This window comes from Lentibacillus jeotgali (genome assembly GCF_000224785.1).
Lineage (GTDB): Bacteria > Bacillota > Bacilli > Bacillales > Amphibacillaceae > Lentibacillus > Lentibacillus jeotgali.
This window is the reverse complement of the sequence record NZ_AGAV01000008.1, coordinates 1-115343: the sequence shown is the minus strand read 5'-3', so window position 1 is coordinate 115343 and position 115343 is coordinate 1. Positions and strand designations below refer to the sequence as shown.

General features: G+C 42.8%; 108 protein-coding genes and 1 other annotated feature (1 of these 109 running past the window's edge). Of the genes, 21 read left to right on the top strand and 87 right to left on the bottom strand.

Annotated elements, in window-relative coordinates; translation table 11 throughout:
- The 10 genes from pknB to ON01_RS07860 form a co-directional block, all read right to left on the bottom strand.
- Positions 1-1851: the 5' portion of a Stk1 family PASTA domain-containing Ser/Thr kinase gene (gene pknB, locus ON01_RS07905; RefSeq protein WP_010530491.1), read on the bottom strand. 159 nt of this gene lie to the left of the window's left edge; the window shows 1851 of its 2010 coding nt (coding positions 1-1851); the start codon lies at positions 1849-1851; its stop codon lies beyond the left edge, outside the window.
- Positions 1851-2606: a Stp1/IreP family PP2C-type Ser/Thr phosphatase gene (locus ON01_RS07900; RefSeq protein WP_010530490.1), complete on the bottom strand. Its 756-nt coding sequence runs from the start codon at positions 2604-2606 to the stop codon at positions 1851-1853. Before ON01_RS07900 ends, pknB begins: the two co-directional genes overlap by 1 nt.
- A 45-nt stretch (positions 2607-2651) precedes the next feature.
- A complete protein-coding gene (gene rsmB / locus ON01_RS07895; RefSeq protein WP_010530489.1) occupies positions 2652-3998 on the bottom strand; it encodes a 16S rRNA (cytosine(967)-C(5))-methyltransferase RsmB in 1347 nt (448 codons plus the stop codon).
- Positions 3999-4940, bottom strand: a complete 942-nt coding sequence (gene fmt, locus ON01_RS07890) for a methionyl-tRNA formyltransferase (RefSeq protein ID WP_010530488.1) — start codon at positions 4938-4940, stop codon at positions 3999-4001.
- Between the two features lie 31 nt (positions 4941-4971).
- Entirely contained in the window at positions 4972-7377 is a 2406-nt protein-coding gene (priA, locus tag ON01_RS07885; RefSeq protein WP_010530487.1) for a primosomal protein N', read from the bottom strand.
- A complete protein-coding gene (coaBC, locus tag ON01_RS07880; RefSeq protein ID WP_010530486.1) occupies positions 7374-8582 on the bottom strand; it encodes a bifunctional phosphopantothenoylcysteine decarboxylase/phosphopantothenate--cysteine ligase CoaBC in 1209 nt (402 codons plus the stop codon). Before coaBC ends, priA begins: the two co-directional genes overlap by 4 nt.
- Positions 8583-8840: 258 nt before the next feature.
- Positions 8841-9041, bottom strand: coding sequence for a DNA-directed RNA polymerase subunit omega (rpoZ, locus tag ON01_RS07875; RefSeq protein ID WP_010530485.1), 201 nt, complete (start codon positions 9039-9041; stop codon positions 8841-8843).
- A 1-nt stretch (position 9042) separates the two neighbouring features.
- Entirely contained in the window at positions 9043-9657 is a 615-nt protein-coding gene (gene gmk / locus ON01_RS07870; RefSeq protein ID WP_010530484.1) for a guanylate kinase, read from the bottom strand.
- 11 nt (positions 9658-9668) lie between these two features.
- Positions 9669-9935, bottom strand: coding sequence for an extracellular matrix/biofilm regulator RemA (gene remA / locus ON01_RS07865; RefSeq protein ID WP_010530483.1), 267 nt, complete (start codon positions 9933-9935; stop codon positions 9669-9671).
- A gap of 366 nt (positions 9936-10301) precedes the next feature.
- Positions 10302-12956 (bottom strand): calcium-translocating P-type ATPase, SERCA-type, encoded by a 2655-nt coding sequence (locus ON01_RS07860; RefSeq protein WP_010530482.1) that lies wholly within the window; start codon positions 12954-12956, stop codon positions 10302-10304.
- 179 nt (positions 12957-13135) lie between these two features.
- On the opposite strand from ON01_RS07860, the gene ON01_RS07855 reads away from it, so the two are divergent.
- Positions 13136-14842, top strand: coding sequence for an Rqc2 family fibronectin-binding protein (locus tag ON01_RS07855; RefSeq protein WP_010530481.1), 1707 nt, complete (start codon positions 13136-13138; stop codon positions 14840-14842).
- Between the two features lie 506 nt (positions 14843-15348).
- Here the strand turns inward: ON01_RS07855 and ON01_RS07850 are convergent.
- From ON01_RS07850 to ON01_RS07655, 40 genes are all read right to left on the bottom strand, one after another.
- Positions 15349-15780 carry an organic hydroperoxide resistance protein gene (locus ON01_RS07850; RefSeq protein ID WP_010530480.1) on the bottom strand — a complete coding sequence of 144 codons (432 nt, stop codon included), beginning with the start codon at positions 15778-15780 and terminating at the stop codon, positions 15349-15351.
- Positions 15781-15844: 64 nt separating this feature from the next.
- Entirely contained in the window at positions 15845-16705 is an 861-nt protein-coding gene (locus tag ON01_RS07845) for a LysR family transcriptional regulator (RefSeq protein WP_010530479.1), read from the bottom strand.
- Positions 16706-16860: 155 nt separating this feature from the next.
- Positions 16861-17475, bottom strand: a complete 615-nt coding sequence (gene pyrE / locus ON01_RS07840; protein ID WP_010530478.1) for an orotate phosphoribosyltransferase — start codon at positions 17473-17475, stop codon at positions 16861-16863.
- Positions 17459-18175 carry an orotidine-5'-phosphate decarboxylase gene (gene pyrF, locus ON01_RS07835; protein WP_010530477.1) on the bottom strand — a complete coding sequence of 239 codons (717 nt, stop codon included), beginning with the start codon at positions 18173-18175 and terminating at the stop codon, positions 17459-17461. Before pyrF ends, pyrE begins: the two co-directional genes overlap by 17 nt.
- Entirely contained in the window at positions 18175-19086 is a 912-nt protein-coding gene (locus tag ON01_RS07830) for a dihydroorotate dehydrogenase (protein ID WP_010530476.1), read from the bottom strand. The genes pyrF and ON01_RS07830 overlap by 1 nt, the downstream gene beginning before the upstream one ends.
- On the bottom strand, positions 19083-19835 hold the full coding sequence (locus ON01_RS07825; protein ID WP_010530475.1) for a dihydroorotate dehydrogenase electron transfer subunit: 753 nt from the start codon (positions 19833-19835) through the stop codon (positions 19083-19085). The genes ON01_RS07830 and ON01_RS07825 overlap by 4 nt, the downstream gene beginning before the upstream one ends.
- Entirely contained in the window at positions 19832-23032 is a 3201-nt protein-coding gene (gene carB / locus ON01_RS07820) for a carbamoyl-phosphate synthase large subunit (protein WP_010530474.1), read from the bottom strand. Before carB ends, ON01_RS07825 begins: the two co-directional genes overlap by 4 nt.
- Complete coding sequence (locus tag ON01_RS07815; protein ID WP_010530473.1) at positions 23025-24119, bottom strand: carbamoyl phosphate synthase small subunit; 1095 nt, start codon at positions 24117-24119, stop codon at positions 23025-23027. The genes carB and ON01_RS07815 overlap by 8 nt, the downstream gene beginning before the upstream one ends.
- 67 nt (positions 24120-24186) lie before the next feature.
- Entirely contained in the window at positions 24187-25488 is a 1302-nt protein-coding gene (locus tag ON01_RS07810; protein WP_010530472.1) for a dihydroorotase, read from the bottom strand.
- On the bottom strand, positions 25448-26371 hold the full coding sequence (locus tag ON01_RS07805) for an aspartate carbamoyltransferase catalytic subunit (RefSeq protein ID WP_010530471.1): 924 nt from the start codon (positions 26369-26371) through the stop codon (positions 25448-25450). The genes ON01_RS07810 and ON01_RS07805 overlap by 41 nt, the downstream gene beginning before the upstream one ends.
- A gap of 33 nt (positions 26372-26404) precedes the next feature.
- Positions 26405-27793 carry a solute carrier family 23 protein gene (locus tag ON01_RS07800; RefSeq protein ID WP_010530470.1) on the bottom strand — a complete coding sequence of 463 codons (1389 nt, stop codon included), beginning with the start codon at positions 27791-27793 and terminating at the stop codon, positions 26405-26407.
- Positions 27794-28418: 625 nt separating this feature from the next.
- Entirely contained in the window at positions 28419-28961 is a 543-nt protein-coding gene (gene pyrR, locus ON01_RS07795; RefSeq protein ID WP_010530469.1) for a bifunctional pyr operon transcriptional regulator/uracil phosphoribosyltransferase PyrR, read from the bottom strand.
- Positions 28962-29125: 164 nt separating this feature from the next.
- The gene (locus ON01_RS07790) at positions 29126-30034 is read right to left on the bottom strand and encodes an RluA family pseudouridine synthase (RefSeq protein ID WP_010530468.1); all 909 of its coding nucleotides are present in this window, start codon (positions 30032-30034) and stop codon (positions 29126-29128) included.
- Complete coding sequence (gene lspA / locus ON01_RS07785; RefSeq protein WP_010530467.1) at positions 30003-30497, bottom strand: signal peptidase II; 495 nt, start codon at positions 30495-30497, stop codon at positions 30003-30005. The genes ON01_RS07790 and lspA overlap by 32 nt, the downstream gene beginning before the upstream one ends.
- Before the next feature lie 491 nt (positions 30498-30988).
- Entirely contained in the window at positions 30989-33748 is a 2760-nt protein-coding gene (gene ileS, locus ON01_RS07780) for an isoleucine--tRNA ligase (RefSeq protein WP_010530466.1), read from the bottom strand.
- 271 nt (positions 33749-34019) lie between these two features.
- Positions 34020-34247, bottom strand: a binding site (T-box leader).
- Between the two features lie 48 nt (positions 34248-34295).
- Positions 34296-34817 carry a DivIVA domain-containing protein gene (locus ON01_RS07775; protein ID WP_010530465.1) on the bottom strand — a complete coding sequence of 174 codons (522 nt, stop codon included), beginning with the start codon at positions 34815-34817 and terminating at the stop codon, positions 34296-34298.
- Positions 34818-34926: 109 nt separating this feature from the next.
- Positions 34927-35703 carry a YlmH family RNA-binding protein gene (locus ON01_RS07770; protein ID WP_010530464.1) on the bottom strand — a complete coding sequence of 259 codons (777 nt, stop codon included), beginning with the start codon at positions 35701-35703 and terminating at the stop codon, positions 34927-34929.
- Positions 35704-35715: 12 nt separating this feature from the next.
- Positions 35716-35979, bottom strand: a complete 264-nt coding sequence (locus ON01_RS07765) for a YggT family protein (protein ID WP_010530463.1) — start codon at positions 35977-35979, stop codon at positions 35716-35718.
- Positions 35980-35985: 6 nt separating this feature from the next.
- Positions 35986-36417 (bottom strand): cell division protein SepF, encoded by a 432-nt coding sequence (locus ON01_RS07760; protein ID WP_010530462.1) that lies wholly within the window; start codon positions 36415-36417, stop codon positions 35986-35988.
- Between the two features lie 15 nt (positions 36418-36432).
- A complete protein-coding gene (locus ON01_RS07755; RefSeq protein ID WP_010530461.1) occupies positions 36433-37104 on the bottom strand; it encodes a YggS family pyridoxal phosphate-dependent enzyme in 672 nt (223 codons plus the stop codon).
- A gap of 26 nt (positions 37105-37130) precedes the next feature.
- Positions 37131-37940, bottom strand: a complete 810-nt coding sequence (gene pgeF, locus ON01_RS07750) for a peptidoglycan editing factor PgeF (RefSeq protein WP_010530460.1) — start codon at positions 37938-37940, stop codon at positions 37131-37133.
- A 56-nt stretch (positions 37941-37996) separates the two neighbouring features.
- Positions 37997-38269 carry a YlmC/YmxH family sporulation protein gene (locus tag ON01_RS07745; RefSeq protein ID WP_010530459.1) on the bottom strand — a complete coding sequence of 91 codons (273 nt, stop codon included), beginning with the start codon at positions 38267-38269 and terminating at the stop codon, positions 37997-37999.
- Between the two features lie 200 nt (positions 38270-38469).
- Positions 38470-39249 carry an RNA polymerase sporulation sigma factor SigG gene (gene sigG / locus ON01_RS07740; RefSeq protein WP_010530458.1) on the bottom strand — a complete coding sequence of 260 codons (780 nt, stop codon included), beginning with the start codon at positions 39247-39249 and terminating at the stop codon, positions 38470-38472.
- A gap of 121 nt (positions 39250-39370) precedes the next feature.
- A complete protein-coding gene (gene sigE / locus ON01_RS07735) occupies positions 39371-40090 on the bottom strand; it encodes an RNA polymerase sporulation sigma factor SigE (protein ID WP_010530457.1) in 720 nt (239 codons plus the stop codon).
- Between the two features lie 66 nt (positions 40091-40156).
- Positions 40157-41077 carry a sigma-E processing peptidase SpoIIGA gene (spoIIGA, locus tag ON01_RS07730; RefSeq protein WP_010530456.1) on the bottom strand — a complete coding sequence of 307 codons (921 nt, stop codon included), beginning with the start codon at positions 41075-41077 and terminating at the stop codon, positions 40157-40159.
- 789 nt (positions 41078-41866) lie between these two features.
- Positions 41867-43006 (bottom strand): cell division protein FtsZ, encoded by a 1140-nt coding sequence (gene ftsZ / locus ON01_RS07725; RefSeq protein WP_010530455.1) that lies wholly within the window; start codon positions 43004-43006, stop codon positions 41867-41869.
- A 108-nt stretch (positions 43007-43114) separates the two neighbouring features.
- Positions 43115-44395, bottom strand: a complete 1281-nt coding sequence (gene ftsA / locus ON01_RS07720; protein ID WP_010530454.1) for a cell division protein FtsA — start codon at positions 44393-44395, stop codon at positions 43115-43117.
- Between the two features lie 283 nt (positions 44396-44678).
- Complete coding sequence (locus tag ON01_RS07715; protein WP_010530453.1) at positions 44679-45479, bottom strand: cell division protein FtsQ/DivIB; 801 nt, start codon at positions 45477-45479, stop codon at positions 44679-44681.
- Positions 45480-45719: 240 nt separating this feature from the next.
- Positions 45720-46784, bottom strand: a complete 1065-nt coding sequence (spoVE, locus tag ON01_RS07710) for a stage V sporulation protein E (protein WP_425357503.1) — start codon at positions 46782-46784, stop codon at positions 45720-45722.
- 168 nt (positions 46785-46952) lie between these two features.
- Positions 46953-48302 carry a UDP-N-acetylmuramoyl-L-alanine--D-glutamate ligase gene (murD, locus tag ON01_RS07705; RefSeq protein WP_010530451.1) on the bottom strand — a complete coding sequence of 450 codons (1350 nt, stop codon included), beginning with the start codon at positions 48300-48302 and terminating at the stop codon, positions 46953-46955.
- Positions 48299-49279, bottom strand: coding sequence for a phospho-N-acetylmuramoyl-pentapeptide-transferase (mraY, locus tag ON01_RS07700; RefSeq protein ID WP_040912374.1), 981 nt, complete (start codon positions 49277-49279; stop codon positions 48299-48301). The genes murD and mraY overlap by 4 nt, the downstream gene beginning before the upstream one ends.
- A gap of 39 nt (positions 49280-49318) precedes the next feature.
- Positions 49319-50689, bottom strand: coding sequence for a UDP-N-acetylmuramoyl-tripeptide--D-alanyl-D-alanine ligase (locus ON01_RS07695; RefSeq protein WP_010530449.1), 1371 nt, complete (start codon positions 50687-50689; stop codon positions 49319-49321).
- Positions 50690-50691: 2 nt separating this feature from the next.
- Positions 50692-52161 (bottom strand): UDP-N-acetylmuramoyl-L-alanyl-D-glutamate--2,6-diaminopimelate ligase, encoded by a 1470-nt coding sequence (locus tag ON01_RS07690; protein WP_010530448.1) that lies wholly within the window; start codon positions 52159-52161, stop codon positions 50692-50694.
- 244 nt (positions 52162-52405) lie between these two features.
- Complete coding sequence (locus ON01_RS07685) at positions 52406-54340, bottom strand: stage V sporulation protein D (RefSeq protein WP_010530447.1); 1935 nt, start codon at positions 54338-54340, stop codon at positions 52406-52408.
- 154 nt (positions 54341-54494) lie between these two features.
- Positions 54495-56666 (bottom strand): penicillin-binding protein, encoded by a 2172-nt coding sequence (locus ON01_RS07680; protein ID WP_010530446.1) that lies wholly within the window; start codon positions 56664-56666, stop codon positions 54495-54497.
- Positions 56667-56683: 17 nt separating this feature from the next.
- Positions 56684-57061, bottom strand: a complete 378-nt coding sequence (gene ftsL / locus ON01_RS07675) for a cell division protein FtsL (protein WP_010530445.1) — start codon at positions 57059-57061, stop codon at positions 56684-56686.
- Positions 57058-58038 carry a 16S rRNA (cytosine(1402)-N(4))-methyltransferase RsmH gene (gene rsmH, locus ON01_RS07670; RefSeq protein WP_010530444.1) on the bottom strand — a complete coding sequence of 327 codons (981 nt, stop codon included), beginning with the start codon at positions 58036-58038 and terminating at the stop codon, positions 57058-57060. The genes ftsL and rsmH overlap by 4 nt, the downstream gene beginning before the upstream one ends.
- A 26-nt stretch (positions 58039-58064) precedes the next feature.
- Entirely contained in the window at positions 58065-58496 is a 432-nt protein-coding gene (mraZ, locus tag ON01_RS07665) for a division/cell wall cluster transcriptional repressor MraZ (RefSeq protein ID WP_010530443.1), read from the bottom strand.
- Between the two features lie 295 nt (positions 58497-58791).
- A complete protein-coding gene (bshC, locus tag ON01_RS07660; protein WP_010530442.1) occupies positions 58792-60417 on the bottom strand; it encodes a bacillithiol biosynthesis cysteine-adding enzyme BshC in 1626 nt (541 codons plus the stop codon).
- Positions 60418-60505: 88 nt separating this feature from the next.
- Positions 60506-60886 (bottom strand): DUF3397 family protein, encoded by a 381-nt coding sequence (locus ON01_RS07655; protein ID WP_010530441.1) that lies wholly within the window; start codon positions 60884-60886, stop codon positions 60506-60508.
- A gap of 177 nt (positions 60887-61063) precedes the next feature.
- Between ON01_RS07655 and ON01_RS07650 the strand changes: the two genes are divergently transcribed.
- Positions 61064-61537, top strand: a complete 474-nt coding sequence (locus ON01_RS07650; RefSeq protein ID WP_010530440.1) for an N-acetyltransferase — start codon at positions 61064-61066, stop codon at positions 61535-61537.
- Between the two features lie 156 nt (positions 61538-61693).
- Here ON01_RS07650 and ON01_RS07645 read toward each other — a convergent pair whose 3' ends face one another.
- From ON01_RS07645 to ON01_RS07630, 4 genes are all read right to left on the bottom strand, one after another.
- Complete coding sequence (locus ON01_RS07645; RefSeq protein WP_010530439.1) at positions 61694-62176, bottom strand: RsfA family transcriptional regulator; 483 nt, start codon at positions 62174-62176, stop codon at positions 61694-61696.
- A gap of 86 nt (positions 62177-62262) precedes the next feature.
- Positions 62263-63030, bottom strand: coding sequence for an enoyl-CoA hydratase/isomerase family protein (locus ON01_RS07640; protein WP_040912363.1), 768 nt, complete (start codon positions 63028-63030; stop codon positions 62263-62265).
- A 104-nt stretch (positions 63031-63134) separates the two neighbouring features.
- Positions 63135-63311: a 50S ribosomal protein L32 gene (rpmF, locus tag ON01_RS07635; RefSeq protein ID WP_010530437.1), complete on the bottom strand. Its 177-nt coding sequence runs from the start codon at positions 63309-63311 to the stop codon at positions 63135-63137.
- A gap of 38 nt (positions 63312-63349) precedes the next feature.
- Positions 63350-63877 carry a YceD family protein gene (locus ON01_RS07630; RefSeq protein WP_010530436.1) on the bottom strand — a complete coding sequence of 176 codons (528 nt, stop codon included), beginning with the start codon at positions 63875-63877 and terminating at the stop codon, positions 63350-63352.
- A gap of 229 nt (positions 63878-64106) precedes the next feature.
- Between ON01_RS07630 and ON01_RS07625 the strand changes: the two genes are divergently transcribed.
- Positions 64107-65318 (top strand): nucleotidyltransferase, encoded by a 1212-nt coding sequence (locus ON01_RS07625; RefSeq protein ID WP_010530435.1) that lies wholly within the window; start codon positions 64107-64109, stop codon positions 65316-65318.
- 123 nt (positions 65319-65441) lie between these two features.
- On the opposite strand, the gene ON01_RS07620 is transcribed toward ON01_RS07625, so the two are convergent.
- The gene (locus ON01_RS07620) at positions 65442-66464 is read right to left on the bottom strand and encodes a SepM family pheromone-processing serine protease (protein WP_010530434.1); all 1023 of its coding nucleotides are present in this window, start codon (positions 66462-66464) and stop codon (positions 65442-65444) included.
- Between the two features lie 202 nt (positions 66465-66666).
- Between ON01_RS07620 and ylbJ the strand changes: the two genes are divergently transcribed.
- Positions 66667-67875, top strand: coding sequence for a sporulation integral membrane protein YlbJ (ylbJ, locus tag ON01_RS07615; RefSeq protein ID WP_010530433.1), 1209 nt, complete (start codon positions 66667-66669; stop codon positions 67873-67875).
- 237 nt (positions 67876-68112) lie between these two features.
- Here ylbJ and coaD read toward each other — a convergent pair whose 3' ends face one another.
- The 8 genes from coaD to ON01_RS07575 form a co-directional block, all read right to left on the bottom strand.
- Positions 68113-68589 (bottom strand): pantetheine-phosphate adenylyltransferase, encoded by a 477-nt coding sequence (gene coaD, locus ON01_RS07610; RefSeq protein ID WP_010530432.1) that lies wholly within the window; start codon positions 68587-68589, stop codon positions 68113-68115.
- 15 nt (positions 68590-68604) lie between these two features.
- The gene (rsmD, locus tag ON01_RS07605) at positions 68605-69159 is read right to left on the bottom strand and encodes a 16S rRNA (guanine(966)-N(2))-methyltransferase RsmD (RefSeq protein ID WP_010530431.1); all 555 of its coding nucleotides are present in this window, start codon (positions 69157-69159) and stop codon (positions 68605-68607) included.
- A 460-nt stretch (positions 69160-69619) separates the two neighbouring features.
- On the bottom strand, positions 69620-69895 hold the full coding sequence (locus ON01_RS07600; RefSeq protein WP_010530430.1) for a YlbG family protein: 276 nt from the start codon (positions 69893-69895) through the stop codon (positions 69620-69622).
- 59 nt (positions 69896-69954) lie between these two features.
- The gene (locus tag ON01_RS07595; RefSeq protein WP_010530429.1) at positions 69955-70389 is read right to left on the bottom strand and encodes a YlbF/YmcA family competence regulator; all 435 of its coding nucleotides are present in this window, start codon (positions 70387-70389) and stop codon (positions 69955-69957) included.
- A gap of 58 nt (positions 70390-70447) precedes the next feature.
- Positions 70448-70681, bottom strand: a complete 234-nt coding sequence (locus ON01_RS07590) for a YlbE-like family protein (protein WP_010530428.1) — start codon at positions 70679-70681, stop codon at positions 70448-70450.
- Positions 70682-70691: 10 nt separating this feature from the next.
- Positions 70692-71087 carry a YlbD family protein gene (ylbD, locus tag ON01_RS07585; protein ID WP_010530427.1) on the bottom strand — a complete coding sequence of 132 codons (396 nt, stop codon included), beginning with the start codon at positions 71085-71087 and terminating at the stop codon, positions 70692-70694.
- Between the two features lie 92 nt (positions 71088-71179).
- Entirely contained in the window at positions 71180-72241 is a 1062-nt protein-coding gene (locus ON01_RS07580) for a CAP domain-containing protein (protein WP_010530426.1), read from the bottom strand.
- Between the two features lie 209 nt (positions 72242-72450).
- Complete coding sequence (locus ON01_RS07575) at positions 72451-72879, bottom strand: CBS domain-containing protein (RefSeq protein ID WP_010530425.1); 429 nt, start codon at positions 72877-72879, stop codon at positions 72451-72453.
- Positions 72880-73026: 147 nt separating this feature from the next.
- On the opposite strand from ON01_RS07575, the gene ON01_RS07570 reads away from it, so the two are divergent.
- Entirely contained in the window at positions 73027-73395 is a 369-nt protein-coding gene (locus ON01_RS07570; RefSeq protein WP_010530424.1) for a YugN family protein, read from the top strand.
- Between the two features lie 266 nt (positions 73396-73661).
- Positions 73662-74720, top strand: coding sequence for a sporulation integral membrane protein YtvI (gene ytvI / locus ON01_RS07565; protein WP_010530423.1), 1059 nt, complete (start codon positions 73662-73664; stop codon positions 74718-74720).
- A gap of 33 nt (positions 74721-74753) precedes the next feature.
- Here the strand turns inward: ytvI and ON01_RS07560 are convergent, their stop codons facing one another.
- The 7 genes from ON01_RS07560 to cyoE all read right to left on the bottom strand — a co-directional run bounded on the left by ON01_RS07560 (position 74754) and on the right by cyoE (position 81450).
- The gene (locus ON01_RS07560; protein WP_010530422.1) at positions 74754-75209 is read right to left on the bottom strand and encodes a DUF420 domain-containing protein; all 456 of its coding nucleotides are present in this window, start codon (positions 75207-75209) and stop codon (positions 74754-74756) included.
- A gap of 179 nt (positions 75210-75388) precedes the next feature.
- Positions 75389-76312 carry a cytochrome c oxidase assembly factor CtaG gene (ctaG, locus tag ON01_RS07555; RefSeq protein WP_010530421.1) on the bottom strand — a complete coding sequence of 308 codons (924 nt, stop codon included), beginning with the start codon at positions 76310-76312 and terminating at the stop codon, positions 75389-75391.
- Between the two features lie 238 nt (positions 76313-76550).
- The gene (ctaF, locus tag ON01_RS07550) at positions 76551-76874 is read right to left on the bottom strand and encodes a cytochrome c oxidase subunit IVB (protein ID WP_010530420.1); all 324 of its coding nucleotides are present in this window, start codon (positions 76872-76874) and stop codon (positions 76551-76553) included.
- A 3-nt stretch (positions 76875-76877) separates the two neighbouring features.
- The gene (locus ON01_RS07545) at positions 76878-77501 is read right to left on the bottom strand and encodes a cytochrome (ubi)quinol oxidase subunit III (RefSeq protein WP_010530419.1); all 624 of its coding nucleotides are present in this window, start codon (positions 77499-77501) and stop codon (positions 76878-76880) included.
- A gap of 1 nt (position 77502) precedes the next feature.
- The gene (gene ctaD / locus ON01_RS07540) at positions 77503-79356 is read right to left on the bottom strand and encodes a cytochrome c oxidase subunit I (RefSeq protein ID WP_010530418.1); all 1854 of its coding nucleotides are present in this window, start codon (positions 79354-79356) and stop codon (positions 77503-77505) included.
- Between the two features lie 33 nt (positions 79357-79389).
- Positions 79390-80445 (bottom strand): cytochrome c oxidase subunit II, encoded by a 1056-nt coding sequence (gene coxB / locus ON01_RS07535; RefSeq protein ID WP_010530417.1) that lies wholly within the window; start codon positions 80443-80445, stop codon positions 79390-79392.
- 63 nt (positions 80446-80508) lie between these two features.
- Positions 80509-81450, bottom strand: coding sequence for a heme o synthase (gene cyoE / locus ON01_RS07530; RefSeq protein WP_010530416.1), 942 nt, complete (start codon positions 81448-81450; stop codon positions 80509-80511).
- A 619-nt stretch (positions 81451-82069) separates the two neighbouring features.
- On the opposite strand from cyoE, the gene ON01_RS07525 reads away from it, so the two are divergent.
- Complete coding sequence (locus ON01_RS07525) at positions 82070-82996, top strand: COX15/CtaA family protein (protein WP_010530415.1); 927 nt, start codon at positions 82070-82072, stop codon at positions 82994-82996.
- Between the two features lie 99 nt (positions 82997-83095).
- Here the strand turns inward: ON01_RS07525 and pyc are convergent, their stop codons facing one another.
- The 3 genes from pyc to ON01_RS07510 all read right to left on the bottom strand — a co-directional run bounded on the left by pyc (position 83096) and on the right by ON01_RS07510 (position 88322).
- Positions 83096-86539, bottom strand: a complete 3444-nt coding sequence (gene pyc / locus ON01_RS07520) for a pyruvate carboxylase (protein ID WP_010530414.1) — start codon at positions 86537-86539, stop codon at positions 83096-83098.
- Entirely contained in the window at positions 86506-87711 is a 1206-nt protein-coding gene (ftsW, locus tag ON01_RS07515; protein WP_010530413.1) for a putative lipid II flippase FtsW, read from the bottom strand. The genes pyc and ftsW overlap by 34 nt, the downstream gene beginning before the upstream one ends.
- Positions 87712-88040: 329 nt before the next feature.
- A complete protein-coding gene (locus ON01_RS07510; protein ID WP_029329040.1) occupies positions 88041-88322 on the bottom strand; it encodes an Fpa/YlaN family protein in 282 nt (93 codons plus the stop codon).
- A 159-nt stretch (positions 88323-88481) separates the two neighbouring features.
- Between ON01_RS07510 and ON01_RS07505 the strand changes: the two genes are divergently transcribed.
- Positions 88482-88979 (top strand): hypothetical protein, encoded by a 498-nt coding sequence (locus tag ON01_RS07505; RefSeq protein WP_010530411.1) that lies wholly within the window; start codon positions 88482-88484, stop codon positions 88977-88979.
- A gap of 112 nt (positions 88980-89091) precedes the next feature.
- Entirely contained in the window at positions 89092-89694 is a 603-nt protein-coding gene (locus tag ON01_RS07500; RefSeq protein ID WP_010530410.1) for a YhcN/YlaJ family sporulation lipoprotein, read from the top strand.
- 104 nt (positions 89695-89798) lie between these two features.
- Here the strand turns inward: ON01_RS07500 and ON01_RS07495 are convergent, their stop codons facing one another.
- On the bottom strand, positions 89799-90098 hold the full coding sequence (locus ON01_RS07495) for a hypothetical protein (protein ID WP_010530409.1): 300 nt from the start codon (positions 90096-90098) through the stop codon (positions 89799-89801).
- Between the two features lie 132 nt (positions 90099-90230).
- On the opposite strand from ON01_RS07495, the gene ON01_RS07490 reads away from it, so the two are divergent.
- Entirely contained in the window at positions 90231-90434 is a 204-nt protein-coding gene (locus ON01_RS07490; protein WP_010530408.1) for a YlaI family protein, read from the top strand.
- A 35-nt stretch (positions 90435-90469) separates the two neighbouring features.
- On the opposite strand, the gene ON01_RS07485 is transcribed toward ON01_RS07490, so the two are convergent.
- Positions 90470-90775: a YlaH-like family protein gene (locus ON01_RS07485; RefSeq protein WP_010530407.1), complete on the bottom strand. Its 306-nt coding sequence runs from the start codon at positions 90773-90775 to the stop codon at positions 90470-90472.
- A 161-nt stretch (positions 90776-90936) separates the two neighbouring features.
- Here ON01_RS07485 and ON01_RS19495 point away from each other — a divergent pair, with 161 nt between their 5' ends.
- The gene (locus ON01_RS19495) at positions 90937-91107 is read left to right on the top strand and encodes a DUF5325 family protein (protein ID WP_175284939.1); all 171 of its coding nucleotides are present in this window, start codon (positions 90937-90939) and stop codon (positions 91105-91107) included.
- A gap of 13 nt (positions 91108-91120) precedes the next feature.
- Here ON01_RS19495 and ON01_RS07480 read toward each other — a convergent pair whose 3' ends face one another.
- Together ON01_RS07480 and ON01_RS07475 are read right to left on the bottom strand one after the other, a co-directional pair.
- Positions 91121-91930 carry an inositol monophosphatase family protein gene (locus ON01_RS07480; protein ID WP_010530406.1) on the bottom strand — a complete coding sequence of 270 codons (810 nt, stop codon included), beginning with the start codon at positions 91928-91930 and terminating at the stop codon, positions 91121-91123.
- Positions 91931-92128: 198 nt separating this feature from the next.
- The gene (locus ON01_RS07475) at positions 92129-92323 is read right to left on the bottom strand and encodes a hypothetical protein (RefSeq protein ID WP_010530405.1); all 195 of its coding nucleotides are present in this window, start codon (positions 92321-92323) and stop codon (positions 92129-92131) included.
- A gap of 451 nt (positions 92324-92774) precedes the next feature.
- Here ON01_RS07475 and ON01_RS07470 point away from each other — a divergent pair, with 451 nt between their 5' ends.
- Complete coding sequence (locus tag ON01_RS07470; RefSeq protein ID WP_010530404.1) at positions 92775-93392, top strand: YktB family protein; 618 nt, start codon at positions 92775-92777, stop codon at positions 93390-93392.
- 363 nt (positions 93393-93755) lie between these two features.
- Here the strand turns inward: ON01_RS07470 and ON01_RS07465 are convergent, their stop codons facing one another.
- The 4 genes from ON01_RS07465 to ON01_RS07455 form a co-directional block, all read right to left on the bottom strand.
- Positions 93756-94025: a UPF0223 family protein gene (locus ON01_RS07465; RefSeq protein ID WP_010530403.1), complete on the bottom strand. Its 270-nt coding sequence runs from the start codon at positions 94023-94025 to the stop codon at positions 93756-93758.
- A gap of 18 nt (positions 94026-94043) precedes the next feature.
- Entirely contained in the window at positions 94044-95000 is a 957-nt protein-coding gene (locus ON01_RS07460; RefSeq protein WP_010530402.1) for an NAD(P)H-dependent flavin oxidoreductase, read from the bottom strand.
- 203 nt (positions 95001-95203) lie between these two features.
- On the bottom strand, positions 95204-95308 hold the full coding sequence (locus tag ON01_RS18895) for a GapA-binding peptide SR1P (protein ID WP_083838369.1): 105 nt from the start codon (positions 95306-95308) through the stop codon (positions 95204-95206).
- Between the two features lie 181 nt (positions 95309-95489).
- A complete protein-coding gene (locus ON01_RS07455; RefSeq protein ID WP_010530401.1) occupies positions 95490-96371 on the bottom strand; it encodes a polysaccharide deacetylase family protein in 882 nt (293 codons plus the stop codon).
- A gap of 630 nt (positions 96372-97001) precedes the next feature.
- Here ON01_RS07455 and ON01_RS07450 point away from each other — a divergent pair.
- Complete coding sequence (locus ON01_RS07450) at positions 97002-98624, top strand: BCCT family transporter (protein WP_245544991.1); 1623 nt, start codon at positions 97002-97004, stop codon at positions 98622-98624.
- Between the two features lie 156 nt (positions 98625-98780).
- On the opposite strand, the gene lpdA is transcribed toward ON01_RS07450, so the two are convergent.
- The 5 genes from lpdA to ON01_RS07425 all read right to left on the bottom strand — a co-directional run bounded on the left by lpdA (position 98781) and on the right by ON01_RS07425 (position 104824).
- On the bottom strand, positions 98781-100187 hold the full coding sequence (lpdA, locus tag ON01_RS07445; RefSeq protein ID WP_010530399.1) for a dihydrolipoyl dehydrogenase: 1407 nt from the start codon (positions 100185-100187) through the stop codon (positions 98781-98783).
- Between the two features lie 3 nt (positions 100188-100190).
- Positions 100191-101495, bottom strand: coding sequence for a dihydrolipoamide acetyltransferase family protein (locus ON01_RS07440; RefSeq protein ID WP_010530398.1), 1305 nt, complete (start codon positions 101493-101495; stop codon positions 100191-100193).
- A gap of 22 nt (positions 101496-101517) precedes the next feature.
- Positions 101518-102495: an alpha-ketoacid dehydrogenase subunit beta gene (locus tag ON01_RS07435; protein ID WP_010530397.1), complete on the bottom strand. Its 978-nt coding sequence runs from the start codon at positions 102493-102495 to the stop codon at positions 101518-101520.
- 3 nt (positions 102496-102498) lie between these two features.
- A complete protein-coding gene (gene pdhA, locus ON01_RS07430; RefSeq protein WP_010530396.1) occupies positions 102499-103581 on the bottom strand; it encodes a pyruvate dehydrogenase (acetyl-transferring) E1 component subunit alpha in 1083 nt (360 codons plus the stop codon).
- Between the two features lie 517 nt (positions 103582-104098).
- Complete coding sequence (locus ON01_RS07425; protein WP_010530395.1) at positions 104099-104824, bottom strand: YkyA family protein; 726 nt, start codon at positions 104822-104824, stop codon at positions 104099-104101.
- Between the two features lie 193 nt (positions 104825-105017).
- Here ON01_RS07425 and def point away from each other — a divergent pair, with 193 nt between their 5' ends.
- The 4 genes from def (at position 105018) to rnjA (ending at position 107992) form a co-directional block, all read left to right on the top strand.
- Complete coding sequence (def, locus tag ON01_RS07420) at positions 105018-105569, top strand: peptide deformylase (RefSeq protein WP_010530394.1); 552 nt, start codon at positions 105018-105020, stop codon at positions 105567-105569.
- Between the two features lie 373 nt (positions 105570-105942).
- The gene (locus ON01_RS20050; RefSeq protein ID WP_280990980.1) at positions 105943-106077 is read left to right on the top strand and encodes a hypothetical protein; all 135 of its coding nucleotides are present in this window, start codon (positions 105943-105945) and stop codon (positions 106075-106077) included.
- Positions 106078-106110: 33 nt separating this feature from the next.
- Positions 106111-106320 (top strand): DNA-dependent RNA polymerase subunit epsilon, encoded by a 210-nt coding sequence (locus ON01_RS07415; protein WP_010530393.1) that lies wholly within the window; start codon positions 106111-106113, stop codon positions 106318-106320.
- Positions 106321-106324: 4 nt separating this feature from the next.
- Positions 106325-107992: a ribonuclease J1 gene (gene rnjA / locus ON01_RS07410; RefSeq protein WP_010530392.1), complete on the top strand. Its 1668-nt coding sequence runs from the start codon at positions 106325-106327 to the stop codon at positions 107990-107992.
- A 113-nt stretch (positions 107993-108105) separates the two neighbouring features.
- On the opposite strand, the gene ON01_RS07405 is transcribed toward rnjA, so the two are convergent.
- Positions 108106-108774 carry a potassium channel family protein gene (locus tag ON01_RS07405; protein WP_010530391.1) on the bottom strand — a complete coding sequence of 223 codons (669 nt, stop codon included), beginning with the start codon at positions 108772-108774 and terminating at the stop codon, positions 108106-108108.
- A gap of 239 nt (positions 108775-109013) precedes the next feature.
- Between ON01_RS07405 and ON01_RS07400 the strand changes: the two genes are divergently transcribed.
- The 4 genes from ON01_RS07400 (at position 109014) to cydC (ending at position 115190) form a co-directional block, all read left to right on the top strand.
- Positions 109014-110366, top strand: a complete 1353-nt coding sequence (locus ON01_RS07400; protein WP_010530390.1) for a cytochrome ubiquinol oxidase subunit I — start codon at positions 109014-109016, stop codon at positions 110364-110366.
- Positions 110363-111376: a cytochrome d ubiquinol oxidase subunit II gene (locus tag ON01_RS07395; RefSeq protein WP_010530389.1), complete on the top strand. Its 1014-nt coding sequence runs from the start codon at positions 110363-110365 to the stop codon at positions 111374-111376. The genes ON01_RS07400 and ON01_RS07395 overlap by 4 nt, the downstream gene beginning before the upstream one ends.
- A 368-nt stretch (positions 111377-111744) precedes the next feature.
- The gene (cydD, locus tag ON01_RS07390) at positions 111745-113478 is read left to right on the top strand and encodes a thiol reductant ABC exporter subunit CydD (protein WP_010530388.1); all 1734 of its coding nucleotides are present in this window, start codon (positions 111745-111747) and stop codon (positions 113476-113478) included.
- Positions 113475-115190 carry a thiol reductant ABC exporter subunit CydC gene (gene cydC, locus ON01_RS07385; RefSeq protein ID WP_010530387.1) on the top strand — a complete coding sequence of 572 codons (1716 nt, stop codon included), beginning with the start codon at positions 113475-113477 and terminating at the stop codon, positions 115188-115190. The genes cydD and cydC overlap by 4 nt, the downstream gene beginning before the upstream one ends.
- Positions 115191-115343 lie beyond the last annotated feature (153 nt).

Below are 115343 nucleotides of genomic sequence, written 5' to 3'. Positions count from 1 at the left end.
CGACCGATTATTATCACCAATATAAATTTTGACCGTTTGTTCTACCGGTTCATCACTGTTTTCATCTTCCTGTTGCGGGTTGTAGGTTACCGTAAATGTTTCCTCGTGATTGACCGGCGGCTTTTCCTCGGGACCTGTCGAAATATAAACATTAACGGTATCACCCGCAGACAGTTCGGTTCCTGCTTCGGGTTCCTGGCGGATAACCTCGCCTTCCGGTGTGCTGCCGGAGTTTTCCTGCTTAATTGAAGCGTTCAAGCCCTGCCCCTCCACGGCATTAATCGCTTCCCGCTCGGTCATTCCTTTCAGGTTATTCAAGCTGATTGGCTCAGGCCCCCTGCTGACTTCAAACACAACTTCTGCTTCACCCGGAATAACTTCCGTCCCCGCAGAAGGGGAAACATGACTAATAATTTCACCTGTGTTATAATCACTTGAATACGTTTCGTTCGCTGAAATATCTGTAAATCCTTGATTTTCCAGTATACGCTTGACCTGATCAAAGTTCTGGCCGACATAATCTTCAAATGCTACTGTTTCCTTTCCCTGGCTGACAACAAGCGTCACGTTATCTCCTTCTTTTACGGTCTCCCCGGCTTCCGGTTCTGTCCGTATAACAGCATCCTCATTAACCTCATCCGAATACATTTGCTCACGCTCGGTATTCAGATTCATGTCACGTAAATCGGATAATGCTTCTTCATATTGCATATCGCTCACATCAGGTATCTCAACGTCTTCAGGCTGAAACACGCCGGGAATAAAGAACAGTGTCGCTAATCCTCCCGCCAGCAACAAAAAGATGATCCCAAGGATAATCGGCCACTTTTTTCGTCGCCGTTTTTTTCCGGGTTTCTCATCCTTATCACTATTATTTTCGGCCGTATATGACTTCGTGGTATCATTTGGCGGACCAGCAATCGTATCACCACTTGGATCTTCTTCTATTTGATTATCGGTTATAATTGGAATAGCCTTTGTTTCCTCCCCCTCTTCTTCGGGGGGAACAAATTTTTCTTCACTGAGCCTTTCCGGGTCCAGTGCCGTTTCCAGATCATCTTCCATATCATATACTGAATCATAACGATGAAAAGGGTCTTTGGCTGTCGCCTTTAACACAATGTTTTCCACGGATTGCGGAATGTCCGGATTATACCGTTTTACTGACGGTGTATCATTTTGCAAATGCATCAGGGCAATTGAAACAGGTGATTGGCCTGAAAAGGGCAGTCTCCCCGTTAACAGTTCAAATAGGACAATCCCAAGCGAATAGATATCGGATTTCTTGGTTGCTGTCCCTCCGCGGGCTTGCTCGGGCGATAAGTAATGAACAGAACCCAGAATTGAATTCGTTTGGGTTAATGCCGTTGAACTTAGAGCCATCGCAATTCCAAAATCTGTTACTTTCACCTGACCATATGTATCAATTAAAATATTCTGCGGTTTAATATCCCGGTGTATGATGTCGTTGTCATGGGCCTGGGCAATGGCTGATGTAATCTGCGTCATAATATCCAACGCGTCTTCCACACCAATCGGTGCATAACGTTGTATGTATTCCTTAAGTGTTAATCCATCCACATACTCCATAGCCATGAATAATAGCCGATCTTCTTCTCCAACATCATAAACGCTTACAATATTCGGGTGGGACAAACTTGCTGCTGATTGCGCTTCACGGTCAAATCGGGCAATGAACTCTTCGTCATCGGCATAATCAAGGCGTAATACTTTAATTGCCACGTTACGATCCAGAATCGTATCTTTTGCAAGATAAACGTCGGCCATACCGCCGCCGCCAATGGATCCTTTTATCCTGTAACGTTCATTCAGCAGATGACCGTCCAGCATTAGGTCTCACCCTCTTCCACGGTTGTATCATGATGCACAATAACAAGAGATATGTTGTCCTCTCCACCCCGATTGTTAGCAAGTTCGACCATGTCATTACTGACTGCCCCAAGATCTGGATCTTTCTTAATAAAAGATGAAAGCTCTTCATCCGTTACCTTGTTGGTCAGACCATCAGAACACAGCAAGAGTTTATTTTCCCGCTCCCATTTCATTGATTGGGTATCAGCGGCTATGTCTGTTTCTGTCCCAAGTGCTTTCAACAAAACGTTTTTACGCGGGTGGTGTTCAGCATCCTCCTCACTGATCTGACCAGACCTAACGAGTTCATTTACCAATGAATGATCTTCCGTTATTTGCACGAACCCCTCGCCACTCAACTTATAGCACCGGCTGTCACCGACGTGGGCAACAGCGATAAATTCATCTGTACAAATTACGCCGACTACTGTCGTTCCCATACCGGCACATGCTTCATTATTTTGAGCATGTTCCAGAAGGGCAAGATTCGCTTCCTCAAGGGTTTCCTTCAACCATGTCTCAGATGCTTCAGATGAATTAAAGTCATCGGTCTGCTGCCATTTATCCCGGACAAAGGATGTAGCCATTTTACTTGCGACATCTCCCGCCTGATGACCACCCATCCCATCAGCAATAATTGCAAGCATCTGGCCTGTCCGGTTATAAAATACGCCGCCATCATCTTCATTATGGGGTCTGACGCGTCCTTGATCTGTCTGAAAATATGCTTTCACCTTTTTCACCTCTCAACAGCACTCATTTTATAGCCTGCACGTTGGTTATACTCGCTTGATCCTTGTCAGAAAAAACCCGTCAGTTGAAAATGTTTGCGGAAATAATTGCAGACCAATTTCAGAATGCCCTGGTGAATGCTGAATCATGGATGGTAATTGTTCAAAAAAGGCTCTGTCTAACATAAATTCTGGATTTTGGGTCAGAAAGTTTGCTGCAACTTCGTCATTCTCCGTTTTATCAACCGTACAGGTGCTATATATCAAAAGCCCACCTCTTTTTAATAATGGGGCCACATTCTCCAGTATATCTGTCTGAATCTGTGCTAAACGATAAATATCGTTTTCCGTTTTATTATATTTGATGTCCGGCTTACCGCGGATCACACCAAGGCCCGAACACGGCGCATCAATTAAAATACGGTCAAAACTTCCCTTTTCGTGTTTTTCCAATAATTTACGGGCGTCCCCGGCATTGGCGTCAATGATCGTTAAATCAAGTTCAGCTGCTTTATGGTTTATTTGTTCTGCTTTCTTGGCATGAAGGTCATATGCACAGATTGACCCCTTGTTTTGCATTTTTTCGGCGGTATGTGTCACTTTGCCGCCTGGTGCACTGCAAGCATCCAAAACAGACATCCCGGGCTCGGCATTAAGCATCTCCGTTACGAGCATTGAGCTTTGATCCTGAATCGTGACATAACCCTCTTCAAAAAGTCTTGTCCGCAAAATATTTCCCTGATCAACAATAATGCCCTGACCGGAGAAATCGGAGGGTCTTGTTTCAAACCCGAGTTCATGCAGCTCATCCATCGCTTGCCGGCGACTGATTTTTAATGGCTGTACACGGACTGACAAGGGTTTTCTCGCCAGATTGGCGTCACACATGTCTCGTGTCATGTCATAACCATACATGTCAATCCATCGTTTAACAAGCCATTCAGGATGACTTGTTTCAATGGCAAGCTGTTTTGCTTTACTTTCAATTGCGTCTGTATCCGGAGCACCTTTGCGCTGCATGCTTCTCAGCACACCGTTAACAAATGAAGCAATCCCCTTATGTCCCCTATGCTTGGCAATTTCAACTGCTTCATGGATGATGGCATGATCCGGGACCCTATCAAGAAAATGCATCTGATAAACAGACATGCGCAAGAGCATGCGCACCCATGGTTTTATTTTTTTCTTTGTATCGACAAAAGCATCCAAATAGTAATCCAGGGTTAGCTTTCGCTGAATGGTGCCGTAAACAATTTCTGTCATCAGAGCTTCGTCTTTTGAGGGAATGCTGCGGGATTTGATTTCATGATCAATCAATAAATGACTGAAGCCGCTGTCCCGCTCGATACGCACGAGCAGTTCAACAATTGCTTCTCTTACCTGAAAGCTTTTCATCTAATCACCCATAACAATGCCTTTTTTCATCCGGTCAGGTGCTCCCTGCAAATATTGGCTAACCGTCATCCTTTTTTTTCCGGCAGGCTGTATTTCCGTTACCCGGATGCCTTTCTTGTTGCCGCATACGACGACAAAGGCTTCATTGTCTATGATGTCAACAACTTCTCCGGGCTTGCCTTTATAAATTTGATCATCCATTTCACCCCACCATATCTTCATCAGGTCTCCATCATACTGTGTAAATGAAACCGGCCACGGATGTAATCCTCTAATATGATTATAAATAACGTTATGCGGGTTTTGCCAATCGATTCTTTCCTGATCGCGTTTAATATTAAATGCAAATGTGGCCTTACTTTCATCCTGACTCTCGGGAGTAATCTTTCGGGCGAATATTTCCGGTAATGTATCAGCCAGAAGATCAGCACCTATTTGAGACAGTTTGTCATGAAGCGTTCCGACATGATCAGTGTCAGCGATCTTTACAGGTTGCTGTGCGATTATGTCACCAGCATCCAATTTTTCTGCCATATACATAAGGGTGATGCCCGTTTCTTCTTTCCCCTCTAAAATAGCATAATGAATTGGAGCGCCGCCCCGGAGTTCAGGCAGTAATGATGCATGGACATTAATACAGCCGAATTCAGGGATGTCAAGCAGTTCTTTTGGCAATATTTGTCCATAGGCTGCTGTAATAATGATGTCGGGCTCATATGCGAGTATTTTTTTATATTCATCTCTCAGTTTTTCCGGCTGCAGCACCGGAATATTATATTTTTCTGCTGTTTTTTTAACGGGGGGCGGTGTAACGGTTTTTTTTCTGCCTTTAGGACGATCAGGTTGAGTCACAACCAGAACAAGTTCATATTCGGTATGCACAAGTGTCTCCAGGATTGGCACCGAAAATTCCGGTGTCCCCATAAAAACAAGTCTTTTCATTAGGCGGTACTCCTTTCTTGTACAGCGTTTATCACATTAGCTGGTACGGCTGCATATCCACGACAATCTGCAAATCGTCTTTGCGCATCTCCTCGTCAAATTGCCGGATAATTTTATTGATTAGTGTCCGCAGTTCGGGTTCCTGTTTGTATTTTACCATGCATTGGTAGCGATATCTATCCTTCATCCGTGATATTGGTGATGGTGTTGGCCCTAAGATGACTGTACCTTGCCCGACATACTCCCATAAACGTTTTACAATTTTTTGGGTGGTTTGAACCGCTGTCACATGATTCTGATGTGATACCGTGATTAATGCCAGGAAAACGTATGGCGGATATTGAAATTTTTTGCGGACTTGCATTTCCCGCTGATAAAACTGGATAAAATTATAATGGCTGGCCAGTTCAATACTGTAATGTTCCGGTGTGTATGTCTGGACAATCACTTCACCTGGCAGTTCGTGTCTTCCTGCCCGGCCGCTCACCTGTGTCAGAAGTTGAAACGTTTTTTCGGAGGAGCGGAAATCCGGCAGGTTCAGCATCGAGTCAGCAGTCAGAACACCGACTAGCGTGACATTTTCAAAATCAAGCCCTTTTGCAATCATTTGCGTTCCCAGAAGTATATCTGCTTCTTTATTGGCAAACTGATTCAGCAATTTTTCATGTGCCCCTTTTCTTCTTGTCGTATCCACATCCATCCGCAGCACCCTTGCTTCCGGAATCAACTGGGTCAGCGATTCTTCTATGCGCTGTGTTCCCGTGCCGAAAAAACGGATTAAGTGACTGCTGCATGAGGGACAATACATTGGCATCGGTTCTTCATAAGAACAATAGTGGCACTTTAGCCGGTTGTTGTGTTTATGGAAAGTCAGAGCGATGTCACAATGCGGGCATTCTTTGACATGACCGCATTCCCTGCACATAACAAACGTTGAGTAGCCGCGGCGGTTTAATAACAGGACAATTTGTTCACCTCGACTGATACACGCTTGTATATTTTCTTTCAGGCTGCGTGAAAACATTGACCGATTACCGGCATGCAGTTCATCACGCATATCCACAATATTGACCTCAGGCATCGCCTTTTCATTGGTTCGTTTACTCAGGGTTGCCAGCTGATAAACCCCTTTTTGTGCCCTCGCATATGATTCCAATGTCGGCGTCGCACTGCCAAGTATGACCGGGCAATAATGGTCCTTTCCGCGATGAATAGCCACATCACGTGCATGATAGCGCGGCTGATCTTCTTGTTTATAGCTGTTCTCATGCTCCTCATCGATAATAATGATACCGAGATTTTCAAACGGGGCAAATACAGCTGATCTGGCACCGACCACTACTTGGACCTCTTTACGGTGGACGCGCCGCCATTCGTCGTATTTTTCACCATGGGATAGAGCGCTATGCAATACAGCAACATTCGAACCGAACCGCCCCTTGAACCGTTTGACCATTTGCGGTGTCAGGGAAATTTCAGGGACAAGGACAATCGCCTCCTCCCCTTTATCAATTACATCTTGAATAGCTTGCAGGTAGATTTCTGTTTTCCCGCTGCCCGTTACACCATGCAGCAGAAATACATCATGCCGGTCTTCTTTAATATGTTGTTTCACTGGCTTAATGGCCGCCTGCTGCTGTTCCGTCAGTTCTAAAGCCGATGTCTTCTCGAATGCATGGTCTTCATACGGGTTTCTGAATACTTCTTTCTTAAACGCATTCAGCAAATTTTTATTAAGTAATGCATTTATGACAGATCGGGTTGTCCCAAATTTTTTCAGTACTCGGTTTAATTCGATTTCTTCCGGTCTATTAATAAAAAAGGCAAGTATTTCCTTCTGTTTTTTGGCTTTGTTCGACATATCCTGCAGCGCTTCCTCCAGCAGATGAATGTCACGTGACGGTTTGAGGTAAGTTATATGCTTTTTTGTAACCCTTGATTTAACCGAGTAATGAACAGTAATATCACCAGCTTGTATCGCTTTCTGCACCTGGTAAAAACTGACTCCGGCATTATCTAACTCTTCATACGAAACAAAATCCCGTCCAGCAAAAAACGCTTCAAGCTGCTCAGGAAGCGGTTCACTCGTCAATCGTTCCAGTTCTTTTTTATAGTTTGCTTTCAACACTTGAGGCAGCATCGCCTGAAAAGCCGTGATGTATAAACTTAAAGTCTCTTCCGCCAGCCATTTGCCCAAATCCAGCAATTCAGATGTCAGAATCGGGGTCAAATCAAGTATGTCGATTAATTCCTTTAATTTATCAAAGGAAGATTCACTTGCTCTTGCAACGACATATCCCATTACTTTTCTTGGGCCAAATGGAACGATGACCCGCATCCCCGGCTGCAGAATCTCCTGAAACCGTCCAGGTATCCGGTAATCGAATGTCTGGTTAATCGAACTGGCAGGAACATCCACAATTACTTTAGCAATCACTTTGGTTCATCCTTCATATCACGGGCTATGAGTTTCAGTATTTCCTTAGCAATCTCCTGTTTGGATCTTAACGCAATGTCTTCTTTTTCCTCTGTTTTGTTGACATATGTGACCACATTTGTATCTCCGCCAAACCCAGCGCCTTCAGCAGCTACGTTGTTAACGATAATGGCATCAAGATTCTTTTTCTGCAGTTTGGTGATGCCATATTCCACAGGGTTGGTTGTTTCAGCAGCAAATCCGGCTAAAAATTGGTGTTTTTTCGCTTCACCAAGTGACTGCAAAATATCTTGTGTCCGCTCCATTTCTACGCGCCAGTCATCAGGTTGTTTTTTCATCTTCTCACCATAAATCTGCTTTGGACGGTAATCGGCAACAGCGGCAGCTTTAATAACGATATCACTGGTGTGGAAGTGATCGTGCATGGCTTGATACATTTCTTCAGCGGTCACAACATCAATCCGGTTGATGCGTTTATTTCCCGTTTCCAGACTGACAGGCCCGGCAACAAGTGTCACGTCGGCACCAGCACTCGCTGCTGCTTCAGCCAGCGCAAAGCCCATTTTTCCGGAGGACCGGTTTGTAAAAAAACGCACCGGATCCACCTTTTCCTGAGTAGGCCCCGCAGAAATCAGCACTTTTTTCCCTGAAAACAAATCGCCCCTCCCCTGATGCTCCGCAACCGCAGCAATAATGCTCTCAGGCTCTTCCAGTCGTCCCTTGCCGACATACCCGCAGGCTAGGTACCCTGCGCCTGGTTCAATAAAATGATAGCCCCATGAATCAAGCTGTTTCATGTTTGCGATAACCGCTGGGTGAGCATACATATGTACGTTCATCGCCGGGGCAACATAGACACTGGACTGAGTGGCAAGCAGAACAGTTGATAGCATATCATCGGCAATCCCATTTGCCAATTTGCCGATGATATTCGCTGTCGCCGGAGCAAGCAAGGTGATGTCAGCCCAGTCAGCCAGATCAATATGGGCAATTTTTGCAGGATCCTTTTCATCAAATGTATCAATGTGGACAGGGTTTCTGGACAATGCCTGAAATGTTAAAGGTGATACAAATTTTGCGGCATTATCCGTCATAATCACTTTTACAGCCGCCCCCTGTTGGGTCAACTTGCTTGTCAGAGCACACGCTTTATAGGCAGCTATACCACCCGAAACTCCCAACAGTATATTTTTATTCTGGATCATCGTACATCCCCTCGTTCCCTAAAATATGGTTGACGGTCGAAGTTCACCTTACAGAGCGTGTTCAAAAAGGAGGATAAAGAGGCCGAGAAGTTCGAGGCGGCGCAGTTTCAAGCAGCGGAATGTATGCAATGAGATACATGAGCAGCGAAGAAACAAACCAACGACGAAATTCGATAAGTCATTTTTACCAAACTCTTTGAACAACTACCTAAAACTTAGACCCCCGCATACGAACAAGAAAAGCGAGGGTCATCAGGATTACTTATCTTCTTTTACATACAGCTTTTCAGCCATAATTTCTTCAAGTGCCAGCCCTACATATTTATTCGATTGCGGGTCATCAACAAGCACGTTATTTGTTTCCCGGATTTGACGTGCCCGTTTGGCAGCAATTGTAACAAGTGTATACTTGGATTTTATTTTTGTCTGCAAATCATCAATGGACGGTTCGAGCATCATATTATTCATCCTCCAATAACTTTTTATATTGTTTTGCAATTCGCTCACGTTTGCAGTGCTCGCTCTGAATGATTGATTGAACCTTGGTGACGGCAGCATCAACATCATCATTGACGACGACATAATCATAGGCGTCCATCATGTCAATCTCGTTCTGAGCTTCTTTCAGCCGCTTAAGCACCAACTCCTGTGATTCCGTACCCCTTTCGACAATGCGGTTTTTTAATTCTTCCAGACTGGGAGGGAACAAGAAGATGAAAACACCTTCCGGAAAATTCTTCTTCACTTGCATGGCTCCCTGCACTTCAATCTCAAGAAATACGTCTTTACCATCCTGCAATGTATCTTCTACGTATTTACGCGGTGTCCCGTAATAATTATTGACAAAACGCGCATATTCCAAAAGTTGTCCGGCTTCGATCATCCGTTCAAATTCCTCATTTGTCTTGTAGAAATAATCGACGCCTTCTGATTCACCGGGGCGTATTTCCCTTGTAGTCATGGAAATTGAGTACTTAAGGTCGTTGGCACGCTCAAAAAGCTCCCGTCGAACAGTTCCTTTCCCTACGCCTGAAGGTCCGGATAAAACAAATAAAATGCCATTTTCATCAATCACAACGTTTCCTCCTAGTTATTCTCGTCTATGACTTCCTCATGACTGATTACACGCTGTCCGACAGTTTCCGGCTGCACAGCCGACAGGACAACATGATCGCTGTCGGTGATGATAACAGCACGAGTCCGCCGCCCATAAGTAGCATCCACCAATTTATTGTTGTCACGAGCTACTGTAATAATTCGCTTAATCGGTGCTGATTCCGGTGAAACGATCGAGATAACCCGGTTAGCCGAAACCACATTCCCGAACCCTATGTTAATTAACCGTAAACTCAAGCTAGTTCCCCCTTAGAATTCTGTCTGTTTTCATTAATAACTGGCGTTAATCTATAAGTATAATAAATCTATTATAGTGTAAATAAAAGCGAAAATACAACCATTTACTGTGTAATTTGGACTTATTCTTTCATTTTCTCTATATTACGACCTTATAGCGGGGATTTTAAAACAAAACGGCAACGCTCCCTATTCCCAGAATCTCATTATAACAAGTTGTCAGGCAAAATAAAAACCCTTCTCCGTAAGAAGGACCGTACCCCGCATCTCGTGGACAGTAAACTGTTCCTAAATGCCCGATTCTATTCAACTAAGAAATCAGTGGGGAAAAAACGCCCCACTGATTTAAGTTTCACTTTATCATATCTACTTTTTGCTAAAGCCGAACAGGACACTCGGCAGGAAGCTCAACGCAAGAACGAGCAGCCAGTCTCTTAGATTCAGGGCTGTTGTATGGAAAACGGGCTGCAAAGGTGCCCAGTAGATGACAACCAGTAATAGCAACACCGATGATAAAACCGCCAGAACCAGGTATTTATTTTCAAATGGGTTTCGTGCAAAAATCGAGTGTTCGCTCCGGCAGTCAAAAACATGAATCAGCTGTGCCATCACCAATGTAGTAAAGGCGATTGTCTGACCATAAATCAGATTATCCGGATTTCCCTGATAGGCAATCATAAACGCAACTAAGGCAGCTAGACCTATCACAATACCCCGACTGATAATCTTAAATCCTAGCCCTCTGGCGAAAACCCCCTCTTTCGGATTCCTAGGTCCGCGCTTCATCACATCATCTTCCGACTGATCCAGTCCAAGTGCCATAGCAGGAAGTCCGTCGGTCACAAGGTTAACCCAAAGGATCTGCACCGGTACAAGCGGCAGCGGCATGGCAAGCAGCATCGCAAACAGCATGACCAGAATCTCACCGACATTGGATGCCAGCAAATAGCGGATAAATTTACGGATATTTTCATAGATGTTTCGGCCTTCGATAATGGCTGATTTTATCGTAGCAAAATTATCATCCATCAAAATGAGCGAAGAAGCTTCCTTCGTTACATCTGTGCCGCTTTCGCCCATACTGATTCCAATGTCGCTCGCTTTAATCGCCGGAGCATCGTTGACACCATCACCTGTCATGGCGACGATGTGTCCTTGTTCCTGCAGTGCCTTCACGATTTTCAGCTTATGTTCAGGTGTTACTCTGGCAAAAACATAAACCTGATCAATCATATTCTGCAGTTCCGAAACAGACATATTGTTCAACTGATAACCATTAAGAACCATCCCATCTTCAGGAAGCAGGTTCAGTTCTGCTGCTATCGCCCGGGCGGTTTTTTCGTGATCACCGGTTATCATAACTGGCTTAATTCCGGCTTCCCGGCATTCTTCAATAGCTGTTTTTACCTCTTTTCTCGGTGGGTCCATCATCCCGTATAAACCGACGAGTGTCAGGTCTTTTTCCAGTGCCGCTGAATTCAAAGACTCATCTTTTGCAAGGGGTCTCATGGCAATCGCGAGTGTCCGCAGTGCTTTATCCGCCATGTTATTGACTGCCTGATCGATCCCCCGTTTTTCTTCAGATCGCATCAGTTTTCTTCCCTGCTCTTTCATGACATAATTCGAGCGGGGCAGTAAAACCTCCGGGGCTCCCTTTGTTATCAGAAAGCGCATATTATTATCATCTTCAACAACCATGCTCATTCGCTTCCGGTCGGAATCAAAAGGCAGTTCTTTAACAACATGATAATTATCGTGAAGCTGATGTGACAAACCCAATTTCCGTGCTGCAACCAGAAGCGCGCCATCCGTTGGGTCACCATCCACATAGCACTTCCCTTTCTTCGTCATTAACGATGCATTATTACAAAGCATTCCATATAAAAACATCGATTCCAGATTTGGAAAATTTCTGTCCACCGTATCGTTATTAAGATAAACATTCCCTTTTACATCATAGCCGTCACCTGTCACATATAACCATTTCCCATTCAGGAATACTTCTTTTACAGTCATTTGGTTTTCGGTCATGGTTCCGGTCTTATCCGAGCATATGACTGATGCACATCCAAGCGTTTCAACGGCGGACAGTTTCCGAACAATGGCTTTCTTCCTGATCATACGCTGAACGCCCAGTGACAATGCAACGGTTACAATAGCCGGCAAACCCTCCGGTATAGCGGCGACTGCAAGCGACACACCGGCGAGAAACATGTTATATACCGGGTGACCCTGATACACACCGGCAAGGACAACCAAAGCTGTCAGGAGCAGTGCAACAGCAATCAGGATTTTGCCCAGTTCAGCAAGTTTGTGTTCCAGTGGGGTCGTCGTTTTTTCCGTTTTGACCATAAGCGAGGCAATCTGCCCCATTACTGTATTCATTCCCGTTCCAACGACAATGCCTGTACCCGAGCCCCGCGTGACCAACGTGCTCATAAATCCCATATTGACTTGGTCCTGGGCATCGAGCTTGTCCCGTGTTATGCTTGTGGCATGTTTCATGACTGGAAGTGACTCGCCGGTAAGTGCGGATTCCTCTGTTTCCAGACTGCTGGATTGCGTTATTCGAATATCCGCCGGGATCCTGTCCCCGCTATTTAATCGTACAACATCCCCAACAACCACTTCCTGTGACGGTATCTTCACCCATTTGCCATCACGCAGAACGGCTGCAACCGGAGCTGACATTTCTTTTAATTTGGCAAGTGATTTCTCCGCCTTCTGCTCCTGAAAATACCCCAAAAAGCCATTAACCAGAACAATGATCATAATAGCTATTGCATCAACATACTCCCCAAGCATCCCAGCAATCAGGGTGGCAGCGAGCAGTATCAGCACCATAAAATCCTGAAATTGTTTAAGGAGAATCAGCCACTTTGACACATTTTTCCCGGATTCAAGCCGATTTGGCCCGTATTGCTTCTGCCGCTGCTCTGCTTGCTTATCTGTCAGCCCGTGTTTGGTTGTCACATGCAATTTTTGCTCGACCGCTTCGACATCCATCTGATACCATTTCATCCAGCATTCCCTCCAGATTCATCTTAGAAAACTTGTCCCATTGCAAGACCATCGGCAGCCTCCGTTGGTGCAAACTTTTCAACGTTATTCTGTATACCAATACCTATGCAGACTCCACCGGAAAAATGCTATAATAGATAGAAAAGCGTAAGCGCACGTATGTAGGAAGAGGTGGTTATATGCCATTTGATGGAATTGTTACCCGCGCAATAACAAACGAATTGAATGAAAAAATCATACCAGGAAAAATCGCAAAAATTTATCAGCCGACAGACACTGAACTTGTATTCACAATACGAAGCCACGGACAGAACCATTCACTTCTGTTATCAATACATCCCGTATATGCCCGACTGCACTTAACAGACGATTCATACAACAATCCAAAGGAACCGCCGATGTTCTGCATGCTACTCAGAAAGCATCTTTCAGGAGCTGTTGTCGAATCCATTAACCAGTACGGGATGGAACGGATAATGACGTTCACAGTTCAATCACGGAATGAGATCGGGGATGTTACAACCAAAAAGCTGGTCATCGAACTGATGAGTAAACACAGCAACGTCATGCTGGTTGATGGGGAAAAGGGGCATATTTTGGATAGCATGAAGCACATTTCCGCTTCCCAAAACCGTTATCGCACAATATTGCCCGGTTTTGACTACAAGCTTCCGCCAAGCCAGCATAAGTTAAGCCCACTGGAAATTGACAGTGATACATTTATCCGCAAAATGGACTTTAACGCAGGTAAAATAGGAAAACAAATAGTCCAAACATTGACCGGGATATCCCCCTTTATTGCCAACGAAGTCGTTCATCGGGCCAAATTGGGTGCCATTGAAGCCTATAAAGAAAAATTCGAACATCTGCAGGAAATGATCCAGGACGACCGATACACACCTGCCATTTACCGTAACGGCAAGGAAGATTTTCATGTACTGCCAATTTCGTATCATGACGGTGAGTCAGAATCGTTCACCGATACAAATACAATGCTTGATGCCTTTTATTCGGGCAAGGCCGAACGCGACCGGGTCAAACAGCAGGCAAAAGATCTGTATCAATTCATAAAAAATGAACGGGATAAAAATACCCGCAAGCTGAAAAAACACGAAAGGACGTTAAAGAAAGCAGAAAACGCGGTAACGTATCAACGGCTTGGAGAACTGGTGACAGCGAACATGCACCAAGTGAAACAGGGAGATGCAGAAGTAAACGTCATTGATTATTACGATCCTGACCAGAATGAAATCACAATAGCGCTAAATCCAAACAAGACACCAAGTGAAAACGCCCAAAGTTTTTTCAAAACCTATCAGAAATTGAAAACATCAAAAGAAAAAGTTCAAGAGGAGATAAAAAAAGCCAATAACGAAATTATTTATCTGGAACAATTGCTTCAGCAAATTGACACAGCACGCGAGTCTGATATCGGAGAAATCCGCGATGAACTACGTGAAGAAGGGTACTTAAAGAAACAAAAACAAGGAAAAAATAAAAAGAAAGCACCGAAGCCAAGCCCGGAAAATTTCATGGCATCGGACGGCACAGTTATCTTAGTCGGCAAAAATAATAAACAAAATGAGTATTTAACAATGAAACTGGCACATCGTGATGATACCTGGCTCCATACGAAGGATATACCCGGATCGCATGTGATCATCCGTTCAAAGGAGCCAAGCGACGATACCTTGCTAGAAGCGGCCCAGCTTGCCGCCTATTTCAGTAGATCACATCAATCATCGTCTGTCCCTGTTGATTACACGAAAGTAAAACATGTTAGGAAACCGAACGGTGCAAAACCCGGTTACGTGACTTATGACAGTCAGAAGACTTTATTTGTTACACCTGAAAAAGATACAGCGGCCAAATTAAAAAACGGGTGATCCGTACTAATGGATCATCCGTTTTTATAAATAAACTCTTTTCGTAAATATTGTTGCCTTTCATTCTTCAAATTGATATAAACTGCGACATAAACTAGGGATTTAGTGAGCATCTCTAACGACGCAGCTGGAATATACTCCCTTTCCGTGGGCTCACCACGAGCCTCCTCGCTCACAAAGAACGCTCGCTGTGGGGTCTCTTAGGCTCGCTGTCCCACAGGAGTCTCGCATATTCCAGCTGCTTGGTTTCATGGCTGAGAATATAAATTTTTTGATTATTAAGATGCCGTGAACAAAACTTAGCGGAGGAAATACACGGAGACTCCTGCGGGAGGAAAGGCCTCGGTGAGACCCCGCAGAACGGAGTTCGAGGAGGCTCACCAGCCGCCCGCGGAAAGCGAGGTGTATTTCCGAAGCGGTGTCACTCAACCATTATTTATTTGTGTCGCAATTTATGGGTTTACGTCAAAAACAACAATCTTGAACAAACAGCCTTTCATTCTTTTTTAGCTCGGTTTTTCAACTGCCTTAGGATTAAGCGTTACATCAATGTTACCGCGGGTTGCCTTCGAATACGGGCAAGCCTGATGTGCATCCTGAGCCAGTTCTTCTGCCTCTTCCGGATTTACCCCTTCAATTTCGATATTTAAGACAACCGAAATTTTAAATCCGTTATCTTCAGGATCCTTTAAAAAGCTGACTTCTGCAGTAGTTTCCGACTCAATCTTTTTATTCTGATTTGATGCAACAAGGTTAAGTGCTCCGTCATAGCATGCTGAATACGCTGCCGCAAACAACTGTTCCGGGTTGGAGCCCTTACTCTCTTTATCGTTTGCGGGGTTGACCAAATCTAAATCTATTAACCCATCAGCAGAACGTACATGTCCGTCACGTCCATTTTTAGCAGTAGCTTTTGAGGTAAAAATAACGTTGCTCATGTCTGATCACTCCTTTAAGTATAATGTATAAAGAGTATTCCTTTTCTCTCAGCAGTTTAAACACTTAAAGGAACTTTTTATCGAGAATTGCTGATAAGAATTGATCAACTTGCGGCAATTTGCGTACACCCTCCTGATAACAAATCCATGTATCTCGCGTAACAGGATTACCGTTCAACTGGAGCGGAATATGCGGATATTCACCCATCATACCCTTCGAAACACTCTTAGGAAGTACAGCCATACCCAACCCTTGTTCCATGAATTGCTTGCACGTTTCAATTTGATCAACATGAAGCATTTTAATCGGTTTGATTTGATCTTGATGGTGATAAAGCCAGTTATCAACAAGTTCGTGCATACTGTCATCGCTTTTGAATGAAATAAGTGGCCGTTCTTTTACTTTATTTTTTGGAAACGGCTCTGTATCGAACATATATAAAGGATCCTCAAATAATAATTCGCTTACTGTTTCTTTTAACTTTTCTCCGCGAATAATGCACACATGATAGTTTTTATGTTCACGTTTAATATCTTCACTGATACCTGTGACCAGGTCAATCGCTACTTTTGGGTACGCATTTGTATAATCACCAAGAATTGACGGCAGAAATCGCTGACTGACCAATGATGAACACGCAATCGACAAAGAGCCCTGAACCTCCCCGCTGGACTGTGCGAGTGAATTTTTAATCGCTTTTTCCGCCTTGATGACGTTACTGGCGTGTTCCATGATCATTTCGCCGGCCGGGGTAAGCACCAAACTCTTTGATGTTCTAATAAAGACTGGCTCGCCAAAATATTCCTCAATATATTTCAAACGCTGGGTCACAGCAGGCTGGGATATAAGAATCGCCTTCGCTGTACCGCGGATGGTGCCAATTTCATTGAGTTTCAGCAGTAATTCATAGTCATCTATTTTCATAATGATACCTCGTTGATAATTAATGGTTATATACTTTTATTATACTGTATCATTTTAATTATTGCCATATTGTACGGACAGAAATAAGCGGATATGAATGATAAGGGATTTGACATAACTAAATAACAATCAATTCTAAAAACGAACAAATGTGATTAAATGTGATGACGGCATTCTTCCAATTTTTTTAGCTCTGCTTCACTGATCGTTCCATCTTCGGATAATAATTTCAAGATTTCTTCATAATCAGTAATTGTCTGGTATTCAAATTGTGCTTCCTTGAATTGCTGTTCCGCTTTTTCAAGTTCATATGTAAAAATAGCAAGTACACCAAGCACCTCAGCGCCTTCTCGTTCTAGTACGGTCGCGGTTTCAATTGATGAGCTGCCTGTTGATATCAGGTCTTCAATAACAACAACACGCTGTCCTGTTTCAAGCTTGCCTTCAATTTGATTTCCTTTGCCGTGGCCTTTTGGCTTGGACCGAACATAAACCATTGGCAGGTTAAGCTTTTCGGCGATCCAGGCAGCATGCGGAATGCCGGCAGTTGCGCAGCCGGCGATAACATCGGGCCGCCACTTCGCCTGGTTAAGCAGCTCTACAAATGCTTCTGCAATTTTATTCCGCAGATTGGGGTATGACATTGTCAACCGGTTATCACAGTAGATAGGTGATTTAGTTCCAGATGTCCAGGTGAAATAATCGTCAGGACTGATCTGCACAGCCTTAATGTTGAGCAGCTCTCTTGCTATGTTATGACTTACCCCCATACAACCACTCCTTTTTCACTTTTTCATACTTGGCTTTTGGATTATCGGCGTTTGTAACAGTCCGTCCTGCAACAATCATATCTGCCCCATTCTTACGAGCAAACGTCGGCGTTGCAATACGCTTTTGATCATCCTCAGCTGATTCAGTCAGCCGTATCCCCGGCGTTACGGTTAAGAATGATTTGCCGCACACGTTCTTAATTTCCCCTGCTTCGTGTACCGAGCAGACAACACCATCCGCCCCGCTTTGTGAAGCGAGGCCGGATAAATGCACAGTATGATCCCGCAGGCCGCCTTGTATGCCCAGTTCATGGTTCATGACGTGATAATCCATTGATGTCAGCATGGTCACGGCAATCAATTTTGGAACGCGACCAACTGATGAACCAGCCATTAACCCCTCTTTTGCCTGCTTAATCATATCACTGCCGCCAAGCGCATGAATATTTATCATATCGACGCCGAGTCCGGCAAGATTTTTCATACTTCGTTTAACAGTTGTTGGGATGTCGTGAAGTTTCAGATCAAGAAAAACGTCATGATTATTTTGTTTCAACGAATCAATCAAACGAGGACCTTCGCGGTAAAAAAGTTCCATACCCACTTTTACAGGGACACCTTGAAAATGGTTCCGTTCGATAAAATCCTTTGCTTCCTGCCATACTGGAAAGTCCAATGCCAGAAATACTTTTCCCATCACTATACATGCCCCTTTCCGACAGCACCTGTCACTGAATCAAGTCCATACTGCTGCAGAACATCCGGTAAATCTTCAATGATTTCCGGGCAAGCATATGGATTTTGAAAATTAGCTGTTCCGACAGCTACTACGCTCGCCCCCGCCAGCAGGAATTCCAAAACGTCTTCAGCCGTTGAAATGCCGCCCATGCCAATAATTGGAATTGACACATGCTGCTTCACCTCATAAATCATGCGGATTGCAATTGGTTTAATAGCACCGCCGGACATTCCGCCCGTTTTATTGGCCAGTAATGGTCTCCGGCTGGAGAGATTAATTTGCATCCCGGTTATCGTATTGATCATGGACAGGCCATCCGCTCCTGCTTCTTCAACCGCTTTGGCCATACCTACAATGTCTGCTACGTTGGGCGACAACTTGACATAAACCGGCAGATGACTGACGGCTTTAACCCTTTCAGTTACGTCGGCTGCCATATGAGGGTCGGTTCCAAACTGGATACCGCCTTCTTTCACATTCGGACAGGAAATATTTAATTCCAGCGCCTTCACAGGCTCTACATTGTTGAATGTTGAAGCTACTGTCATATATTCTTCAACTGTGCTTCCAGCAACATTGGCAATAATCGGCATATCATGTTCAGCAAGGAAAGGAACTTCATGCGCTATAATTTCTTCCACGCCGGGGTTTTGCAGTCCGATAGCGTTGAGCATGCCGGAGGGTGTTTCGGCTACGCGTGGTGTTTTATTTCCGTAGCGCACCTTACCCGTTGCGGCCTTCATAACCACTGCACCAAGCTGATTCAGATCATAAAATTCTCGATACTCCCTGCCAAACCCAAAACACCCTGATGCAGGCATGACCGGATTTTTTAAGTTTAAGCCGGGCAGGTCAACAGCCAGCTGTGTCATAACATCACCTCATCTGCTGCAAAAACCGGACCGTCGGAACAAATCTTGCGGTATCCTCCTTCAGAACCCGCGGGAATGACACAGGCAAGGCAAGCGCCAACCCCGCATCCCAAACGTTCTTCAAGTGAAATAGAACCTGAATATTTTCCCAGCTTATTTGTGACAGACTGGAGCATCGGAATTGGACCACAGGAAAAATAATGGTCAAAGTCTCCAATATTATCCAACACATCCGTGGCAAAGCCCCGAAATCCGTAACTGCCGTCATCGGTCACAATGTATGTTTTTCCGATCTCGCGGAACTTTTCTTCATAAAAAATGTGTTTATCTGTTTGAAAACCAAGAAAAGATTTAACCTGTACTCCATATTGTCTGAGTTCTTTACCCAGATAATATAAAGGGGGGATGCCAATGCCTCCACCGACCAGCAACACTGTGTTCATGGATGCATCATAGATGAAACCATTCCCGGCCGGACCGATAGCACTTACATTCATGCCAGCCTGACAGGAAGCTAATCGTTTGGTTCCGTCGCCAATCCATTTAAACAGAATCGTAACCGTTCCCCTATTACTGTCGATATTCGCTATGGAGATTGGCCTTCTGAGTGTATGCCCATCCACAAGCAAATGCAAAAACTGGCCTGGTACAGCCGCTTTCGCGATAAAAGCATTCTCCAGTGTCATTTCAAACGTATCCAGGGCAATTTCCTCCACGGATTTTACCATCATCTCCACACGCTTTTTCATATTAAAACCGCCTGTTTATCTACCATCGGTTGTGCGCTGAATGTTGTAGCATCAATCACATTCAATATCGCCCCCGCTGTATCGAGGTTTGTCAAGCACGCGATGCCATGCTCCACTGATTCACGCCGAATCACAAATCCGTCAGAACGCGGCTTTTTGCCCGAGGTCAGTGTATTCACTACAATCTGGACATCGCCGTTTTCAATAACGGACAGCACGTTTTGTTCTGAAGATCCGATTTTCCCGACCTGTGTAACGGGAATACCCGCTTTATCCATATAATCCGCCGTCCCTTCCGTAGCATAAAGTTGAAAACCAAGCCGGTAAAACCGTTCAGCAATCCCAAGCGTCTCTGCTTTATCTTTATCCGCTACAGTCAGAAGTACAGCACCTTCCTGAGGAACGGACAGCCCGGCAGCAATTAAACCTTTGTACAGCGCTTTTTCCAATGTTTTGTCATGACCGATTGCCTCACCTGTTGATTTCATTTCAGGCCCCAGTATGGTGTCAACACTGCGCAGTTTTTCAAATGAGAAGACGGGTACTTTGACTGAGACAGTATCGTTTTCAGGCAAAATTCCAGATGCGTATCCCATTTCCGGTAACGTCTCCCCTAAAATGCATCGTGTCGCCAGATTGGCCATCGTGACACCAGTTATTTTACTCAGAAATGGAATCGTTCTGCTCGCACGCGGATTTACTTCAAGCACATAAACGTCGTCATCCCTTACGATGAATTGAATATTGATAAGCCCTTTCACACGCATCTCACGGGCTATTTTTTCCGTGGCCTCCATACATTTCTGCTTCACAGCATCACTGAGCCGCTGCGGCGGATAGACGGCTATGGAATCGCCAGAATGAACACCTGCCCGCTCAATATGCTCCATAATCCCCGGCACGATTACCGTTTCGCCATCACTGATGGCATCAACTTCCACTTCAATGCCCGTTATATACTTATCAATCAGAATGGGGTGTGCATCATCCGCTCCATTTGATTTAGCCAAATAGTGATGAAGCTCATCATCATCATAAACGATTTCCATACGGCTGCCGCCAATGACATATGAAGGTCTTACCAGTACAGGATAACCAATATTATGCACCGCTTCCTCGGCCTGATCAAGTTTCGGTACAGCTTTTCCTTGTGGGCGCAGTAAGTTCAAATCGCTTAGAAGCTGTTCGAACAGATCCCGGTCTTCTGCTTTGTCTATTGCCACCACGTCAGTCCCCAATATCTTAACACCCCGGCGCTCAAGCCCATCCGCCAGATTGATGGCTGTCTGGCCGCCAAACTGCACAATCACCCCTTCAGGCTGTTCAAGATTAATAACATGCATAACATCTTCGAGTGTGAGCGGTTCGAAATAAAGCTTATCTGAAATACTGAAATCGGTTGAGACCGTTTCGGGATTATTATTCATAATAATTGCTTCATAGCCCATCTCTTTGATTGCCAATACAGAATGGACGGTCGCATAATCAAATTCAATTCCCTGACCGATCCGTATCGGTCCTGATCCCAGAACAAGTATTTTCTTCCGGCCGGATTTTAAGGACTCGTTTTCATCCTCATAGCTGCTGTAAAAATAAGGCGTTTCAGATTCAAATTCCGCCGCACATGTGTCGACCATTTTATAAACGGGCTCGATGTTATGTTTCGTACGTAATTCATAGATGTCATCAACGGTGGTATCCCAGATCCGTGCAATATGAGCATCTGATAGCCCTGAAATCTTTGCTTCTGTTAGATCTTCTGGCTGAAATCTGTTTTCAGCTAATCTTGTCTCCAGTGCAATCAGCTGTTCAATTTTAACTAAATAGAATCGGTCTATTTTTGTCAGCTGCCATACCTCGTCAACCGTTAATCCCCGGCGAAAGACTTCAGCCAGGACGAACAGCCGCTCATCATCCGCTTTTTGCAGACGGTTATTCAGCTCCTCAATAGATGCTTCTGCCAAATCCGGCAACCACAGCTCTTCTGTTCCGACATCAAGTGACCGAACACCTTTTAAAAGTGATTCCTCGAAATTTCGGCCAATTGCCATAACCTCGCCGGTTGCTTTCATTTGTGTACCGAGATGCCTGTTGCCGTTCACAAATTTATCAAACGGGAAGCGCGGGATTTTCGTAACCACGTAATCGAGAGCTGGTTCAAAGCAGGCGTACGTTGTGCCTGTAATGGGATTGATGATCTCGTCCAGCGTTAAGCCAGCTGCAATTTTAGCCGCCATTTTGGCAATCGGATAGCCCGTAGCTTTGGACGCAAGCGCGGAAGATCTGCTTACCCGCGGATTTACTTCAATCACATAGTAGGTAAAACTGTCAGGGTCAAGCGCCAGCTGAACATTACATCCGCCCTCGATATCCAGTGCCCTGATAATTTTCAGCGAGGCGTTCCTTAACAGCTGATATTCTCTGTCACTAAGTGTTTGAGATGGTGCTACAACAATCGAATCACCGGTATGAATGCCTACCGGATCAACATTTTCCATATTGCAGACCACAATCGCCTGGTCATGCTTATCGCGCATCACTTCATATTCGATTTCTTTGAATCCGGCTATGTTTTTTTCGATTAAACATTGATGTACAGGGGAAAGCGCCAATCCGTTACGGGTAATCTCCTTTAATTCGGACTCGTTATAGCACATACCGCCGCCGGTTCCGCCCAGCGTGTAGGCAGGACGAACGATTACCGGATAACCGATGTCACCCGCAAAATCACACGCCCCTTCAACAGAATGTACAATCTGGCTGTCCGGGAAAGGTTCATTGAGTTCCTCCAACAGGGAACGGAATTTTTCCCGGTCTTCCGCCTGCTCAATGGCATTGAGCGGTGTTCCCAGCATTTCGACATCATGTTCACCAAGAATTCCCGTTTGTTCCAGTTCCACGGCCAGATTGAGGGCCGTTTGCCCGCCAAGTGTCGGGAGGATCGCGTCGGGCTGTTCTTTCCGGATTATTTTAGTCAAAAAGCCAACCGTCAAAGGTTCCATATAAATTTGGTCTGCTACTGTCACATCTGTCATAATCGTCGCCGGGTTGGAGTTGGCCAAGACAACTGTATAGCCTTCTTCTTTCAATGCCTGACATGCCTGCGATCCGGAATAATCAAATTCAGCAGCCTGTCCGATGACAATCGGTCCTGATCCAATAACGAGAACTTTATTAATGCTGGTATTTTTAGGCATATACATTCTCCTTCTGTCTAAATTCTGAAATCATCTGAAGAAACTCGTCGAATAATTGTGGTGTATCCTCAGGCCCTGGTGAGCTTTCCGGATGATATTGAACCGAAAAGGCCGGATATGTTAGGTGTCTGATTCCTTCCACCGAATTATCGTTCAGGGAAAACTGGATTAAATCCAGATCTGTCCCAATCAAAGAATCATGAGTGACCGCATAGCTGTGATTTTGTGACGTCATAAATGTTTTATTTTTTTCCGTATCCTTAACCGGCTGATTGACACCGCGATGTCCAAACGCCATTTTCTTCGTGTCCGCGCCACAGGCAAGTGCAAACAGCTGATGTCCAAGACAAATGCCAAACAGCGGAATTTTTCCCAATACGGTTTGAACCATCTCAATCGATTCAGGAACATTTTTCGGATCACCCGGTCCATTTGTCAGCATAATACCATCAGGCTTTAGGCGTAAAATGTCTCCAGCACTGTAATTATATGGAACAACCGTCACATGACAATCCCGTTTCGTCAATTCGCGCAGGATGCTATGTTTCATGCCAAAATCGACTAACACAATACGTTTGCCCCGTCCAGGTACAACGTAGGGCTTAATGGTTGACGTTTGGTTAACCTGATCGGTTTGGTCAGGCAGACCTTTAAGGCTTTCGATGAGCTCCTCCGCTGGCATACCAGCATCCGCCATTATGGCTTTCATTGTTCCATGCTTACGGATGATTTTGGTCAGCTTTCGTGTATCAAGTCCTGATATCCCGGGAATTCCGTTTGCTTTCAAATAATCGTGTAATGTTTCATCACTGCGAAAGTTTGATGGAAATTCACTGAATTCCTTGACGATCAACCCGTGAATAAAAGGCGTTACCGTTTCAAAATCATCCCGGTTAATCCCGTAGTTTCCGATGAGCGGGTAAGTCATAACAACCATCTGACCACAATAAGACGGATCCGTTATAACCTCCTGATAGCCGGTCATACCGGTATTGAAAACAACCTCACCTGTTGCGCTGATATCAGCGCCAAACCCTTCACCGGTAAAAATGGTACTATCTTCAAGAATAAGCTGGCGTTCAGCCATATGATGACGCCTCCTTGACTTTTTTATATGATTTTATTAGTCTAGTTTATTTGTATAATTATAAACATTAATTAATATGTATACAATCTGTTTCCCGACTGCTTCTGTATACGATTTTTCCCTCTGCAATGGTTACTAGTGGGATCCCCTGTACCTGCCAGCCATGAAAAGGTGTGTTTCTCCCCATTGAATAAAAGGTTTGCTTATCAAAACAGACGTTTTTATTCAAATCCACGATCGTCAAATCCGCTATTGCACCTTCCTGCAGCACGCCATAAGACAGTTGAAAAATAGTAGCCGGTTTCACAGTCAGCCAGCTGATTAATTGTTCCAGTGTTACTTTTTTCGTGCGCACCAGATATGTATAAAGTAGTGGAAAGGCAGTTTCCAGACCGACAATCCCAAATGGCGCATTTAAAAACCCATTTTCTTTTTCTGCTTCTGCATGTGGTGCATGGTCAGTTGCAATTAAATCAATGGTTCCATCCATTAAGCCTTCCAATAACGCTTCCTGATCTTCAGTGCTGCGCAATGGCGGATTCATTTTAAAATTGGCATCATCGTCCTGAATCGCATCTTCATTCAATAACAGATGGTGCGGGGTCACTTCAGCAGTGACATGTATACCCGCCTGTTTGGCATCACGAATAATCCGTACCGATTCCTTTGTGCTCACATGGCAAACATGATAATGGCAACCAGCTGCTTCAGCCAACAGCACATCCCGGGCAATTTGCACCGATTCACTTAATGAAGAAATCCCCGGTAATCTGAGACGTTCACTTATCTTACCATTGTGAACAACACCGCCGTATACGAGTGAATTATCTTCGCAGTGCGCAACAACGGGCTTGCCATTAGCTGCAGCTGCACGCATTGCCCGCAGCATGAAATCAGCTGTCTGGATGCCCACACCATCATCTGTAAATGCAAATGCACCCGCCTCAGCAAGGCTTGATATGCCGGTCAGTTCCTCACCTTTTAAATTTTTCGTGATCGATGCGTATGGAAGCACACGTACATAGGCATCTTCATTAATTTTATCCAGTAATGCCTGAAGTGCTTCCGTATCATCAGGCACGGGATTTGTATTCGGCATTGCACATATCGTTGTAAAGCCGCCGCGTGCTGCTGCTTTCGTCCCGGTTTTAATCGTCTCCTTATGTTCTCCCCCCGGTTCGCGCAAATGGACATGAACATCGACGAAACCCGGGAATACCATATGGTGTTTACAATCAATCAGTTTATCAGTCTCTTCATTGATATCAGCTGCTATTTTGCTGATTCTTCCCTTCTCTATTAAAATGTCACAATGCTCTGTTTCATTATCACGTAGCAATTGTCTGGTATTTTTCAGTAAAATTTTCATGACCGGCCCCCCATTCATTTAACAAGATTGATATAATGGCCATTCGGGTGTGAACACCGTTTTCCATTTGTTTGAAAATCCTTGAGCGATCGCATTCTACTAATCTGGTATCAATTTCAACACCACGATTAACGGGAGCCGGATGAAGTACAATGGCATGATCCCGCATTCGCCGCTCACGCTCCATCGTGAGGCCATAATCACCCAGATATGACGTCGTTCGATAGGATACTTGAGCATGGCGTTCATGCTGGATTCTGAGCAGCATCAGCACATCGCACATATCACATGCCTCATCCATTGACACGTACGGAATATCGAATGAATCATCTTCAAATCCGGGTGCTGCTGCAAAACTCACATTAGCACCCAGGGTCGTCAGTGCATAAGCATTGGAACGTGCCACCCGACTGTGCTTAATATCACCTGCTATAACTACATTCAAACCTTCAAATGAACCGAATTCCTGATAGATTGTCAACAGATCAAGCATTGATTGAGTCGGATGCTCTCCTTTCCCTGCACCGGCATTGATGATCGGGACTGATATTCTTCCGGCCAATTCATCATACCAATGGTCATACGCATGCCGGACAATCAGGAGATCCGCCCCGATCGCTTCATACGTGCGTACCGTATCATAAAGTGATTCGCCTTTAGTCATACTGGAACTTTCCATCTGAAAATCGAGGGTTTCCATCCCCAGCCTCTTTTCGGCAACCTGAAAACTCGTTTTTGTCCGTGTGCTCACTTCAAAAAACAAATTCGCTGCAAATCTTTCGCTTCGTATTGATTCCGGTTTTTTCCGCATTGCCTCAGCTGTCTCCAGAATGCTATAAATCGAGTCACTCGAAAGTTCACGTGTTGATAAAAATTCCCGCATCATTCATCATCCTTTCTAAAATCTGGCTTTAGACTAAGCTGCGTCATCGCGATTTTTGCTGTTCTTGATCTCACTGTCATCAAACATCGCCCCATTCCCATATCCGCTTTCCTTACCGGGCAGGACGAGATTCAGTAAAACACCAATGATGGCCGACAATGCCATTCCAGCGATTTGCAGGTTATCTGACAACTGGATAAACGCTCCGCCAACACCGATTACGAGGATGACAGATGCAACCACAAGATTTCGTTTATCACTCAGATCCACCTGATTATCAATCAGCATTCGCAGTCCGTTTGACGCAATAATGCCGAATAACAGGATCGATACACCGCCCATGACAGCTGAGGGAATGGAACTGATGGTAGCCGTTATAATCCCGACAAACCCAAAGCAAATGGCAAAAACCGCAGCACCGCCTATAACGAACACACTGAATACCCTTGTAATCGAGAGGACACCGATATTTTCACCGTATGTTGTGTTCGGCGGTCCGCCCAGAAACGAAGCGATCATCGTTGCCGCGCCGTCACCAAGAATAGAGCGGTGCAGGCCGGGTTTTTTAATGAAGTTTCGCCCAACAACTTTTGACAGCACCATCTGATCACCAATGTGTTCAGCGATTGTTACAAGTGCAACCGGCACCATCAGCAGTACAATTTCACCACTAATCACATCAAATGGTGAGTAATCTGCGAACGGTATAATAAAGTCAGGTAATTTAAAGACTCCTGTAAAGAATTCGCCAATTGATCCTGCAGAGGTCATATCTGCCCATTCGGCTTTTATTTCCGAAGTGTCTACTACACCCTGGAAGATGGCGAACGTATAACCCGAAACAATGCCAATCAAAATCGGTATCAGTCCAAAGAAGCCTCGGAAAAAAATCGATGCTGCAATGGTTACGGCGAGTGTGAAAAGCGCGACACTAAAATGCGTACCACTGTATACATTTTCATCTAAACCCGGCACATACATGGCCATATCAATTGCAGTTGAGGCAAGGCCAAGGCCGATTACAATAATGACGGGGCCCACAACAATCGGCGGCAAAATTCGCATCAGCCAGTTTAAGCCAAGTATTTTGATAAGTAAGGCAATGACACCGTAGACTAGCCCTGCCAAAAACGTTCCGATCATCGCACCAGCCGGACCGCCGGCTGAACTGGCACCAACAATCGGTGCAATAAATGCAAAGCTTGAACCAAGATATGCCGGGATGTTTCCTTTGGTGATGATTAAGTAGGCCAGTGTTCCCAGGCCACTGGAGATTAGCGCTACTGCAGGTGACAACCCTGTCAGGAACGGAACCAAAATTGTTGACCCGAACATTGCGAATAAATGCTGCAGACTCAATATAATCCATTTTTGCAGTTTCGGTGCTTCCTGAACGTCCATTACCATTTCCTGTTTGTTCATTGTGATTTCCCCCGTTCGTTTTTATTACTGATTGCTAAAAGATTGGTGTTGACACAAAATCCATAAACTGCGACGTAAAGTCTTATTAGAGTATTTAGGTAAGCTTTCTGGCGACGCATCTGGAATATACTCGCTTTCCGTGGGCTCACCACGAGCCTCCTCGCTCGCAAAAAACGCTCGCTGTGGGGTCTCTTAGGCTCGCTGTCCCACAGGCGTCTCGCATATTCCAGCTGCTCGTTTTGATGAATAAGGAATACAGGTTTTCTTTCATAAAATATTTTGTTTTATCAAGATGTCTTGAACAAAATTTAGCGGAGGAAATACACGGAGACTCCTGCGGGAGGAAAGGCATAGGTGAGACCCCGCAGTGCGCCAGCACGCGGAGGCTCACCAGCCGCCCGCGGAAAGCGTAGTGTATTTCCGAAGCGATGTTATCGCACACATTTTTTCTACGTCGCAGTTTATATCAACTGCGAGGCTTTAAGAGCACCAGAATTTACAATGAACCTTCCACACAAAAAAACCTCTTTGCGAAAGGTCGCAAAGAGGTATACGTGTGCTGTGAATACACGTCTTTCTAGGCGACCTTTTAAATCTCTCTGGATCTAATTAAAGGTCAATCTATTCATTTTTCGTAAATACTCACTTCTTCCTGCTGATCGATTTCATTCAGATGGACAACGATGATTTCCTTTTCTGATGTTGGAATATTTTTGCCGACATAATCTGCTCTTATCGGCAGTTCACGATGTCCCCGGTCAACCAAGACCCCGAGCTGAATCTGTGACGGGCGTTCAATATCCATGACGGCATCCATCGCCGCCCGGACTGTTCTACCTGTATAGAGAACATCATCGATTAAAATAACTTTTTTATTTTTCAGCTCAACATCAATTTTAATTGCTTTCAATTCAGGGTCCTCATTGGAGGTTACCTTTTCCAGATCGTCCCTGTATAAGGTGATATCCAATTCGCCAATCGGTACTGTAATGCCTTCAATCTGTCTAATCTTTTCCTGAATCCGCTTTGTCAGCGGAACGCCTCTCGTTTTTATCCCGACTAAGACAAGATTGTCCCCGCCTTTGTTATTCTCGACGATTTCATGCGCAATCCGCGTCAAAGCCCTGCCCATCGCCGGCTCATCAAGCAGAACTGTTTTTTTCTGCAACTCGATCACTCCAGACATAGAAAAAACCCTTTTCTCCAGTGGGAAAAGGGTTTGGACATACGTAAAAAAGACGTATTTTGTTCCGGTACCTTTTTAGCCTCACTGGACTATATTAAAGGTTCATGTATTATTAGAAATTATTATGACAGACTCTCCGCAGGTTGTCAATGCATTTTTTCAAATTGCGCTAACAGCTCATAAAAATAAGACGGTGCTTCCTGCTCAAAATGCAGCTGTTCACCTGTTTCCGGATGAGTAAACGACAGGAATTTTGCATGCAGGGCTTGTCCCCCGATTGCCATCGTTTTCCGTTGTCCATATTTCGGATCTCCGACAACCGGAAAACCGATATATTTCATGTGGACACGGATTTGGTGGGTACGCCCTGTCTCCAGTTGACATTCAACATGCGTAAAATTTTTGTAGCGTGTTAAAACACGGAAATGCGTTACAGCAGCCTTTCCGTTTTCGCCGACCCCCATCTTTTTCCGGTCATTCCGATCCCTGCCAATTGGGGCATCGATCATTCCTGTTTCATGTTCAATGACACCATGAACAATTGCTTCATACCGGCGGTCAATATCTTTTGCAGCCAGCTGCTCGGCGAGAATGGTATGTGTCTGATCATTCTTGGCAACAACTAGAAGACCGCTTGTATCTTTATCAATTCTGTGGACAATGCCCGGTCGCTCCTCGCCGTTAACAAGTGACAGGGAATCACAATGGTATAGCAGGGCATTCACAAGCGTCCCGTGCTGGTGACCTGCTGACGGATGGACCACCATCCCCTTTGGTTTATTAATTACCATCAAGTCGCTGTCCTCATAAATGATTGACAACGGTATATTCTCCGGGACGACATTTAAGGTATCCGGTTCAGGTACCGTCCATTCAATTACATCGCCATTCTGACATTTATAGTTTGCTTTTACTGGCCGGTCATTCACATGGACATAACCATCTGCCATCCATGATTGAATCTCTGAACGTGAGGCATCCGCAGTAATGCCTGAGAGCAATTTATCAATTCGTATATTCGCTTCAGTTTCCGTTACGCTGTACTTTTGTGTCATTTTGCCGCTTTTCCTTTCGTTCATCAATAATGGTTATGATCATCACTAAAATTACGCCCACTACCAGCGCTGAATCGGCTATATTGAATATCGGGTAGTCATATCCGAAAAGATTGAAGTCAAAGAAGTCCACCACTTCTTTTCGGAACAGGCGATCTATAAAATTGCCAACGGCACCGCCGAGGATCAGACTTAAGGCAGTCGCCAGAATTTTATTTTCTCTGGCATATTTTTGCATAAAATAAATAATTCCTATAACGACAATTACAGTAATAACGTAGAAAAAGCCCATTTGGCCCTGAAGGATACCCCATGCTGCCCCGCTATTACGATGTGACGTTAAATAGAAAAAATTCCCGATGATCGTTAACTGTTCACCAATTTCCATCGACTTCACAACAATCCATTTTGACAGCTGATCAATCCCTACAATAAGCAATGCCAATATGTAATATAAAAACATCCCATTTCCTCCGTTTGTCTTACCCATTAGCTTTTCTTACAGTGTGTTTTCATTTGGTTTTTGTTGTAAACTTTGTTGCGCTCTATCCCTAGTAATTGATATAAAATGCGACATAGTGACAGGGTGATTTCCGCTTTGGGCAGTTGCTTTCCGCGGGCAACGCTTCAGCTTCCTCGGAAGCAAAAACCGCTTCCTGCGGGATCTTCAGCCGTTGCTTTCCCGCAGGAGTCAACTGCCCTCCGCTCCAATCAACTATCATAATATCATCAATAGTGATTGGAAGTGGAATATCTCCAAACCAGCGAAGTGTATTTCCGAAGCGGCATTATCGCACACAAATTTTTCTGTGTCGCAGTTTATGGATTTTACGTCTAAAACAACGGTCTTTTAGATATCAGCACGTCTCTTTTACATTTTAAGGGTTTCTTAAGTATTTTACCACAAATAATTAAAAAGCGCCTTATCCTATAATGGGATAGGCGCTTGCTGCATTATGCGCTATAATGCTCTTTAACGATATCGGCACAGCGTGAACATAAATCCGGATGATCGTGATCGCTGCCGACTGTTTCTGAAGCTGTCCAGCAGCGCGCACAAGTGTCGCCGGGATGTTTTTCCACTTTCACATTGACATAGCGATATTCCTTCGCATCATCTGGAGCATCTTCAGTTACATCCGCCTCTGATACAATGAAAAGCTGATGCACATCCGAAATGCCATTAAGCACTTCTTTTGTTTTACTGTCTTTCGGCACAACCGTAATTTTCGCCTCGAGTGATTTTCCGATGACTTTGTCCTCTCTTGCCTCTTCCAAAGCTTTAAGGACATCATCCCGGATATCCATAAAGTGATCCCACTTTTCATCAAGTCGGCCGAATCCGGTGATTTCCCTCGGTTCCGGTATGTCGGTAAGCTGGACACTTTCCTCTTCAACACCCGGGATATACTCCCACATTTCATCCGTTGTATGTGGAATGATTGGGGTCAGAAGCTTCACCAAGGTTGTGACAATCTCGTAGTAAGCAGTCTGGATGCTTCGACGATGATGGTTATCGGCTGCCTCGATATACAAAATATCCTTTGCAAAATCCAAATAGAACGAACTCAAATCAATTGCACAGAAATTATGAATTTGTGAGTAGATCGGGGAATACTCATAAATGTCATAATTGTCTCTGACGTTCTTGACTAAATTTTGAAGACGGTGCAGCATATAGCGGTCGACTTCTTCCATCTCTGCCTCAGGTACGGCATCTTTTGCAGGATCGAAATCAGCCAGATTACCAAGCATAAATCGGACCGTATTCCGGATTTTACGGTAAGCTTCGGAAATTTGTTTCAAAATCTCCTGTGAAATACGGACATCCGCCTGATAGTCAACCGAGGACACCCACAGACGCAAAATATCGATGCCAAGCTGCTTTTTAATTTTTAACGGATCCATAACATTGCCCAGCGATTTACTCATCTTGCGGCCGTTGCCATCCAACGTGAATCCATGGCTGACAATTGCTTCATATGGCGCCTTGCCGGTAACCGCTACAGCCGTAGATATGGATGAGTTGAACCACCCGCGGTACTGGTCGCTTCCTTCCAAATAAACATCAGCTGGACGCTTATGGTCTTCCCGTCCCATTAAAACAGCTTCATGGGATGAACCGGAATCAAACCAGACGTCCATAATATCCGTTTCTTTGGTGAATTTGCCGTTTGGACTGTGTTCAGAGGTAAATCCTTCTGGAAGTAACTCTTCCGCCCCGCGCTCAAACCACACATTCGAACCGTGCTCAGCAAATAATTTGGATACATGTTCGATCGTTTCATTATTGATAATTGGTGTGCCATTTTCAGCATAAAATACAGGAATCGGTACGCCCCAAGTTCGCTGCCGGGAAATACACCAGTCCTCGCGATCACGCACCATGTTATACAGCCGTGTTTCGCCCCATGACGGATACCAGTTGATCCGGTTGATTTCATCGAGAATGTCCTGACGGAAATCCTTAATGGATGCAAACCACTGTGAGGTGGCCCGGAAAATAGTCGGCTTTTTCGTACGCCAGTCATGCGGATAGGAGTGTGTAATGAATGTCAGCTTCAGCAATGCTCCGGTTTCATCCAGTTTTTCAGTGATCGATTTATTGGCCTTATCATAGAACTCACCTGCAAAGCCCGGTGCCTCATTCGTGAAATAACCTTGATAATCTACCGGAGATAACGGTTCAATTCCGTACTCCCGTGACATATAGAAGTCATCTTCACCGTGTCCGGGTGCTGTGTGAACACAGCCCGTACCGGCATCTGTTGTCACATGTTCACCAAGCATTACCAGCGAATCACGGTCATAAAACGGATGCTTGGCAACAACTTTATCCGCTTCCTCTCCTTTGAAAGTTTTGATGACTTCCGGGTTTTCCCAATCCAGCTCCTCCGTCATCGTTTCCAGTAATTCATATGCAATCACATATTTTTCACCATTGACACCCACAACAGCATATTCCAATTCAGGATGAACAGCAATGCCAAGGTTTGCCGGGATCGTCCAAGGTGTTGTTGTCCAGATGATAATTTTCTCATCGCCGTCAAGAACTCCTTTGCCATCGGTTACATCAAAAGCGACATAAATGGATGGTGAGCGCTTATCATGGTATTCGATTTCTGCTTCGGCAAGCGCTGATTCAGAAGACGGTGACCAGTAAACAGGCTTAAGCCCTCGATAGATATAACCCTTTTTAGCCATTTCACCGAACACTTTAATTTGGGCTGCTTCATAGTCTTTGGTCAACGTAATATACGGGTTATCCCAATCACCACGGACACCAAATTTCTTAAACTGATTACGCTGATTGTCTAGCTGCCCCATGGCGTATTCGGCACACCTTTGGCGGAATTCGGCAACACTCATTTTTTTCCGGTCAACTTTTTTCTTTTTGGTCAATGCTGTTTCAACTGGCAGGCCATGTGTATCCCAGCCGGGAACATACGGCGCATGATAGCCGCTCATTGACCTGTAGCGGGTAATAAAATCTTTCAATATTTTGTTCAGCGCATGCCCAATATGCAGATCGCCATTGGCATATGGCGGGCCGTCATGCAGAATGAACAGTGGACGGCCTTTTGTCCGCTCAAGATCCTTCTCATAAATTCGATTCTCATCCCATTTTTGTTGACGCTCAGGTTCTTTATTCGGCAAATTCCCCCTCATCGGGAACTTCGTCTTAGGCATCAGTAATGTATCTTTATAATCCAATCTGTGTTCCTCCTATTCACTGCGAGATAACTATTTTTAATAAAGTGTGTTGTATTTAGACATAGCCCGAATACACTTCATTTACCTCAGGGTGTCTTTTATGTGATTCTCCTTGCTGTTGCCTTGTACTCTGTCTCCTTAGGACATAAATGACTGTATCTTTTCAAGTCGAAGGAGTAGGAAGCGGCAGCCTACAGCGGATTCGAAACGCACTATAGTTGTTATATAATGATCTTTAAGAGCCTATAAATAAAAAAGCCTTCTCATCCCCAAAAGGGACGAGAAGACTCGCGGTACCACCCTTATAAATTTAAAAATCTCCTGTCGACTCATTTTAAATTCACTCGAGATTCGTAACGTGAATAAACCGTCCATTCTTACTCGCTTTCAGAATGAATACTCGGGAGTGATGTTCAGAATGTACTGCTGCATCAGGCTTCCACCACCCCTGATTCGCTGAACAGACATACATCCATACTGTCTCCGTCATCATATAGCGTATTTGATATATGAGCATTATATGTAAAATATCGTAAGACGTCAAGGTCTATGCCTTGGTTTCAGCGTAATCAACCATTTCTTCTGTTTCCTCATCGGATTCGTTTTCTTCATCGAATAAATCTTCCCAGTCATTTGCATCGATAACGTCCAGCTGTGCTTCCACAAGCATTTTTAGACGGGTGCGGAATACTTTAGCCTGCTTTTTCAATCCTTCTACGTCCATTTCAATTCTGCGGGATTTGTCTAACGCCTCGTTAACAATCCTGTCGGCATTCTTCTCAGCCTCTTTAATAATCAGTTTTGATTCTTTCTGAGCACTTCCTTTTAATTCTTCAGCCGTTTCCTGTGCAATCAGAATTGAGTTATTCAGCGTCGTTTCAATATTCGTAAAATGTCCCAGTTTTTCATTCAACTGGTCAACTTTTTCTTGTAAATCTTTTTTCTCACGGATTGTCATTTCATAATCTTTGATAACCTGATCCAAAAATTCATTGACCTCATCCTCGTCATATCCGCGAAAACTTCTTGTGAATTCCTTATTATGAATATCCAGTGGTGTTAATGCCACACAGGCCACCTCCTTAAGTGGTTATCCGATTAAAAATTTCGTTGATAGCAAAATTCATATTTTCTATTATTTCGACAAAAAAGCCAAAAATCCTTCAAATTAACTTAAATCATTTTAATAGCGCAGTTGTAATACTGAGTTTATCTTTTTTTGTCCGCCCGTTAATATCAACCAGTTTACTACGTCCTTTTCCCCGCAAAGAGAGCATGTCACCTGCGTTTAGAATCAATTTACGGTCATCGGATACTTTATAGTTCACTTTCACAAGACCCTTGCTGATCATTTCAGCTGCATCTTTACGGGACAGTTTATAAATCGCCTTTACCACTGAGTCAAGCCGTAGCGATGAGACGATCTGATTGGATTCATCCCAATTGGTTTTCCGTTCAACAAGGGATGAAAGCGGCCGTTCTTCCAGTCTGATCCTTGTCTTTTTGATGGCGGTCAAATTTGTCAGTATAAACGGGGCAATCTCCTCAGCCATTATGATTTGAATCAGGCCATTCTCAGCCATGATATCGCCGAGTTTTTGCCGTTTGATCCCTAATGATAAAAACGATCCCATCACGTCACGGTGTCCCAGTGAGACAAACTTGTCATGGTATGATCCCTGCAGTAAAGTGAGCTGAAAAGAATCGTCCGTCACCTCGTCATACATCGGCGCTATGATAACCCGCCGCCGCTCAGCATTAACACTGCCGCCATGCTTGTAAACCCTTAGCTCTTCCATACTTGTCCTAGCAAGCGTCTCAACAATTTGCTGTTCCCTCGGATTGAGAAAATCCGTCACCTTCATCTGGTAGGTTTTTTCGACTCGGTTAATCCATGATAATGCCTGATCGATAAACGAATGTTCTTCTTTTCTATAATGCTGGTAGATTTCCATGAATCTCACCCATTAGAACCAGCTGAAAAGAACAGGCAGTCCGAATGCTCTGGCGAAATACAGGACAAAAATCGCCACAATAGGGGACAAATCAATCATGCCAAGCGGTGGTATTATTCTGCGGAAAGGCTCAAGATAGGGTTCGCATATTTTGGCCAAAAAGACGCCAAATGAAGATTCACGCGCACCCGGGAACCAGGACATGAATATATAAATAATCAGGGCGAAGCTATAAAGCTCTAATGCCAGATATAAAAAACTGAGTAGTGATTGCATAGTCTGCTACCATCCTTTACTGTATTCATCTTCTTCAGCAAATGTTTCAGTTATGGAACCCGATACATCGACATTATCCGCTGTACACAGAAATGTCCCGTCACCGAGTTTTTGAATATCACCATTTATCGCATAAACGGTACCGCTCAGAAAGTCGACAATCCGTTTTGCCTGTTGATGATCAACACGCTGAAGGTTAATGACAACTGCCCGTTTATTGACGACGTTATCGGCAAGCTCCTGTGCTTCGCTGTAATTACGCGGTTCACAAAGCACAACTTTCGACGTCGGCCCTTGCATACTTGTTAAACTGACCACATTCCCGCTACTGCTTGACTGATGTGTCACCGGTTCATTATTCATTTCTTCTTGCTCCTCAACATACTCTAATTCATCTTCCATTGTGAAGAAGTTTTTAATTTTGCTTTTAATACTCATCATTTCACCCCGTTATTAGGATCCGACCAGATCAGACCCGATTCGGATATGCGTAGCTCCCTCTTCTACAGCAAGCTGATAGTCATTGCTCATGCCCATTGATAAGTATTCACATGGCGCATACGCAATGTGTTCGCCCTGTATATCTTCTCTAAGTGAAGCCAGTTGTCTGAAAATGTTCCGCAGCCTTTCTTCATCCTCAATATGCGGTGCCATCGTCATAAGCCCCACAATACGGACGTTGTCATACACTTCCAGTTCCCTGATAAACGAGAGTGTTTCTTCGGGTTGAAGCCCATGCTTCGTCTCCTCTCCGCTTACATTCACCTGCACGAAACAATCAACAGGCTTTGCCGACCGTTTATTGATTTCCCTGGCTAGCGACTTCCGGTCCAGCGAGTGAATGGCATCGACCTTACCAATCACCTCTTTAACTTTTCGTGACTGCAGCGTGCCGATAAAATGCCATGATGCGCTGTCTTGTATGTATTCGTGTTTTTCCAGGAAACCTTCCAGACGATTTTCGCCAAGGTTTGTGATTCCTGCCTCAATTGCTTCTTTTGCTCGTTCTATTGTAACATATTTCGTCACGCCAATTATGGTTATTTCATCGAGATTTCGATTACTGCTTTTACAAGCGTGCTCGATATTTTGTCGGATTCGGTTCAAATTTTCTGCTACATCCATTATACCCTTCGTCCTCCCCCATTCAATCATTGATCGTAACCAATATAACCCAGCATCCTGCCAGTTTTCCCCCCGTCACGCCGATATGAGAAAAATAAATGATCGTCGCGAAATGTGCAATAATTTGATATATCTATATTATGACGCAAAATTCCGTGTTGTAAAAGGATTTCTGCGTTTAATTGCTTTAAATCAAGCAAAAAGCGATTATTTTCCCTGGCAGTGACCGTTTTTTCGATGAACGACTGCGGAATATGACGTATAACTCGCTCATCTACTTCATAAGCATCATGGGATATACTGGGGCCAATTACGACACGGATATCAGCCAGATCAGCACCGGCTGTCTGCATTGTGTCAATCATCTTTTGTCCAATCCGATGGACAGTCCCTTTCCAGCCGGCATGCGCAATTCCGATGTATCGTGTCGATGGATCCAGAAAAAAGATGGGTACACAATCAGCGAAGAAAGCAGTACACAATATGCCTGAATGATTCGTGACCAGACCATCAATTTGCTCCAGCGATGTATCATACGCTGTTGACCCTCTTCCTTTGTCAAGATCTGTTGCGAAGTGAATGTTCGTCTCGTGTGTCTGCTCGCCGGAAACCCAAGATCTTAACGGAGTTTGAATGATGTCAGCCAGCCTATGTCTATTGGTAATCACATCTTCTGAATTGTCCGGAACATGCAAACCAAGGTTTAATGTATCAAAAGGCGGCGCTGAAAAACCGCCTTTTCTCGTTGTAAAACCAGCTTTCAGACCTGGTATCAGCTGTTGCCATTTTTCCAGAACTAAAGTGGAGTCTGTCATCTGCTGAAATGGTTCCGACATTTGTTTTCCCCCTAACCCGCGCAATCTGCTTGTTCCATTCTATCATATTTCAGACATTATTCGAGCAATTCCTGTTCAGAATAAAGGGTTGGTGTTTTTACCTCATTGACCAATATGACATCAGTACCGATCACCTCGACGTTCCTCCAAGGTATAATAAGCTCGTCGGCTTTTCCGAAAAACCCAGATTTTTTGTCTTTTGCGATAAGCACTAATGCTGTGATCCTACCATTATTCCCATCAATTTCCAAATCAGAAATTTGCCCTAACCGCCTGCCGTCGCTCATCATAATGACTTCTTTAATTTGCAGTTCAGATAATGTTACCACAAGTCTCACCTGCCTCTTAATAGAGATTTATATGCAGGTGGATGAGTAAATTATTATATTTCTCCTTTTTTATTATGATCGAATTTAATTCCAGAAATGGGGCATCATAACCAAAAATTTCATGAAAAAATTTTAATAAAAAAAAGACCCCAAATTGAATTTGGCGTCGATTATAGAAGTAAAGATATACAGTTGTACGTTTATTCGAACATTTCTTTGTTCATTTGGTCGATAGCTGCTTTTTCAAGCCTTGAAACCTGGGCCTGTGATATACCAATTTCATCAGCCACTTCCATTTGGGTTTTTCCCTGAAAAAAACGTTTATTCAAGATTGTTTTTTCGCGATTGTTAAGTTGATACATCCCTTCTTTCAGTGAAAGTTTATCAACCCAGAGTGAATCTTTGACTTTATCATCACTCAATTGGTCCATGACATAAATTGGATCGCCGCCGTCATTATAAATTGGTTCGAATAGCGAGACCGGATCCTGGATAGCATCCATTGCAAATACAATATCGGAATGATCAACATCCATTTCTTCAGCTATTTCCATTGCTGTCGGTTCCTTCGACGTTTTACTAATTAACTGCTCCCTGACTTGGAGTGCTTTATAAGCCGTATCACGTAAAGATCGCGATACTCTGATAGGATTGTTGTCGCGCAGATAGCGTCTGATTTCACCAATTATCATCGGAACAGCATAAGTGGAAAATTTTACATTATGCCCCAAATCAAAATTATCAATTGATTTCATAAGTCCAATACAGCCAACCTGGAACAAATCATCACCGTATTCACCGCGATTGTTAAAGCGCTGAATAACACTTAATACAAGACGTAAATTCCCATTGACCAATTCTTCCCTTGCTGCTATATCACCAGCTTGCATCCGTTTAAATAATTCACGCATTTCATCGTTTTTAAGTACAGGTAATTTTGATGTATCAACTCCGCAGATTTCTACTTTATGTTTTGTCATATTCTACCCTCCCGGTTGGAGATGCTGTTCATGAGCAGTATCTCCCCATAGGAGGTTTTTTATGCAATGCGGTAAGTCAGATAAATCGCCTCAATGTGGCTCTAATTCATGCCAGAGTAAGTCAAACCATTTTATTAAATTCTTTTTGGAGCCGTCTGATGATTTTTTTCTCCAAACGGGAAATGTAGGATTGCGAAATACCTAGCATATCGGCAACATCTTTCTGTGTTTTCTCTTCCTGACCTACCAGGCCGAACCGGAGTTCCATGATTTGTTTTTCCCGGGGATTTAGCTGTGATAACGCATTTTTCAGTAAATGCTTATCAACATTCGTTTCAATATCTCTGGTTGTTATATCTTCATCTGTTCCCATTACATCCGAGAGCAATAATTCATTGCCATCCCAATCAATATTCAACGGTTCATCAAAAGATATTTCCGACTTGAGTTTATTATTTCTTCTCAGATACATTAATATTTCATTTTCAATGCATCTTGAGGCGTATGTAGCAAGTTTTATTTTCTTTTCGGGATTAAAGGTGTTGACAGCCTTGATCAGTCCGATTGTACCGATACTGATCAGATCTTCAATGTTAATGCCCGTGTTTTCAAATTTGCGGGCAATATAAACAACAAGACGCAGATTACGTTCAATCAGCATTGCTCTAGCTGATTTATCACCTTTAGGAAGCAGCTCAAGCAGCCGTCGCTCTTCTTCTTTTGATAAGGGCGGAGGTAGTGCTTCACTGCCGCCGATGTAATAAATCTCATCTGTTTTGAAACCAAGTTTAAACAGTATCTTATACCACCATAAACGCAAACGAAGTCTTAATAGTTTCAAATTACGTCGCTCCTTTTCCAGATTTTGTCATTTAAAGAAATGCAGTGACATTACAGGTATATCACATTAAGCAGAAACGGGTGTGCCCAATTTGATGATTTGCGGATGCATCAGGCAATGATACGATTGGTCTTTCGTCAAATCAGCAAATTGGATACCTGCCAGTACTTTACGTGTCGCAATTTCTTTTTCCTCATAAACAATTGTGACTTTATCAGGCTTAAGCGCCATCATAAACGTGCGATTGCCTTCAACACCTTGAAAGGGGACAATTTGGATCCTGTCTTCCCACTCATCAGGTAGCGCCTCGAAATCAAGGGTGTCATGAACTGTCTCCAGCATCTTCCATTCTTCTTCCGTAAACCATTGCTTTAAAAAATACTGATCACAAATAATAACTGGTTTTTTAGTTAATGGGTCTGTCAGCTGGTTGCCGCTGTCGATATAAGCTGTCGTTGATTTACTTATTTGCCGAATCTGGATCGTGGCCGGGCACAATTGGTCGTAACGAATTTTTTCTGTTGCATGCTTGTCCATACGTGACTTGGTGAAATACCAAACGACCGGAAAACCAATGACAACAAACAGCCAGCTGATCGGGTCACCATAGCCGCCGTTAAATGTCAAAACCCCGCCTGCAGACATGCCAACAGGGTTTTGGAATAGAAAGTGTATTGCGATCAATCCACCCCCTATGGAAAAAGTTGTAAAGTAAAATAAGAGCAGTAATTTGAACATCTGATAGATTGAATAAATTCGGAAGCTGCATAAAATAATAATGATTGAATACATCAGCTTACCTATCAGACTTGTAAAAACTGAATCGGGATAATAAATAGACAGCGGAACCAATAAAGAAGCCACAAACGCTCCAAATACGATCCTCAGCTTTCTCGTGCTGTCTTTTGCCAAAGCTTGTGTGAGCATCAATAACATCATATCCAAACAAAAGTTCAGCAGCCAGACAGCATCCAGATAAATGGTCACACGCCGTTCTTCCTTTCCTGAAAAAATCCCTTAACAGAAAGTATAGTGGTATTGGAAAGCAAAGTCTGTCACTTCATGAAGGTCTAATGGGGCTAATTTTAACGACTTATCAGCTAATTTGTCAGATTGCTTTAACAACAGGATTTCAATAGCCTAAACTCTATGAAGGTACCATAATAACTTCAGATCCACACGCTCTTTTATTTAAAATTATCTACCCAACGAATGTTTAAAAAATATAGACTTTTTTCTAATAGTATGTTGTTTTTGACAAAAAATCCATAAACTGCGACGTAAAGTCTTATTAGAGTATTTAGGTAAGCTTTCTGGCGACGCAGCTGGAATATACTCGCTTTCCGTGGGCTCACCACGAGCCTCCTCGCTCGCAAAGAACGCTCGCTGTGGGGTCTCTTAGGCTCGCTGTCCCACAGGAGTCTCGCATATTCCAGCTACTCGTTTTAATGAATAAGGAATACAGGTTTTCTTTCATAAAATATTTTGTTTTATCAAGATGTCTTGAACAAAATTTAGCGGAGGAAATACACGGAGACTCCTGCGGGAGGAAAGGCATAGGTGAGACCCCGCAGTGCGCCAGCACGCGGAGGCTCACCAGCCGCCCGCGGAAAGCGTAGTGTATTTCCGAAGCGGTATTATCGCACACAAATTTTTCACTATGTCGTAGTTTATATCAACTGCGAGGGCTAAGGAGCAACAAAATTTACGAGAAGAGCCAATACAAAAAAAGCAACCAGACGATATCTGATTGCTTGTTCAAAATATATTATTCTATTAACGGTTGCGGTTGCGATTCCGCAAAAATGTAGGAATGTCCAATTCATCATCCTGTGTATTCGGACGATTTTGCTGGCTTTGTGTCTGTTCACGCTCCCGCGGCGGTTCTTCAGAAGGGCGTGTCGCTGCTTGCTGGTTTTGATTGATAACAGGGCGCTGACGCGGCTGATTGTCTGATTTCTGACTTTCATCAAATCCAGTTGCAATGACGGTCACAATAATTTCGTCTTTCAGATTTTCGTTAATAACCGAACCGAAGATAACATTCACTTCATCATCCGCAGCTGATGTGACAAGATCGGCTGATTCCTGAACTTCATAAAGACTCAAATTGGAACCGCCAGTAATATTCATCAGAATGCCATGCGCACCATCAATGGATGTTTCAAGAAGCGGTGAGGATATAGCTTTTTTGGCTGCCTCGGTCGCACGGTTTTCACCTGTGGCGATACCAATTCCCATCAAAGCAGACCCTTTGTCAAACATAATCGTTTTCACGTCGGCGAAGTCCACGTTAATCAAACCTGGTTTGGCAATCAGGTCTGATATCCCTTGTACACCTTGACGTAAAACGTTATCCGCTTCACGGAAGGCTTCCAGCATTGGCGTATTCTTATCGACAATTTCCAGAAGACGGTCATTCGGGATAACGATCAACGTATCCACACTCGATTTCAGTGAATCTATTCCCGAAATTGCCTGTGTTGACCTCTTTTTACCTTCAAATGTGAATGGACGTGTTACAACACCAACTGTCAGGGCCCCAATCTCCTTGGCTATTTGGGCGATAACAGGGGCTGCGCCTGTACCAGTTCCACCGCCCATCCCGGCAGTGACGAAAATCATGTCGGCACCCTGGAGGGCCTCTTCCAGCTGTTCCTTATTTTCTTCAGCAGCTTTTCTGCCAACTTCCGGATTTGCCCCGGCACCTAATCCGCGCGTTAATTTACCGCCTACCTGCAGTTTGGTTTCTGCCATTGACAGTTCCAAAGCTTGTGCATCAGTGTTGACCGCAATGAACTCGACACCTTCAACACCATGTTCAATCATACGGTTGACGGCATTACTTCCGCCGCCGCCTATGCCAATAACTTTTATAGTTGCCAGTTGATCCATATTCGTTTCAAACTCTAACATACATCCGTTCCTCCTATTATGCTGAATTACGACGCATTAATTTCTATACCCTGATGACCGGACATACCCAAAAAAACAATCAATAAACATGTCAAACATTTCACTTGATTAATCAAAGAAATATTTAAACAAATTAGCAATTCCGGATTCTTTTTTCTTGGTCTTAGCCGGTGCATCCGAATTCCCCGATTTTTTTGCGCGTTTTGGTTTCGCTTCGCCCTCGTAGTCTGCTACAGAAGTTAAAAGATCTTTTCCCTGTATTTTCGCATTACGATAAGCAAATTGCAAGATACCTACACCAGCAGTAAACAGTGGTTCCCTTACACCTATGTAGTCAGGAATTGCCACACGAACATTTGACTGATATAAATCCTGTGCAAGTTCCATCACACCCGGCATTTTCATTGTACCACCTGTCAGAACATAGCCACCAGGTAATTGCTGGTAACCCATCCGGCGTATTTCCCTCTCGGCATACGCATAGATTTCTTCCAGTCTTGCTTCTATCATGTCGGAAATCTGCAGCTGATTATACGTTTCCCTATGATTACTTCCGATAACCGACGCCTCAAAGGTTTCGTCTTCGCGGGCATCATCATAAAAAGCGTGCCCATAGTTTAATTTGATATCTTCTGCTTCTTCAGTTGACGTTCTTAACCCAATTGATAGATCCTTTGTTATATTGTCACCACCCAATGGGATTGAACTGGTACCAGCGAGATGGTCATTTTCGAAAACCGAAACTGTCGTGGACCCTCCACCGATATCAATTAAGGTCACGCCAAGATTTTTCTCATCACTGGATAGTGCAATAGTACCCGCAGCAAGCGGCTGCAGACAAATATCAGATATTTGCAGGTTGGCTCGCTCCACACACTTCAGCAAGTTATGTAAAACGGTTTTCGAACATGTAATGATGGTTCCTTCCATTTCCAGTCTGACACCGATCATGCCACGCGGATCAGTTATCTCATCAAGTCCATCAACAATAAACTGTTTTGGTATGACATCAACAATCTCCCGCTCAGGCGGAATTGAGACGACCTGAGCACCATCAATCACCCGTGTGATATCTTCATCGCCGATTTCCCGATTTTCACTCTGAACAGCTACGACACCATGACAAGGCTGCAATTGTATTTGATTCCCGTTCACACCTACTACAACACTGTCAATTTGCATGCCGACCATTCGTTCCGCCTGCTCCACTGCATTTCTTATCGATTGAACAGTTTGGTCAATATCAACGATCGCACCTTTTTTCATGCCAGTTGACTTTGCAGTACCGACTCCTATAATATTCAGAGAATCGTTTAGCACTTCGCCAATAATTACTTTAATTTTTGATGTACCTATATCAAGACTCACTAGTATTTCGCTGTTGTTCAAGGAAAGGCACCTCCTGCTTCAGAAGCATCTGATATATCGCCTTTTTATTCAATCAGATGTTTTTCTCTTCAATTCTATTAAAAGCCTATAGTCTCATATTTTAAAGGAATGAGCACAAAAAGAAAATATATATTGGTTAATTCGATATAAAAATCGTGAATTCCTTTTAATTTCGTGATTTTATTTAGAAAAACTTGGCTTATTGCCAAGGTATGGCAAACGTCTAAGTTGTTCTTATGCAGTAAGAAAGGATTTATCCTTTCTTAACTGTCAATAAAATTAGCTATCCGTCATTTCCGCTGCCGGATTCTTCTTCGTCAGAGCTTTCCTCGTCCGGCGTTGTAAACGGCTCAAAATAGGCACCGGCGCCAATATGTATAATCCCTTTGCTCTCCGGATCCAGCTGTGAAACGATTGATGGGTAAACACTCATATTATCGGCAAAATCCCTGATGGTGCCGTCAACAATATAGCCATCATTCATATACAGCTTGATTTTACGCTCGTTATCATCAGTCGGCTGCCAGTGGATTTCCGATATCAGTTTCAAAATACTTTCCGGCAAATTTTTCAGTTCCTGCGTCATTTCCTTTAAGTAATCATCATCTGAAAAACCGATCAGCAATGGTGCATTCCCGTCTGCTGTCTGCTGTTCCATATCTTTCAGAACATCACCGCTTCCCAATATCGGAAAATAGCTTTCATTTTGCGCCACATAGCCAACGTGATTGAATTCAGTAATACTTATGTCGACTGTCCATGGAAGCTTTGCATTTACATCGGCATTTTGAATAACCGGATTTTCTTTTATGGACCGGCTTGCCTGCGTTTCGTTTATCGTCCATAAATTCTCGCCTTTGGCAATACCGCTTTGCTCAATTACCCTTTCATCCGATACAAATGAATTTCCTGAAACCGCAATTGTTCTCACATCACTCAATGGAGACTGAAGATAAACAATTATGGAAATTAAAAAGAAAAAAATAGAAAGGTAAAATATGAGACGGCGATTTGCCTTCTTTTTACGTTCCTGTTTCAACGTTGGTATACGTTCTTCAATTGAAACTACATTCTTTTTCCCCATTTCTATTTCTTCCCTTACCCTAACATTAGAAAGTGCATGGAAAACCTGGCTCATCGCCGAAATCCAATGGCGAAGCCCAGCACTTATGCAGTAAGAAAGTAGTCATCCTTTCTTAACTGACAAGAAGAAAACGGCACCTTTCAATGCCGTTTCTCCGACTGTTATTTGGATTATATCACACATTTCGTATGAATACGTAGTAAACTTGTCCCATATTCTAAAATTTTTACCCACAGTCCATTAAATTTTTGAATACCTGCTGATGTTCAGTAAGATTCCTGCCGAACAAAGCGTTAACGTTAATGACGAACCGCCATAGCTTAAGAATGGAAGGGTTATGCCTGTAACAGGAATCAAACCGATTACGACACTTATATTGATCATGACCTGAATAGTCAGCATGGATACGATTCCAAGCGCCAAAAAACGCCCGTAAGCATCCGGTGCCTCGAGTGCCGCTTTTACACCGCGCCAAAACAGCAATGCAAACAACCCAATCACAAAGGTACCGCCTAGAAATCCAAGTTCCTCGCCAATGATGGCAAAAATAAAGTCGTTTTGCGGTTCAGGCAAATAAAAATATTTTTGAATGCTTTCGCCCAATCCAAGCCCCATCAAACCACCCGGGCCGATGGCATATAATGACTGGATAATCTGGAAACCATCTCCTAATGGGTCCTCCCACGGATTGATGAATGCGGTTATTCGGCTAATACGATAGGGTGCTGACAATATTAGCAGCAGAAACGCGACAAAGCCTACCGCAGCAAGTCCGAAAAAATGCAATAATCTGGCCCCGGCAATATAAATCATCACCATACACGTGCCTACGAGTACAACACCGGTGCCCAGGTCAGGCTGCAGCATGATAAGTCCAAATGCTGAAAATACCAGAAGGAGCGACGGGATGAAGCCTTTTTTAAAAGACGTGATATACTTTTGCTTGACAGAAAGATATACGGCCAGGAAAATAATTAAACCAAGTTTCATAAATTCGGATGGCTGGACACTGAATGCACCAATGCCAATCCAGCTTTGGGCCCCGCCGCGTACCATCCCGACTCCCGGAATCAGTACAGCCAGCAATAGTACAAAACAACTAAACAAAATAATTTTGCTATATTGTTTCCATGTGCTGTACGGGATAACCATAAAAAAGAACATTCCAACAACCCCGATGCCACAAAACAACAGTTGGCGTTTAAGGAAAAAAAATTGGTCCGCATACTTATACTCTGCCCAGACATATGACGAGCTGTAAACCATTACGGCGCCGATTACCAGCAGCAGCAATATAACAGCCAATAGAGTGTAGTCCGGTTTATAGCGGGTTTCAGACGATTTTCGAAACAAAAAAACACCCCTTTTCCAGATTCGTTGGAATAGGGGCTTTTATTCACAATGATCATACGTGATGTTCACCTGCAGCACTACTGTTGCAGCAAGGCATACATTATTGCAGCAGACAAGCCCCTACAATAGTGTATGCACGGCTTGTATAAACATGTCACCTCGTTCTTCAAATGTTCGGTATTGATCCCAGCTGGCACAGGCAGGAGACAGTAATATAACATCCTTATGTCCAGACATTCGATACGCTTGGCTAACAGCGTCATTCATATCACCGGCCATTTTTATGGCAGGCACACCTGCTTCAAGTGCTGTGCGCTTCAGTTTACCCTGTGTCTCTCCGATCAGGACAACACCTTTCACATTCTTCAAATAAGGTTTCAAATCATCAAACTCATTGCCGCGGTCAAGACCACCTGCAATCAGGATAACAGACTCATTGAATGCGGATAATGCCTTTTGGGCTGCAAGCATGTTTGTTGCTTTAGAATCATTGTAAAACAGACGATCGTGAAAATTGCCTACAAATTGGAGCCGGTGCCTGACCCCTGAAAAAGACGTCAATACACTATGAATCCCTTCATTTGTGGCACCGCTCAGCTTTGCGGCACTGATGGCCGCAAGAATATTTTCCAGATTATGGTCGCCTGTCAGCACAATTTCCTCTTTATCAATCAGTTTTTCGTTTTTAAAGTAAAGACTGTTGTCATCTGCCCACGCACCATTGTTCAGCTGAATTTTCATTGAAAATGGTATTTTGACCGATTTTGCAGATGCAGCAGCTTCTGCCACAGTCGGATCATCCGCGTTATAGATGAGGTAATCATCAGCTGTCTGGTTAGCAAATATATTGCACTTGGCGTTTTTATAGTTCTCAAACGTTTTATGGTAATCAAGATGTGCCTCGAAAATATTTAACAGTACAGCAATTTTCGGTTTAAATGCTTTAACACCCATCAGTTGAAATGAGGATAGCTCCAGGACCATTTTTTCGTCTTTTTTCAATGATTGAGCAACCTCTGTAGCAACATGCCCGATATTACCGGCGATCCGTGCTCCCTGTTCACTGGCCTTCAACATTTCGGCTGTGAGAGTTGTTGTCGTCGTTTTGCCATTGGAACCGGTTATCCCGATCATGGCTGTCTCCGATAGATTGCCGGCGAGTTCTATCTCAGTAATAATCGGAATACCACGCTTTTCCGCCTCTTGCAAAAGAGGTTTATCATACGGAATACCCGGATTTTTAACGATGATTTCCATTCCATGCAATACAGACAGCGGATGGGAACCAGTGATCACTTCAGCACCCAGTGCTGTTAATTCATCAACAGCTGCATCACTATCACTGGCATTTTTATCATTCACACGAACTTTTTTTCCGCTTTGCAGCAGCAATCTGGCTGCAGCTGTACCGCTTTTTGCCAGACCCAGTACAAGTACATGATCATAAGGAAAGTTTGTTAATTTTTTCAAGCTATCCACACCTCGATATAAACGCCTAGCGCCGCAAACACCAGACCTATAAGCCAAAACGTGGTCACAACACGCCATTCAGACCACCCAAGCAGCTCATAATGATGATGAAGCGGGCTCATTTTAAATATTCTTTTGCCGGTTGTCTTATACGATATAACCTGAATGATGACCGAAAGCGTCTCAATGACAAAAACACCGCCGATAATAACCAGAATAATCTCCAGCTTTGTCAAAATAGCTATAGCGGCAAGACTCCCGCCTAATGCCAGTGAGCCTGTGTCACCCATGAACACCTTGGCCGGATGGGCATTGAAGACGAGAAACCCCAGCAGTGCACCGACCGTTGCTAATGAAAAGATGGCTATCTCATTCTGTGGGAAACCGTACCATGCCAAAATGCCAAAAGCACCAAATGCTATGGCTGCAGTACCGGCGAGCAGGCCATCCAATCCATCCGTTAAGTTCACGGCATTGGATGCACCAACCAGCATAAATACAGTCAGCAACGCATACCCCCAGCCGAGTTCCCATTGGATGGACGTACCCGGAATTTGAATGTAGGTGGCATAATCGTTATAGTGTAAAATAAAATAAAAAATAAACGCAATAACCAATTGACCTGCCATCTTTTGTTTCGATGTCAGTCCGAGATTCCGCTTCATGGCCACCTTAATAAAGTCATCCATAAAACCCAGCAATCCGTAGCCGACCATCACAAAAATAAGCAGCCATAACTCATAGCCGATTGACCCGGCACTGTATTTGCTCACCATAATAATTGCAGTTGCAACAACACTGATGACAATCATAATACCGCCCATGGTCGGGGTCCCCGTCTTCTTAATATGTGATTTCGGACCTTCGTCCCTGATGCTTTGCCCAAACTTCAAACGCCGTAAAAAAGGAATAAAAATTGGTGATGAGAGGACGGTGATCAAAAATGCTATTGCGATTGTCATGATTAATACGTACATATTCACTGTTTCTCCTCCTCTTGCAGCAACCGTCCATGTTTAATGCGATGGATCAATAACTTGCTTGATAAATGATTCAAATTGCATGCCACGTGACGCTTTAAATAAAATTAATGTCCCCTCGGAGATATACTCATTGAGAGCATTCATAAGCGCTTCCTTTGATGTAAAATGACGGCTGTCAATTGCAGGATGCTGTTTATAAACAGCTGACGATATTTCGTCTGCATCTTCTCCAAATGTTAAAACAGCTGACATCGATTCATCAATACTGTCGGCAACCGAGCGGTGAAGCGGTTTTGAGTTTTGACCAAGCTCAAACACATCACCTAAAACGAGTACCTTCTGATGGAATCCATCCAAATGTTTTACAGCGTTTATACTTGCCTTCATGGACGTTGGGGAAGCATTATAAGCGTCATTGATAATGGATGAACCATTTTTACCATTCATAAGTTCAAATCGCATTGATGTCAGTTCCAGCCCTGTTAATGCCTGTTTCACATTATCCGTTGCTATATTTAGCAGCCTGCCGATCGTTATGGCAAACGATGCATTCAGTGCATGATGGCTTCCAAGTAATGGAATCGTATAACTTCCGCCATCAGAGAGTTCAAATTGAGTCGACTGCCGCGTAATATTTATGTTTCTGATGGTGACATCATTATTAGTATGATAGCCGCATTTAATGACATGTTCGCGCTGATGAACCTGCCTTAATAATGGTTCGTCGCCATCAATCAATAAATAACCGTCCTTTGTCGTTCCTTTAATGATTTCAAGTTTTGCTCTGGCAATTCCTTCCCTTGAACCCAAGAATTCAATGTGGGATTCACCAATATTTGTTATGACGGCATAATTAGGCTGCGCTATCTTTGTCAGTGTTTCAATTTCACCAAAATGATTCATGCCCATTTCCACGACCAATGCTTCTGTATCAAGAGGCATCGATAAAATAGTGAGCGGAAGGCCGACTTGATTGTTTAAATTACCTTCTGTATGATGCGTTTTATATGATGACCCTACGACTGAAGCAATAATATCCTTGGTTGTCGTCTTGCCATTCGAACCTGTTACGCCAATGACAACCGGATTCACTTTTTTTCGGTAAGCCTTTGCCAGTTCTTGCATCGCAGTCAGCGTATCATTAACAAAAAACACCGGGAAATCGGCTGGCAAGGATTCCGGCAGCGCCTTATGTTTATCCCATAGAGCAGCTGCAGCTCCCTGGTCAAAGGCATCTTTCATGTAATGATGGCCGTCAAAATTTTCACCGGCTAATGGAATAAACAATGATTTTTTCAATTTCCTGCGGCTGTCTGTTGTCACCTCTACAATTTCAACCTCATCCACTGCTGCACCCTTGTAATCTGAAAATACGGTTGTAAGCCATTTCGTTGTAAACAGCATCGTTAATTCTCCTTAGCCTGAATTGCCGCTTTGGCAACTTCCCGGTCATCAAAATCATAACGGGCCCGGCCGATATCCTGGTATGTCTCGTGTCCTTTGCCGGCAATTAAAATAATATCGCCCTTTTTAGCAAGACTTATGGCATGAAAGATAGCGTCTTTTCGATTTTCAATAACTGAAAAATGCGTTTCATTCAGTCCTTTTGTCATATCATCCAATATTGCCTGCGGATCCTCTGTACGCGGATTATCGGAAGTGAAAATTACCTGATCAGCATATTGCAGCGCGACAGATGCCATTAATGGACGTTTTGTCTTGTCACGGTCACCGCCGCAGCCAACCACGACATAGACATTATTCTCTGCAAAGCCTTTAATCGTTTGCAGTACGTTTTCCAGTGAATCTGGTGTATGTGCATAGTCAACCACAGCTGCAAATTCATGGCTCCCCTCGACAGGTTCAAATCTTCCGCTCACACCTTGCATGGCCTCAAGTGCTTCCTTAATGACCTCAAGCGGTATACCTGCACTTATGGCGGCTGCGCTTGCTGCCAGCATATTATAAACGTTGAATTTACCAATCAAGCTGCTGTTTATCATGACAGATCCAATTGGGGTGTGCATTGTAAAGGTTGTTTTCGTTACGTCTAGATTGATGTCTTCTGCCTTCACCTGTGCTCCGCTCTGACATCCATACGTAAGAACATGCTGAGCGGTGCTTTTTATCAGAAAAGCACTGTTTGGATCGTCCTCATTTATAACTGCAAACTTTTTTTGTCCTTCGTTATAGGTATTGCCTAACTGTGCAAACAAAAGACTTTTTGCATGTAAATAATCGTTCATATCCGGATGATAGTCCAAATGATCCTGTGATAGATTCGTAAATACGGCGATATCAAAATCACAGCCATGGACCCGCCCCATATCCAACGCATGAGAAGACACTTCCATAATAGCTGTATCGACATCATGTTCATTCATCTCATGAAACGTTTTCTGTAAATACAAGGCGTCAGGGGTCGTATTATGTACAGGATAAGCATCGTTTCCTATTTTCATTTGGATGGTACCGATAATACCCGTTTTTCGCTTATAGTGCTGAAAGATCGATTCCAGCAGATAGGTAATCGTTGTTTTGCCATTTGTGCCGGTTACGCCAATAAGCGGAAATTGACGCGTTGGATAATCATAAAACTTTGACGCAAGCATCGCCAAAGCTTTTGATGTATCATCAATCCGGATAACCGGAACAGAGGCATTCACTTCTTTCTCAGCCAGCACGGCATGTGCACCATTATTTGCGGCCTGATCGATGAAATCATGGCCATCGACTGTAAAACCCTGAATACAAATAAACAGATTCCCTTCTGCTACCTTTCTGGAGTCAGTCTCAACACCGCTTATCTCCAGGTTATCAAGTGCTGCTGATGTATTATAAAATGGTAAAACGGTCAATAACTCTGATAATCTCATTTCCAAACACCCTATTCTGCAATGTAATATCTAATACGATTAGTGCGTGTTCAAAAAGGAGGATAAAATTGTTACCGGACTTTTTGAACAACCTCTATTAGAAAACTTGGCTTATCGCCAACCTTTAACAGCGAAAGCTTTTGCCATGTTTAATAGCCATAGAGCCGGCTAAAAACCGGCTCCTGGCACCTCGACTTTATCTTAACAGTTGAGCCTTTTACATTATAGCAAAAATTTAGCCTGTTCACGATGAATTTTTGTCAGAGAGATAAATTCTTATTTTTTCGCCTTGTTCAATTTTTGTTCCGGGGCTTGGGGCTTGATCGATAATATGCTCACCGGACCCGCTTGTTTCAATTGATAAATTCGTCTGATATTCGGTCAATTCACCTTTGCTCATACCGATTAAATCCGGAACCTCAACTTTTGGTTTATCCGGCCATGTATATTCTTTCTCCGGGCCGCCTTCTCTCGGTTCAACTCCCATTGCACGCAAACTGTCTCCGATAATGGTCCCGACGATAGGTGCTGAGACAACACCGCCAAACTGGGCAGTACCTTTCGGATTATCCACTGCAACATAAACCACGATTTCCGGATCATCTGCCGGGGCAAATCCCATAAACGACACGATGTAATTGTTTTTTAAATAATTGCCATCCGGTCCGACTTTCTGGGCTGTACCGGTTTTCCCCCCCACACGATAACCATCAACATACGCCGGGCGGCCGGTTCCTTCTGCAACAACACTTTCAAGTGCATGACGGACCTCTTCTGATGTAGATTCTGAAATGATATTTTCCTTTAATGTCGGCTCCACCTTTTCCACTGTCTCCCCGGTTTGCGGATCGATCCACTCCTTTGCAATAAACGGCTTATAGAGTTCACCGCCATTAACCGCCGCGGAGACAGCCATGACCTGCTGGATAGGTGTAACGGATACGCCCTGCCCGAAAGATGTTGTTGCCAGCTCAACAGGTCCTATATTTTCTGGTTCAAACAATATTCCGTTCCCTTCACCGCGAAGGTCAATGCCTGTCTTTTTCCCGAATCCGAAATCGTTAATATAACTGAACAGCTTTTCCTTGCCTAGATCGGTCCCCATTTGTACAAAACCAGGGTTACACGAATTTTGCACAACCTCCAGGTACGTTTGATGGCCATGACCACCGCTCTTCCAGCAATGCAGTTCTGTCCCCCCTACGGATATGTCGCCATCGTCATGAAACTCATCTTTTTCAAGATCCACCGTATTCTCTTCAAGTGCAGCTGCCAGTGTAATGATTTTAAAGGTCGACCCCGGCTCATAAGTGCTCCAAATCGGCAAATTACGGTCATATATTTCAGGATCAACATTCTGGTAATTTTCCGGGTTAAAGTTTGGCCGCGACGACATCCCAAGTACGCCTCCTGTATCCGGATCAACTGCAATTGCCATAGCGCCGTCAGGATTATATTGCGATACGGCAAGATCCAGCTCCCGCTCCATGATTGTCTGGACTTTGGAATCAATCGTTGTCTTTAAATTGAGACCGTCTGTTGGCGCTTCATAGTCATCGGCAATTTGCTCAAGTTTTTTCCCTTTAGCGTCAGAATAAAACGATAAACTTCCTTCTTCCCCATTTAATTTATCATTATAAAATTGTTCAAGTCCCATTAAACCCTGGTTATCGATACCCGCAAAGCCTAATACGTGTGATAAATCATCCTCAAATGGGTAATGGCGTTTTGAATCTTTTGCCAGATAAATACCGTCCATGTTTAATGTACGGAACGCTTCTTCCTGTTCCTCACTTATTTTCCTGCCCTCAGGATGTACTCTGGTATAAACAGCGTCTTTCGTAACATAATCATAGGCATCCTGTTCGGAGATTTCCAATATGTCAGCGATTTTTCCAGCTGTATCCTGGGGGTTTTTCACCTGCTTTGGGACAACAATGACAGATGGTGCAGACACATTTTCTGCCAGCACTTCTCCCTGCCTGTCCAATATCTTTCCGCGTTCAGGTTCAAACGTAATATCCCTGCTCCAGGATTCGTCAGCGCGCTTCATCAGTTCATCTCCCATCATAAACTGAACAAAGCCCAGCCGGAAATCGATTATGACGAAAAACAATAAACCGATAAGGAAAACGGCAATTATTCGCTTTCGTACAGTTACAGATGATACGCGTTTCATATTCCATCCCCCTTCTCATATTCATAGGTAGGCTTGTATTCACTATATGAATATTGAAAATGGAATAGAACATTGCATGTCAAGCCGAAATAGCGAACCACGCCCTAAAAAAACGGGCGTGGTTCACTCGCAGTCGTTTCCGCTACTTATTTAGTTAACCTGATTGCTCAGACTCTTGGGCATCCGTTTCAGGCTGTTGGAGTTCAACACCTAAATAATCGTTATTTTTTAGCGGTGTCCCTTTCTTAATGCTTTGATTAGTGACATATCCATTGCCGATCGGTTCAACATCGAGTGACATCAATTCAGCCAGCTGCATGACATCTCTTAATGACCAGCCGGTGATATCGGGCATTGTCGGCTCATCAGTAATGAGAATGATCCGGTCACCCGGCAACAGTTCATCACCTGCCGCAGCACTCGCCTTTTTAATGGTTTTACCTGAGCCGATAACCGACACGTTTAATCCCTTACTGGCAAGTTCTTCTTGAATTCCGGATGTCTCTTTCCCCGTCATTTCCGGCAATTCAACCGGCTCAATCTGTTTGTCTGTTTCTTTGTCAGGTTCGATACTCAAATAATGCAAGCTGTTCTCCATGACATTTTTGAATATGAATGATACAGGAGCTGAACCGGTCTCTGTAGCTTTTAAATCGGGCTGTTTAACCGATACATACATCAATAGCTGCGGGTCGTCCTTGGGAGCCATTCCAAGAAACGAATACATATAATTTCCGTGTCCGGTTAAATAACTGCCGTCTTCACTAATCTGGGCTGTACCCGTTTTGCCTGCAACAGAGTAATCATCAAGCTTATATTCTTTCCCCGTCCCATTCTCAGAGGAAACGACCGACCCCAATAAGTTCATCACCTGATCTGAGGTTTCTTTTGAAATAGGTTTACTGGTGACTTCGGGTGATTTTTCTTCTATTGTTTCGCCGGTAGACGAATCAACCTTTTTAGATATGACGTACGGTTTGACCATTTTCCCATCGTTTGCTATTGCCGACGCCGCCTTCATTTGCTGGATCGGTGTCACAGTGCTTGCCTGACCGAAAGCTGTGGTGATTTTATCGCGCGGATAGTTGTAAACGAGTTGCCCCGTTGCCTCTCCCGGCAAATCGATGCCTGTTTTTTCATCAAAGTCAAATCCTTTTAGATATTCCAGATATTTCTCGGTTCCAATCTTTTCCCAAACCAGCTTGGATGCTGCAACGTTCGAGGAACGGGCAAACCCTTCATCATACGTGATTGACCCCCAGCCTTCACCACCGTTATGATCTCTTACCGGGGCCACACGGTCACTTATTTTGTAAGTACCTGATTCAAGCGATTCATCACCATTGTAAACACCTTCCTCAATTGCCGCAGCCCATGTGAACATTTTCATTGTTGATCCCGGTTCAACTGGTGTAGCGATCACATCATTATACCAATTTTCTACATCGGAGGGATTATTGGGGTTATAGCTTGGACGGTTGCTCATCGCCAGGATCTCACCTGTTTTGGGATCCATCACGGCGGCTGTCATCCGTTCGGGTTCATAGGTTTCATTCATTTGTGTCATGACATCCTCGAGCAATGTCTGTATCTTCTGATCAATTGTTAAATAAACATCCCCGCCGTCCTCCGGCTGTTTGACGACTTCCTCCGGGTTTAATAGTTTGTCATTATATTGATCACGTTGATATGAAATAGACCCATCTTTACCACTCAGAAACTTATTCATCTGTTTTTCGATCCCGGTGATGCCGTTGATCGTGTTATTCTTCTTCTGAGCGAATCCGATAATTTGCGATGCAAACATTCCATTCGGATAATAACGTATCGGTTCTTCCTTAAATTTAATTCCCGGCAGTTCAAGTTCTTCAATTTTTTCTTTCGTGTTCTGGGAGATTTCTTTACCCGCACTTCCAAATTCTACTTGAAATCGGCCTCCCTCAATTCCTTCTTTCATTTGATTCAGCAGATAGCTTTTATCCGCATCTAATAAAGGAGCCAGCTTTTCTGCAGTCTTTTCCGGATTTACTACATGAAGCGGCTCCTCCTCGTTTTGTGTGTGTGATTCCCCTACAATTGCCTGGATCCTGTATGTAGGACGGTCATATGCTAGTGTCATGCCATTCCGGCCATAAATTTTTCCCCGTTCCGCATCAAGGGTGTAAGACGCAGTACGCTTCTCATCAGCCCATTTATCAAGTGAAATGCCGGCAATTTCTCCGGTAGCCTGAATATATAAAAACCTTCCGGAAATAAGCAGAAATATGCCGACAAACAAAACAATTAGAACCCCGGACATAATATGTGTTTTCTTGTTTTTCTTCATCATACATCCGCCTTATCTTAGTTGTTCTTAAACGCTGTTGCCTGTTCTACCCGTGTATCCTGTACTTTTAATCCATTTTCTTTTGCAATTCTTGTGATGCGTTCAGGTCTGCTTAGCTGCTTCTTTTCATAAACCAGGCCTTCATTGGTTACTTTCTGATGCTGTACCGATTGTTCAAGTGATTGCAATTCCCTGTTCAATGTGTCTGTTGAAGAAGCAAATGACACAACATAGATACTCGCTGCAATCAGCATAGCGCTTACTCCGGAATACAACACCTTTTCGCCTATCGTGATCCAGTTCTTCTTATGTACTTTAACGACTGTTTGTTGTTCCTGTCCTGCTTCGTTTGGCGAATATGACTCTTTCCAGCTGCGGGCAAGATTTTCATTCATGATTTTTTCCACCCTTCTTTATATGAAAATTCTTCATTCCATTCTTGAATTTTTTCACTGATACGCAATTTAGCAGAGCGTGACCGTCTGTTTTCATCAACTTCTTTTTCGCTTGGCACAACCGGCTTTTTATTGACTAATTTAAATGGCGCTTGATGGTCCTCGGGTATGACCGGTAGGTTTCTTGGTACCGGTTTTGCCGTACTCCATTTTTTAAAAGCCTGTTTGCAAAGTCTGTCTTCCAATGAGTGAAACGTTATGACGGCAATTCTCCCATGGATATCAACAACACGTGCAGCCTGGTGAAGCGCATCATTGAAAGCACTCAGCTCATCATTCACGGCAATTCGAAGAGCCTGAAAAATTCGTTTCGCAGGATGCCCTCCTTTTCTCCGGGCAGGTGCTGGAATTGCTTCTTTTATGATGTCAACCAAGTCAAACGTCGTTTCAATCGGATTTACTTTCCTGGCATCCTCAATTTTACGGGCGATTTGCTTGGAAAATTTCTCTTCACCATAGCTGAAGAAAATTTTTACCAGCTGGTTATACGGCCATTCGTTTATAACTTCTCGGGCGTTCAATTCCTGATGCTGGTTCATACGCATATCAAGTTTCGCATTATGCTGATAACTGAACCCTCTGTCACCACGATCAAACTGAGGCGATGACACACCAAGATCAAACAGAAAACCATCTACATGCCTAATTTGGCGGGAAGCCAATTGCTCCTCTATTTCTCTAAAGTTGGCATGAATAAAAAGGGTACGATTTTTAAATGGCTCCAGCCGTTTTTCCGCTGCCTTCAGTGCCTCCATATCCTGGTCAAACGCTATCAGCAGCCCATTTTCATTTAACTGGGAAGCAATACGCTCAGCGTGACCGCCACCGCCGACGGTACAGTCCACATATGTACCATCCTTCCTTATAGCCATCCCAACCAGCACTTCTTCTGCTAATACACTGTAATGATTAAACATAGACTTTCATCCTGTCTCTGCCACATTTAAATATCAAAGTCCATCAGATTCTCGGCAATTTCACCAAAAGATTCTTCGGAGTCATTGAAATACTCTTCCCAGTTTTCATTGGCCCAGAATTCAACGCGGTTGGATACACCAATGACAACACATTCCTTGTCAAGACCGGCATATTGGCGCAGAGGTTGGGGAATGTTTATTCTTCCCTGCTTGTCCACTTCACATTCAACTGCTCCAGAGAAGAAAAATCTTGTGAAAGCACGGGCGTCCTTCTTGGTAAGTGGGAGCTTTTTCAACTTTTCCTCCAGCAATTTCCATTCTTCCATTGGGTACGCAAATAAACATTTATCAAGTCCACGGGTGACAACAAAGCTTTCCCCAAGGTCTTCACGGAACTTGGCAGGCACAATAATTCGTCCCTTTGTATCGATATTGTGCTGGTATTCACCCATGAACATAGAGTACGCCCCACTTTCTTACACCCTATGTTACCACATTCCCCCACAATTCACCACTTCTTTTTCAAAATTTTTTCCTTCTAAATTAAAAAATAGGACTAACGCGTTATAAACCAATGAGGAAAGAATATATATGAACTTTTCAGTCCACAGCCTAAATACTGTGACCAAGCCATTTAAAAACTATTACAATAAAAAACCCCCACCTTTTCTCCACTTATTTTGAAAAAGTGGAGGAAGGTGGGGATAAAAACCACTGATTAAAGTTTCACTTGGTCGATTTAAGTTTATCATGCTATAGATAAACAATATGGTGCGCGTCCAGGAATGAACATGGCTGGCTTGTCAGTTCTCTGATAAAACCGGAACCGTATTTGTTCAACCAGACTAATGGATTCCAAACTCTCTCCTGCAGCCCATTTTTGGGATGAAGCGTGTTTTGGATCAGGTCAAATTCATTCAGATGCTTTGTATGCCTTTCCTCTAGACCTTTCATAATACGCTCTTCCAGATATTTAATATCCTCATTCAAATAATACAAATTTTTATCAGCCAATTCACCTAAATCGGAACGTATCCCTCTTGCGATATCCCTTAATGGTCTATGTGCGGTATCAACGGCCTGCCTGATTTCAGAGGCAACCTTCTGCACTGGCGGTCCATTCTGGTTAGCCAGCCATTCGATTTTCAAGGAGTCAACGCCATGATTAATGGCGTTTTCCTCATCAATCGCATATTGCCGCAATGATTTTTCCACCCGCCGGTCAATAAAAGTAAAGGACAATCGCGGCAGTACCGGAGGCATCTCCATACCAGCCGCATGAAAAGCGGGCTTTAAGGCTGACCAGTAACCAACTTCACCCGGGCCGCCGATAAATGCCAATGTCGGAAATAAACATTCCTGCATAACTGGTCTTGTTACTACATTATTACTCAGTTTTGATGGATTATTATTTGCTGTCTCCATGAGTTCTTCTGTTGTTAAAAGGACTTCCTCCTGTTTTCCTGCCCAGTTCCCCTCCTCATCTCTTGTAAGCAATATTCTATCATCACCCTCATGATAAAAGAGATGTGCATCATCAGGCTCTGTCTCAAGTGAAACAGCATAACCTTTTTGGTTCAGTTGTTGTAATGATCGGTGAACACCGGAACTGATGTCTTTCTGATTTTCAATCAAGGTTATAAAATGGTCCCGTTCCATCTCCCGCATGACAGAATCACCGGAATCAGCAAGAACAACACCTTCATCATCGAACAATTGATAAATAACCCGTGCGAAAAAATCCACATAGGTATCCGACTCCTGCAAACAGTCCTGGATTGTCTGATACAGGTTTTTCGTATACGCTGTCTCATTCAACTGCGCAAATAGCTGGTCAAGCCATTGACGGGCTATTGGTTGATCAATTGCAATATCTGAAACTGGACGTTTTTCTTGTATCTGCTGTTGCAGCTGGTATTTTTTCATGGTGTTATGTTGAGGCAAATAAATATGATTGATTTCCGCAAAGTCATGGTCTTCACCGGCTATCCAAAAAACCGGCACAACTGGTATCTGAAGTTCGGACTCCTGTTGTTTGGCAAATTGGATAATCGATATGATTTTGTTAATGGTATACATCGGCCCTGTCATAAGACCTGCCTGCTGTCCCCCGATAACAACAACGCTGTTATTCTTCTTCAGCCTTTCTATATTACGGTATGTAGGTTGAGGAGCATCCCATCGCCTGTTCATTCTGACTAACGCATCTGTCAGGTTTTCACGGTCAATTTGTTTAGACTGCAATGCCTTTGCTCTGGATTGGTATGTCGATTCCAGGTATGGATCATAGTCAAAATGCTCCAAAATCCCGGACTTGCTGTTTCGGTAATCATATATTAGTGCATTTTGTGTTTGCAATGTAATTGGCGTGATCCGCATCGGTCGCATGCTCCTTTATTGTAATCATATATGTCCTTAACACATTTTACATAAAACAGCGTTGGATTGCATTCATTCTGATTGACTATTACACGAATTGAAGAACAATCCCTATCAAAATGAATAAGCAGTACAACAATAGAAACAGCAAAAAGCAGATACGCCAAAAAACTTTAAATATTTTTTTAAAGATAACTTCCGTATACATTTTCCATCGAATCACCACAATAGCTGTGAACAGCGTCAGTAAAATCAATAGAATTATTCCAAAAAATGTTCTCCCGAAGATTGTTTTAAACATCGTTATGACAGCAATAATGTAAAGAAATGTTGTCCAATTCACTGCAGTATGAATTGCTTTCCAATGATGTTGATGCACTTTCCTGCCAATAATATAAACAATCGAGGTGGCAAGCACCGGAAGTGTAATGATTAAGCCAATGAAATAAGCAACTAAATCAAATATCATTTCCCGTCATTTAACCCCTTTTCCACTTTTCAGCGAACCAGTTATTACTACAATGATAACAGTATAAACAAGTCTTCGCTGTAAGGTTTATTTCTTTCATTCCCTTTCCGGCTTTTTTATATTATAATTAATAATAAAGAAATTCTAAATACTTATGTTTGAAGGGGGAAGGATAAATTGAGTAATGAAGTCGAAAAACTCTTGATCAATTATAAAACTTTGGAGCAATTTAAACGATTTAAAGAATATGGAAACCAGGAACTTTCCATGATGGAAGACCTCCAGAACAATATCGTTGAGAATAACAGTGAATCGCCATTCTATGGAATTCATGTAGGCCATAACCTGATTGCGCGCATGAGTTTATATAGAGTCAGCGCAAAATATGATGCCTACTTTGAGCCGACGCAGGATTATCTGGAGCTATGGAAACTTGAGGTTTTACCAGACTATCGCGGCAGACATTACGGGAAGGCCCTGGTAGATTTCGCCAAGAGTTTTAATCTGCCAATCAAGACTAATCCACGAATTAATTCTCATGGATTCTGGGAAAAAATGGGATTCCAAAAAGCAAAATACGACATGGAAAGAGACCTTGGGGAAAATCCGCTGATATGGATGCCTGAGGGAGTTGAAGAAAAAGAGGTTTGAATTGAACAACCTGGCTGCTGACATAATACCCGACATGACCTGACGGGGATTTAGCAGCCTTTTCCTTTTTGATAACTTCTAACATATCTTTCACCATCTTAACTGCAAAAATAAAAGACATGAATGGCGTATTCCAATCATTCATGTCTTTATCATTCATTTCCGAGGCTCATTAACCCAGGCCCATATTTTTCCCATTTCCGTCCATGCCTGCTCATAGCGGCTCAGTTGTGTTTTAAGCGCTTCATTCTCTTTTATCAGCTGTTGTTGTGTTACTTCCTCTTCATTATGAAACAATTGATGATCACCATTGGTATGATTCCGCATGTTCTCTAGTAAAGAAATAGCCGCATCAATTGGATCCGGCTCTCCATTAACTGTTGTGTCATATTGAACCAGCGTTTGTTGCCGATTACTTTGTTTCCGGTCTTGTTTAGCGTTTTCAATAGCATCCTGATATTCTTTACGAATAGAGGCGTTCCAGCGAAAGCCGCATGCCGCTGATGTTCTTGATAGCTGCTTTGCGACATCTTTAAATGCCTCGAGCTGGGTCTTCCCCTCTCTTATATGACGAAGAACGGTCTCTGCCAATAAAATATCTTCATCCTTCGTCCAAGCATCCTGCCGTGTTGCATTCATAACATCCCTCCTTATGCACTTGCTATCAATGTATGCAAAAGGTAGGTGTGGTAGAATCGTTCACAGTCATTTTTTTGAAAGAGTATCTATTCTTCATTTCTGGACATAAATTCCCGGACTGCCTCTTTGTGTTCCTTTGTCTCCCATAACTTAGCACAATTTCTAACCTCATCATTCATTTGTGCAGAAAGCGGTAAAATAGATAGCTTTTTCTGGTATTGCATCTTTAATATTTTCATTTGTTCTAGCGATTTTGAAAGATACGGTTTTAAGAGGGTTTCCCTGTCATCCCATTCTTTGTCGCTCGCAACTTTTTGAATCCATCCCTTGTTTTGCAGGATGTCTGCCTGATACAATGCCGCTTCCATGAGCCATTGAAATGCAAAACTTGAATGAACTTTCTCGTACAAAAGGGTTCCACCGCCCCATCCAGGTGTGATCCCCAGTTTTGTCTGGACAAATCCAAACCGGGTATTTGCTTTTGCAATCCGAATATCACAGGCTGTCGCAATTTCGCAGCCGCCGCCAACTGCATCCCCATTTAATAAACATATGGTTGGAATGGGAAAAGAAGCCAGTTCATAAAGCACTTCCTTCATTGGATATAATACAGTAAAAGCTTCCTCAGATGTTAAATGACCATGCAGATCCTGTAAATCTCCACCGGCGCAGAACATTCGGCCATCTGCAGCCGTAACAACTAAAAATTTAACCTGCTGATGTCTAGCAGTCTCGAGAGCATTTTTAAACGCACGTGTCATCTCCTTTGAAATAGCATTCATCTTGTCCGGACGATTCAGCAGGATTTCCCCATAGCCTAGCTCATCTGTTCTGTATTCGACCAATTCGCGCATACACGTTTTTCCTTCCCTTTTCAGTTTTCTTGTATAGTTCGGATATATATACAAAAACAGATCACTTCTGCAGTGATCTGTTCGAATTAACTTACCAGTTCAATTTAATCATTTGCCACAACTTCTCTGCCATCATAATGCCCGCATGATTTGCATACATGATGCGGTTTTGCTAGTTCACCGCAGTTCGAGCATTCCACCATACCTGGTACGTGCAATTTTTTATGCGTACGACGTTGGTTTTTCACCTTTTTGGATGTTCTTCTTTTTGGTACTGCCATGCTTACACCCCCTTCAATCGTGCAAGGAACGGAAGATTCTATTCCTTTTCCTCTTTATCTTCCAGCAAGGATTCCAGTTTCTTCAAACGTGGATCCGGTTTTTGCTCTTTTGTGTCTTCTGAAACTAATTCCCAGCCATCTCCTTGGAGAGGAGCCTGGCCCACAGCGTCTGCATCATCTGAATACACACGATAAGGAACTTCCAATAAAATATTTTCCTTTATTAATGGGGTTAAGTCAAGTAATTCCCCATCGATTGGATGAATGTCATCATCCGAGTCATCCGCTTCATATGGTGACTCTGTGAAAACTTCGGCTGCGCTTATTTCAAACGGATAGGGCACATCCACCAATGTACGCGCACATGGTAAAACCATCGTGCCATCAATTGCAAATGTGAAGAAAATGTCGTCCCCCTGATCCATCACTGTTCCACTAACGTGAACAGAGCCGATTTTGCGAATATCATTGTTCATCGATTCCAGTTCGGAAACATCAACATGATCATCGAAAGCAAAGGGTTCATTGCTTGCATTCCTTTTAATTTGGGCTACTGAAAATTTCATTGTATCACCTCAAGGCAACAAGAGTAATTTTAAAAGGAAACATTCATTTTGTCAATATATTTTCTTTACGCATGTTCTACTACCATTATTCCCTTTTTATCAGCAGCAAACCATGCACCACAACACTTTTTTTGATACAATAACCTTCAACCCCAATACGGTGTTTTTTCCGCATATCTGCTCAGTTATATGCGGGGGCAACGAACTAGTACAGAAAGGGCTGGAATATATGCAAGCTTGCGGTTTAATTGTTGAATATAACCCATTTCATAATGGGCATGCCTTTCATATAGAAGCATCAAGGAAGGCTTCTGGAGCGGACTGTCTGATTGCTGTTATGAGCGGATCATTTTTGCAGCGTGGTGAACCCGCCATTATTGATAAGTTCCACCGGACAAAAGCAGCATTGTCAGCGGGCGTCGATATCGTGCTGGAGCTTCCATATGCATATGCCGTTCAGAGCAGTGATTTATTTGCTCAGGGTTCTGTCCAAACATTACATGAAATCGGCGTTTCAACCATTTGTTTTGGTAGTGAATCCGGTGATATATCCCGATTCATCAATAGTTATGACGTGCTTCAGCAAGAGCAGTCCATCTACCACGCAGCTATTCAGGAACACTTGAACCTCGGCCTTTCCTTTCCGGAAGCGAGCCGGCACGCCTATCAAAAAATAGGCTTAGCCACATCAGAAATGGATTTGACCAAACCGAATAATATTCTCGGGTTCGCCTATGTTAAAGCGATTTTGGATAATAAATTGCCGATAGAACCGTTGACGATTACCCGCATAAAGAATGCCTACCATGAGCAGGCAATTACCGGCTCTATTGCAAGTGCTACAAGTATTCGTAAAGAACTTCTAAACCAGGAGGCCATTTCCGAAACGGCTGCTGGCACTCTGCCCGACGTAACCATTCAGCAGCTGCACACGTATAAACAGCAGGCAACCGTCTGGCATTCATGGGAGAAATATTTTCAGCTGATCCATTACCGCGTTATGACAATGACCGAAGGCGAACTTGCGGCCATCCATGGTGTTGATGAAGGGCTGGAAAACCGCATTAAAAAAACCGCCCGAGAAGTCACATCTTTTTATGAATGGATAGACAAGATTAAAACAAAACGGTATACATGGACTAGACTCCAGCGTATATTTGCGCATATTTTAACGAATACAAAAAAAGCTGATATCCAGCAATTTATAAGCAGTCAAACAGTCCCATATGTACGACTGTTGGGTATGACAAAAACCGGACAGTCATATTTGAATGGCCAAAAAAAAGAGATGGATGTACCGCTTATTTCAACACTTGCCGGAGGAGAAAGCCCGCTGTTGTCAATTGAAGAAAAAGCAAGCCATGCCTATTACAGCGTTATTCCTGCCGAAAAGAAACCAGCACTTCATCACCAAGAACTCCAGCCGCCAATCATGGTATAAACAAAACGCTGCACTTCAAGCTTTATTGCCAAAAGCTTTAAAAGTACTTTTGCAGTAAAAGAGGCTGGAACAAAAGAAATTTCATGAACATTTTACTTTTGTCCCAACTTCTTTACTTCACTTTTAGGCGGGCTCAAGATCCTGCAGATACTGTAGTGCATCATCAAACGATTTGACAGGCACTATTTCCATATCGGTACCTATCTCTTCAGCTGTTTTTGATGCCTCTTCATAATTCGAATTTTTCGCTTCCTCGTTATTCGCTGCGAAAAAGATATCACAGCCTTCCTGATCTGCCGCGATCACTTTTTTATCAATACCGCCGATCCGGAGCACGTTTCCTTGATAATCCACCTCCCCGGTTCCGGCAATTTGATAGCCTTTTGTCAAATCTTCTTCGGTTAACTGATCATATATTTCCAGTGAAAACATGAGCCCCGCACTCGGTCCGCCAATACTGCCGCTGGAAAAGCTCACTTCCGGTTCCACTTCCACACTCCTGTCAGTAACAAGTTGAATACCAATTCCGACCTTATTTGCCTGTTCAGGGAATTCCATAAGTGTAACCTCTTTTTCAATTTGCTTTTCATCACGAACAACATCAACTGTTATGGTATCTCCCGCTTGCTTATCTTCTACGTATCCAATCAAATCGCTGGATTCATCAATTGAACTGCCATCAATTCCGACGATACGGTCGCCTGTTTTCAGAACCTCCTCCGCCGGCATTCCTTCCACAACGGAAACAACATAGACCCCATTGTAGTCAATCGAAATATCTTCATTGGCTGCTTCGTAAGCAACCACTGTTGATGCCTCCTGGGAACTTTCCATCATTTGCAGCTGGGCATGAAAATATTCATCCTGTGACACGCCTTCCGGTCTCACCTTATTTAGAGGCATGATATCCTGATTCGGCAAGATTTTTGCCCATAAATACTGAACCGGTGTCGCCTGACCTCCGCGAACCGTAACAAGATGCATGTCGCCTTCACTCTGGTAACCTTCTTCCACTTCTACAATCGGGTTAAGAGCGTCTGCACCGCCAGGTTTATATATGTAATAGGGAAGTTTATATGCTGAAATAAAAAATGCTATGCCAATCACTAAAATTAAAGCAATAATATGCTTCTTTGTGAATCTCACTAAAAAACTCCTTTCCATCTAACCAGCACACTCACTCGGGTGGCATGTCAAAAGTATATGTCATAAAAACATCAGGTATGTGCGTATATTGGTATAGACTCGTACAACTCTTCAGTATCATTTTATATAAATGAGACTAGCATTATTTTACTACTATCGAAAAAGGAAGTACAGGATCAGCCATCCTTAAGGGGGCACTGCATTGATACAAAAAATCAAAACAATATTACTTGCTGGGACAACTGCTTTTATCGCAATTTCGCTTATAAAATATCCGGATCAGTCATTAGAGGCGAGCATACGAGGGCTGAACATGTGGTGGGAGATAGTTTTCCCGTCATTATTGCCGTTTTTTATAATAGCTGAGCTGCTGATTGGTTTTGGGTTCGTAAAATTTATCGGCGTGCTCTGTGAACCAATCATGCGTCCATTATTTAATGTTCCAGGCGTGGGAAGCTTTGCATGGGCTATGGGTATGGCAAGCGGCTACCCGACAGGAGCGAAAATTTCGGCACGGCTCCGGGAGGAAAAACAGCTGACACAAATCGAAGCTGAACGGCTTGTATCATTTACCAATGCTTCCAGCCCGTTGTTTATTTTCGGTGCTGTTTCAGTCGGGTTTTTTTATGATGTAAAGCTTGGTATCATTTTGGGTGCCTCCCACTATATCGGCAATGCATTGGTGGGTGTATGTATGCGATTCTACGGAAGGAGAGCCGAAAAGAAAAAAACTGTCCTGGACAAGAAAAAAGTTTCGATTATCAGAGCCTTTCGGGAAATGCATCAAACGCGAGTTAATGATCCCAGACCTTTTGGAAAAATTGTCGGAGATGCCGTTTTAAATTCAATTCAGACATTGGTTATGGTCGGCGGGTTTATTATCCTATTCTCCGTCTTCACAAAACTGCTGTATATAGTGGGTGTAACACCGGCCATTGCAACGCTATTCCAATATATTTTGCAACTTCTTACATTACCGGCAGACCTGGCATTGCCTTTATTATCCGGTTTATTCGAAATAACCCTTGGTGCCAATTTAATTTCCCAGGACGAAGCAGCCAATCTTTTGGAAAAAATCATTGTCGTCAGCTTTGTACTCGGGTTTAACGGTTTTTCAGTGCAGGCACAGGTGGCAAGCATCCTCGCACCTACTGATATCCGGTTTGCACCATACTTTTTTGCACGAATCATACACGGGTTATTTGCTGCGATTTTAACTGCATTATTTTATACACCTTTATATTTGAACAGGACCTCATTTGACTTCAAAGGTGTGCCGGTCTCAGATAGTGGTCACGAAGCTACATGGCAGGAATTTTTGCTTCGCTTAGCTGAAATTGGGCCGCTCATAACGTTTGCATCATTAGCAATCGCCGCGCTTATCATAATTAGGCGCCTGCAAAAAACGTAACATGAAACTTCAATCAGTGGAGAGGTTCTTTATTCCCATGATTGTTAGTTGAACGGAATCGTGCATTTAGGGACAGTTAACCGCCGTACGCCGTAGTTTGAAGGGTTACTGACCATTAGATGCGAAATAAAAAGAGGCTGGGACAAAACTAAAATTATCAGCTTTAAAGACGAACATTACTATGATTTAGCGGAGTCCTTTTGTCACAGCATCTTTATAAGTGACCTGAATGAATCATTAATACTTTGACTGTAACGCTCTAGCAACAGGAGACGGAACCAGGTCAGAAACATCTCCCTTATATTTGGCTATTTCCTTGACGATACTTGAACTGAGAAAAGAGTATTGATTATTAGTCATCATAAAGAATGTTTCGATATTTTCATCCAGCTTCCTGTTCATTGAAGTAATCTGCATCTCATATTCAAAATCGCTTACTGCTCTTAACCCGCGTAATATGGCATCTGCATTATGTTCTCTTGCATAGTCGATCAAGAGCCCTTTACTCGTATCGACTGACACATTCGGCAAATGTTCAGTGCTTTGCTCCAGCAAAGACACTTTTTCCTCGACAGAAAACAGCGGTGCCTTGGAATGATTATTGAAAACGGCAACAATCAGCTGATCGAAAACAGTTGCACCACGTTCAATAATATCAAGATGGCCATATGTAACGGGATCAAAACTCCCCGGACAAACAGCTAATCGGGTCATTTGCAATACCCCTTTCTATGATCTTTTGTAAATGGTAATGCCTGTCGTGTCATTATAGGTTTCATGTTTTATAACATACAAACCGCTGGCTTCCGCAGGCAATTGTTCAGAGGCGTTATGCTCACAGTAAATCATGCCAGTTTCCTTCAACAGCTGCAGCTCTTCAATCGTCTCCAGCAATTCACCGTAATCCGCCTTCTTGTAGGGCGGGTCGAGCAATATGAGATCGAACTGAAGCTCTCTTTTAGAAATAGCATTTAAAGCACGGAAGGAATCTGCACGAAACACTTCGCTACTGTCTTCCAATTTCAGAGTACGGATATTTTCGTGAATTGTATGTATAGCCTTAGGATGTTTATCAACAAATATTCCCTTCTCCATCCCCCTACTTAATGCCTCAATTCCCAAAGCACCACTGCCGGCAAACAAATCTAGACAAGCACCCTGTTCAAAAAACGGGCCCATTATCTGAAAAACGGCTTCTTTCACTTTATCAGATGTAGGTCTGGTTGTCCTCCCCGGCACCGCTTCCAATTGACGTCCTTTATGGAATCCGGCAATTACACGCATACTACCACCTCAATAAATTATAATAAAGCTATCAACATAAAATCGCAAGCGTCAGTAACTGACTGAGACGGCCTCCGGAATGAAACATTTATATTTTACAAGCAAATGATGTATATAAAAATCTCTTCTGTCCATAATAACATAGTGAAACAGCTCAAAATTGCTTGGCTGTTTCAAAAACTCGGAGAAGACTTACACTTCCCCATAAGTTCTTCCTCCGGTTTCTCCTCTCCCTTTGCCTTTTTGTTTTCTGGCATGAAAACAAAAGGACCTGCAGAAATTTTTCTGCAGGTTTTTCTTTTTGTTTTTTCTTATATGTTCCTTCAATATCCGCTTATCATTCGTCCTTAATATTATAGTGGAAGCCTAAGTTGCACTTATGCAGTAAAAAAGAAGTATTTATAGTTTCTTACTGCCAAAAGAAAACCTTTGCGGTCCTTATATGTATTCACCGCAAAGGTTAAATGCCCATCTTATAGTCATATTGTTTAGCTTTATCCGGTCTGGCATTTTCGAAGTCGGTACGTACAAACGGTTTATACGAACGATCCACTTTTGATACAAATGGCAGTTTTAGTAACTTGGATTCAACGTTGTCCAAGTCCTCCTGATCAACATATATGACGGCATACTTTAGCTTTTTGGATGAATAAATCAAGTGACCGTACCGTTTTATATGTTTTATGTTTTTCATATGCTGAAACCAGACAATCAAACCTTGGCGTTTCGATCTCATCAAAAAATCCCCACTATCTTTCCATTTGCAATCAAGTTTACCAGAATCCGATCAGCCCATCAAGACACCTTGCAGCCGCATTTTCCGCCATGGCCGCAACCTGTATCGGTCAATGCTGCACCATCCTTAGGCGCTTTAATTTCATCGCTCACGCTAAAAGCAATATACTCGCTGATTTCGTCAAGCATATTCTGTAAATTACGCTCAGCGACTTTAAATGCGGCCACCTTTTCATTCATATCCATTTCACGTTTTGACGAGCGCACCTTTTTCATAATTTCATTATAATCAGGGTGATACCTGCCAAAACGCTGAACTTCCTCGTAGTGTTCTTTTATATCATTAAACGCCTTAATCAGTTGTTGTGCCTTGGCGTCTTCATTAAGATCCTTTCGGGCTTCCTCATACGATTCCATCACATCAGACTTTAAAACCATTTCACTCACGACTTCAGAGTAATCCAGAATGTCTGCGTATTCAATCGTTCCTATCATAATCTCACCTCCACCACCATCTTATCACGGAATTCAGCGGATTAAAACAGCGAAACACTTAGTCTTTCATAGTATTGGCAAAATTAACCAACATCTTGACCATCTGTACATGGCTGCCAATTTTACCTACCTGCTGGGAGAATGTTTTGCCATAAAACACTTTCGATGCCCCTTCCAATTCCCGCACCATCTGAGGTTCCCGTGTTAAATAACGGTACCATACAGGATTCAGGCGAACAAAATGAGCGAATTCAGGATACTGCTTTAAATATTGATATACCTGTGTCTGCATCATGTCACCTCTAATCTTTGAACGCGCTAAACAAATTGTCGTTTCTGAATGGCCGCTGTGGAGCATCTTTGTCTGACTGGAATTGACCGATCAGCCCCTGAACGGTTGATATGGTACTATTAACGTTATCCACTTGTTTCTGCAACTTATCCAGATCTATATTTTCCGACATTTGAAGCAGCCGGTCCATAATCTCTGCTTTCCCTTGTTTAGACCTGTTAACCGGTTTACCGGTTTCGCTTTGTTTGAATTGATCCCAAAATTGATCATTTTCCCCAAGCAATGCCCATTTCTCATAGTACTCCTGGAAGCCTCTGCCGTTTTTCCTGACCTCTTCTACCAATTTGGGGTGCTTCTGCAAAAATGCTTTAAATTCCCGGACACTTGGATGGAGATTGTCACTCATAACGCTTCACCTCAGTAACAATATCAGTTACTGATATTTTATGAATGGTAGGCAAATACTGTGCGCGAAAAACCAATCAGTTCTTCATCGTCTTATTGTTTTTGAAGAAAATTTTGTGTGTAATAAAATCTATGGACACCCACTCCTAAATGTGTGAATTCGTCTTTCAGTAGCGCTTCACGGTGTCCTTCACTATTAAGCCAACCATGGATGGCCGCTGGAGCATCAGGGTATTGAGCGGCTATATTTTCCCCTGCAGCCCGATAGAATACATCTTTTGCGGCTAGACGTTCTTTTAAGCCATCACCATCCTGGCCATAATGCGAAAAATAGTCGTTTTCCGCCATATCCTCACTGTGAAGGTAGGCAACATTACTGACAGTTTCATCCCATGTCAAACTTGATTTCCCGTGCTGGCTGCGGATAACATTTGATATATGAAAAATTTGCTGTTCCGCTCCTTGCTCAATTTTTGCCCATTGTTCATCGGAAAAATCCGGTTTGTCCGCCAGCTTTCCGCGATACTGGATTTCATACGGGCGATGCAGCAACAGAATATCAGCCGATAACATCCGGACAGCCGACAGTTTATCCGTGAATGTATCAAAATAAAGCTGTAGGAAAATATCGTCTGAAACTTTAATCAAAGGGCGCTCCTGTAATTCCTTATCACTCAGCCGGAATGTGTAAGAGGAGGAACCCTTACTATAAGTAACTTCGCGCTTAAACGAGAATTGTTCTTCAATAGCGTCATATGTTTGTCCAATTGCAGCAGGTCCAAGGGATAAATCATTGCCAAGCGCATAAACCGATTTAACATGATTGTCTTCGATTCCAAATTGAATATATTGCCCCTGATCGTCTGCATACATCCACCATTCATAGCCATAGGCACTCGGGGCTTTACGCGATGGTTCCCCAAAGGTTTCCTTCAGCTGACTTGCCGGCTTGTTCATCAATTGAAACGTATCACCTTCTAATGGAATGGCCGTACGCTCTTCGGGTATCTCTTTGGACTCAAGTTTAGTGTCTTTTTGTTCAAAACCAACACTGGACGTTTCACCAGGGTCCTTTTCCATGACGGTCTCTTTTTCCAATAAATAATAAGCACTGAAAACAACTGCTAATAATACCACAATTCGAATTAGCCGCATATTCGCTTCCCCTTCTATTAAAACTTTTAAATCTGTCTGAATATCTATATGTGTCTCCAGGTTAATACATGTATTATTCATTAGAAAACGTAGCTTATCGTAAGGCTTTTGTTGCACGTATGCAGTAAGAAAGTATTTATATTTTCACTATCAATAAAAGCAACCGCCTAAAACGGTTGCTTTTATTATACTATATTAAATAGCAGTTATCAGTGAATTTCAGGGCGTTCAGAAATATCTTCGAGCGCACTACCTGCTGCTTCGTTTGATTTATCCTCGAGGGAGAGATCTCCAAGCGAAACAATACCAGCAAGTTTGCCATTCTCGACAATTGGAAGACGACGAATTTGCTTTTTCGCCATCATATCAGCCGCTTCCTGCACTGATGTATCCTGTGATGCATGATAAAGCTCATCACTCATGACTTCCTGGACCGTCGTCGTGTCCGGTTTTTTCTCAGCATAGCCTCTTAATACCAGATCACGATCCGTAATAACACCCATCAATTCTTTGTTTTCGGAGCAGACGGGAATAACACCTACATTTCTGTCCCTCATTTTGGCTGCCGCTTCATAAAGTGTATCCTCTTTCCGGCAAACAGCAATATCTGTACTCATAACATCTTGTACATTTTTCATTCGATTACCTCCTTAAAAGATCTTTACATTTTAATCTTTCCCAAATAAGAAAATATCTTTCACGATTATTTGATCCCTTTTCGATTGCAAGTTAAATACTTTTTTACTATTATTAAGATGTTAGGATATTTTTGTGAGGTGGATAAAATGAGACTGGAAAATACTGGAATCGAAGAAGCGATTGTAGATATTAAACCACTGGACCGTTTGATGGGCAATCATGCCTTTATCCGTGCAGGACAATGGGATTATGAACGTGTGACTTATGACTATAAAATTGGATCAAAGGAAAAAAACATTACATATTATATTCGCATACAAGGCTATGCAGTCGAAGGCGATGTTGACCGGGGAAATGCAGTCATTCAGCTGAAGACACCGCTTCTTGGCAAGCATTATTATCCACACGGCGTCGAATACGGGGAAGATGAGAAATTCCCGGAAAACCTTGTAGATCGCGCCGTTAACCTGGTAACAAAGGTGAAAGAAGATATTGAGACATATAAAAAAGAATAGTTCAAAAAGTCCGCTGCTTTTTGAATGCCTGTGGCAACCAAACCAACTGCTTCATAAGAGTAAGCGGTTGGTTTTTTCATAACGAGAATACCGGTAAAATATGGCAACTGTATTGTCCGCGAAAGACTCGTCTGAATTTTTGCATCCTCACTAAAGATTTGCTGTCAAGACATATTTTTAATACGCTTGATACGAACAACCCTATCTCGATAAGTTTACATACATCTTTCTGTTGACGTATGAATGAAAGGAGATTTTCATTTACATTGTTTAGATCGATCACTAAACGCCAATGGACACTTATTTTCTTAGCAATCTTTCTGCTACTTTTTTTCTTCTTTGTACTGCCTATAGCAATCCCGTTAGTTCTTGCCTTAATAACGGCATTAATGCTAAATCCGCTTATCCGCCTTATCCAGAAAAAAATAAAAACTGGAAGACAGACAGCTGTCATAATCGTTTTTCTTCTATTTTTGATTTTTTTGGGGATCAGCGGAACATTGGTTGTAACTAAAGCTGTCACACAAGTTGTCAATTTTGTTGAAGATATACCCTCATATGTGACGCAATTAAATAATGTTTATGAAGACTGGGAAGACAGACTTGCGCAATATACGAAAAATCTTCCTGAAGAATTTTACGATCAGGTCACCACAACAATGGAATCACAGCTCACATCAATGAGCGGCACATTAAAAGAAACCATTACCATCGAGAGGGTTGCGCAGATTGTTGCTGATATTCCGCAATATTTGCTCGGTTTTATTGTTTATTTGATCGCTTTATTTTTGTTTATGCTTGAACTGCCGGTACTTAAGTCAAAATTTTATGGCCTAATGACAAAGGAATCCGCTGAAAAAGTATCATTTATGAACAGAAGACTTTCAGATGTGATAATCGGTTTCTTTAAAGCCCAGTTTCTTGTCAGTATTATAATTTTCGTTGTAACACTCATTGGATTACTATTGTTTACGCCGGATGTGGCATTAATTATGTCTCTGTTTATCTGGCTGGTCGACTTTATCCCGATTATTGGTTCCATTGCCGTACTGGGACCATGGGCCGTTTTCGCCTTTATAGCAGGTGATGTCATATTGGGGGTTCAACTGGCTGTCCTCGCCATCATACTGCTTGCCATCCGAAGAACGGTAGAACCTAAAGTGATGGGGCAGCATATCGGCCTTTCCCCACTCGCAACCTTAATTGCCATGTTTCTCGGAGTGAAGCTGCTGGGACTGCTTGGTTTTATCCTTGGGCCGCTGTTATTGATAGCATTTAATTCAGCCCGCGAAGCAGGAATTATAAAATGGAACGTAAAAATATAAAGAGTGCCCGACAATTCAGTCAGGCACTCTTTTTTAACCACCAAATATTGCTTTTATCATACTGGTTGTTTTGCCGCCATCATAAATAATATACAGTAGCAGATAGACCACAACTCCTGTCGCAGCACTAAAAAACCACATAACACTTGTGACAGGGCCAATCTTGCGGTGAATACGTATTTTTCTTTTTAGAGCCAATGTGATCGTCACAACTCCAAATATTGCGCTCGTAGTTGCCAAAATGATATGGAAAACCAGAAAGATTGTATAGTAAATCTCAATGTCCTCCGGTCCGCCAAAGCTGGTATTTCCAATGAAAATGGTTCTGGAAACATAAATGATAAAAAATAACAATGCACTCACGGCGGCCGATAACATTGTTCGCTTATGTGCTTTGGCTTTCCCTTTTATGATAAAGCGCCATCCAATTGCAACGAGCACAGCACTTGTTACAATAAAAAACGTACTAAGTGTAGGTAAAAATGGCATAAATTCATTATCCCTCTCTCTATTAAATAGAGTGAAACTTCAATCAGCGGGGCGTTTTTCCCCGCTAATTGCTAGCTGAACAGAATCGGGCATTTATGGGCAGTAAGCCGCCGTTCTTTGGTGGATTAACGTCCATTATATGCGGGGGACCAGCTACCGTATGCTTTCTTAATTCTTCATCATTGTTCGTTTGTACTCGGTTCATTTGCATTTGCAGGCAGTGGGTCGACTTGTAAGCTTTCTGTAGTAAACCAGCTGAAGAAAACCCTTGCCAGGATAATCCCATAGGTTATCTCCTGCATGATCTTCATAATAATACCGCCCAATTGCTGATCTTCCAATGTAGTCATCGGCGAAAACATTTCAGGACCCGATATAGCTGGACTCAAGCCCTGTAATACCCCGCTTGGCACACAAAGTGACAGTGCCTGCAGCCATGCCCCTTCCTGTGTATAAGCAGCATAAACCGGCGTATCGGCAAAGATTATCAGGACACATGCCGGTGTAATTAGCACACCGTTGGCAAAAATATAAAAAATCTTTCCCAATGGCGGCATCCGGTCGAATTCCTTTAATGGACTCAATATCGGCCACCACACGATAAATGCCGCAATCAGAATAATGACGGATATAGACGAATGGGCCACTTGAGATGACTTTGCAAAATCAAATACAACCGGCAAATGATATAACGAAAATAATGTATTAAACAATAACAACGAAATAAGAGGTATGGAAAAGAACTTTAACACCGGCTTAACGATCCGGCGGTTAACAATATTTTCCCACATCCATGTCGGAATCCCTTTGATGATAAAAATCGGAAATACAATATAATAAATCGCCATTTGCATCATATGGGCTGTCAGCATGATATGGGATAACAAATCAACCGGCGCACCTTTAACAGCGTATAACAAAACCAGGCCGCCATAAAAAAAGAATTGTTGTTTCCCTGACGGTTTTTCCTTTCCACTACCGCCGAACTTATGACGGTAAGGTCCCGTGACCAGGTAATATATCAGGGCGAGTCCCAGCACAAACAATAAATAATACGGACTCCATAGCGCACGAAAACCAAATATTTGCAGGTTGAGCCACATAAATCATTCACTCCATACACGGATGTTTAGTTAACTATACTATATTATAACGCATTTGACCGCAGTACACACAACATTGTGTGACAATTTAAGAACAAAGGCCAGTAAAGCTGGCGCAACTGTACACCCTTTATTTACAGGACAAATGCAACCATATGCTCACTAAGATTATCACTTCGAAATAGACGATTTCAAAACATAAAAAGACCGGGAACAGGTCCCCGGTCTTTTAAGACAGTTACCACCAGGTAATAACTCCCAGTGCCGCCAATGTTAGAATTGCTGCCCCCAAGCCGCCATACATCATTACTGCCGGCATATCATGCCCTTTATCTTTCATGTGCATAAAATAATACAGTTGAAATGCCACTTGCACAATTGCAAGGATAAGCAGAATGGGGGTGACAAACATACTGTCCATCATGCCCGTTGCAACAATAACAAAGGCAATAATCGTAAACAAAATCATCAATGCAAAGGTAATCAATTGCTTTTGCATCTCTTCTTTGTTCTTTTGCTTCTGAAATGGATTAACTTCGTTGGAATTGGTGTTATCTGCCATCCATTAACCCACCTTTCCCATCAAATATACAACGGTAAAAATAAACACCCAAATAACATCAATAAAGTGCCAGTATAAACTGAATACATAATACTTAGGTGCATTGTACAAGTTCAACCCACGTTTTGCGTTTCTGATCATTAAACCAATCAGCCATGCCAAACCAAACGTTACGTGGCCACCATGGAATCCGACCAGTGTATAGAATGCAGATCCAAATGCAGACGAGCGGAATGTAAAACCGTAGCCCGTTATATAATGTGTGAACTCATAAATTTCACAGGCCAAAAAGGAAATACCAAGAATAGCCGTTATTCCAAGCCACAACTGCATTTTCTTAAAATCATTATTTTTCATGTGGTACATGGCGTAAACACTTGTCAGGGAACTTGTCAGTAACAGAATTGTCATAATGAAGACAAGCTCCAGTCCGAACAGTTCGTTTGCTGTCGGACCACCGGCTGTTGAATTGTTCAATGCAATATATGTGCCAAACAAGGAAGCGAAAAGTACCGTTTCACCGCCAAGGAAGAACCAGAAACCGATAAATTTATTTTTACCTTCCAGTGTCGCCTTTTCCGGTTCATTCGGCATCGTTTCCGGATTTAAGGAATGATCATGACTCATATTAGTCAGCCTCGCTTTCAAGTTCATCTTTTGGTATATGGTAACCATGGTCATCTTTCAATGATCTGATCATCATACAGCCTAACATGATAGCCATGCCGCCAAATAACAAGATATATGCCCAGTTATGGTTTGTTTGATAAATGAAACCGAATCCGGCTATAAATAATCCGAGCGACATCATAAACGGCAGGAACGATGAATTCGGCATATGAATATCACCCAATGGTTCAGCAGGTGTTGGTCTGCCTTTTCCTTCCGTTTTTTCAATCCAAAGCGCATCCAATCCGCGGATGAGCGGTGTTTGTTTAAAGTTATAATGCGCAGGAGGAGATGCTGCTACCCACTCAAGAGTTCTGCCATCCCAAGGGTCGTCGGCAGCTTTCTCACCTTTAACCGCAGTGTAGACAACATTAATGAGAAAGACAATCACACCGAATGCCATAAAGAAAGCGCCAACCGTACTGATTTGGTTTCCTAAATCAAGCCCCTGATTTTCTAGGTAGACCCAGTAACGGCGAGGCATCCCCATCAATCCAAGAAAGTGCTGGATAAAGAATGTTAAATGAAACCCAATGAAAAATGTCCAGAAAGTCAATTTGCCCATGGCTTCGTTCAAGATGCGTCCGAACATTTTCGGCCACCAGTAATGCAGACCTGCTAAAATACCGAACACGGTACCGCCAACAATAACATAGTGGAAGTGAGCCACAACGAAATACGTATCATGGTACTGATAGTCAGCAACAACTGATGCGACCATTACCCCGGTCATACCACCGATTGTGAATGTCGGGATAAATCCAAGGGCCCAAAGCATTGACGAATTGATGGTAATTTGTCCACCCCACATCGTCGCGAGCCAGTTGAATATTTTGATACCGGTCGGAACTGCAATTGCCATTGTTGCAATCGCAAAAATCGAGTTTGCAACAGGGCCCAGGCCAACCGTGAACATATGGTGTGCCCATACCATGAATCCTAAAAAGGCAATCAGCATCGTTGCGAATACCATCGCGGTATAACCGAATAACCGCTTTTTGGAAAAAGTAGCAATAACTTCACTGAATATCCCAAACGCTGGCAGAATCAGAATATACACTTCAGGATGCCCGAATATCCAGAACAGATGCTGCCAGATAATAGCATTTCCGCCAAGACCAACATCAAAGAACGCTGAACCGAACATACGGTCAAACATCAGAAGGAACAATCCTACTGTCAATGCCGGGAAAGCAAAAAGAATCAATGTGCTTGTAATAAATGTCGTCCATGTAAATAGTGGCATACGCATATAGGTCATACCAGGTGCACGCATCGTAACAATGGTTGCCAAAAAGTTAATACCACCGATTAATGTACCAGCCCCTGCAATCTGCAGTCCTATGACGTAAAAATCAACGCCGTGTCCCGGTGATGTGATCGACAGCGGCACGTATCCCGTCCATCCGGCATCAGGCGCACCGCCAAGGAACCAGCTGCAATTCAGGAGAAGTCCTCCAAACATAAACAGCCAAAATCCCAATGAATTCAGAAACGGAAAAGCAACGTCCCTCGCGCCTATCTGCAATGGCATGACCGCATTCATTAAACCTAATAACAGCGGCATGGCTGCCAAAAATATCATAGTTGTTCCATGCATCGTAAGCAGTTCGTTATAGAAACCTGCACTGACAAAATCATTTTCAGGCTGAATGAGCTGTATACGGATAGCCATGGCTTCGAGACCACCGAGCAGGAAGAAAAATCCTCCGCCGAATAAATACAAGTGTGCAATTTTCTTGTGGTCAACTGTTGTCAAATAGTCCCACAAAACAGCACCAAAACCTCTTTTTTGAGCAGCTACTGTACTCACAGTATTAACCTCCCTTTTAAATCTTCCATCCCTTTATTCTTTACCTGCGCTTTCAGGAGTAATGTCTGATGGCTGTAATTGCATTAAGTACTCAGCAATTTTACCTGCTTCATCCTCCGAAACGTCCGGATAGTTACCAGTCATTTTATTTCCCGGTTTAATGGATTCCGGATCCATAATCCATTGTTTCAGGTTTTCTTTGTTCAATTCCTCCACACCTGCAAGCTTTGAACGATCGCCAAAGTTAGTCAGATTCGGACCCGTTTGAGCTGGAGAAGAACCGATTGCGTGACAACCCATACAATTTTTCTCCTGGAACAATGCCTGCCCTTCCTGAGCAACAGTACTACCCGGCTCTTCATCAGGGTTAACATTCTGCATGTCCTGTACCCACTGATCGAATTCTTCCTGACTTACAGCAATAACTTTGAAGTCCATAAGCGAGTGGGATGGACCGCAAAACTCTGCGCATTTACCCCAATAAACACCTTCTTCTTGAGCCTGGATATACATTGTATTTTCGTTTTCAGGGTTCACATCCATCTTACCTGAAATAGTCGGAACCCAAAACGAATGAATAACATCCGAAGATTTCATGTTTAAGTATACTTTTTCGCCTACCGGAATATAAAGATCCTGGCTTGTTTGAATTTCCTGACCTTCGTAATTGAAATGCCACCAGTACTGGTTGCCAGTAACCTGTACATTTAAGTTGTCACTTGCAGCTGAATTATCGGCTAAGTCAAACGTAGCTGTAACTGTCGGTACTGCAATAATTAGCAGCAGGATAATAGGAATAACTGTCCAGACAGTTTCCAATGTTTTATTTCCTTCTACCTGTTTAGGAATATAATTCTCCTGCCCTTTCTTTTTACGGTATCGAATTAACACGATTGTATACACGATCAAAACAGTAGCAAGCACAAACGCCATTACAATGGTTGTCAGGACAATTAAATTAAATGACTGCTCTGCTCCATAACCTTTTGGATCAAGAGCTGTCAAATTCTCTTTCCCACATGCTGAAAGCACCAGTGCTGTTAATCCTAGTAGACATAACGCCCGGATTTTTCCCATCCAACCTTTCATGTATCCATTACCTCTCTTTCTCCTTGTAAGTTCTGCATATTGTATTAACACGGTTAAACGAGCTTAACTAAAGGGGAGTTCTAATGTTACGACAACCATCATTAAAAACAGTATCGTTAAATAGTTCAATGAATAGATAAAAATCATATTTGCCCATTTCAGGTCTTCCTTCGTAAATAACCCACTGATACCAATCGCAAGCCACCCGGCATTCAGTAATGTAGCAATCACAAGAAACGTGGTGCCCAGTGAAGCCATAAAAAAAGGCAATGGCAATAAACATGCGATATAGACAACAATTTGCCGTTTTGTAATTTCAAAACCATGTACAACAGGCAGCATAGGTACGCCAGCGGCTTTATATTCCCTGTTTTTTTTCATTGCCAAAGCAAGAAAATGCGGCGTTTGCCAAATAAACATAATTAGGAATAATACGAAAGCCATTGTGTGAAGCCCCGGATCAACAGCTGCCCACCCAATTAACGGCGGTACTGCTCCGGAAAAACTGCCGACCGCCGTGTTCAATGTATACTTGCGTTTCGACCACATCGTATACAATACGACGTAAACAAACCAGCCGAAAAAAGCAATCAGTGCTGCTTCCACTGTGGTGAACATCAGAAGAATTAAACCCAGAGAAGTTGATGAAACACCTGCTACAAGAACTCGGTTGAGTGATATACTCCCTGTCACTGTCGGACGTTCTTTCGTCCTAGACATAACCGGATCAATATCGGCATCATACCAATTGTTCATCATGCATCCGCCTGCGATTACCAATGCACTGCCCGTCATCGTCAGCAGAAAAATATCCCAATTAGCGATAAAAGAGGCATTTGTGAAGTAGATAGCCAGCCAAAAGCCGGCGAATGTTGTGATTAAATTTGAATTCACAATACCCATCTTTGTTAGCGATTTAAAATCTGCAAAAAAAGTCGTGATGTTTTTTCTTGTCACAGCGGATTTGTCAATAATCGGTGAAGAGGTTGTCTCCACTTTATCCATTATAATTATCCCCCCTTTTCATCCCAACAAAAGGCTCTAAATAAATGACAGGCATTATACTTATCATGGCTAAGAATTTACAAAAGTATCCTTCAAACTAACCTGATTGTACCATGGAATTTGAATACAATCTATATTTCGACATTGTATCCGCGCTCTTCGTAAGTATTATAAATGTGACAACTTTGTGAAAAGATGCTAAAAAATAAAATGAAAGGCCTAAAAGCCTTTATCAGTTAATCCTATATGTTCAGTTTTCCCATGGCAATAGGGTGTGAAGGTACTAAGCCAAACAAATATCCCCTACAATATTTCTAGCAAAGAAAGGTTTACAATGCAAGGGTTTTTTACTTTTTCATAGTAAAAACCGAACTTAATGTAAAACTTCATTCAATGGGGGCGGTTTCCACCCCGTTGATTGTTAGTTGAACAAAATATGACATTTACGATAAACTCCCCCTCGTATAAACAATATTGAAGGTGTCTTGTTGCCCATCACATGCAGGGTGCACCGTGATAAAATATGAAAAGCCAATTATCTTGGTCGACGCGCCAGAATCATGGTATTATAGAATAGGCTTAAAAGTACAACATGACAAAAAGTGAGGCAATATTAATTATGATTAGAACTTTAAAATTGCTCTCTGTAGTTGCTTCATTGGGGATGGTTTTTGTTTTAATCGGGGGTGCACTCGTCACAAAGACCGGTTCAGGGCTTGGATGCGGGGAAAGCTGGCCGCTTTGTGAAGGTCAGCTCTTCCCTGGAAATGTCACACCTGAACTCGTGATCGAGCTCAGTCACCGACTGGTATCCGGTATTATGGGGTTTGTCGTTTTAGCGTTATCAATCCTTTCCTGGATAGTTATCGGGCATATACGTGAAGTGAAATTCCTTGCGTTCATGTCATCTTTCTTTCTGATTTTACAAGCATTAATCGGGGCAGCAGCAGTTGTGTGGAATCAGTCCGACTTTATTATGGCGACCCATTTTGGAATTTCGCTCATTTCGTTCGCTGCGGTGTTTCTGCTGATGCTTCTGATTTTTGAGATCGATACAAAATTTGATGCAGAGTCACTGGTCATTGAAAAACGACACCGAAAGGAAATATATGCCTTAACCATATACACTCTTATTGTCGTCTACACCGGTGCGTTGGTGCGGCACGTTGAAGCAAGTATGGTATGTGGCGGCTGGCCCTTCTGCAGCAATAATTCGCCGTTGGCACTCACAGATTACAGCTTTGGACAGTGGATTCAGATGGGCCACAGATTGGCAGCCGGCATCCTGTTTATATGGACTGTTATGATGACCATTAAAATGATTAAATATTACGGTAAAAATCGTGTCATGAACTGGGGGTGGATCGCGACCGTTTCATTAATTACACTTCAGGTGTTTTTCGGAGCGATGATCATCTTCACGATGCTGAATCTGTGGATTGCATTAATGCATGCATTCATCATCTCATGTTATTTTGCAATGCTCTGCTACTTCGTTCTACTGTCATCAAGAAGCGCTAAATATGAAAAAAACGCACAGGATTAGATCAACAACGTACAAACTGGAGTAAAAAACAGACAGTAAGAAAGTCATACTTTCTTAACCAAAAAAAGGGTAACGGAAAAATTCCGCTACCCTTTTCTTTTACTCAAATTCAATTAAAAGATCATCCACGGCAATAGTATCACCGTTCTGAACGTAAACATCTTTTATGACACCGGAGAATGGAGCCTGTACAGTGGTTTCCATCTTCATAGCCTCATTAATCAGGAGATGATCACCTTTTTGAACCTTCTCGCCTTTGTCACAAAGTACTTTCACGACTGTCCCAGGCATCGAAGCGCCTATGTGTTTCTCATTGTTCTGGTCCACTTTCGGTCTTGTTTTCACTTGCGACTGGACACTTTCATCTTTGACAACGACCTGGCGCTGCTGTCCGTTTAACTCAAAGTAAATGACACGTGTACCATCAGACCGCGGTTCGGAAATGGAAACAAGTTTAACAAACAATGTTTTTCCCTGTTCTATTTCAACTTCAATTTCCTCATCCAACTTCATACCATAGAAATACGTTAACGTATCCAGGACAGAAATATCGCCATATGTTTCGTAAAATTTATTATAATCCATAAACACTTTAGGATAAAGTGCATATGAAATCAAATCAAACTCCGTAACCGGCCGGTCAAGTGATTTGTAAAGCGAATCCCTCATTTCCGTGAAGTCAATCGGATCGAGTAGTTCACCCGGACGAACGTTAATAGGTTCTTTTCCTTTCAAAATAATGCGCTGCAGTTCTTTCGGAAAGCCCTGGTAAGGCTGTCCGAGATAACCCTGTGCAAATTCGATGACTGATTCCGGAAAATCAATTGTTTCCCCGCGTTCGTAAATATCGTCTTCGCTCAAATCGTTCTGCACCATGAACAGGGCCATATCACCAACTACTTTTGAGGATGGTGTCACTTTGACAATATCACCGAACATGTCATTAACACGTCTGTACATTCTTTTCACTTCATTCCAGCGTTCTTCCAGCCCGACTGCCTTAGCCTGCTGCTTTAAATTACTATACTGTCCGCCAGGCATTTCATGAAAGTATATTTCAGTATGTGGCGCTTTCAGACCGCTTTCAAAATCCTGATAATAATCACGAATACCTTCCCAGTAATGGGATAATTTCTCATAGGAATCGATATTCAGTTCAGGCTGACGGCTTGTACCTTCCAGTGCATGATAAAGCGACTGGGCGCTCGGCTGGGACGTCATTCCGGCCATCGGAGCATTTGCAACATCAACTGCGTCAACCCCGGCATCAACCGCCCGTGAATACATGTGAATGCCGTTACCGCTTGTGTCATGTGTATGCAGGTGAACTGGCACATCAACCGTTTCCTTCAATGTAGAAATAAGCTGATAGGCTGATTCAGGTTTCAGTAATCCTGCCATATCTTTTATACCGAGAATATGTGCTCCTGACTGTTCAAGGTCTTTTGCCAAGTTCTTATAGTAGTCAAGGTCGTATTTTGTCCGTCCGACATCAAGAATATCGCCTGTATAACACATAGCAGCTTCGGCAATTTTGTCATTTTCACGTACAAACTCAATAGCCGGCTTCATACCTTCAACCCAATTCAGGCTGTCAAAAATACGGAATACATCAATGCCAGCTGTTGAGCTCTTTTCAACAAATTCTTTGATCAGGTTGTCCGGATAGTTCTTATAACCAACCGCGTTGCTTGCACGCAATAACATTTGCAGTAAAACGTTAGGCATTTTTTCACGTAATTTCAATAGCCGCTGCCAAGGGTCCTCTTTCAGGAAACGGTATGCAACATCAAATGTTGCACCTCCCCACATCTCCACAGAAAAGAGCTGTGGCAATAACCGTGCAGTCGGTTCTGCAATATGGACCAGGTCTTTTGATCTGATCCGGGTAGCTAGCAATGATTGATGCGCGTCACGAAACGTTGTATCGGTCAGCATAACTCTTTTTTGTTCTTTTAGCCAATCCGCCAGATATTCCGGTCCGTGTTCATCAAGAATCTGTTTTGTTCCCGAAGGTATTTCTTCCTGCTGATTGATTTTTGGTATCGGCGGTGTAACCAAAGAAGGTTTTTCCTTTTTCGAAATTCCTTCAAAGCCGTTTACAGTTGTATTGCCAATATAGGTTAACATCTTGGTACCGCGGTCTTTCCGTTTTGGAAAAACAAACAGTTCAGGTGTCTGATCAATAAAGGTAGTACTGTACTCACCTGATAAGAACTGCTGATGTGAAATAACATTTTCCAGAAATGGTATATTCGTTTTAATACCACGGATCCGGAATTCTTTTAAGTTTCTGACCATTTTTTGTGCTGCCTGTTCAAAAGACAGTGCCCATGTTGACACTTTGACTAACAATGAATCATAGTGTGGTGAAATCACCGCACCTTGAAACCCGTTGCCCGCGTCAAGCCGCACACCGAATCCGCCGCCTGTACGGTATGCCATGATCTTACCGGTATCCGGCATGAAATTATTCAATGGATCTTCGGTTGTGACCCTGGACTGAATGGCATATCCCAGCGTCGTAATCTCTTCCTGCTGCGGGATACCAATCGACTTGTCGTGAATATTCTGACCTTCTGCTATTTTAATTTGCGTCTGTACAATATCTATGCCTGTGATCATTTCTGTGATTGTATGCTCAACCTGAACGCGCGGATTAACTTCAATAAAATAGAAGGCATCGTCCGTGACGAGAAATTCGACCGTTCCGGCATTTACATAATCGACATTTTCCATCAGATCTACAGCAGCGTTACAAATTTCATGCCTGAATGATTCTGACAGGGACACACTCGGTGCAGCTTCCACAACTTTCTGATGGCGCCGCTGCACAGAACAATCACGTTCATATAAATGAACCCTGTTGCCATGGGTATCCCCAATAATCTGAACTTCAATATGTTTCGGATTTTCAATCAGTTTCTCCACATATACTTCATCACTGCCAAATGATGCTCTTGCTTCTGATTTGGCCCTGTCATACGCTTCAGGTAATGTCTCTTCATTTCGGACAATACGCATGCCGCGGCCGCCGCCTCCAAGTGACGCTTTAATAATGATCGGGTAGCCATACTGCTGGCCGAACTGCTCCACTTCTTTCAATGAAGAAACGGGGCCGTCAGAGCCAGGGATAACCGGCAGGTCTGCATTGATTGCCTGTGTTCTAGCTTTTACTTTATCACCAAACATATTTAAATGTTCGCTTGTCGGCCCTATGAAAATAATGCCTTCTTCTTCACAGCGGCGGGCAAATTCAATGTTCTCCGAAAGAAAGCCATAACCCGGATGGATCGCATCCACACCCACATCTTTTGCAAGTTCAATAATGCCTTCAATGTCGAGATATGCATCAATCGGTTTTTTTCCTTCACCTATCAAATATGCCTCATCAGCTTTGTACCGATGATAAGAACCAGTATCTTCCTGAGAATACACTGCAACTGTTCGAATATTGAGTTCTGTACATGCACGGAAAACGCGAATTGCGATTTCTCCGCGATTTGCAACTAAAACCTTATTGATCTGTTTTCTCTCTCCCATGTTTTTCCTCCTCTATTGCGAACTGCGTTGTTTTCAGTACCTTGCTTATTGACAGGTACAGGCTTCTGTTCTTTCTGTTTAACTGATCTCGCAATGTTATTCATGATTCCCATGGAGATCATCATGACAAGCAGCGAAGAGCCGCCGTAACTGACAAACGGCAGCGGGACACCCGTAATGGGGAGAAGCCCGCTGATAGCTCCTAAATTAATGAATGTCTGGATGGCTACCAATGACGATATGCCAATTGCCAACAACGCTCCGAAGCTATCAGAACACTTTCTGGCGATAAACAGCCCCCGCAAAACAATGATTGCGATCATACCGACAACAATAGTCACACCAAGAAATCCTAATTCTTCTGCAATGACCGCCATAATAAAATCGGTATGCGGCTCCAGGAGAAACCCAAGCTTTTGAACACTCTGACCAAGACCTTCGCCGATCAGACCGCCGTCACCAATTGCCAGATATGACTGGATTAAATGGTATCCGTCGTCTCCCGGGTCTTCAAATGGCTGATAAGCACCAGCAAACCTGCTGATTCGCTCGTCTGTTACCATACTGGGAATAGCAAATGCCACCAAAGCCAAACCAACAAATGCGAGTATAAACAAATGCTTGAAGCGGATGCCTGAACTGAATATGACTGAGCAGGCAATCATAAAAATAATGGCAGCTGTTCCGATATCAGGCTGCTGAACAATCAGCCCCAATATCACTGAAGTCAGTATTAATGGCGGTAACACACCTCTATTAAACTCGTTAATATATTCCTGTTTTTTGGAATAAACAGAAGCGAGATAGATAATCAGGCCCAGCTTGGCAAATTCAGCCGGCTGCAGGCTGACCGGTCCAAAATCAAACCATGATCTGGCATTATTAGCAGTACTCCCAAAGAAAAGTACCCCCACCAGGAGGACCAGGATGGCCAGCACAATGACCTTTGTTAATTTCTGATAATATTTATATGGGAATATACTTGTTGCGGTAAAACCTATCATCGCCAGGCAAAACCATTGAATTTGTCTCACCAGATAGTAAGTACTCTCCTGTCCCTCCACCACTGCTAAAACCATACTTGCACTGTAGATCATGACAATACCAAACGCTGTCAACAGTATGGGTGTAATCATCAGCGTAAAATCATAATCCTTTAATTTCTTAATCATCCTACTTCTCCCCAGAATATGTAATCTTAAAATGAAACGTCATTCAGCACGGTATAAACCCGCTGAATGCAAAATCGCCCATTCACGGGGAACTGATTCTCCACTTGTCTTTTACACATCAGTGCTGCAAATGATTAAAGCGGGAATCCTGCTGCCCGTTCCATGCGGGATAGCAACAGATGAACAGAAGTTTTGCTCAGTATAACATATGCGTATTAGTGTAACACATATTTTGGTCCATCTGTCAGAAAAATTACCTGAGCCGTTTAAATAAAAAAACCTTGCCAACGTCCAACCAGGCAAAGTTTTCACCGCATTACCAAAAGGCGTCACACAGAATTTTGCGCTGCCTCATGTAATCTATTGAGCTGCCTTTCCAAATTTTCAAGAAGCGCTTTACCTTCATTCTCGTTGATTAAATTTAATCGCACGGCAAAATCAATCTCTCTTGAAAGTCCAAACATCTGTGTATCCAGAACCTCTTCATATAGAGGGCATTGTGGCATAGTTAAATTTTCAATCTGCACTTCTATGAGCTTAAGTATCCTATCAGCATCAGCCTTTAGAAGGGCATAAGCTTTATCACGATGTGTTTCCGTCACCTCAGGAATCAATAATATCCCTCCATTAACATGACTACCTTATAATTTATATTACAGTTTATACCATGAAAATGCAAATAAAATTCAGCACACACCGTCTTTTTATAATGAAAAATTATAGCATGTCTGCTATTCTTGATAAGAATACGTCATTAGAGGTGATTAAACATGATTGTTCAAATAACAGGTAACGTTACATACACGATAACATTAGATCCGACGGTATGGATTTTTGATGACCGGAAAATATTACTTGAAGAAGCATTTACGGAAGACGCACAGAAGAAGGACGAAAAGGACGAACTTGAAAATGCTTCTGAACGCTTCAGCCAAGAGGTTTATCAGCAAAATCTCAAACCACCCATCAATAAGACCAACAAGGGTATCTCGCGCAAAGAACGCGAGAAAATCCTGGAAAATTCTTACGTTATGCCAATAACCGATTTCTTGGGCTACACTGAAGTTAAGGAAGATGCCAACAGTGTCACACTTGAGACTGTGAATGGCAATGAAACCGTCCCGCTGAATGCACTGGCAGAAAGTTATTTGTTATTTGCCATAGAAGGTAAACCGCTGAAAGAAGACGGACCGGTTCAGCTATTTTACAGGGACGGTTCTAACCGGGATAACCCGATTAAAGGCATTCAAAAAATTATTGTAAATTAATTAATTAAGCTGTTCATTTCTCCTGGATGAACAGCTTTTTTCGTATATTTTGTTCACGATGAACCAAACTAGTAAGACACTATTCCGTGCTCATGATAAAGGAGGAGTATACATGCTGCTACGCTTAGGAATACTGTCTTTTTTGAGTTTTACGATTCTGGCCGGTTGTCAGCAGAACCAGAATGAACAATCATTGCCCGAAGAGAACGACAATAATGACCAATTTATCCAAGTGGAAGATTCTGATCCAGTTGAAGAGCAGGACTTAACCAATAACGAGATCGCCACCCATTTAGCAAATGTTGCGAGCGATGTTCCTGATGTCCAGGATGCAGCTTCTGTTGTAGCTGGACCATATGCGGTTGTTGGCATTGATGTCGATAAGGATTTGGATCGCTCACGTGTCGGCACCATCAAATATTCAGTGCTTGAGGCATTGCAAAAAGACCCCTATGGAAAAACCGCCGTGGTGGTAGCTGACGGCGATGTCGTTGAACGTATACGGACCATGGGAGATAAAATAGCGCAAGGGTATCCTGTGCAAGGGTTTATAGACGAATTGTCAGCCATTGTAGGCAGATATATGCCTGACTTCCCAATTAACGAAGATCGTCCAGATGAAGGTGATCAAAATAAGGAATCAGTGCCGGAAGACAAGGAAAAGCAGCTGGATGATATCCAAGAAGACCAATCCAACCAGCAAAACAAAGAATAGTGAACAAGATAGTTCTAAATGGGAACGGATGTACCAATCCTCTTGATTAAACAGGTGCTATCCCGCCTAGGTATACCGGGATAGCACCTGATATTTCATGAATTTTATTTTTGCTCCTCATCTTCTTTTACTTTGTTATAATAGTCCACACCAAACTGGGATCCTTCAGAAACCATTTTAGAATTTTCCAGCTGAGCCGGGGCTTTAGACTCTGTCTGATCTGGTGCACCCGCTTCTTCAAATGTGGAATCAGTTTGTTCTTCTTTATTCATATTCCTTATTTTTTCAGTGCTGTTTCTTACTTTTGATTTGAGCCTATTTCGATTCTCTTCATTTCGCAGCAAATACCCTGTAATTCCAGCCCCTATGGCCCCCGCTGCTGAAGCAATGTATCGTTTTTTCATTCATTATCACCCTTTTATTTAATTAATATTAGTACCTTTATTCCCAGCTTACCTTCCCGTCAAACATTCACTTTCATACAAATATCTATCGTGTTATATTATAAGAGGAGCCTAATTTCAGAGGTGAGAGATATGAAAGTACAATGTGTATTATGCGACGATGTTTACGAAATAGAAGATGACTCATTGCAGGCGAAGCGACTGCGCAACCGCAGAATTTATATGTACTTATGCTCCGAGTGCTATGACCGGATTGATAATAAAACGAAAGAACGCCATGCTACAGGTTGTTTCAAGCTCTATGACGCAAAGAAAAAGAAAAAAGATCTGATCTAAGAGCTAAGTAAAAACTCCCGTTACCCGGGAGTTTTTTAGGCCTGTTTCGCTTTTCGTTCGCGGTGAAGCCTGTAGCGGTAAATACCCAAAACAAGACAAATGACGATCAGGCTGTCTGTAATCGGATAACCGACCAAACTGAATAAATTTAAGATAAGCATACCTGCTGCAAGCATCACATAAACAAGGACTGATTTCAGAACAGGCAGCTCTTTTGCAAAGCCGAGTTTATAAGCAATAGCCGCCAAAATCATATTGATCACATAAAACGTCCAAAAAATATTAATGCTATCCCGATAATTAACGATCAATTCATATATCAGACTGAAACTATTTTCCATCTGTATCCTCCGTTACTACAATATTTAAATTGATATCACCCTGTATTTTGTCTTTGTCTATGATACTAAATCTTTGAGTGTCATGCCAGTTGAAAAATCGACAACTTTTGAACAATAAACCCTTATGTTATATACTAGCTATGGAAATTGGGGTGTATATAATGAAGAAACTGGATTTGCCTATGCTGCTGTTGGCAGTATTGGTTATATTAATGTTTGTACTTGTCGGGATTGCCATAGCTTTTCGCAACATTTGGCTTGTTTTATTATTTATCGTACTCGGCTTTTTGTTTATGGGATTCGGGTTATCATTAAAACGCAAAAGAAAGTGACTTCAGGCCGAAGTCACTTTCTTCCTTTTTTCATATAATCATGGACGATTTGCTCTTGAATTGCCGGGTTGCAGGTTAATACAGAACTTTTCCGGAGTAGATCGAGTGAGCCACCAAATGCATCCGTTGTGCTGCCCCCAGTCTCATTGACAATGACAATCCCGGCTGCGATATCCCAAGGTGAAAGGCCCATAGTCATATAACCATCCATAATGCCTTCAGCAACATAAGCGAACTCCAGGGCTGCGGAGCCAAAAGTTCTTGTGCCTCTTACGGTCTTGACCAGTTCCTGGACAACATCTTCTTCGACCAGATGGTTTTTACAAAGCCAAAAATGATTTAATCCTAAAATAGAATCGTAAATGCTTTTTTGCTTAGAAAGCGTTGGCAACGCCATCTTATTTTTAAAAGCGCCTCCCCCCCGCTTTGCGCTGTATAAGTTATCAGCCATGACATCATAAATAAAACCGATTTCGCCGATACCGTCATGATAAATCCCAACAGATATCGCAAAGTTTCGTTTTTGATGAACAAAATTCATCGTCCCATCGATTGGATCAATTATCCACACAGTACCATCCAATGACTCTAACGCATCACCATAACCTTCTTCACTGATAATGAGATGGTCTGGGTATGTTTGTTTGATGTTCGTCATAAAAAAATACTCTGTATCCCTGTCCATTGTTGTTACTAGATCATTCCGGTCTGATTTCGTATTGATCGTCAACGGGTCGTTTATTTTTTCCCTGATTGTTTTACCGGCTTCAAGCACCCATTCCTTTGCCTGGTCGTAAAGTTCCTCACGAAATGTCACGTTCATCTGCATGCCTCCAATTATACATTCTATTACTATGATACCAAATTGGAGGGGAAGAATCATAATCTGCGGTTACTGATGCCATCCTTATGCTAAAAATCCCGCAATAAATGCACCGGCAGTATGTAATTTTTGGATCATATGATAAGCTGCCGGCTGTGTTTCACAGAAAAAATAAAGGAAAAACCATTTAAACAGTCATTACGCCTCATCTGTCATTTCCATTAACTGCAGACGCAACTGTTTCAATTTTTCTTTTGATTTAATGATCTGTACGTTATCGTTTGCCTGCATGGCGTCATATAATGTCATGAGTTCATAATCAATCTCAATACGGATAACAGGCAGTTTTTTTCGTTCTACCTCTTTTCTCAGGTCTTCTATAACATATTTCATGTCATCCACAACCTTTCAAGATCACTTTTGATATCTATATGCTTACGTGTCGTTAATTGTTCATACAATGCCAGAAAGCGTTTACTGTTTAAATGCCCCTATTTTTAAATTTTTAAACTTTTCATCTAAAGGTTATAGCTTGACCTGATGATTTTTTTGGCTAATAATAATGATTATAAAGTGAAACTTCAATCAGTGGAACGTTTTTTTCCACTGATTGTTAGTTGAACAGAATCGGGCATTTAGGAACAGTTAGCCGCCGTCGTTTAGCGGGTTACTGTTCATTAGATGCGGGGTAAAGTGAAACTTCAATCAGTGGAACGTTTTTTTCCACTGATTGTTAGTTGAACAGAATCGGGCATTTAGGAACAGTTAGCCGCCGTCGTTTGGCGGGTTACTGTTCATTAGATGCGGGGAAAATTGAGTTAAAAAGAGCGAAAGGATGGTATAAATGGAATTTACAGGGTTTTCGAAAAAAGACTTTGATATTTTCACCATCGATAGCCTGGAGGAACGCATGGAGGCTATACGAGAAAACATTCAGCCTAAATTCAGGGCAATCGGTGAAGAACTCTCCGACAACATGTCAACTATGACTGGAAACGATATGTATGTACATATTGCGCAGCACGCCAGAAGAACCAAAAACCCGCCAAATGATACATGGATGGCATTTTGCCACAACAAACGCGGCTATAAAAAGCATCCACACTTCCAAATTGGTCTGTGGGATGACCATCTGTTCCTGTGGCTTGCTTATATTTATGAAATGCCGGAGAAACAGGAAATTGCCAAGTCATTTCTGGATCATATAGATGATATCCGTGAGTCGGTGCCTGATGACTATGCCGTGTCACTTGACCACACTAAGAAAGATGCTGCAAAACTTTCTGAAGTTGATTTGGAACAGGCATTGACACGGCTAAAAAATGTAAAAAAAGCAGAATTCCTGATTGGAAGGTACTTCAAGCCGGATGACCCAATCCTGTCAAATGGCGAAGCATTTTTAAAAGAAGCCAAGAACACATTTGAAACACTTGCCCCCCTTTACAAAATCTCGATGGGATAACATCACAAGTTACATGGAGGGAGATGCGCTGCAGCTTTAATACTTGATCCGAGCTCGGCGCTTCCTTGTAAACAAGATAATTGCCGCCAATTCTATACTGTTTTCACTTGGAAAAAAGGAGCGGGACAAAACTAAAATGCTCAACACTAAAACGATCGATAGCCGGGAGATTCTAGTAAAATGCAGGTATATGTTTTAACGACCGCTTCGGAAAAATACTCCGCTTTCCTTCGCTGGTCTACGCGAAACCCCATTTTAAATAAAAAGGAAAATCCGAACTGATTCGATAACGATCTGAAGAAATTTGAATCATCATTCGGATTTTTCTTTACCTTAAATTCCTTTTGTCCCGACCTCTTTTTCTTAGCTCATTTTAATTGTCTGCTGATCACTGTTCCGGGCCTTCTTGACAACCGGAAAGCTGGCATATCCGGAAGCTTGCTCAAATTCTCTGAAATAAGTCTTTTCCTCACTTTTTGCCGGAACAACCTGTTTGAACTTACGGTATGCTGCCAGAAAATCGTTTCGTTTCACCTGTTTTTCGTAAGCTTGTTCCACTAACGAAAAAAAATTAACGACGTCTATGACTTCCTGTTTCGACCATGTATCATCCAATGGATAATGGTAGCTCATGGTTGTTATTCACCTCATTCAAGACCATTTTCTGCGTATATCCGCGGCTTCATCCACCATCGAATCAATCAGCTCTTTTACGTTCGGAATGGTCCGGATCCTTGCAGCGCCCTGACCTGCCCAGCCGAATCCCGATGACTCTTCCCCATTATAAATATACTGCTTGTTTGCTTCACCGCTGATATGTGTTTTCAGTGACTCATAATCGCCATATTGCTTTTCAAGTTCCAATATTTCATCTGTCCATGGATTTTTTAATGCACGGGCAGGTGTCCCGAGTGAACGCTTGATTACAACCGTTGCATTCTCATCTGCATCAAGCAATGCCTGTTTATATTTCTCATGTGCGTCAACACATTCTTTGGTGGCAATAAACCTTGTGCCCATTTCAATCCCTTCTGCTCCAAGTGCAAGCACCGCCATCATACCGCGCCCATCCACGATGCCGCCTGAGGCAATAACTGGAATGGATACTGAATCAGCAACCTGCGGCGTCAGCACGAATGTTCCGACATCACCACGACCAAGATGACCACCACCTTCTTGTCCGACAACCATGACTGCATCTGCCCCGAGTTCTTCGGCTTTTTCAGCTTGTCTCCGTGCTGCTGTCAGCACAAGTTTTTTGATGGGATAATCTTTTACCAGATCTAGTACGCCTTTCGGATTTCCGCCTGTTACAGATATAACCGGTACTTCCTCATCAATTGCCACTTGTACCATATGCTCATATGATCTGCCGTGCTGACCGATGGCAAAATTCACACCAAACGGCTTGTCTGTCATCGTCTTCACTTTTCGAATTTCAGCACGTAACGCTTCCGGGCTGCCAAGACTCATAGCCGTAATCTGCCCAAGACCTCCGGCGTTGGAAACAGCAGCTGCCAGATCTGCATAAGCAAGATAAGCAAGCCCCCCCTGAACAATCGGATAATCAATATGTAACAGTTTTGTTATCTCAGTCTCCCACTTCATGCGTGAATCCCCCTTGCCTTTTCTTTTATCATATCAATTATAATAAATAATGGCTAATATAACCGATGAATGATTGAAAAAATTGGCTTATCGCCAAGCTATAATGGTGATAAACCTAAGTTGAACTTATTCAGTAAGAAAGCTTTTAACTGCCAAAAGAAAAAAGCTGTAAGAGTACCTACAGCTTGTAACTGAAAACGAATTCATTTTTGTTCGCATGTTTGACAAGTTCCATAAAATGTCGTCACTTTTTCATCATTGAAATGCCCGATAACATCCTGACAATCCTGACATACAATAGTACCCACTTGTCACATCCCCTTTTCGTACATTTGGTTATGATATTTACATTATAGTATGACATAATAGGTGCGTCAATTATAAATTAGTATATCATATTAAAAAAATTAAGTTTCCGTGCATATGAAACAAGGTTCGGATAAAGGTGTTCATGAAAAAAATCCGAACTGTATCGTTGAAAATTTTACTTTAATCGATGGTCTGAATCGAATCGGGATCTACTATTTCATATCCTTTGTCACGGAGTCCGGCTACAATATCTTCTAACGCTTTCGCAGTCCATTCGCGGTCATGCATTAGCAGATTGGCACCCGGTTTCAGTAAGCTGTAAGGAACATCAACTTCCGGGCCTTTACCCGTAACCATAGCTTTGGTAAGCTTTTCGGCATCCATATATGGTTCAAAATAATCATAGCCGTATGTCCAATTCATCGTAACCATCTCTTCTTCTTTGGCAAGCTGCTTCGTGAAGTCAGTATTGGCACCGTTTGGCGCCCTGAAGAATTGAGGCCGCTTTCCAATGATATCTTCAATCTTATCATTGAGACCGACAATTTCCTCTTCTTGCTCCTTGGTTGACGCGTCAGGCAAGTATACGTGATTATATGTATGATTACCAATTTCAAATCCCATATCATGAATTTGCCGCAGTGTTTCCTTATCCTCAGAGGTCTCCAAAAAATGGCCATTAACGAAAAATATTGCGCCTGCGTTCAAATTTTTTAACGTTTTTGCCATATTCAAAGCATGGCCATCAGGTACATCATCGATTGTCAGTAATACTACTTTTTCATTGCCTTCCTTATTGATTGGTACTACTGAAGAATTTTCATCGATTTTATATTCCGGTTCTATTACCTCTTCCTGGGCCGTTCCATTCTGGTTTGGCTGCTTCCTTTCTTTGTTGCCATCTTCAGACTCATTCTTATTGGCATTGGAGGTATCTTCTGCTGGTTCTTCTGTTCTTTCCTTGTCCGTAACCTCCCCGGCTTTTCCTTTATCTGTTGTTTCCTCTGCACAAGCAGTCATAAGAAGAGCTGTGGCAAATAAAACCCAAATTATGTTCTTCAATGGCTTGTCCTCCTTATACTCCCTACGGCTGCTTTCATTATATAGCAAGGAAGACCAGATTGACTATGTCTTTTTGTTTATATAATTATTATCTGGGTATAAGTTAACAGTGTGCCATTAGCCTTTAAATACAGGAGAAACCACTGACTTTTGGGTTTATTTCAGGGCTTGTAGAAGCTTTAGTCATTTTTATCATAGGGGCAAGGCGCTCCCGGGTGCTGCAAACATTTGGAGGTGGCGGTTATTATTTACCAACTGGGACAAACTAAGCGTATCTTATATCGAAAATTGTTGAAACGTAAGAAATATACAGGAACTAGGATTGCCGTGAAATTTTTGACAAATAGTGCAGGCAAAACAATAAAAAGTACTGCAGGTAGATTATTTTACCTAAGGCCATCGTAAATGTTATAAGAAATAAGGGTGAAATAAAGTTGCGATGCCAACGTAGAATGAATAAAGAGGAGGTGCACATTGGAGTCTGATCTCAAACAAATCAGTGAGAGGTACTTATAGATGCAGCAGACTTAAGTTTGGGGTTTCCCAAAGACATAATGTCGAAAAAAATTGACATGTTGTCTCTTCATGTTATACTATAAGAGTTTTGACAAAATAGTGTAGGGAGGTTTTATTATTAAATCCAAAACGATTACATCTGTTTTTTGGGTATCTATTCCGTTAATATCTGTATTTATTATTTGGGGAGCTTTTTTCCCTGATAATGTGGGTTATGTATTAGGCATAGTCGACAGTTTTATTTCGAAAACATTTGGCTGGTTTTATTTGATGGTTATGACAGGATTTGTTGTACTTGCATTATATTTGATCTTCGGGCCTTATGGAAGAATCAAGCTTGGAAAGCCTGATGATAAACCAGAGTACAGTTACTTTACCTGGTTTGCATTTTTGTTCACCGCCGGTATGGGGGTTGGTCTCGTATTCTATGGTGTGACTGAACCTGTAACACATTATTATTCCCCTCCTTCTGCTGATCCTGAAACGATAGCAGCTGCGGAAGAGTCCATGCAGTACACCTTATTCCACTGGGGATTCCATCCATGGGCTACATATGCGGTGCTTGCATTGGCACTTGCTTATTTTAAATTCCGCCACCGGGCTCCTGCTTTGATCAGTTCCGCTTTTGCACCGCTGATAGGTGATCGGTCTAAAGGCGCCTTGGGGGTTGCTATTGATACACTGGCCGTTTTTGCTACTGTATTTGGTATTGCAACATCGCTTGGACTTGGTGCTACACAGATTACAGCAGGTTTGAACTATACCTTTGAAGGCATTCCAAATAACCTGATAACCAATTTGATCGTTATTTTCGTTATCACCATATTATTTATGCTTTCTGCTTCTACAGGGATTAACCGAGGTATCCGCTACCTGAGCTGGACAAATATTGTTCTTGCCGTCGCATTGATGCTCTTTGTATTCATTCTCGGTAACTCTGTACGGATGGTCGAGTCATTTACAACAACGATGGGTAATTATATGCAAAACCTTCCCAACATGACGCTGGGGATGAATACCTTTACCGGTGACAGAGAGTTCCTTAATTCATGGACACTCTTCTACTGGGCTTGGTGGATCGGCTGGTCGCCATTTGTCGGAACCTTTATTGCCCGGGTTTCCAGAGGAAGGACGATTCGTGAATTTGTCATCGGGGTAACTTTAATTCCGGTAATATTCAGTGCCTTCTGGTTTTCCGTTTTCGGTATTGCCGGATTGGAAATGGATCAAGCTCAAGGCGGCATTATCCATCAATTAATGAACGAGGCGGGCAATGAAGTAGCGTTATTTGCATTTCTTGAATCACAGCCTATGGCAGCTGTCGTTATGGGTATCGCAGTGCTCTTGATTGCATCTTTCTTCGTTACTTCAGCCGATTCCGGTACATTTGTGCTTGGCATGCTGACAACAGGAGGCAGGTTAAACCCAGGCACTGGCGTAAAGATTATCTGGGGGATTGTCCTTGCCGGAACCGCTGCGGTGCTATTATGGTCCGGCGGGTTGACAGCAATCCAAATGGCCATGCTAATTGCAGCATTCCCGTTTGCGATTTTAATGATTTTTATGTGCATTTCACTCCTCAAAGCGCTGAAAAGCGAACATGACATTTTGCGAATTGAAAGGAAACAGCGCGAACATGATCCGCAGTTCCGTGAAAATCAGCGGAAAGAACTTAGGAGACGACGCGAAGGATTTAAGAAAACACTGCCTGATGCTGATGATGAAAAAGAATTATAATCACAAAGCTGTCCAGAATGAGACAACCATTCTGGACAGCTTTTTCATGAATTCATATCCAATGAATCCAGGTATCATAATAAGCCACGTCCATAATAACTGGACGTGGCTTATTAGTCTGGTCTTCTTTTAACCTGCGTTATAGTTTTTGTTTTTTTACATCGTATGGATAGGTGTGCCCAATGCTACGTCGGCCGCTTCCATGACTGTTTCACCTAAGCTTGGGTGCGCATGAACAGTCAGTGCAATGTCTTCGGCAGTCATGCCTGCTTCAACAGCAAGACCGACTTCAGCAATGACATCACTTGCGTTTGGCCCGGCTACTTGTGCGCCGATTACCAAACCATCTTCTTTTCTGGTGATGAGTTTTATAAAGCCATCTGTATTATTCAGTGACAATGCACGGCCGTTTGCTCCAAATGGGAATTTGGATGCCTTCACTTCATAACCGGCATCTTTGGCCTCCTGCTCAGTATAGCCGACACTGGCAAGCTCAGGGTCAGAGAAGACAACAGAAGGCATGGCGAGATAATCAATTTCTGATTTTTCACCGTTGATTGCTTCTGCGGCTACTTTTCCTTCATAAGACGCCTTATGTGCAAGCGGCAACCCTTCAACAATGTCGCCGATGGCATAAATGTTATCGACACTTGTACGGCATTGCTTATCAATTTTAATAAGTCCCTTATCGTCTAATTCGATGCCAACTTGCTCAAGTCCGATTTCTTCTGTGTTTGGACGGCGTCCGACCGTTACAAGAACATAATCTGCTTCAATCGTTTCTTCACTGCCGTCAACTTCATAGGTCACTTTCACACCGTCATCTGATTCTTCGGCACCTTTAGCCATTGCATTTGTAACAACATTGACATTTTTGTTCTTCAGACCTTTTTTAACCGGCTGTTTAAGCTGTTTCTCAAACGTACCGAGAATTTCTTTTGTCCCTTCAAGAATCGTTACCTCGGTTCCAAAATTGGCATAGGCAGTACCGAGTTCAATTCCGATATAGCCGCCGCCGACAACGACCATTTTTTCAGGAATCTCCTGAAGATTCAATGCGCCGGTGGAGTCCAATACACGGTCTGAGAATTTGAAATTTGGAATTTCGATTGGTGTCGAACCAGTACCAATGATACAGTTGTTAAATGTATATGACTGTGAATTTTTTTCGTCCATTACTCTGACGGTATTTTTATCGACAAAGTAGACTTCACCTTTCACAATATCCACTTTGTTACCTTTGAGCAGACTTTCAACACCGGACGTCAGTTTATTGACGACTTGTCCTTTCCATTCCTGAACTTTGGAAAAATCAACCGAAACATTTTCAGTTGTAATCCCGAGTTCTTCGTTGCCATGAGCGGATTGTGCTTTGTGTCCGGCTTCTATCAGTGCTTTTGAAGGGATACAGCCGACATTCAGACAAACACCGCCCAAATCACCCTTCTCTACAATTGTAACTTTCTGACCGGTTTGAGCAGCACGGATGGCAGCTACATAGCCGCCAGGTCCTGCTCCAACAACCAGTGTGTCTGTTTCAATTGGAAAATCTCCTACTACCATAATCTACGCCTCCATCATAATTAGTTGTGGATCGTTCAACAACCGCTTGATCTGATTGAGCGCCAACTGTCCAGTTGCACCGTCTACAATACGATGATCAAAGCTTAGAGATACTGCCAATACTGGCGCTGCAACAATCTCACCGTCCCGGACAATCGGTTTTTCCTGAATACGTCCGATTCCCAGAATGGCTGCTTCAGGGTAGTTAAGAACCGGTGTGAACCATTGTCCGCCAGCTGACCCAATATTTGTAATCGTATTGGAAGCACCTTTCATCTCCTCAGGTGATAGTTTACCACTGCGCGCTTTTTCTGCCAATTCATTGACTTCCTGTGAGATGGTGAAAATCGATTTACGGTCTGCGTCTTTCACAACTGGAACCAGTAAGCCTCTGTCCGTATCTGCAGCAATACCAATGTTGTAATAATGCTTATGAATGATCTCATCTGTCTCATCATCCACGGCAGCATTTAAGATCGGATATTTTTTCGATGCGGAAATCAGTGCTTTTGCGACATAAGGCAGATAAGTCAATTTAATATCCTGCTCAGCGGCAACTTCTTTAAATTTCTTCCTGTGCGCCACAAGCTCAGTAACATCAACCTCGTCCATCAGGGTGACATGTGGTGCTTTCGTTTTGGAATTAACCATTGCTTTGGCAATTGATTTGCGGATGCCGCTCATCTTCTCGCGTGATTCAGGATAATCGCCTTTTGGTGTCTGCTCCGCTGCCGGCTCTTGTGTCTCTTCATCTGCTTCAACCGGCTGTTCAGCTTCCTGATCACCGCTCAAGTAACTGTCAACATCGTCTTTTAAGATTCGGCCGTTCTTGCCGGAACCCTGTACATCCTGAATATTCACATCGTTTTCACGAGCATATTTGCGCACTGACGGCATGGCAATGACACGTTTATCATCAGAAGATGTTTGATCGCTATTCCCCGATTCTTGTTCATCGCTTTCCTCTTCACCTTCATCGGTCTCAGTTTCTTTATCCGAATCTGATGATCCTTCAGTTTTTTCGGTTTCCTGTTCGGTTTCATCCTCTTCCTCGTCATCGGATTCATAACCTTCCGCATCAAACGAGATAAGTGTGTTGCCTACAACAGCAACTTCGCCTTCATCTACATGGACTTTTGTTACAGTACCTTCAACCGGAGACGGGATTTCAACAACAGATTTATCATTCTGTACCTCACAAATCACGTCGTCTTCCTGAACCTCATCGCCTTCTTTAACGAACCACTTGGCGATTTCGCCTTCATGTATTCCCTCACCGATATCAGGCAGTTTAAAGTTATATGCCATAATTACGACCTCCAATCATTCATTAAAAATTAATGACTTCATTTACCTTATCTACTACGTCTTTATGCGTTGGCAGCCATACTTCTTCTGCCTGGGAAAATGGATAAACGGTATCGGGTGCCGTTACGCGCAGAATCGGTGCTTCCAAGTGAAGGATAGCACGTTCCTGAATTTCAGAAATCACATGTGCAGCGACACCAGCCTGGCGCTGCGCCTCCTGCAAGACAACCACACGATTAGTCTTTTTCACCGACTCAACAATTGTTTCCATATCAACCGGCGATACCGTGCGCAAGTCAACCACTTCCGCCTCAATGTTATCTTTCTCCAGCTCATCTGCAGCTTTTAACGCGGTATGGACCATCGCACCATAGCCAATGATTGTAACGTCCTTCCCATCGCGTTTTATATCCGCTTTATCAAGATCCACCGTGTAGTCTTCATCCGGTACATCACCCCGGAAAGAACGGTAAAGTTTCATATGTTCCATAAAGAATACCGGATCGTTGTTGCGGATCGATGAAATCAGCAAACCTTTGGCATCATATGGAGTCGAAGGTATAACAACTCTGATGCCCGGCTGCTGTGCAATGAGACCTTCCAAAGAGTCCGCATGCAGTTCCGGCGTATGCACACCGCCGCCAAAAGGCGTCCGAATGGTAATCGGGGCGGACTTACTGCTGCCGGACCGATAGCGCATCCGTGCTATCTGACCGTTAATAGCGTCCATTGCTTCATACGTAAAGCCGATGAATTGTATTTCCGGCACCGGACGGAAACCCTGCACTGCAAGCCCAAGTGCCAGCCCGCCGATCCCTGATTCAGCTAGCGGCGTGTCAAATACACGATCTTCCCCGAATTCATCCTGTAATCCTTCTGTAGCACGGAATACGCCACCATTTTGGCCGACATCTTCACCGAACACAAGCACATTTTCATCATTTTTTAATTCATGATGCATTGCATCAGTGATAGCCTGAATCATTGTTTTTTGTGCCATGATTTACTTCGACTCCTTTTCTTTGTATTCTTCCATTTGCTCCTGCAGATTGTTTGGAAGTTCGTCGTGCATGATATCAATCAAGTCAGTAACGTTTTGTTTAGGATAATCATCAGCTTGTTTAATAGCTTTTTTAATATCATCTTTGGCGTCTTCAATTATTTTATTTTCTTCATCTTCCGACCACAGATCTTTTCCTTCAAGATACTTACGGAAACGGACAATCGGGTCTTTTTTCTCCCATTCATTTGTCATATCTTCCGTACGATAGCGCGTCGGATCGTCCCCGGCCATGGTATGCGGGCCATAACGGTACGTCATGGTTTCAATCAGCGTTGGACCATTGCCGTCCACAGCAAGTTTGCGCGCCTTTTTAGTAGCGGCATAAACGGCTAAAACATCCATACCGTCGACGAGATAGCTTGGAACACCTGCAGCTATACCTTTTTGCGCCAATGTCTCAGCATTTGTCTGCATTTCAACCGGAACAGAAATGGCAAATTGATTATTTTGCACAAAGAAGATTGCTGGTGCGCTGTAAACACCGGCGAAATTTAATCCTTCATAGAAATCACCCTGTGAAGTTCCGCCGTCACCGGTGTATGTAACAGCAACTGCTTTTTTGCCACGCTTTTTAAGCCCTAGTGCAACACCAGCTGCCTGTGTAATTTGTGCCCCGATAATTATTTGTGGGCTCAGGCCATTTACACCTTCCGGGAATTGATTGCCATGAAAGTGTCCCCGGGAAAACAGGAACGCCTGATACAATGGAAGACCATGCCAAATCAGCTGTGGGACATCCCGATATGCTGGCAGGAGAAAATCATCTTCCTCCAAAGCAAAATGACTTCCCAATTGAGAAGCTTCCTGTCCTGCTGTGGGTGCATAAAATCCCAAACGCCCCTGACGGTTTAGTGCGATTGAACGCTGGTCAAGCACTCTTGTATAAATCATTCGGCGCATCAGTTCCTTCAAATCATCGTCTGAAAGATCAGGCACCCAGTCCTTATTCACTATTTCACCATTTTCATCAAGAACCTGGAACATTTCGAACTGACTTTCAATATTTTCAAGTATGTCTTTCAAAATGGTCACCTCTTCCTTTCTGATTAACTGTTTATATTCTTATCCAGTCTTCCCGAAATATGAGAAAATCTGCACCTATTTGCTCTAAAACGTATTCCCTTTCCTTAAGAAGAATAATCCAAGCAAGACAAAGGCAATTAAACTGTTACATTTCAAAAGCAAAAATTAATGGTACAATTTTTAATTCAGTTTAAAGTTTAGCCCACCTATGTCCATTTGGTCAATCGTTTTGTTCAGTTTTTTTATTTTTTCCCAAGGATGATAGCGGTTACACCCGTTTTTAGCTTACCTAGAAGATCTTCTGTTATAATGATGTGACTAAACTGTACCAGTACAACTTTGGTTCACCAAAAGGCTGTCACATCATATTTTTCATAATGTTGGCTATTTCAATTCTTAAAGGTCATTAGAAAACTTGGCTTATCGCTAAGCATTAAGGGCGAAAGCCTAGTTGCACTTATGCAGTAAGAAAGAATTTATATACTTTCTTAACTGCTAAAAAAAGGAACCAGGTGACTTATTCACCTGATCCCTCGTCCGATTCGGCTGATTTGTCTTTATTGTTTTTCTTCTCCTGTGATTCGTTGTCTTCGTATTCCACCTCAATTCCGGCGACTTTATAAAATTCCTTTTTTAAAGCGTTGTACTCGGTTGTCAGTTCATTGAACGATTTATTTGCATCAATGACATTCTGATAACTGTCATTCAGCTTTGTAATATGTTCTGACAACGTTTCCTGCTTCAGATCTTCCTTCTTCAGCATTGTATATAATTCCTCTTCCAAATTGAGCGAATTGACATACGCTTCATGAAGTTTACCATATGCATCATAACGGTCCATCATGACATTGTACATGTCATCAGCGTTTTTGCGGGCAGCCCCTTCTTCCAAGTCTCCAACCAAATCTTCAATATTTGCAAATTCTTCTTTAGATGAATCAATACTTTCTTTTTCCGAATCTATTTTTTCCTTTCGCTTTTGAATATTATCAAGTGCTTTGTCGGACAGTTCTTTAATTTTATCGAAATCTTCCATACTCAAATCAATAATCTGGCTGTATATTTTCTGTTCTTCCTGTTCGAGTTCAACAATTGGATCTTGCTGTTCTTCAAACGATTGTTCAAGTTCAACAGCTTTTTCCAAATGATTATAAATTTTTTCAGAGGGCGCTGTACCACTACAGGCGGATAGAACAATCATAAGAATTAATAAACTGACAAATAAAGACTTTTTCGATACCACTTTTATTGCCTCCCCCGGTTCTGCTGCGAAATTTCTATAATAGTATAACATATCAGTTCTTACATCGAATTACTTTTGAAAATTTTTACCTGTCCGACAGCAAATTTATAATACTCACAAACATAATATGTTAAAATGCGGTTACACCGCATATAACGGCCAATGAGGAAAGATTAAGCAAGGAGTGTCAACAATGATAACTATGGAGGATATCGTCCGAGAGGGACATCCATCATTACGCGAAAAAACCGAGGAAGTATCCATTCCTCCCTCTGATGAAGATATACAGCTATTAAATGAGATGCTGACATTTGTCAAAAACAGTCAGGATGAAAAACTGGCAGAAGAATATAAATTGAGACCCGGTGTTGGATTAGCTGCACCGCAGCTGGGCATCAATAAACGCATGTGCGCTGTGCACTTTGAGGATTCAAAAGGGAAACTCTACAGTTACGGGTTGATTAATCCTAAAATCGTCAGTCATTCGGTCGAACAGGCATATCTCTCGGTCGGGGAAGGCTGTCTTTCGGTCGATCGGGAAGTGGAAGGCTATGTCCCACGAAACGCCCGGGTCACTGTTAAAGCTATCGGACTGGATGGCAACGAATTGAAATTACGTTTGCGGGATTATGCCGCCATCGTTGTGCAGCACGAAATCGATCATCTAAACGGCGTCATGTTCTATGATCATATCAATACTGAGAACCCATTTGCCATTCCGCAAAATTCAAAATCAGTCGGGTAGTGGAAATGATGCAGGAATCTATAATCTTAGGTTCCTGCATAATTTTATTTTATAAGCCTACAATAAGTGTTAACAGCTTACGTTGAAGGTATCTGTAACATCAAAAGGCACATCTTTTTTGAAACAAATACAGTGTTTTTATTTCAAAATAACGCCAACCGTATTATACTATAGTTAAGAGGGATTGGATCGGCGAACGTTTTTATTGCTTTTCTTTAACAACTGAAAGGAGATGCTTATCTCATGTTGAAGCGCCTGAGAGAAAAGCTGAAAAAACGCTTGAAAGATTTTCTGGGCAGAGGACGTGTACCTACAACCTTTAAAAAGGACTACCCTGAGTAAACCAATCATGCAGGAAAGACGAGAGGCAATTATGTTGCAAAAAGCCTACAGACCTACTGTAAAAAGGGACGGCGGAGCCCATCTTTGGGCTGCCCTGTCATCAGCTATTTTGAAATCATTAATGTTATACCAGATTGAACAGGAATACGGAACGAAACATATGTAACCAAAAAGAATCGAATTGTTAGGAGAGATAATAATGGTTTTTAAAGTTTTATATCAGGAACTCCCTGATGAAATACCTGTACGTGAACGAACAAAAAGCCTTTATGTAGAAGGTGACTCCGAAAGAGATGTAAGAAATAAACTTTCCGGCCGCAACTATAATATTGAATATATCCAGATGCTGGATGATGCACATTTAGCTTATGAGAAGAAATCCGAGCATTTTAAACTGGAGACCGTCTGACAGAATGAAATTTGTTAAAAATGATCAGACAGCGGTTTTTGCGTTAGGCGGACTTGGTGAAATCGGGAAAAACACGTATGGAATCCAGTTCCAGGATGAAATCGTCCTTGTCGATGCCGGAATTAAATTTCCGGAAGACGAATTACTTGGAATCGATTACGTCATCCCGGATTACACCTACCTGACTCAAAACCAGGACAAAATAAAAGGATTATTTATAACGCACGGGCATGAGGATCATATCGGAGGGATTCCCTATCTGCTGCGCGAAATAAATGTGCCTATATATGCCGGAAAACTTGCACTTGGTTTAATCCGAAACAAATTAGAGGAACATGGCCTCTTGCGGAATGCGAAACTGAACACGATTCAAGAAGATGATATTATAAAATTCCGTAAGACGTCGGTTTCCTTTTTCAGAACAACACACAGTATTCCTGATTCATATGGTATCGTCGTTAAAACACCACCGGGAAATATCGTTCATACCGGTGATTTCAAGTTTGATTTCACTCCTGTAGGCGACCCTGCAAACTTAACCAAAATGGCTGAGATCGGCAAAGAAGGCGTGCTTTGCCTGCTATCAGACAGTACAAACAGCGAAGTGCCAGGGTTTACAATGTCCGAACGGGTAGTCGGAGAAAACATCCATGACATTTTCAGCAAAGTTGAAGGACGATTGATTTTTGCAACGTTTGCCTCGAATATCTACCGTCTGCAGCAGGTAGTTGAAGCAGCCATCAAACATGATCGTAAAATTGCTGTATTTGGCCGCAGTATGGAATCGTCCATCCGTATCGGTCAGGAGCTTGGATATATCCAGGCACCTAAAGATACCTTCATTGAAGCGAACCAGATCAGCCGTCTTCCTGCTCATAAAGTAACAATTCTTTGTACAGGGTCTCAGGGTGAACCGATGGCAGCTTTGTCACGAATCGCAAATGGTACCCACCGTCAAATACAGATTATCCCTGGTGATAAGGTCGTATTCTCATCATCACCAATCCCTGGAAATACGGTGAGCGTCAGCCGGACGATTAATAAATTGTATCGCGCCGGGGCAGATGTCATCCATGGCCCGTTAAGTGATATTCACACATCGGGGCATGGCAGTCAGGATGAACAAAAATTAATGCTCAGACTTATGAAACCGAAATATTTCATGCCGATCCACGGTGAATACCGTATGCTGAAAGAGCATCTTAAACTTGGTGAAGCGTGCGGAATAGACCCGACAAATTCGTTTATAATGGATAACGGGGATGTTCTTGCGCTGGGCAATGATAATGCAATGATTGCAGGAAAAATCCCATCAGGTTCTATCTACGTTGATGGAAAAGGTATTGGCGACATAGGCAATATTGTGCTTCGTGACCGCCGTATTCTATCCGAAGAAGGGCTTGTCATGGTTGTCGTCACCATTAACATGAAAGAGTTCAAGGTTGCATCCGGACCCGATATCATTTCCCGTGGATTTGTATACATGCGCGAATCAGAGGACCTGATCAATGAGGCTCAGAAACTTGTTGCAAAACATCTGGATAAAGTGATGGAACGCAGAACCAGTCAATGGTCAGAAATTAAGAATGAAATAACCGATACAATTGCACCATTCCTCTTTGAAAAAACAAAACGCAGACCAATGATTCTGCCAATCATCATGGAAGTATGATGTTTGGAAGTATGATGTAAAGACTGGCTGTTAATACTATTATAATAAAAAGGCGGCATGAAAAACATTAATGTTTTCATGCCGTCTTTTTAGTTTCAAACTGACTGCAGATGTTACTGCCGGTCTATGACAAGGTGTTTTTCAAATCTGGATATATCCTTATCTGCTCCAATCACGATAAGGATATCTTCTTGTCTGATCATTTCATCAGCTGCCGGTGATACATTAATTGTATTGTCACGTTTGATGGCAACAACGTTACACCCGTATTCCGCTCGGATGTCCAGATCAGTTAACGTTTCACCGCCCATCTTTTCACCGGCTTTCACTTCGACGATACTATGATCATCTGATAGCTCGAGATAATCAAGAATATTGTTAGAGATAATGTTATGTGCAATCCGCTTGCCCATATCCCGTTCAGGATGGACAACCTGATTAGCACCGATTCGATTCAAAATTTTTTCGTGGTAATCATTTTGTGCTTTTACGGTTATTCTTTTTATTCCAAGGTCAGTTAAAACCACAGTTGTTAAAATACTTGCCTGTATATTATCACCAATTGCGACAATCACATGATCAATGTTTTTGATGCCTAATTCCTTTAACGTCGCTTCATCTGTAGAGTTAGCGACAACTGCATGTGAGGCAATATTTTTAAATTCATTAATTTTATCCTCATCCGAATCGATGGCCAATACCTGCATACCTTCCTGACCGAGTTCTTTGCAAATACTGCCGCCGAAACGGCCTAAACCAATTACTGCATAGTCTCGTTTCATACCAGTTCCCCCATACTGCAATATATTTGTTCATAGTCTACCACACAATAAGAAATCCGGCATCTTTCGGCTAATGTTAACTGTTTTGCTACAAAGTTTTCAAGTGGTTGTCACAGATAAAAGTATATCGTTCCATTACTATGATTTATACTGGAGGTGCAGGGAAGGCTAGACGTAAAAAGTTCTATGAAAATGATTAATTATTATATACAACGGATTCCAGTTAGGGAGGATCAGCAATGTTGGAATTAGATACCGTCCTGATGAGCAGACTGCTCACCGCCATGACACTCGGTTTTCATATTATTTTCGCTACCCTTGGTGTAGGTGTCCCGCTGATGATTTCAGCTGCCGAATTTATCGGAATTAAAAAGAAAGACCCGCATTATCGTCTTCTGGCGAGGCGCTGGACCCGCGGATTTGTTATAACTGTGGCTGTTGGTGTCGTGACCGGGACTGCCATTGGATTGCAGTTGTCGCTGGTATGGCCGAATTTCATGCAAGTGGCAGGAAACGTGATCAGCTTGCCGCTGTTTATGGAAGTCTTTGCCTTTTTCTTTGAAGCAATCTTCCTGGGGATCTACTTATACACATGGGATCGATTTAAAAATGGGTATATTCATTGGCTGTTTTCCCTTCCGATTATCATTGGCGGCGGCTTTTCTGCTGTATTTATAACAACTGTCAATGCGTTTATGAACACGCCGGATGGCTTTGCCGTGGAAAATGGAACGTTTGCAGCCGTCAACCCACTTGCAGCCATGCTGAATCCGGCAACCCCAACAAAAGTCTTCCATGTTTTGAGCTCTGCTTATCTGACATGTGCGGCTATCCTCGCGGCCATTACGGCATTCATGATTCTGAAAAAGCGGGCAACCGACTACTACAGGAAAGCGTTGAAGCTAACGCTGACATTGACGTTTATCTTTGCCGTTATAACGGCAATAGCAGGTGATTCATCCGCTAAGTTCCTGGCGTCACACCAACCGGAAAAGCTTGCAGCAGCAGAATGGCACTTTGAAACAGAAGAAGGTGCCGATCTAATCCTGTTTGGGTGGCTTAATGATGCACACGAAGCAATCGGTGAAATTCGCATACCCAATTTCTTAAGCTTTCTGGCGCATGGCGATTTCAATGCCGAGGTGACGGGACTTGAAGAAGTTCCCAAGAAGATGTGGCCGCCGCTTTGGGTGCATTACATGTTTGATTTGATGGTAACCATTGGTTTCTTACTGCCTGGTGTTGCCTTGCTGTACTTCATGTTAAGTAAAATGAAAAAACGCAATGAACATAATAAAGGCATGCTATCACTTATTGTACTGAGCGGTCCGCTGGCGATGCTTGCGGTTGAATTCGGCTGGATTTACGCCGAAGAAGGCCGGCAGCCATGGATTATACGGGGCTATATGACGGTTGAAGAAGCTGCAACCTCCTCCCCTTATATCGGTCTGATGTTTATCCTTTTCCTCGCCTTATACATTGTATTGGGTACATTGTGTGTCATTACATTGCGTAAGGTATTTCGGGACAATCCGGCTGAGGAAGAATTGGAAAAGCAGTATCCATCGGTTGAAAAGGGGGATAAATCATGAGCTATGAGATCATTGGCATTTCTGTTTTATGGATTTTCCTCTATGGTTATCTGATTGTAGCGTCAATTGATTTCGGAGCCGGATTCTTCGCGTTTTATGCAAAAATCACGAAACAGGATCATGTGGTTAATAAGCTGATAGCACGTTACCTGTCACCTGTATGGGAAGTGACGAACGTCTTTTTCGTTTTCTTCTTTGTCGGTATTGTCGGATTCTTCCCCGAATCGGCTTATTACTATGGGACGGCATTATTGGTGCCGGGCAGCATTGCCATCATTTTGCTGGCAATACGCGGTTCGTTCTATGCATTTGAAAATTACGGATCCAAACAAAGTACGGTTTATATGTTTTTGTATGGCGCCACCGGCCTTTTAATTCCGGCCTCTTTATCGGTTGCTTTAACATTATCTGAAGGCGGATTTATTGTGGAAGAAAATGGTGTTGTATCACTGCGGTATCTGGAATTGTTCACAAGCCCGCTATCATGGAGCATTGTTGCGTTAGCAATTGTGTCCGTATTATTTATCAGTGCGACATTCTTGGCGTTTTACGCGGCACGTGCCCAAGATAACCCGGCATTAAGACTGGTCCGTAATTTTGCATTATTTTGGAGCACACCGTCAATTATCGCCGCTCTGACAACATTTATCTTTTTGAGTCAGCACAATGAAAGACACTATGAAAACATGCTGGATTTGTGGTGGATGTTCGGTCTGTCAGTCGGATTTTTCATGATCGCCGCTTGGCTGCTTTACCGGGGCAAATATTACGGAATCGCATTTATTAGTGTCATGCTGCAATATTTTTTCGCCTTTTTTGGCTATGGCATCGGTCACTATCCGTATATACTTGATCCCTTTATTTCCATTCATGAAAGTGCCACACATGAATCAATGGGAATAGCACTTGTTATTGCGTTTATAGGCGGCCTGCTGCTTCTAATTCCTTCATTGATTTTATTAATGAGATTGTTTTTATTTAACGCTGACTATGTCAAAGGTAAAAAATAATAACTGATAGTGCGAGTTCAAAAAGGAGGATAAAGTGAAACTTCATTCAGCGGGATGATTTTCTCCGCTGAATGTTAGTTGAACAAAATCGGGCATTTAAGGTCAGTTAGCCGCCGTTGTTTGGCGGGTTACTGACCGTTAGATGCGGGGAAAAAAGGACCGAGAAGTTCGAGGTGGCGCAGTTTCGAGCACAAGAAAAGCTTCCCTGAATTTACATCGCACGCGAGCATTAGTGCCTTTCTTTTCCAAGGAGCAAAATGTATGCTTTTATATACATGAGCCGCGGAGAAACAAGCCAGTGTCATTTTTACCGGACTTTTTGAACAACCTCTTATAGACAGATGCCATTCCTGGAGGACTGAGGAGCTATGGACAGCTTAAGAAATATAGCAATCAGATATAAACAGCAAATGCTTGCGCTGTTTATTCTGTCTGTCATAACAGCCGTAACCGTGATCCTACAAGCATATTTTCTAGTGACGATTGTCGACCGAATATTTTTAAAGCAGCAAGGTTTTTCCGGCATCATATGGATGCTCCTGGGATTATTCATCATCCTTTTGCTTAGAACTGCCGCAACATATGCAAACGGCCAAATCGGTATCAGAATGGCGGCAAACGTCAAAAGAACGTACCGAAAAGCATTGCTGCATAAGTTTGCAAAAGCACCGGTCAAACAGTCACTAGAAGGTCAATCAGGCGGCAAGGTTAGTGTCGTGCTGGATGCTGTCGATGAAATGGACAGCTATTTCAGTGACTATATCCCACAGCTGATCAAAACATCAATCATTCCGATAGTTATTCTAATGACTGTTTTCACACAGCACGTCAATACGGGGCTGATTATGATCATGACAGCCCCATTTATTCCCATTTTCATGGTAATCATCGGCATGCAGACAAAAAACAAATCGGAAGAACAGCAGAAAAAACTGTCAGCATTCTCTGGCAGTTTCCTTGATAAGTTGCAGGGGCTTACCACCCTTAAATTATTTGGACGTGCAAAAGAGCAGCAGGAGGACATCCGGAAAAGCAGTCTGAGTTTTCGGGATGCGACAATGGAAATACTAAAAATCGCTTTTATGTCCTCATTTATGCTGGAACTGATCTCAATGCTTAGTATCGGAATTGTGGCGCTTGAACTTGCTATCCAACTCATTATTTATGAACAGATTTCATTTTTTACGGCTTTCTTCCTGCTTGTGCTTGCACCCGAATTCTACTCCATGCTTAAGGACCTGGGCAGTGCATTTCACAGCGGCCGGGGGAGCATGGGTGCAGCCAGAAAAGTAACAGAGGAATTGAATCGTTCAGAGCAGCAAGTTCAATGGGGAAGCAGGCGTTTGCCTGTTGAAATAATGCCTGCTGCAATCCGACTCGATCATGTCAGCTTTAACTATGGTGAGGGCCAATTTTCATTATACGACATCACTTCAGACATCCCACGATGCGGACAGATTGCCATTGCCGGCCGCAGCGGATCCGGAAAAACGACTTTGCTGCATCTGATTGCAGGCCTCCTCCCTCCTTCAGATGGAAAGGTTATCGTGGGTGAAAAACCACTATCACATTATATTGAAAGTGATTGGTTTGACCACCTGAGTTATATTTCACAGCAGCCTTATATTTTTTCAGGGACAATCGCAGAAAACATTGCTATTGGCGGTGACGCCAATGCCAGCCGCTTTCAAATTGCACATGCTGCTGAACAGGCTGGCCTATCCGGCATGATCCAAACTTTGGACAAAGGATACGATACTCCGGTCGGTGAAGCAGGACGCGGACTTTCAGGCGGTGAAATGCAGCGGCTGGCACTGGCCCGGGCATTTCTAAAACAGCCTGCTGTCATACTATTTGACGAACCGACGACAGGACTAGACCTTGAAACCGAGCGCGTCCTGCAATCATCTATGAAACAATTGGAACAAAACGCAACAGTCATTACAGTGGCTCATCGTCTGCATACAATCAAAAATGCTGATAAGATTTTCTTTCTGGAAAATGGCAGACTGATAGCAGAAGGAACCCACAACGAACTGATCAAGACAACCCCTGAATATCAAAAAATGGTATCTGTACAGCGGGGAGTGAAGACTGAATGAAAGATTTAGCCGAAATTATGAAGTTAACGATGACAGAGAAAAAGGACATTCTTTATTCGATAATATTTGGATTTTTAGCGGGGATAACTGCAGTCGGCCTTTTCGCAGCAAGCGGCTTTCTTATTTCAAAATCCGCTTTGACCCCTCCCTTCTATACACTGATCATTCTAACTTCAGCTGTTAAATTGCTCGGGATTACCAAAGCATTTGCCCGGTATGCGGAACGCTATTTTTCTCATCGGGCGACATTTACGATTTTAAGTAATTTACGTGAGGTGTTTTTTAGTAAACTCGAGCCATTAGCTCCCGGGATTTTTCAAAGGTATAGAAGTGGTGATCTCCTATCCCGGATTGTCGGTGACATTGAAACACTGCAAAATTTCTTCCTTCGGGTCTTCTATCCCCCGATTGTGTTAGTGCTTGTATTTATAAGTACAATCCTGTTTACAATGTTCTTTTCCATTTATGTGGCACTAGTCCTCGTTGCAGGGCTGTTGTTGACCGTATTTATCGTACCGGCATATTTTGCATTAAGACAGCTGAAAATCGACTATAATGTACGGGAAAAAAGAGGCGATTTATCAACTGAGGTGACCGAGTTTCTGTATGGGTTCCGTGACCTTAAAATATATCAGAAGGTTTATGGGAAAGAGCAATCATTAACACAATCATCTGATGCATACATCAAACAGCAGGAATACGAGAATAGCAATAAGCTGTTTAGTCAGTCTGTCAATTCATTTGTGTCACTGATTATTTCCTGGCTTGTGCTTTGTTTGGGTGCATATCTGGTAATTGAAGGCCACCTTGAAGGTATTTTGCTGGCAATGCTTGTTATGATTTCACTGACAGTTTTTGAGGATGCTGCGCCAATGGCTGCCTTTCCAATCTATTACCAGGACAGTAAACGGGCGGCAAATCGCCTGTTCGAAACAGTAGAAAAGAAAAACGGCGGAGACAATACAGATGACAAGCAGCTACTAAATCCGAACCAAAGTCTTATGATAGATATCGAAGCCGTTTCGTTTTCATTTCCCAATGAATCGCGCCAGACGCTGAGAGACGTTGGTCTCAGGCTGCCTGCCGGGTCGAAATCCGCAATTGTCGGGCCGAGCGGTTCCGGTAAATCAACACTTCTGAACCTGCTGTTAAAAATGAATACTCATGACAAAGGCGACATTCGAATGAATGGCCAGACCGTTCGCCACATAAATCAGGAATCCATATGGGAAAACACCAATGTCGTCCTGCAGGAAAATCATTTTTTCTATGGCACCATCAGGGATAATCTGCGTCTTGCCGGCGATACCATAACCGATTCTGAGATGGTCGAAGCTCTGGCGAAAGTGGAGCTTTCCGATATATCGCTGGATAATGAGGTTTATGAAAAAGGCGGAAATCTCTCCGGCGGTGAAAAGCAGCGCCTGGCAATAGCGCGGGCTTTGCTTAAAGATGCAACTCTCTGGCTGCTGGATGAACCGACATCATCTGTGGATGCGCTGACCGAAGAGTTCATCTATGATCACCTCTTTAGACAGGCAAAAAATGATACACTCGTGCTTGTGAGTCACCGCCTGACGAACCTGGATATGATGGACCAAGTTATCGTCATGGATCACGGGTCTATCATTGAATCCGGTACCTTTGAAGAACTAATGGCCCAAAAAGGCTATCTGTATGAGATGAAACAGATAGAGAAGAACTTGCTGTGAATCAGACCTGCTTTCTAAAAAAGGATGTTGTATTTGACACAAAATCCATAAACTGCGACGTAAAGGTTGAGTGGAATAACGTCGCTTCGGAAATACACTTCGCGCACCTTAGGGCGGCTGGTGAGCCTCCACGTGCTGACGCACTGCGGGGTC

Coding starts and splice junctions, on each gene's coding strand:
- rsmB (WP_010530489.1), bottom strand. CDS start 3,998: ATGAAAAGCTTTCAGGTAAGAGAAGCAATTGTTGAACTGCTCGTGCGT.
- fmt (WP_010530488.1), bottom strand. CDS start 4,940: ATGAAAAGACTTGTTTTTATGGGGACACCGGAATTTTCGGTGCCAATC.
- coaBC (WP_010530486.1), bottom strand. CDS start 8,582: ATGATCCAGAATAAAAATATACTGTTGGGAGTTTCGGGTGGTATAGCT.
- rpoZ (WP_010530485.1), bottom strand. CDS start 9,041: ATGATGCTCGAACCGTCCATTGATGATTTGCAGACAAAAATAAAATCC.
- ON01_RS07860 (WP_010530482.1), bottom strand. CDS start 12,956: ATGAAATGGTATCAGATGGATGTCGAAGCGGTCGAGCAAAAATTGCAT.
- ON01_RS07855 (WP_010530481.1), top strand. CDS start 13,136: ATGCCATTTGATGGAATTGTTACCCGCGCAATAACAAACGAATTGAAT.
- ON01_RS07850 (WP_010530480.1), bottom strand. CDS start 15,780: ATGAGCAACGTTATTTTTACCTCAAAAGCTACTGCTAAAAATGGACGT.
- ON01_RS07845 (WP_010530479.1), bottom strand. CDS start 16,705: ATGAAAATAGATGACTATGAATTACTGCTGAAACTCAATGAAATTGGC.
- pyrE (WP_010530478.1), bottom strand. CDS start 17,475: ATGGGGGTAAGTCATAACATAGCAAGAGAGCTGCTCAACATTAAGGCT.
- ON01_RS07830 (WP_010530476.1), bottom strand. CDS start 19,086: ATGACACAGCTGGCTGTTGACCTGCCCGGCTTAAACTTAAAAAATCCG.
- ON01_RS07825 (WP_010530475.1), bottom strand. CDS start 19,835: ATGAAAAAGCGTGTGGAGATGATGGTAAAATCCGTGGAGGAAATTGCC.
- carB (WP_010530474.1), bottom strand. CDS start 23,032: ATGCCTAAAAATACCAGCATTAATAAAGTTCTCGTTATTGGATCAGGA.
- ON01_RS07815 (WP_010530473.1), bottom strand. CDS start 24,119: ATGGCTGAACGCCAGCTTATTCTTGAAGATAGTACCATTTTTACCGGT.
- ON01_RS07810 (WP_010530472.1), bottom strand. CDS start 25,488: ATGAAAATTTTACTGAAAAATACCAGACAATTGCTACGTGATAATGAA.
- ON01_RS07805 (WP_010530471.1), bottom strand. CDS start 26,371: ATGCGGGAATTTTTATCAACACGTGAACTTTCGAGTGACTCGATTTAT.
- ON01_RS07800 (WP_010530470.1), bottom strand. CDS start 27,793: ATGAACAAACAGGAAATGGTAATGGACGTTCAGGAAGCACCGAAACTG.
- ON01_RS07790 (WP_010530468.1), bottom strand. CDS start 30,034: ATGACACAAAAGTACAGCGTAACGGAAACTGAAGCGAATATACGAATT.
- lspA (WP_010530467.1), bottom strand. CDS start 30,497: ATGTTTTTATATTACATATTGGCATTGCTTATTGTAGGGATTGATCAG.
- ON01_RS07770 (WP_010530464.1), bottom strand. CDS start 35,703: ATGGAAATCTACCAGCATTATAGAAAAGAAGAACATTCGTTTATCGAT.
- ON01_RS07765 (WP_010530463.1), bottom strand. CDS start 35,979: ATGCAATCACTACTCAGTTTTTTATATCTGGCATTAGAGCTTTATAGC.
- ON01_RS07760 (WP_010530462.1), bottom strand. CDS start 36,417: ATGAGTATTAAAAGCAAAATTAAAAACTTCTTCACAATGGAAGATGAA.
- ON01_RS07755 (WP_010530461.1), bottom strand. CDS start 37,104: ATGGATGTAGCAGAAAATTTGAACCGAATCCGACAAAATATCGAGCAC.
- pgeF (WP_010530460.1), bottom strand. CDS start 37,940: ATGTCGGAACCATTTCAGCAGATGACAGACTCCACTTTAGTTCTGGAA.
- sigG (WP_010530458.1), bottom strand. CDS start 39,249: ATGACAAAACATAAAGTAGAAATCTGCGGAGTTGATACATCAAAATTA.
- ftsZ (WP_010530455.1), bottom strand. CDS start 43,006: ATGTTAGAGTTTGAAACGAATATGGATCAACTGGCAACTATAAAAGTT.
- ON01_RS07715 (WP_010530453.1), bottom strand. CDS start 45,479: ATGGGGAAAAAGAATGTAGTTTCAATTGAAGAACGTATACCAACGTTG.
- mraY (WP_040912374.1), bottom strand. CDS start 49,279: ATGTACGTATTAATCATGACAATCGCAATAGCATTTTTGATCACCGTC.
- ON01_RS07695 (WP_010530449.1), bottom strand. CDS start 50,689: ATGCTGTTTACAACGAAATGGCTTACAACCGTATTTTCAGATTACAAG.
- ON01_RS07690 (WP_010530448.1), bottom strand. CDS start 52,161: ATGAGATTATCAGAGTTATTGACCGTTTTACCATTTTATAATACATCA.
- ON01_RS07685 (WP_010530447.1), bottom strand. CDS start 54,340: ATGAAACGCGTATCATCTGTAACTGTACGAAAGCGAATAATTGCCGTT.
- ON01_RS07680 (WP_010530446.1), bottom strand. CDS start 56,666: ATGAAGAAAAACAAGAAAACACATATTATGTCCGGGGTTCTAATTGTT.
- ftsL (WP_010530445.1), bottom strand. CDS start 57,061: ATGAATGAAAATCTTGCCCGCAGCTGGAAAGAGTCATATTCGCCAAAC.
- rsmH (WP_010530444.1), bottom strand. CDS start 58,038: ATGTTTAATCATTACAGTGTATTAGCAGAAGAAGTGCTGGTTGGGATG.
- mraZ (WP_010530443.1), bottom strand. CDS start 58,496: ATGTTCATGGGTGAATACCAGCACAATATCGATACAAAGGGACGAATT.
- bshC (WP_010530442.1), bottom strand. CDS start 60,417: ATGCGGATCACGCCAATTACATTGCAAACACAAAATGCACTAATATAT.
- ON01_RS07655 (WP_010530441.1), bottom strand. CDS start 60,886: ATGATATTTGATTTAGTTGCTTATTTCATTGGCTTAATCATTACACTT.
- ON01_RS07645 (WP_010530439.1), bottom strand. CDS start 62,176: ATGAATGCAACACGGCAGGATGCTTGGACGAAGGATGAAGATATTTTA.
- ON01_RS07640 (WP_040912363.1), bottom strand. CDS start 63,030: ATGCGCGAATTGGTCGAATACAGAACAGATGAGCTAGGCTATGGGGAA.
- rpmF (WP_010530437.1), bottom strand. CDS start 63,311: ATGGCAGTACCAAAAAGAAGAACATCCAAAAAGGTGAAAAACCAACGT.
- ON01_RS07630 (WP_010530436.1), bottom strand. CDS start 63,877: ATGAAATTTTCAGTAGCCCAAATTAAAAGGAATGCAAGCAATGAACCC.
- ON01_RS07625 (WP_010530435.1), top strand. CDS start 64,107: ATGCAAGCTTGCGGTTTAATTGTTGAATATAACCCATTTCATAATGGG.
- coaD (WP_010530432.1), bottom strand. CDS start 68,589: ATGACCCGATTAGCTGTTTGTCCGGGGAGTTTTGATCCCGTTACATAT.
- rsmD (WP_010530431.1), bottom strand. CDS start 69,159: ATGCGTGTAATTGCCGGATTCCATAAAGGACGTCAATTGGAAGCGGTG.
- ON01_RS07600 (WP_010530430.1), bottom strand. CDS start 69,895: ATGAGATCGAAACGCCAAGGTTTGATTGTCTGGTTTCAGCATATGAAA.
- ON01_RS07595 (WP_010530429.1), bottom strand. CDS start 70,389: ATGATAGGAACGATTGAATACGCAGACATTCTGGATTACTCTGAAGTC.
- ON01_RS07590 (WP_010530428.1), bottom strand. CDS start 70,681: ATGCAGACACAGGTATATCAATATTTAAAGCAGTATCCTGAATTCGCT.
- ylbD (WP_010530427.1), bottom strand. CDS start 71,087: ATGAGTGACAATCTCCATCCAAGTGTCCGGGAATTTAAAGCATTTTTG.
- ON01_RS07580 (WP_010530426.1), bottom strand. CDS start 72,241: ATGCGGCTAATTCGAATTGTGGTATTATTAGCAGTTGTTTTCAGTGCT.
- ON01_RS07575 (WP_010530425.1), bottom strand. CDS start 72,879: ATGAAAAATGTACAAGATGTTATGAGTACAGATATTGCTGTTTGCCGG.
- ON01_RS07570 (WP_010530424.1), top strand. CDS start 73,027: ATGAGACTGGAAAATACTGGAATCGAAGAAGCGATTGTAGATATTAAA.
- ON01_RS07560 (WP_010530422.1), bottom strand. CDS start 75,209: ATGCCATTTTTACCTACACTTAGTACGTTTTTTATTGTAACAAGTGCT.
- ctaG (WP_010530421.1), bottom strand. CDS start 76,312: ATGTGGCTCAACCTGCAAATATTTGGTTTTCGTGCGCTATGGAGTCCG.
- ctaF (WP_010530420.1), bottom strand. CDS start 76,874: ATGGCAGATAACACCAATTCCAACGAAGTTAATCCATTTCAGAAGCAA.
- ON01_RS07545 (WP_010530419.1), bottom strand. CDS start 77,501: ATGAGTCATGATCATTCCTTAAATCCGGAAACGATGCCGAATGAACCG.
- coxB (WP_010530417.1), bottom strand. CDS start 80,445: ATGAAAGGTTGGATGGGAAAAATCCGGGCGTTATGTCTACTAGGATTA.
- cyoE (WP_010530416.1), bottom strand. CDS start 81,450: ATGGATAAAGTGGAGACAACCTCTTCACCGATTATTGACAAATCCGCT.
- ON01_RS07525 (WP_010530415.1), top strand. CDS start 82,070: ATGATTAGAACTTTAAAATTGCTCTCTGTAGTTGCTTCATTGGGGATG.
- pyc (WP_010530414.1), bottom strand. CDS start 86,539: ATGGGAGAGAGAAAACAGATCAATAAGGTTTTAGTTGCAAATCGCGGA.
- ftsW (WP_010530413.1), bottom strand. CDS start 87,711: ATGATTAAGAAATTAAAGGATTATGATTTTACGCTGATGATTACACCC.
- ON01_RS07505 (WP_010530411.1), top strand. CDS start 88,482: ATGATTGTTCAAATAACAGGTAACGTTACATACACGATAACATTAGAT.
- ON01_RS07500 (WP_010530410.1), top strand. CDS start 89,092: ATGCTGCTACGCTTAGGAATACTGTCTTTTTTGAGTTTTACGATTCTG.
- ON01_RS07495 (WP_010530409.1), bottom strand. CDS start 90,098: ATGAAAAAACGATACATTGCTTCAGCAGCGGGGGCCATAGGGGCTGGA.
- ON01_RS07490 (WP_010530408.1), top strand. CDS start 90,231: ATGAAAGTACAATGTGTATTATGCGACGATGTTTACGAAATAGAAGAT.
- ON01_RS07485 (WP_010530407.1), bottom strand. CDS start 90,775: ATGGAAAATAGTTTCAGTCTGATATATGAATTGATCGTTAATTATCGG.
- ON01_RS19495 (WP_175284939.1), top strand. CDS start 90,937: ATGAAGAAACTGGATTTGCCTATGCTGCTGTTGGCAGTATTGGTTATA.
- ON01_RS07480 (WP_010530406.1), bottom strand. CDS start 91,930: ATGAACGTGACATTTCGTGAGGAACTTTACGACCAGGCAAAGGAATGG.
- ON01_RS07475 (WP_010530405.1), bottom strand. CDS start 92,323: ATGAAATATGTTATAGAAGACCTGAGAAAAGAGGTAGAACGAAAAAAA.
- ON01_RS07470 (WP_010530404.1), top strand. CDS start 92,775: ATGGAATTTACAGGGTTTTCGAAAAAAGACTTTGATATTTTCACCATC.
- ON01_RS07465 (WP_010530403.1), bottom strand. CDS start 94,025: ATGAGCTACCATTATCCATTGGATGATACATGGTCGAAACAGGAAGTC.
- ON01_RS07460 (WP_010530402.1), bottom strand. CDS start 95,000: ATGAAGTGGGAGACTGAGATAACAAAACTGTTACATATTGATTATCCG.
- lpdA (WP_010530399.1), bottom strand. CDS start 100,187: ATGGTAGTAGGAGATTTTCCAATTGAAACAGACACACTGGTTGTTGGA.
- ON01_RS07440 (WP_010530398.1), bottom strand. CDS start 101,495: ATGGCATATAACTTTAAACTGCCTGATATCGGTGAGGGAATACATGAA.
- ON01_RS07435 (WP_010530397.1), bottom strand. CDS start 102,495: ATGGCACAAAAAACAATGATTCAGGCTATCACTGATGCAATGCATCAT.
- def (WP_010530394.1), top strand. CDS start 105,018: ATGATAACTATGGAGGATATCGTCCGAGAGGGACATCCATCATTACGC.
- ON01_RS20050 (WP_280990980.1), top strand. CDS start 105,943: ATGTTGCAAAAAGCCTACAGACCTACTGTAAAAAGGGACGGCGGAGCC.
- ON01_RS07415 (WP_010530393.1), top strand. CDS start 106,111: ATGGTTTTTAAAGTTTTATATCAGGAACTCCCTGATGAAATACCTGTA.
- rnjA (WP_010530392.1), top strand. CDS start 106,325: ATGAAATTTGTTAAAAATGATCAGACAGCGGTTTTTGCGTTAGGCGGA.
- ON01_RS07405 (WP_010530391.1), bottom strand. CDS start 108,774: ATGAAACGAGACTATGCAGTAATTGGTTTAGGCCGTTTCGGCGGCAGT.
- ON01_RS07400 (WP_010530390.1), top strand. CDS start 109,014: ATGTTGGAATTAGATACCGTCCTGATGAGCAGACTGCTCACCGCCATG.
- ON01_RS07395 (WP_010530389.1), top strand. CDS start 110,363: ATGAGCTATGAGATCATTGGCATTTCTGTTTTATGGATTTTCCTCTAT.
- cydD (WP_010530388.1), top strand. CDS start 111,745: ATGGACAGCTTAAGAAATATAGCAATCAGATATAAACAGCAAATGCTT.
- cydC (WP_010530387.1), top strand. CDS start 113,475: ATGAAAGATTTAGCCGAAATTATGAAGTTAACGATGACAGAGAAAAAG.